The 115343-nt window shown below is 40.3% G+C and carries 110 protein-coding genes, 1 other RNA gene and 1 riboswitch (2 of these 112 running past the window's edge); of the genes, 98 read left to right on the top strand and 13 right to left on the bottom strand.

The features are described 5' to 3' along the window. Positions 1 to 305, top strand: partial view of a 30S ribosomal protein S1 gene (gene rpsA, locus MKY17_RS17895; RefSeq protein ID WP_098370790.1) — the final stretch only. 835 nt of this gene lie to the left of the window's left edge; the window shows 305 of its 1140 coding nt (coding positions 836-1140); its start codon lies beyond the left edge, outside the window; its stop codon occupies positions 303 to 305. Between the two features lie 19 nt (positions 306 to 324). Further along, positions 325 to 1371, top strand: coding sequence for a type 2 isopentenyl-diphosphate Delta-isomerase (gene fni, locus MKY17_RS17890; RefSeq protein ID WP_098370846.1), 1047 nt, complete (start codon positions 325 to 327; stop codon positions 1369 to 1371). Between the two features lie 66 nt (positions 1372 to 1437). Here fni and MKY17_RS17885 read toward each other — a convergent pair whose 3' ends face one another. Then, on the bottom strand, positions 1438 to 1569 hold the full coding sequence (locus tag MKY17_RS17885) for a YpzI family protein (protein ID WP_076365623.1): 132 nt from the start codon (positions 1567 to 1569) through the stop codon (positions 1438 to 1440). A 112-nt stretch (positions 1570 to 1681) separates the two neighbouring features. Here MKY17_RS17885 and MKY17_RS17880 point away from each other — a divergent pair, with 112 nt between their 5' ends. The 32 genes from MKY17_RS17880 to MKY17_RS17725 all read left to right on the top strand — a co-directional run bounded on the left by MKY17_RS17880 (position 1682) and on the right by MKY17_RS17725 (position 34680). Then, positions 1682 to 2302: a hypothetical protein gene (locus tag MKY17_RS17880; protein WP_098370789.1), complete on the top strand. Its 621-nt coding sequence runs from the start codon at positions 1682 to 1684 to the stop codon at positions 2300 to 2302. A 498-nt stretch (positions 2303 to 2800) separates the two neighbouring features. Continuing rightward, a complete protein-coding gene (der, locus tag MKY17_RS17875) occupies positions 2801 to 4111 on the top strand; it encodes a ribosome biogenesis GTPase Der (RefSeq protein WP_098370788.1) in 1311 nt (436 codons plus the stop codon). A 16-nt stretch (positions 4112 to 4127) separates the two neighbouring features. Beyond that, positions 4128 to 5180 (top strand): NAD(P)H-dependent glycerol-3-phosphate dehydrogenase, encoded by a 1053-nt coding sequence (locus tag MKY17_RS17870; protein ID WP_141993572.1) that lies wholly within the window; start codon positions 4128 to 4130, stop codon positions 5178 to 5180. A gap of 387 nt (positions 5181 to 5567) precedes the next feature. After that, complete coding sequence (locus MKY17_RS17865; protein WP_098370786.1) at positions 5568 to 6905, top strand: APC family permease; 1338 nt, start codon at positions 5568 to 5570, stop codon at positions 6903 to 6905. A 905-nt stretch (positions 6906 to 7810) separates the two neighbouring features. Next, positions 7811 to 9916: a sigma 54-interacting transcriptional regulator gene (locus MKY17_RS17860; RefSeq protein WP_260397964.1), complete on the top strand. Its 2106-nt coding sequence runs from the start codon at positions 7811 to 7813 to the stop codon at positions 9914 to 9916. A gap of 304 nt (positions 9917 to 10220) precedes the next feature. Continuing rightward, positions 10221 to 11594: a putrescine aminotransferase gene (locus MKY17_RS17855; protein WP_098370785.1), complete on the top strand. Its 1374-nt coding sequence runs from the start codon at positions 10221 to 10223 to the stop codon at positions 11592 to 11594. Positions 11595 to 11817: 223 nt separating this feature from the next. Next, positions 11818 to 12015, top strand: a complete 198-nt coding sequence (locus MKY17_RS17850) for a DUF2768 domain-containing protein (protein ID WP_048681698.1) — start codon at positions 11818 to 11820, stop codon at positions 12013 to 12015. A gap of 16 nt (positions 12016 to 12031) precedes the next feature. Then, on the top strand, positions 12032 to 12754 hold the full coding sequence (locus tag MKY17_RS17845) for a hypothetical protein (protein ID WP_098370784.1): 723 nt from the start codon (positions 12032 to 12034) through the stop codon (positions 12752 to 12754). Positions 12755 to 12986: 232 nt separating this feature from the next. After that, positions 12987 to 14465, top strand: a complete 1479-nt coding sequence (gene spoIVA / locus MKY17_RS17840; RefSeq protein ID WP_098370783.1) for a stage IV sporulation protein A — start codon at positions 12987 to 12989, stop codon at positions 14463 to 14465. Positions 14466 to 14970: 505 nt separating this feature from the next. Beyond that, a complete protein-coding gene (locus MKY17_RS17835) occupies positions 14971 to 15243 on the top strand; it encodes an HU family DNA-binding protein (protein WP_034308023.1) in 273 nt (90 codons plus the stop codon). A 305-nt stretch (positions 15244 to 15548) separates the two neighbouring features. Continuing rightward, complete coding sequence (gene folE / locus MKY17_RS17830; protein WP_076365641.1) at positions 15549 to 16115, top strand: GTP cyclohydrolase I FolE; 567 nt, start codon at positions 15549 to 15551, stop codon at positions 16113 to 16115. A 20-nt stretch (positions 16116 to 16135) separates the two neighbouring features. Next, positions 16136 to 16384: a trp RNA-binding attenuation protein MtrB gene (mtrB, locus tag MKY17_RS17825; RefSeq protein WP_076365643.1), complete on the top strand. Its 249-nt coding sequence runs from the start codon at positions 16136 to 16138 to the stop codon at positions 16382 to 16384. 247 nt (positions 16385 to 16631) lie between these two features. Beyond that, positions 16632 to 17456: a heptaprenyl diphosphate synthase component 1 gene (locus tag MKY17_RS17820; RefSeq protein ID WP_098370782.1), complete on the top strand. Its 825-nt coding sequence runs from the start codon at positions 16632 to 16634 to the stop codon at positions 17454 to 17456. Between the two features lie 3 nt (positions 17457 to 17459). Then, on the top strand, positions 17460 to 18170 hold the full coding sequence (locus tag MKY17_RS17815; protein ID WP_098370781.1) for a demethylmenaquinone methyltransferase: 711 nt from the start codon (positions 17460 to 17462) through the stop codon (positions 18168 to 18170). A 34-nt stretch (positions 18171 to 18204) separates the two neighbouring features. Beyond that, a complete protein-coding gene (gene hepT, locus MKY17_RS17810; protein ID WP_098370780.1) occupies positions 18205 to 19167 on the top strand; it encodes a heptaprenyl diphosphate synthase component II in 963 nt (320 codons plus the stop codon). A 96-nt stretch (positions 19168 to 19263) separates the two neighbouring features. Continuing rightward, positions 19264 to 19710 (top strand): nucleoside-diphosphate kinase, encoded by a 447-nt coding sequence (gene ndk, locus MKY17_RS17805; protein WP_076365651.1) that lies wholly within the window; start codon positions 19264 to 19266, stop codon positions 19708 to 19710. A 174-nt stretch (positions 19711 to 19884) separates the two neighbouring features. Further along, complete coding sequence (locus tag MKY17_RS17800; RefSeq protein ID WP_098370779.1) at positions 19885 to 20658, top strand: protein-glutamate O-methyltransferase CheR; 774 nt, start codon at positions 19885 to 19887, stop codon at positions 20656 to 20658. Positions 20659 to 20913: 255 nt separating this feature from the next. Further along, positions 20914 to 22086 (top strand): chorismate synthase, encoded by a 1173-nt coding sequence (aroC, locus tag MKY17_RS17795; protein ID WP_098370778.1) that lies wholly within the window; start codon positions 20914 to 20916, stop codon positions 22084 to 22086. Between the two features lie 3 nt (positions 22087 to 22089). Continuing rightward, positions 22090 to 23169: a 3-dehydroquinate synthase gene (gene aroB / locus MKY17_RS17790; RefSeq protein WP_339200256.1), complete on the top strand. Its 1080-nt coding sequence runs from the start codon at positions 22090 to 22092 to the stop codon at positions 23167 to 23169. 24 nt (positions 23170 to 23193) lie between these two features. After that, positions 23194 to 23562 carry a chorismate mutase gene (aroH, locus tag MKY17_RS17785; protein ID WP_076365659.1) on the top strand — a complete coding sequence of 123 codons (369 nt, stop codon included), beginning with the start codon at positions 23194 to 23196 and terminating at the stop codon, positions 23560 to 23562. 83 nt (positions 23563 to 23645) lie between these two features. Beyond that, a complete protein-coding gene (gene hisC, locus MKY17_RS17780; protein WP_309518774.1) occupies positions 23646 to 24758 on the top strand; it encodes a histidinol-phosphate transaminase in 1113 nt (370 codons plus the stop codon). A gap of 47 nt (positions 24759 to 24805) precedes the next feature. Further along, on the top strand, positions 24806 to 25909 hold the full coding sequence (locus MKY17_RS17775; protein ID WP_141993566.1) for a prephenate dehydrogenase: 1104 nt from the start codon (positions 24806 to 24808) through the stop codon (positions 25907 to 25909). A 23-nt stretch (positions 25910 to 25932) separates the two neighbouring features. Beyond that, a complete protein-coding gene (gene aroA, locus MKY17_RS17770) occupies positions 25933 to 27219 on the top strand; it encodes a 3-phosphoshikimate 1-carboxyvinyltransferase (RefSeq protein WP_144549667.1) in 1287 nt (428 codons plus the stop codon). Positions 27220 to 27586: 367 nt separating this feature from the next. After that, positions 27587 to 28858: a tetratricopeptide repeat protein gene (locus tag MKY17_RS17765; protein WP_339200252.1), complete on the top strand. Its 1272-nt coding sequence runs from the start codon at positions 27587 to 27589 to the stop codon at positions 28856 to 28858. A gap of 41 nt (positions 28859 to 28899) precedes the next feature. Next, entirely contained in the window at positions 28900 to 29451 is a 552-nt protein-coding gene (locus MKY17_RS17760; RefSeq protein WP_063233222.1) for a ReoY family proteolytic degradation factor, read from the top strand. Between the two features lie 160 nt (positions 29452 to 29611). Continuing rightward, on the top strand, positions 29612 to 30073 hold the full coding sequence (locus MKY17_RS17755) for a YpiF family protein (RefSeq protein ID WP_141993563.1): 462 nt from the start codon (positions 29612 to 29614) through the stop codon (positions 30071 to 30073). 160 nt (positions 30074 to 30233) lie between these two features. Then, the gene (locus tag MKY17_RS17750; RefSeq protein ID WP_098370771.1) at positions 30234 to 30740 is read left to right on the top strand and encodes a ubiquinol-cytochrome c reductase iron-sulfur subunit; all 507 of its coding nucleotides are present in this window, start codon (positions 30234 to 30236) and stop codon (positions 30738 to 30740) included. A 3-nt stretch (positions 30741 to 30743) separates the two neighbouring features. Continuing rightward, positions 30744 to 31418, top strand: a complete 675-nt coding sequence (locus MKY17_RS17745; RefSeq protein ID WP_034307974.1) for a cytochrome b6 — start codon at positions 30744 to 30746, stop codon at positions 31416 to 31418. Between the two features lie 56 nt (positions 31419 to 31474). Next, positions 31475 to 32242, top strand: a complete 768-nt coding sequence (locus tag MKY17_RS17740; RefSeq protein ID WP_098370770.1) for a menaquinol-cytochrome c reductase cytochrome b/c subunit — start codon at positions 31475 to 31477, stop codon at positions 32240 to 32242. A 177-nt stretch (positions 32243 to 32419) separates the two neighbouring features. Continuing rightward, entirely contained in the window at positions 32420 to 33016 is a 597-nt protein-coding gene (locus tag MKY17_RS17735) for a DUF1405 domain-containing protein (RefSeq protein WP_098370769.1), read from the top strand. Between the two features lie 118 nt (positions 33017 to 33134). After that, positions 33135 to 33920, top strand: a complete 786-nt coding sequence (gene ypjB / locus MKY17_RS17730; RefSeq protein WP_098370768.1) for a sporulation protein YpjB — start codon at positions 33135 to 33137, stop codon at positions 33918 to 33920. Between the two features lie 85 nt (positions 33921 to 34005). Continuing rightward, on the top strand, positions 34006 to 34680 hold the full coding sequence (locus MKY17_RS17725; RefSeq protein WP_141993561.1) for a zinc metallopeptidase: 675 nt from the start codon (positions 34006 to 34008) through the stop codon (positions 34678 to 34680). 136 nt (positions 34681 to 34816) lie between these two features. Here MKY17_RS17725 and MKY17_RS17720 read toward each other — a convergent pair whose 3' ends face one another. Beyond that, positions 34817 to 35689, bottom strand: coding sequence for a YitT family protein (locus tag MKY17_RS17720; protein ID WP_098370766.1), 873 nt, complete (start codon positions 35687 to 35689; stop codon positions 34817 to 34819). A 167-nt stretch (positions 35690 to 35856) separates the two neighbouring features. On the opposite strand from MKY17_RS17720, the gene MKY17_RS17715 reads away from it, so the two are divergent. From MKY17_RS17715 to MKY17_RS17615, 21 genes are all read left to right on the top strand, one after another. Further along, entirely contained in the window at positions 35857 to 36216 is a 360-nt protein-coding gene (locus MKY17_RS17715; RefSeq protein WP_098370844.1) for a nucleotide pyrophosphohydrolase, read from the top strand. Further along, positions 36209 to 37009, top strand: a complete 801-nt coding sequence (gene dapB, locus MKY17_RS17710; RefSeq protein WP_098370765.1) for a 4-hydroxy-tetrahydrodipicolinate reductase — start codon at positions 36209 to 36211, stop codon at positions 37007 to 37009. Before MKY17_RS17715 ends, dapB begins: the two co-directional genes overlap by 8 nt. Before the next feature lie 19 nt (positions 37010 to 37028). Beyond that, entirely contained in the window at positions 37029 to 37454 is a 426-nt protein-coding gene (locus MKY17_RS17705) for a methylglyoxal synthase (protein WP_098370764.1), read from the top strand. Next, positions 37438 to 38151, top strand: coding sequence for a bacillithiol biosynthesis deacetylase BshB1 (gene bshB1 / locus MKY17_RS17700; RefSeq protein ID WP_098370763.1), 714 nt, complete (start codon positions 37438 to 37440; stop codon positions 38149 to 38151). The genes MKY17_RS17705 and bshB1 overlap by 17 nt, the downstream gene beginning before the upstream one ends. Positions 38152 to 38155: 4 nt before the next feature. After that, positions 38156 to 39295, top strand: a complete 1140-nt coding sequence (bshA, locus tag MKY17_RS17695) for an N-acetyl-alpha-D-glucosaminyl L-malate synthase BshA (protein WP_098370762.1) — start codon at positions 38156 to 38158, stop codon at positions 39293 to 39295. Between the two features lie 13 nt (positions 39296 to 39308). Further along, positions 39309 to 40490 carry a CCA tRNA nucleotidyltransferase gene (locus MKY17_RS17690; RefSeq protein ID WP_098370761.1) on the top strand — a complete coding sequence of 394 codons (1182 nt, stop codon included), beginning with the start codon at positions 39309 to 39311 and terminating at the stop codon, positions 40488 to 40490. After that, a complete protein-coding gene (locus tag MKY17_RS17685) occupies positions 40475 to 41455 on the top strand; it encodes a biotin--[acetyl-CoA-carboxylase] ligase (RefSeq protein WP_098370760.1) in 981 nt (326 codons plus the stop codon). The genes MKY17_RS17690 and MKY17_RS17685 overlap by 16 nt, the downstream gene beginning before the upstream one ends. A 331-nt stretch (positions 41456 to 41786) precedes the next feature. Beyond that, positions 41787 to 42623 (top strand): 3-methyl-2-oxobutanoate hydroxymethyltransferase, encoded by an 837-nt coding sequence (gene panB / locus MKY17_RS17680; protein WP_098370759.1) that lies wholly within the window; start codon positions 41787 to 41789, stop codon positions 42621 to 42623. Further along, complete coding sequence (gene panC, locus MKY17_RS17675) at positions 42620 to 43468, top strand: pantoate--beta-alanine ligase (protein ID WP_098370758.1); 849 nt, start codon at positions 42620 to 42622, stop codon at positions 43466 to 43468. Before panB ends, panC begins: the two co-directional genes overlap by 4 nt. Before the next feature lie 25 nt (positions 43469 to 43493). Further along, complete coding sequence (gene panD / locus MKY17_RS17670) at positions 43494 to 43877, top strand: aspartate 1-decarboxylase (protein WP_098370757.1); 384 nt, start codon at positions 43494 to 43496, stop codon at positions 43875 to 43877. Positions 43878 to 44037: 160 nt separating this feature from the next. Then, entirely contained in the window at positions 44038 to 46818 is a 2781-nt protein-coding gene (gene dinG / locus MKY17_RS17665) for an ATP-dependent DNA helicase DinG (RefSeq protein ID WP_098370756.1), read from the top strand. 155 nt (positions 46819 to 46973) lie between these two features. Beyond that, entirely contained in the window at positions 46974 to 47144 is a 171-nt protein-coding gene (locus tag MKY17_RS17660; RefSeq protein WP_065310840.1) for a YpmA family protein, read from the top strand. 18 nt (positions 47145 to 47162) lie between these two features. Then, positions 47163 to 47639, top strand: coding sequence for a DUF5590 domain-containing protein (locus tag MKY17_RS17655; RefSeq protein ID WP_098370755.1), 477 nt, complete (start codon positions 47163 to 47165; stop codon positions 47637 to 47639). A 19-nt stretch (positions 47640 to 47658) separates the two neighbouring features. Beyond that, positions 47659 to 48843: a pyridoxal phosphate-dependent aminotransferase gene (locus tag MKY17_RS17650; protein WP_098370754.1), complete on the top strand. Its 1185-nt coding sequence runs from the start codon at positions 47659 to 47661 to the stop codon at positions 48841 to 48843. Between the two features lie 236 nt (positions 48844 to 49079). Next, on the top strand, positions 49080 to 49757 hold the full coding sequence (locus MKY17_RS17645) for a GntR family transcriptional regulator (protein WP_339200245.1): 678 nt from the start codon (positions 49080 to 49082) through the stop codon (positions 49755 to 49757). Between the two features lie 109 nt (positions 49758 to 49866). Beyond that, positions 49867 to 50784, top strand: a complete 918-nt coding sequence (gene hpaI, locus MKY17_RS17640; RefSeq protein WP_098370752.1) for a 2,4-dihydroxyhept-2-ene-1,7-dioic acid aldolase — start codon at positions 49867 to 49869, stop codon at positions 50782 to 50784. 79 nt (positions 50785 to 50863) lie between these two features. Further along, positions 50864 to 52378, top strand: a complete 1515-nt coding sequence (hpaE, locus tag MKY17_RS17635; protein WP_098370751.1) for a 5-carboxymethyl-2-hydroxymuconate semialdehyde dehydrogenase — start codon at positions 50864 to 50866, stop codon at positions 52376 to 52378. Positions 52379 to 52409: 31 nt separating this feature from the next. Continuing rightward, the gene (gene hpaD / locus MKY17_RS17630) at positions 52410 to 53393 is read left to right on the top strand and encodes a 3,4-dihydroxyphenylacetate 2,3-dioxygenase (protein ID WP_098370843.1); all 984 of its coding nucleotides are present in this window, start codon (positions 52410 to 52412) and stop codon (positions 53391 to 53393) included. A gap of 209 nt (positions 53394 to 53602) precedes the next feature. Continuing rightward, positions 53603 to 54484: an FAD synthetase family protein gene (locus tag MKY17_RS17625; RefSeq protein ID WP_339200244.1), complete on the top strand. Its 882-nt coding sequence runs from the start codon at positions 53603 to 53605 to the stop codon at positions 54482 to 54484. Positions 54485 to 54731: 247 nt separating this feature from the next. Continuing rightward, positions 54732 to 55070, top strand: coding sequence for a DUF485 domain-containing protein (locus MKY17_RS17620; RefSeq protein WP_098370749.1), 339 nt, complete (start codon positions 54732 to 54734; stop codon positions 55068 to 55070). 3 nt (positions 55071 to 55073) lie between these two features. After that, the gene (locus MKY17_RS17615; RefSeq protein ID WP_098370748.1) at positions 55074 to 56639 is read left to right on the top strand and encodes a cation acetate symporter; all 1566 of its coding nucleotides are present in this window, start codon (positions 55074 to 55076) and stop codon (positions 56637 to 56639) included. 186 nt (positions 56640 to 56825) lie between these two features. Here the strand turns inward: MKY17_RS17615 and MKY17_RS17610 are convergent, their stop codons facing one another. Beyond that, entirely contained in the window at positions 56826 to 57695 is an 870-nt protein-coding gene (locus tag MKY17_RS17610) for a LysR family transcriptional regulator (RefSeq protein ID WP_179891027.1), read from the bottom strand. 165 nt (positions 57696 to 57860) lie between these two features. Here MKY17_RS17610 and hpaB point away from each other — a divergent pair, with 165 nt between their 5' ends. Further along, positions 57861 to 59333: a 4-hydroxyphenylacetate 3-monooxygenase, oxygenase component gene (gene hpaB, locus MKY17_RS17605; RefSeq protein WP_098370747.1), complete on the top strand. Its 1473-nt coding sequence runs from the start codon at positions 57861 to 57863 to the stop codon at positions 59331 to 59333. 81 nt (positions 59334 to 59414) lie between these two features. On the opposite strand, the gene MKY17_RS17600 is transcribed toward hpaB, so the two are convergent. From MKY17_RS17600 to MKY17_RS17590, 3 genes are read right to left on the bottom strand one after another with little or no spacing between them, the layout of a single operon-like run. Then, the gene (locus MKY17_RS17600) at positions 59415 to 59798 is read right to left on the bottom strand and encodes a 5-carboxymethyl-2-hydroxymuconate Delta-isomerase (protein ID WP_098370746.1); all 384 of its coding nucleotides are present in this window, start codon (positions 59796 to 59798) and stop codon (positions 59415 to 59417) included. 17 nt (positions 59799 to 59815) lie between these two features. Next, positions 59816 to 60604, bottom strand: coding sequence for a fumarylacetoacetate hydrolase family protein (locus tag MKY17_RS17595; protein ID WP_098370745.1), 789 nt, complete (start codon positions 60602 to 60604; stop codon positions 59816 to 59818). After that, positions 60601 to 61389, bottom strand: coding sequence for a fumarylacetoacetate hydrolase family protein (locus MKY17_RS17590; protein ID WP_098370744.1), 789 nt, complete (start codon positions 61387 to 61389; stop codon positions 60601 to 60603). Before MKY17_RS17590 ends, MKY17_RS17595 begins: the two co-directional genes overlap by 4 nt. 205 nt (positions 61390 to 61594) lie before the next feature. On the opposite strand from MKY17_RS17590, the gene MKY17_RS17585 reads away from it, so the two are divergent. The 6 genes from MKY17_RS17585 (at position 61595) to MKY17_RS17560 (ending at position 68720) form a co-directional block, all read left to right on the top strand. Next, entirely contained in the window at positions 61595 to 63127 is a 1533-nt protein-coding gene (locus MKY17_RS17585) for a 4-hydroxyphenylacetate 3-hydroxylase family protein (protein WP_098370743.1), read from the top strand. 150 nt (positions 63128 to 63277) lie between these two features. Then, positions 63278 to 65137 (top strand): XylR N-terminal domain-containing protein, encoded by a 1860-nt coding sequence (locus MKY17_RS17580; protein WP_098370742.1) that lies wholly within the window; start codon positions 63278 to 63280, stop codon positions 65135 to 65137. Between the two features lie 262 nt (positions 65138 to 65399). Continuing rightward, a complete protein-coding gene (gene asnS, locus MKY17_RS17575; RefSeq protein WP_098370741.1) occupies positions 65400 to 66692 on the top strand; it encodes an asparagine--tRNA ligase in 1293 nt (430 codons plus the stop codon). A gap of 117 nt (positions 66693 to 66809) precedes the next feature. Further along, positions 66810 to 67505, top strand: a complete 696-nt coding sequence (locus MKY17_RS17570) for a DnaD domain-containing protein (RefSeq protein WP_098370740.1) — start codon at positions 66810 to 66812, stop codon at positions 67503 to 67505. A gap of 22 nt (positions 67506 to 67527) precedes the next feature. After that, a complete protein-coding gene (nth, locus tag MKY17_RS17565; protein ID WP_076365732.1) occupies positions 67528 to 68184 on the top strand; it encodes an endonuclease III in 657 nt (218 codons plus the stop codon). Beyond that, positions 68181 to 68720 carry a YpoC family protein gene (locus MKY17_RS17560; RefSeq protein WP_098370739.1) on the top strand — a complete coding sequence of 180 codons (540 nt, stop codon included), beginning with the start codon at positions 68181 to 68183 and terminating at the stop codon, positions 68718 to 68720. The genes nth and MKY17_RS17560 overlap by 4 nt, the downstream gene beginning before the upstream one ends. 40 nt (positions 68721 to 68760) lie before the next feature. Here MKY17_RS17560 and MKY17_RS17555 read toward each other — a convergent pair whose 3' ends face one another. Next, complete coding sequence (locus MKY17_RS17555; protein ID WP_098370738.1) at positions 68761 to 71505, bottom strand: PBP1A family penicillin-binding protein; 2745 nt, start codon at positions 71503 to 71505, stop codon at positions 68761 to 68763. A gap of 27 nt (positions 71506 to 71532) precedes the next feature. Next, positions 71533 to 72144, bottom strand: a complete 612-nt coding sequence (gene recU, locus MKY17_RS17550; protein WP_076365738.1) for a Holliday junction resolvase RecU — start codon at positions 72142 to 72144, stop codon at positions 71533 to 71535. Positions 72145 to 72288: 144 nt separating this feature from the next. Here recU and MKY17_RS17545 point away from each other — a divergent pair, with 144 nt between their 5' ends. The 4 genes from MKY17_RS17545 (at position 72289) to MKY17_RS17530 (ending at position 74967) form a co-directional block, all read left to right on the top strand. Further along, entirely contained in the window at positions 72289 to 73236 is a 948-nt protein-coding gene (locus MKY17_RS17545) for a DUF2515 family protein (protein ID WP_098370737.1), read from the top strand. A 355-nt stretch (positions 73237 to 73591) separates the two neighbouring features. Then, on the top strand, positions 73592 to 73867 hold the full coding sequence (locus tag MKY17_RS17540; RefSeq protein ID WP_098370736.1) for a hypothetical protein: 276 nt from the start codon (positions 73592 to 73594) through the stop codon (positions 73865 to 73867). A gap of 69 nt (positions 73868 to 73936) precedes the next feature. After that, on the top strand, positions 73937 to 74305 hold the full coding sequence (locus MKY17_RS17535) for a YppE family protein (RefSeq protein WP_098370735.1): 369 nt from the start codon (positions 73937 to 73939) through the stop codon (positions 74303 to 74305). A gap of 77 nt (positions 74306 to 74382) precedes the next feature. Further along, on the top strand, positions 74383 to 74967 hold the full coding sequence (locus tag MKY17_RS17530; protein ID WP_286176973.1) for a YppG family protein: 585 nt from the start codon (positions 74383 to 74385) through the stop codon (positions 74965 to 74967). Positions 74968 to 75035: 68 nt separating this feature from the next. Here MKY17_RS17530 and MKY17_RS17525 read toward each other — a convergent pair whose 3' ends face one another. Next, positions 75036 to 75488: an Hsp20/alpha crystallin family protein gene (locus tag MKY17_RS17525; protein WP_098370734.1), complete on the bottom strand. Its 453-nt coding sequence runs from the start codon at positions 75486 to 75488 to the stop codon at positions 75036 to 75038. A gap of 140 nt (positions 75489 to 75628) precedes the next feature. On the opposite strand from MKY17_RS17525, the gene MKY17_RS17520 reads away from it, so the two are divergent. The 13 genes from MKY17_RS17520 (at position 75629) to MKY17_RS17460 (ending at position 91089) form a co-directional block, all read left to right on the top strand. Further along, positions 75629 to 76390 (top strand): alpha/beta hydrolase, encoded by a 762-nt coding sequence (locus MKY17_RS17520; RefSeq protein ID WP_098370733.1) that lies wholly within the window; start codon positions 75629 to 75631, stop codon positions 76388 to 76390. A gap of 124 nt (positions 76391 to 76514) precedes the next feature. Next, entirely contained in the window at positions 76515 to 78791 is a 2277-nt protein-coding gene (locus tag MKY17_RS17515) for a DEAD/DEAH box helicase (protein WP_098370732.1), read from the top strand. Positions 78792 to 78827: 36 nt separating this feature from the next. Then, positions 78828 to 80084, top strand: coding sequence for a ribonuclease H-like domain-containing protein (locus MKY17_RS17510; protein WP_098370731.1), 1257 nt, complete (start codon positions 78828 to 78830; stop codon positions 80082 to 80084). A gap of 452 nt (positions 80085 to 80536) precedes the next feature. Next, complete coding sequence (locus MKY17_RS17505) at positions 80537 to 81073, top strand: CotD family spore coat protein (RefSeq protein ID WP_286176972.1); 537 nt, start codon at positions 80537 to 80539, stop codon at positions 81071 to 81073. A gap of 66 nt (positions 81074 to 81139) precedes the next feature. Continuing rightward, positions 81140 to 81691, top strand: a complete 552-nt coding sequence (locus MKY17_RS17500) for a DUF1273 domain-containing protein (RefSeq protein WP_098370730.1) — start codon at positions 81140 to 81142, stop codon at positions 81689 to 81691. Positions 81692 to 81893: 202 nt separating this feature from the next. Then, entirely contained in the window at positions 81894 to 82208 is a 315-nt protein-coding gene (gene gpsB, locus MKY17_RS17495; protein WP_098370729.1) for a cell division regulator GpsB, read from the top strand. Positions 82209 to 82288: 80 nt separating this feature from the next. After that, an RNA gene (rnpB, locus tag MKY17_RS17490) (RNase P RNA component class B) lies at positions 82289 to 82678 on the top strand. A gap of 644 nt (positions 82679 to 83322) precedes the next feature. Then, the gene (locus tag MKY17_RS17485) at positions 83323 to 84471 is read left to right on the top strand and encodes a class I SAM-dependent RNA methyltransferase (protein ID WP_098370728.1); all 1149 of its coding nucleotides are present in this window, start codon (positions 83323 to 83325) and stop codon (positions 84469 to 84471) included. Between the two features lie 193 nt (positions 84472 to 84664). Then, on the top strand, positions 84665 to 84865 hold the full coding sequence (locus MKY17_RS17480) for a cold-shock protein (RefSeq protein WP_034307871.1): 201 nt from the start codon (positions 84665 to 84667) through the stop codon (positions 84863 to 84865). A 227-nt stretch (positions 84866 to 85092) separates the two neighbouring features. Continuing rightward, on the top strand, positions 85093 to 87006 hold the full coding sequence (locus tag MKY17_RS17475; RefSeq protein WP_098370727.1) for an ATP-dependent DNA helicase: 1914 nt from the start codon (positions 85093 to 85095) through the stop codon (positions 87004 to 87006). Between the two features lie 133 nt (positions 87007 to 87139). Then, a complete protein-coding gene (locus MKY17_RS17470) occupies positions 87140 to 88657 on the top strand; it encodes a carboxypeptidase M32 (protein ID WP_098370726.1) in 1518 nt (505 codons plus the stop codon). Positions 88658 to 88920: 263 nt separating this feature from the next. Continuing rightward, a riboswitch (purine riboswitch) is annotated at positions 88921 to 89022 on the top strand. A 161-nt stretch (positions 89023 to 89183) separates the two neighbouring features. Continuing rightward, on the top strand, positions 89184 to 89783 hold the full coding sequence (locus tag MKY17_RS17465; RefSeq protein ID WP_098370725.1) for a xanthine phosphoribosyltransferase: 600 nt from the start codon (positions 89184 to 89186) through the stop codon (positions 89781 to 89783). After that, complete coding sequence (locus MKY17_RS17460; protein ID WP_098370724.1) at positions 89776 to 91089, top strand: nucleobase:cation symporter-2 family protein; 1314 nt, start codon at positions 89776 to 89778, stop codon at positions 91087 to 91089. The genes MKY17_RS17465 and MKY17_RS17460 overlap by 8 nt, the downstream gene beginning before the upstream one ends. Positions 91090 to 92102: 1013 nt before the next feature. On the opposite strand, the gene MKY17_RS17455 is transcribed toward MKY17_RS17460, so the two are convergent. Further along, positions 92103 to 92603 (bottom strand): DinB family protein, encoded by a 501-nt coding sequence (locus tag MKY17_RS17455; RefSeq protein WP_141993533.1) that lies wholly within the window; start codon positions 92601 to 92603, stop codon positions 92103 to 92105. Between the two features lie 460 nt (positions 92604 to 93063). Between MKY17_RS17455 and MKY17_RS17450 the strand changes: the two genes are divergently transcribed. The 8 genes from MKY17_RS17450 (at position 93064) to MKY17_RS17415 (ending at position 101877) form a co-directional block, all read left to right on the top strand. Then, positions 93064 to 94152, top strand: coding sequence for a 3-oxoacyl-[acyl-carrier-protein] synthase III C-terminal domain-containing protein (locus tag MKY17_RS17450; protein WP_098370722.1), 1089 nt, complete (start codon positions 93064 to 93066; stop codon positions 94150 to 94152). Beyond that, on the top strand, positions 94152 to 94682 hold the full coding sequence (locus tag MKY17_RS17445; RefSeq protein WP_098370721.1) for an isoprenylcysteine carboxylmethyltransferase family protein: 531 nt from the start codon (positions 94152 to 94154) through the stop codon (positions 94680 to 94682). The genes MKY17_RS17450 and MKY17_RS17445 overlap by 1 nt, the downstream gene beginning before the upstream one ends. 150 nt (positions 94683 to 94832) lie before the next feature. Further along, the gene (locus MKY17_RS17440) at positions 94833 to 94991 is read left to right on the top strand and encodes a hypothetical protein (RefSeq protein ID WP_185150927.1); all 159 of its coding nucleotides are present in this window, start codon (positions 94833 to 94835) and stop codon (positions 94989 to 94991) included. Positions 94992 to 95182: 191 nt separating this feature from the next. Continuing rightward, positions 95183 to 98896, top strand: coding sequence for a dynamin family protein (locus tag MKY17_RS17435; protein ID WP_339200233.1), 3714 nt, complete (start codon positions 95183 to 95185; stop codon positions 98894 to 98896). Between the two features lie 16 nt (positions 98897 to 98912). Then, the gene (locus tag MKY17_RS17430; RefSeq protein WP_098370719.1) at positions 98913 to 99674 is read left to right on the top strand and encodes a nucleotidyltransferase domain-containing protein; all 762 of its coding nucleotides are present in this window, start codon (positions 98913 to 98915) and stop codon (positions 99672 to 99674) included. A 12-nt stretch (positions 99675 to 99686) separates the two neighbouring features. Continuing rightward, complete coding sequence (locus MKY17_RS17425) at positions 99687 to 100514, top strand: sulfurtransferase (RefSeq protein ID WP_098370718.1); 828 nt, start codon at positions 99687 to 99689, stop codon at positions 100512 to 100514. An 85-nt stretch (positions 100515 to 100599) separates the two neighbouring features. After that, positions 100600 to 101475, top strand: a complete 876-nt coding sequence (locus MKY17_RS17420; protein WP_098370839.1) for a 5'-3' exonuclease H3TH domain-containing protein — start codon at positions 100600 to 100602, stop codon at positions 101473 to 101475. Positions 101476 to 101595: 120 nt separating this feature from the next. Continuing rightward, complete coding sequence (locus tag MKY17_RS17415) at positions 101596 to 101877, top strand: DUF6123 family protein (protein ID WP_260398150.1); 282 nt, start codon at positions 101596 to 101598, stop codon at positions 101875 to 101877. A gap of 44 nt (positions 101878 to 101921) precedes the next feature. On the opposite strand, the gene MKY17_RS17410 is transcribed toward MKY17_RS17415, so the two are convergent. Then, positions 101922 to 102830 (bottom strand): DMT family transporter, encoded by a 909-nt coding sequence (locus tag MKY17_RS17410; protein WP_098370716.1) that lies wholly within the window; start codon positions 102828 to 102830, stop codon positions 101922 to 101924. Beyond that, a complete protein-coding gene (locus MKY17_RS17405) occupies positions 102814 to 103227 on the bottom strand; it encodes a reverse transcriptase-like protein (RefSeq protein ID WP_098370715.1) in 414 nt (137 codons plus the stop codon). The genes MKY17_RS17410 and MKY17_RS17405 overlap by 17 nt, the downstream gene beginning before the upstream one ends. Before the next feature lie 222 nt (positions 103228 to 103449). On the opposite strand from MKY17_RS17405, the gene MKY17_RS17400 reads away from it, so the two are divergent. The 3 genes from MKY17_RS17400 to MKY17_RS17390 all read left to right on the top strand — a co-directional run bounded on the left by MKY17_RS17400 (position 103450) and on the right by MKY17_RS17390 (position 104849). After that, a complete protein-coding gene (locus MKY17_RS17400; protein ID WP_286176971.1) occupies positions 103450 to 104121 on the top strand; it encodes a reverse transcriptase-like protein in 672 nt (223 codons plus the stop codon). A 5-nt stretch (positions 104122 to 104126) separates the two neighbouring features. Further along, on the top strand, positions 104127 to 104312 hold the full coding sequence (locus MKY17_RS17395) for a zinc-finger domain-containing protein (protein ID WP_098370714.1): 186 nt from the start codon (positions 104127 to 104129) through the stop codon (positions 104310 to 104312). Positions 104313 to 104396: 84 nt separating this feature from the next. Then, entirely contained in the window at positions 104397 to 104849 is a 453-nt protein-coding gene (locus MKY17_RS17390) for a hypothetical protein (RefSeq protein WP_098370713.1), read from the top strand. A 15-nt stretch (positions 104850 to 104864) separates the two neighbouring features. On the opposite strand, the gene MKY17_RS17385 is transcribed toward MKY17_RS17390, so the two are convergent. Continuing rightward, the gene (locus MKY17_RS17385) at positions 104865 to 105329 is read right to left on the bottom strand and encodes an Rrf2 family transcriptional regulator (RefSeq protein WP_098370712.1); all 465 of its coding nucleotides are present in this window, start codon (positions 105327 to 105329) and stop codon (positions 104865 to 104867) included. A gap of 171 nt (positions 105330 to 105500) precedes the next feature. Between MKY17_RS17385 and hmpA the strand changes: the two genes are divergently transcribed. The 8 genes from hmpA to MKY17_RS17345 all read left to right on the top strand — a co-directional run. Continuing rightward, positions 105501 to 106709, top strand: a complete 1209-nt coding sequence (gene hmpA / locus MKY17_RS17380; protein WP_098370711.1) for an NO-inducible flavohemoprotein — start codon at positions 105501 to 105503, stop codon at positions 106707 to 106709. A 334-nt stretch (positions 106710 to 107043) separates the two neighbouring features. Further along, positions 107044 to 108132, top strand: coding sequence for a glutamate 5-kinase (gene proB / locus MKY17_RS17375; RefSeq protein ID WP_098370710.1), 1089 nt, complete (start codon positions 107044 to 107046; stop codon positions 108130 to 108132). 37 nt (positions 108133 to 108169) lie between these two features. Then, entirely contained in the window at positions 108170 to 109417 is a 1248-nt protein-coding gene (locus MKY17_RS17370) for a glutamate-5-semialdehyde dehydrogenase (protein ID WP_098370709.1), read from the top strand. A gap of 80 nt (positions 109418 to 109497) precedes the next feature. Further along, the gene (locus MKY17_RS17365; RefSeq protein ID WP_098370708.1) at positions 109498 to 109932 is read left to right on the top strand and encodes a general stress protein; all 435 of its coding nucleotides are present in this window, start codon (positions 109498 to 109500) and stop codon (positions 109930 to 109932) included. A gap of 692 nt (positions 109933 to 110624) precedes the next feature. Further along, entirely contained in the window at positions 110625 to 112559 is a 1935-nt protein-coding gene (locus tag MKY17_RS17360) for a sigma 54-interacting transcriptional regulator (RefSeq protein ID WP_179891025.1), read from the top strand. Positions 112560 to 112746: 187 nt separating this feature from the next. After that, complete coding sequence (locus tag MKY17_RS17355; protein ID WP_098370706.1) at positions 112747 to 113721, top strand: hydroxyacid dehydrogenase; 975 nt, start codon at positions 112747 to 112749, stop codon at positions 113719 to 113721. 85 nt (positions 113722 to 113806) lie between these two features. Then, complete coding sequence (locus tag MKY17_RS17350) at positions 113807 to 113998, top strand: DUF3311 domain-containing protein (protein ID WP_098370837.1); 192 nt, start codon at positions 113807 to 113809, stop codon at positions 113996 to 113998. After that, positions 113998 to 115343 carry the 5' portion of a sodium:solute symporter family protein gene (locus MKY17_RS17345; protein WP_098370705.1) on the top strand. The gene runs 148 nt beyond the window's last position, so only the first 1346 of its 1494 coding nucleotides appear in the window; its start codon is at positions 113998 to 114000; its stop codon lies beyond the right edge, outside the window. Before MKY17_RS17350 ends, MKY17_RS17345 begins: the two co-directional genes overlap by 1 nt.

The following is a 115343-nucleotide window of genomic DNA, read 5'->3' as shown; positions in this document are numbered from 1 at the left end:
TCGTCAAGCGCCTTGTTTCTTTCGGTGCATTCGTGGAGATTTTTCCAGGGGTAGAAGGGCTTGTCCATATTTCACAGATTTCGCACAAGCATATTGCCACACCGCAAGAAGTACTTAAAGAAGGCCAGTCTGTCAAAGTGAAAGTGCTGGAAGTCAATGAAACGGACCAACGTCTATCATTAAGCATTAAGGAACTTGAAGAACCTCAATCCAATTACAACACATCAGATTATGAGCTCCCAGAAGAATCGAAGGGCTTTCAGCTAGGTGAAATGATCGGTGATCAATTGAAAAAACTAAAATAAGATAATAATGGTGATGGCCTTGGAGAGAAAACAACGAAAATTAGATCATATAGAATTTGCACTAAAGACAGGACAGCAGCATAAAACCGGGCTAGAAGATATTTCGTTTATTCACCAAAGCTTACCAGGTATTTCCTTGAATAATGTGAAACTCACAGCAGAAGTTGGCGAACTTGAATTAAGTTCGCCAATTTTTATAAATGCCATGACCGGAGGCGGAGGCCCTGAAACCGAGAAATTGAATGGTGACCTAGCCATTGCAGCACGGGAAACGGGAATCGCCATGGCGGTAGGATCGCAAATGGCAGCCATCAAGGATTCTGGCCAGCAAGCTTCTTTTAAAGTTGTAAGGAAGGAAAATCCTGATGGTGTGTTGATTGGTAATCTCGGTGGTGAAGCAACAGTCGAACAGGCTAAGCGGGCAAGCGAAATGATCGGGGCCAATGCCCTTCAGATTCATATTAACGTCATCCAGGAATTGACGATGCCTGAAGGGGACAGGGATTTTGCGGGCACCCTTTCGAGAATAGAAAAAATCAACAGAACGATCGGAATTCCTGTCATCGTAAAAGAGGTTGGATTTGGGATGAGTATGGAAACGGTGCGGCAATTACATTCCGTGGGTGTTTCGATCATTGATGTAGGCGGGTTTGGCGGAACGAATTTTGCTAAAATCGAGAACGAAAGACGAGCAAAAATACTCGGATATTTTAATGAATGGGGCATACCGACAGCCGCTTCGATTGTCGAAGCAGTTAATGTTTCACCACAGCTTTCAGTCATTGGGTCGGGTGGCATTCAAAGCCCTTTGGAAATTACAAAAAGCTTGGCATTAGGAGCGAAAGGAGTCGGATTGGCCGGACATTTCCTCAAGATCTATAAAGAGTTGGGCTTGGAACAATTGATTAAAGAAATACATTACATACATGAAGATTTGAAGGTCATCATGACTGCACTCGGGTGCGGTAATATCCCAGAATTAAGGAAATCGAAATTAGTCATCAAAGGAAATACCTATCATTGGTTATCTCAAAGAGGCATTGATTGTTCGGCGTATGCTAAATGAATGACCACAAAAGGAAGCATCTCAATTGAAACGAATTGAGATGCTTCTTTTTGTTCAGGGACAGACTTAACTATTCCTTTTTCGTGCCTCTTCAGGGCCTTCCATTCTTGTTGCCCCTTTATGATCCAGTGATTGGTCCCTGTCGGACTCCACCCGTTTACTTTCTTTCAATTTCTTCTCTTGCCGATCTTTTCCCATGTTCACACCTCCTTTTAATTGATAGGGGGAAGGTTTTCCTCATTAAATGCCGTGCTTTATGTTTATACTTTGAATAAACAAGCCATAATGTTCCTAAAAGGGGGGACGTTGCATGGATGGAATTATATTTTATTGGATTTCATGGATAGTTTGGGTCATTGTCATGTTTTTTATTCCGAAAACGGTTCCCTTTCGTTTTGATTTTCTTTTTCATCTATTAGCCGTTATGATATTAGCGGGCTATAAACTGGAGGTTCCATTGGTTTCCGTTCATTTGAGCGGTCCGTACCTTTTCTTTATACTGTGTGTATATATTAGGAAGAAATCAATCATCAAGATGATGGAACTGATCAGCGGAAGTCTTATTATCACTCTCGCTTATGCCAGTTTTCAACTATTTTCTTTGCTTGATCCGATATGGCTCATCATGAAGCCCTCTTATCTTTTGTGTATTTTCCTGAATTATCTTATCCTATTACTTTTTAAAAATTGGAAATATCGATTGTTCGTCCTTTTAATTGGGATGATGATGGGAGATATCATATATTCTGGATTACTTGCTTACCACTCTTTACCTTATGTGGCCCTTGCTTACCCATGGCATGATGATGCAGTTCTGGTATTGGGCGCAAACATACTGTGGAGAATGTTGGAAATGGTTGGCCAATACATTTATTTAATATCCCAATCGAGATTTTTATCAAAACAAGGAAAAGAGAATTTTAATCAATGAAGAGTATGGTGAAAAATGGTATGGGGTATTAGCCGTTTTATCAAAAGGTAGAAGTATAAATGGAACCAATTGGAATTGGAAGGCTTTTATTCATACAATCATTGTTGATTGGCGAGAAATTTGTTACTATAGGATAGTTAGAGGTCTGTAGATAAATCGTAAAATGCTCTAAACAATTAAAAAGGAAGCCGTATGTCGAAGCTTTCTTCATTTTTTTGGGCTGTTTATAATCAAGTTTGAGCATGAAGGGGTTCGGCTTCACGTCGCTTTAGGAACCGGGGCGTCAAGTGGACAAACTGCCCGTGAATTCTTGATGAGTTTAACTGAACATCAGTTAGGATTTTCTTACTGATGAAAGATTCCTTTAAATGATGATGGATACAGCCTTTTCCTTTAAAAGGAAATGATGAAAATCAATAATGCAAAGCAACCGTAATAAATGCATTCATGAATTTCGTGACTTTGACAGAGATATAGTAGCAGAAAGGGTGAATAGCAATGCCAAAACCGGTAATTGCGATAGTCGGTCGTCCGAACGTGGGAAAATCGACAATCTTTAATAGAATAGTTGGAGAACGGGTTTCGATTGTCGAAGACGTTCCTGGAGTAACTCGGGACAGGATTTATAGTTCTGGTGAATGGTTGACACATGATTTTAACATAATTGATACAGGTGGAATTGATATCGGTGACGAGCCGTTCCTGGAACAAATTCGCCAGCAGGCTGAAATTGCCATCGACGAAGCTGATGTGATAATTTTTATGACGAATGGTCGTGAAGGGGTAACGGCTGCTGATGAAGAAGTAGCTAAGATACTCTATAAATCGAGAAAGCCAGTTGTCCTTGCAGTAAATAAAGTCGATAACCCGGAAATGAAAGATCAAATTTATGATTTCTATGCGTTAGGTTTTGGGGATCCATTCCCGATCTCCGGGTCTCATGGACTTGGTCTTGGTGACCTTCTGGATGAAGCGGCCAAACATTTCCCTAATTTCAGCGGCCAGGATTATGCTGATGATGTCATTAAATTCAGTTTGATTGGAAGACCGAACGTAGGTAAGTCATCTCTGGTCAATGCATTGTTAGGTGAAGAACGTGTCATTGTAAGTGATATTGAAGGTACGACTCGCGACGCGATTGACTCTCCTTATAAATATAATGGCAAAGAATATGTCATTATTGATACAGCAGGGATGCGGAAAAAAGGTAAAGTGTATGAAAGCACGGAAAAATATAGCGTACTTCGTGCATTAAGGGCAATTGAGCGTTCAGACGTTGTTCTTGTGGTCCTGAACGCTGAAGAAGGTATTCGTGAGCAGGATAAAAAAATTGCCGGATATGCCCATGAAGCGGGTAGGGCGGTCATCATCGTCGTCAATAAGTGGGATGCCATCGAGAAAGATGAAAAAACGATGAAGGATTTTGAAGAAAATATCCGTGCCCATTTCCTATTCTTGGATTATGCGCCAATCATTTATCTTTCTGCTTTAACGAAAAAACGGACACATACATTAATACCGGTCATTGATCAGGCTAGTGAGAATCATGCTATCCGGGTTCAAACAAATGTCTTGAATGAAGTGGTCATGGATGCCGTTGCGATGAATCCGACACCGACTCACAATGGCAACCGTTTGAAAATTTATTATACGACTCAGGTAGCGATCAAGCCGCCAACTTTCGTTGTATTCGTTAACGATCCAGAGTTACTGCATTTTTCATATGAGAGATTTTTAGAAAATCGAATTAGGGATGCCTTTGGTTTTGAAGGAACACCAATACGAATTTTTGGACGCCAGAGAAAATAGTAAAGGTGGTTATATCATGGTGAAAGATAAAGAAAGTATCGCAGTGATTGGAGCTGGGAGCTGGGGAACTGCTTTAGCGCTCGTAATCGCCGATAATCAGCATGAAGTGAGATTGTGGGGACATAATCAGAAACAAATCAATGAAATAAATCAAAATCATACGAATGAAAAATACTTGCCTGGGATTGAATTGCCTTTGGGGATTAAAGGTTATTCTTCCCTTAAGGAAGCGTTGGCCGGGATTGAAATAATTATTTTGGCTGTGCCGACCAAAGCCTACAGGGAAGTGCTTGGTCAGATAAAAGAGGCTCATGATAAACCATTGACAATCGTTCATGTGAGTAAGGGAATTGAACCTGATTCACTGCTTCGTATATCAGAAATGATTGAAGAAGTGTCTTCGGCTGAATGGCTTAAGGATATAGTGGTTCTTTCAGGACCGAGCCATGCAGAGGAAGTAAGTCTGCGTCACCCGACAACAGTTGCCGTTTCTTCAAAGAATATGAAGGCTGCCGAAAGGGTTCAGGACATCTTTATCAATAATAATTTCCGTGTATATACAAATCCGGACATGGTTGGTGTTGAAATCGGAGGGGCATTGAAGAACATCATTGCTTTGGCCGCCGGCATTACGGATGGTTTAGGCTATGGGGATAATGCCAAGGCTGCATTAATGACACGAGGATTGGCTGAAATATCCCGTCTAGGGGTGGCCATGGGGGCTAACCCACTAACGTTTTCAGGTTTAGCTGGGATTGGCGACTTGATCGTCACTTGTACAAGCGTTCATTCCCGTAATTGGAGAGCTGGGAATATGCTTGGTAAAGGGCAAAAGCTTGAAGAAGTTTTGGAAAACATGGGTATGGTCGTTGAAGGTGTCAGAACCACTAAAGCTGCCTATCAACTAGCCAAAAAGTACGAAGTGAACATGCCGATCACAGAAGCTTTGTACGATGTTTTATTCAATGGGGAAGAAGTGAAAAAGGCTGTTGACCTTTTGATGAATCGTTCAAAAACGAATGAGATGGAAGAACTTTACAACATATTGGATAGCAGGCAGCAGGATTAACCTCCAATTTGTTGATTTTCATAAAAGAATTTCATTAAATTAGGCATTTGATGATGCGCCTTGCCGTGTATCAGCATACAATGCAACGAAAGTAAACTAGTAATTTGACCACGGCACGGGGGATTTAGTCAAATGAGCAGAAGATATTCAGATATCTTCTGCTTTTTTTTATGGTCAAAAAATCATCTGTTCTCTGTGGATTTATGCAATAGTGAATGGTTTATTCAGTATTGCATAGATCATTCTACATATTTCCTTGTTTTTAGTTAAAAATCGACTATTTTTTTTTGGTATGAAAATTGCGAAGTGTAATATGACCAAAGAATTATAAGAGAGGCCAGAAAAGTTGGTTTACTTTTCTCGCTAAAAAAGGAAGGGGAATGATACATGCAAACAGGTAAACTGAAAAGGTCCTTAAACTTATGGCATATCGTATTACTTGGTGTTGGATATATGACGCCGATGGTTGTTTTTGATACATTCGGGATAGTTTCCGAAAAAACAGGGGGGCATGTGCCAACCGCATATGTCATTGCTCTTTCAGCGATGTTGTTTACTGCATCCAGTTATGGAAAAATGGTGAAAATCTATCCACAGGCAGGTTCATCCTATACTTACACACAAAAAACGATTAATCCACATTTAGGCTTCCTTGTCGGGTGGTCTTCGTTACTTGATTATTTATTTTTACCGATGGTGAACGGCATTTTAACAAAAATATACTTAACTGCTCTTTTTCCGGAAGTATACCCGTGGATATGGGTGGTGGCATTTGTCCTTTTAATGACAGTCATTAACTTATTCAATGTTAATTTTGCAGCCAACTTTAATAGCTTCCTTGTTTTTTTTCAAATGTTGGTCATCGTTATTTTTGTGGCACTTGTCGTTAAAGGAGTCATGAGTGGAGAAGGCAATGGAGCGGTCTTGTCGGTTCAGCCATTCTTCGGGCCACATTTGGAAATGTCGACGCTCATATCTGGTGCTACAATCCTTTGTTTTTCATTCTTGGGGTTTGACGCAGTCACTACTTTATCGGAAGAAACATCGAATCCATCCAAAACGGTTCCCCGGGCCATCTTTTTGACTGCCCTTATCGGAGGGGGGTTATTTGTGACGGCATCATTCTTTACACAGTTATTTTTCCCGGATGTTTCCCGTTTTAGCGATCCTGAAGCAGCTTCTCCGGAAATTGCCCTTTTCGTTGGCGGGAAGTTATTTCAGGCTTTCTTTCTTGCAGGAACCTTATGCGGTACCCTTGCCTCCGGTCTTGCATCTCATGCTAGTGTTTCTAGGTTGCTATATGTCATGGGGCGTGACCAAATGATCCCGAAAAAACTATTTGGGTTTATCCACCCCAAATACAACACGCCATTTTTTAATGTCATATTTGTCGGGTCCATATCAATGGTTGCCTTATTCCTTGATTTGGTTACGGCCGCTTCCCTCATAAACTTTGGAGCTTTAATCGCTTTTACCTTCGTGAATATTTGCGTAATCGTCCACGCAATAAGAAACAAAAGCTTCAGAACGATTAAAGGATTTCTTTCAACCATTCTTTCCCCGGTATTAGGCGCGGCTTCGGTCTTCATCCTTTGGCTTAATCTCGAGATGAGTTCATTAATTTTAGGAATTGTCTGGGCGGTAATTGGGATTGGCTATCTTCTGTATCGGACAAAATGGTTGACGGAATCCCCTCCGCTATTCCATTTTGAAAAAGCACAGTGAATCTATTGTATTCATGAAACAAGGGTGGTTGTTATATGGCTGATGAAAAAATGAAGAGGACGTTAATGCCCATCCCTGTTGTTCTAATTTCGTTCATGGCGTCAGCGACTTGTGTTCAGCATTTATGAGCAAGAATATGTCACTTGGCATGGTTCCGGGAGCCTGCTGGCTCGCTTTTATGGAGATGCTTTTCACAGCGTACAGTTATGGAAAAATCATTCCTTCGGCAGGTTTGGTATATGCGTACATATGCCGGTTTTCTTGTAGGTAAGTCGATACTGATGGATTAATCATTCATTCGAATGGTCAATTAATTGTTGTTCCGCATTTTCTTTACAGCATTACTTCCGTACCTGCTTATGCATGGGTGCTTAATTTACTGATTATTGTGACGTTTATCATTGTCATGGGGATGAAAATGGTTACGAAAGCAATTGCTATACTAACGTTAGTCGCCTTGCTATTCATGGTCATATTCATCGTTTAATCCATCTGTGATATTACATATGGGGAACAAGGAAAAGTGTCGCTAGCAGAAGCTTTGAAAGCAAATACCATTAAGTTCTTATAGTGTTTTTAAAACTTTGCAAACAGGTATGAAACCGTAATGACGGTATTGTGGAAGCTGCCCTATCTTTATAAAAAGCCTAGGGCGAGGACGACCATCCTCGAATCATAACAAGCAGGGGTTTGAAAAAGGCTAAGAAAAGGTGAGCGGTCCTTTATAAAATAAGTCTAAGGTGCATACCAGGTTTTTAGGTCAAAAGGGTCCGTTAAAGGACCCTTTTGCTGTGAAAAGAATAAAGGTAAATGATGGATATTGAGTAATGGTGCATGTTATTTTTTATCTTGCAATTCAGAATTGTGATAAAATGTAGGTTAGGTTACAAAAGGAGAGTGAAAATGTGTTATCTATTCCGGATGATAAAATAAGACCATTCATAACTATAACAATTGATCAGCCTACATTTTCAGACCAAAAAATTCATGAGATACAAGAACCTTTCTTCTTTCTTATGAAGGAAAATCAAGTGTTTGCGTATATCCGCATGGATGACCTCCCGTTAAATGAAAAAATAACGACAGTCGATCAGCTTTTACAGTATGCTTTTTCGATTGATAATGTCTGTAAATTGCACCCTAACATATCCTTGCCGCTTCTGTTTCAAATTATCGGTGAACCTATCGTGCTGATTAAAACGGATGAAGGCATGCTAACCGGTTATGTAAAAAGGGAAGATGTATTAGCTGAATTATTCAAGCAGGACAGCAAACAAAATTTAGACCTGCTAAATGTGATTTTAACCTCCATTCCTATGGGGATTTTTGTGGCTGATAAAGAAAAAAATATCGTGAACTTTAATGAATCAGGCTTGAAGATGATAAAAAAGCCTTCTGATCAAGTCCTTAATGAACCTGCTGCGAACATCTTCAATAAGCAGCATATACATAGCGTGTTTGCCAGCGGGAGCAGTATTCTGAATCAGCTGGAGATTACTGATGTCATGAGTGTGCTTGTCGACTATAGCCCGATTCTGAACCATGAAAAGGAAGTCGAAGGTTTGATCATCATCGTTCAGGATTTACCGATGGTTGAGGAAATGGCCATGGAAATAGAATTGATAAAAAGCTCGAATAAAGACTTGAATGCCATTTTGGCGAATATCTATGATGAAATACTTGTAGTCAATCAAAAAGGAGAGCTGCTGCGCTATAGTGACAGCATCATCTCAGGGTTCTGGGGGAAGGACTTAAAAGATTATATTGGGAAGAATCTCTTGCAATTAGAAGATGAAGGGATTTTTAATCCTTCGGTCACCCGGTTAGTCCTTGACCAAAAAAAGAAAGTATCGATTGTCCAGGATACGAAAATGAATAAGAAAGTCCTATCCGTGGGCACCCCTGTGTTCAATGAAAAAGGCGATATAGATCGAATAGTCATTGCATCAAGGGATATAACGGAAACGACCCAATTGAAATCGGAATTAAATGAAATGAGGAAAGAACTGGACTCTTTCAAAAAACAAGATCAATTTTATAAAGAGTTGGTTTTTGCAAGTCCTAAAATGGAGCAGATAATCAGCCAAGTCAAGAAAATCGCTCATTTTTCATCTACTGTATTAATCAATGGGGAGTCGGGAGTAGGTAAAGAAGTGATAGCCGAAGCCATCCATAAAATGGGCAGGCGATCTAAACAGCCTTTCCTGAAGATAAATTGCGGGGCGATTCCGGAAAACCTCCTCGAAAGTGAATTGTTTGGTTATACGAAGGGTTCCTTTACAGGAGCGGATAAAAATGGGAAGGTAGGATACTTTCAACAGGCCAATAAAGGTGTTTTATTCCTTGATGAAGTGGGTGACATGCCAATACATCTGCAAGTCAAACTGCTGCGGGTCCTCCAGGAACAGGAAGTGATTCCGATTGGCAGCACTACGCCCATTTCCATTGATGTTCAAATTGTTGCAGCCACGAATAAGAGTCTGGAAAAAATGGTCGAGAAGGGCACGTTCAGAGAAGATTTATTCTATCGATTGAACGTCATACCCATACATGTGCCCCCTTTAAGGGAGAGGCCGGAGGATATACCACCGCTAGCCTTTCATTTCCTGCAAAAACTGAATGAAAGGTATCAGCGGAATTACCACTTTTCCCCCGATGCATTAAATATACTGGAAGTCTATACCTGGCCGGGGAACATTCGTGAGTTGCAGAACATGATAGAAAGATTGGTTGTTTCTGCAGATGAAGAGATGATCGATGCTGACTTCATTCAAAGGTTCATACCTGTAGGCAGTGACTTTAAACAAACGAAACCCATCATTACGAGAATTCTTCCATTGCAGGAAGCACAGGATCATGTCGAAGAACAATTGATCATGCTTGCCATGAAACAGTATAAAACCACGACCAAAGCGGCTAAAGCGCTCGGGATAAGTCAATCGTCAGTGAGCAGGAAGTATCAAAAAGTGTTAGCTGAACAGAGTAAGAAAATCGAAAATAATGCATTTTGAATAAAAGCTGTTGCCGAGTGATGAAAATCACTTGGCAACGGCTTTTATTTTTATTGACGGCATTAGGGAAGCTATTAATGATTTTTCAAGATGATTATGCAAAGTGAAATAACACTATGCACATTTGCATAGTATCGGAGTGATTTATCAAAAAGAAATGCGGTTTTATTGGTTAATTAACTTGGCATGGTTCTTGCTTGATTAATAAGTATAAGAAAAAAGGGAGGTAAGCATCAAAGTTTCATAAAGAAGCAATCTTAATTAACCATCCACTAAAGTTATAAAAAAAAAGGAGATTAAAAAAATGTCAATTAACGTAGAAAGTAAAAACACTCAAGCTAACCAATCAGCAACCCAAGATTATATTAAAAAAGTGCTTCAATTAATCGAACAAAAAGAAATTTCAAAAGAAGATGCACAGTGGGTAACGAAAGAAACGGTCGAGAATTTCCGTGACCATGTAAACCCAGGGTTTTTGGAATACCGTAAGACGGTCACTAAAGACACACAATTCGCTTCGGTTGAGTGGTCTGATCAAGATTCCTGTTTTACGGATGTAAATGGAAAAAATTATATTGATTGTTTAGGTGGATTTGGTATTTATAATGTAGGCCACCGTAACCCTAAAGTTGTAAAGGCTGTAACCGATCAATTGCAAAGACAAGCCCTTCATAGCCAGGACTTACTTGATCCATTACGTGCAATGCTTGCCAAGATCCTTGCCGAAATCACGCCGGGAGATTTAAAATACTCGTTCTTTACGAATAGCGGTACCGAGAGCGTGGAGGCTGCGCTTAAGCTGGCCAAAATGTACAGTGACCGACACACGATCATTTCCACGACAAAATCATTTCATGGGAAAAGCCTTGGTTCACTATCGGCAACGGCAAAGGGCATGTTCAGAAAACCGTTCATTCCATTGATCCCAGGTGTGCGTCATGTACCTTTTGGTGATGTGGATATGATGAGAAAAACGTTTGAAAGTTGTGCGCTGGTCGGTGAAGATGTTGCTGCTGTACTATTGGAGCCAATCCAAGGTGAAGGTGGGGTCATCCTTCCTCCGCAAGGTTATTTAAAGCAGGTTCGGGCATTATGTGACGAATATGATGCGTTATTAATATTGGATGAAGTGCAAACTGGAATGGGCCGTACAGGTAAAATGTTCGCTTCCGAGCTATATGATGTTGTTCCGGACATTATTTGTTTAGCGAAAGCATTTGGCGGCGGAGTAATGCCTGCAGGGGCTGTTGTAGCCAATGAGAAAGTGTTTAAAAGCTGGTTCGACAATCCATTCATGCACACTACGACATTTGGCGGAAATCCACTAGCTTGTGCTGCAGCCATTGCTACGATCGACGTACTTTTGGAAGAAAACTTACCGCAGCGTGCTGCAGAAGTTGGTGAATACTTCTTAAATGGGTTAAGGGAAGTGGCTGATGAGCACAAAGATAAGGTTTTGGAGATCCGCGGCCAAGGTTTGATGATTGGTATTGAGTTCCATAAAGATGAAGTGGGTTATGAATTCTCAAAAGCCCTCTTTGATAAAGGCATCTTGGTAGCAGGTACGCTCATAAATTCCAAAACAATAAGGATTGAGCCGTCATTGACTATTAAGTTGGATGAAGTCGATACAGTCATTAAAGCGTTTAAAGAGGTCTTGCCGACGCTTCAATCTTAATTTAAGTAAGCAGAAAAACAGCCTTTGGGCTGTTTTTTTTTTGATTCGAGGAGGGGGTGTCGGGATTACTCACATATTTTTCGTTTTAGTACTGCACCTCAGAAATTTTTTTTCATGAAAATGAGTCATGAAAACGGGAATTACACAGATTGGACAAGGATTTAATTCCTTTAACGTAATTTGGTATGTTATAATAATTTCTGGAAAAAGGAGTGATGAAGATATGACACCTGCTCTGCAAAAAATGTGGATATCCTTTATAGCTATGGGCTTTATGGTTATCTCTATATTTCTAATCTACTTAAGCCGTTATAAATTAAAAGGTTTTTGGAGAGTCTTGACAGCAATTATCGCATACATACTTATGATTCTAGCCGGCTTGATCATCCTTATCGTTGTTCTTAGCGGGCCAACCACTTGATAGGTGAGGAGAAATGATGAGAAATTTTTTCAAAATATTATGTTTATTATGCATCTCTGTATCATTATCTGGCTGCTTATATCCGGAGAAGCAAAAAATGCAAAACCAACTGCCTTATAAAGAGCAAATACAATCAGTCCAAAGTGCAGTGGATCAATTTCAGAAAGATGAAGGCGGCATACTGCCCATCGTTACAAAAGATGCTGAAACACCGATTTATCAAAAATATGTCATAAAATTTTCTAAGATTTCACCGAGGTATATGGCTGAACCGCCAGACAATGCCTTTGAATCGGGAGGCGTCTTTCAATACATCCTTGTAAATGTTGAAAAGAATCCGACTGTAAAGCTGTTGGATGTCAGGATGGCGCAGAAAATTCAGGATGTTTCCTTGAGATTGACTGCTTATCAGCAAAGCAACGGATACCCGCCATTTAAGGAAAGGTTATCCGATAATGTCTTCACTCTTGATTATGAGAAAATGGGCCTGAAGGAAGCTCCGACGGTCACGAGCCCATTTTCACAAAAAGACTTATATCTTGTAGTCGATGGTCAAGGCAGTATTTTTGTTGATTATACCCCGGATTTACTTGAGGCATTAAAGAAGCATGAGGGGGAAATTAAGCCAGGTGAAGATATCCGGGAACTGCTGGTTCAGAGTTCGGAGTTCGTCCCTGCCTATTCATTGCCATATACAATAGATGGAAAAACAAATAATCCAATATTTCTTACAAAATAGGCATAACCCTTCTTCTGCAAAATATATTGTAGGGGAAGGGTTATTTCTTTTATCTTTATTTCATCTTACTTTTAAAATAACAACCCTTATATAAAATTTCTGGTGGAGGAAGGGATTGAACCAGGGAAATAATTGGAATAAATTTTTAGGACAACATCATAGATATATAATGTCCTAAATAAATGCAAATGGATAAACGAAATCCCAAAACTCTAATTCGGGAGGGGATACCTTGGAAAAGGTAGATATTTTTAAAGATATAGCTGAACGGACCGGTGGCGATATATACTTGGGGGTGGTCGGTGCCGTCAGGACTGGGAAATCCACATTTATTAAAAAATTCATGGAGCTAGTTGTCATTCCGAATATTCCGTCAGAGGCGGACCGTGCCAGGGCACAGGATGAATTGCCTCAAAGTGCAGCCGGAAAGACAATCATGACGACGGAACCAAAATTCGTACCGAACCAGGCAGCATCGATTCAAGTAGCTGAAGGCCTCGACGTGAACATCCGTTTAGTCGATTGTGTCGGTTATACAATTCCCGGGGCTAAAGGATATGAAGATGAAAATGGTCCCCGCATGATTCACACGCCTTGGTATGAAGAACCGATTCCGTTCAATGAAGCGGCTGAGATCGGTACTCGCAAAGTAATTCAGGATCATTCCACATTAGGCGTAGTCGTTACGACAGATGGATCGATAGGAGAAATTCCGCGAAGTGATTATTTAGAGGCCGAGGAAAGGGTTGTCGAAGAATTGAAGGAGGTTGGCAAGCCATTTATCATGATTGTCAATTCCGTTCAGCCCCACCACCCGAATACGGTAGCACTGAAGGAATCCCTGCAGGAAAAGTATGATATCCCTGTATTGGCCATGAGTGTCGAAGGAATGCGGGAATCGGATGTTTATAGTGTACTGCGCGAGGCCCTGTACGAATTTCCTGTTCTTGAGGTCAATGTTAATCTCCCGAGCTGGGTAATGGTTCTGCGCGAGGATCATTGGTTGAGGGAAAGTTACCAGGACGCGGTCAAAGAGACCGTCAAGGACATTAAACGCCTGAGGGATGTAGATCGTGTAGTCGGTCATTTCAATGAATTCGAGTTCATTGACCGTGCCGCGCTTGCAGGCATTGAGATGGGGCAGGGTGTTGCAGAAATAGACCTATACGCCCCTGATGAACTCTATGATGATATCCTGAAGGAAATTGTCGGTGTAGAGATCCGGGGCAAGGATCATCTGTTATCATTGATGCAGGACTTTGCGTACGCTAAAGCAGAATATGATCAGGTGGCCGATGCATTAAGAATGGTCAAACAAACTGGATATGGTGTTGCAGCCCCATCCCTTAATGATATGAGTCTTGATGAACCGGAAATCATCCGTCAGGGAGCCAGGTTCGGGGTCAGGTTAAAAGCCGTAGCTCCTTCCATCCATATGATCAAGGTCGATGTCGAATCCGAATTCTCGCCAATCATCGGTACGGAAAAGCAAAGTGAGGAATTAGTCCGGTATCTGATGCAGGATTTCGAAGACAATCCACTTTCCATTTGGAACTCCGATATTTTTGGCAGAAGCCTAAGTTCCTACGTAAGGGAAGGCATACAAGTGAAATTAGCGATGATGCCAGACAATGCGCGCTATAAATTGAAAGAAACACTGGAGAGGATTATTAATGAGGGCAGTGGGGGATTGATTGCCATCATATTATAGAAAACGTTTAAAAGCTGGACCAATTCCATTTATGGATTGGTCTTTTTGCATGGGATGAACGGCAGGATCGCAGGGAAAATATCATTTATGAATGCTAATATTTGAAATGATCTGCTGTTTTTTAGTATAATCTTGAAAAAACCCTGTGGTTAAGCGATTTTCAGCAATATAATAAGTTTAATTTCTATAAAAAAGGGAAATGATGAATAGCGAAAGACAAAATTTATAATATATACAATTATTAATGAAAAGATTCCCATTATTTTTTGAATTCCCTTGCTAAGCTAATAGGATTTGTGATAATCTACATACAGAAAACGCGTTATAACAGCGATTTCAACCTATTTATAAATTTCTGGATGAATTATTTGGAAATTAATCGGGCTTGGTAATCAATGATTGCCAGGGAATGAAAATTTTTTGACCGAAACTAATATCAAATCACTATTATAGTGTTGTAATAATGATTTTTTATAAAGATCCCTTTTGGGAGGAGGTGAATGGCATGAACAAAACAGAATTAATTAATGAAGTTGTTACAGCAACTGAAATTTCTAAGAAAGACGCTACAAAAGCTGTTGATGCTGTTTTTGATACAATCTTAGAAGCTCTAAAAAACGGTGATAAAGTCCAATTGATAGGTTTTGGTAACTTTGAAGTTCGTGAACGTGCGGCTCGTAAAGGCCGTAACCCACAAACTGGTGACGAAATCGAAATTGCAGCTAGCAAAGTGCCAGCTTTCAAACCCGGTAAAGCGCTGAAAGATGCAGTGAAGTAATTCTACCATTACATACGGGTGCTTAACCGAAAAGGGCCGCGTGAAAACGCGGTCCTTTTTTTGCTTCTTAATTTCCATCTGTGATAATATAAAAGACAGTGAATATTTTCGAAACGCTGCAGATGGTAAATCCGTCACAAGGAAATGACCATCCGAATACCGCTCCCGGCGAAACTGCCTTTAAATGGCGCCAATGTATGGGGGAAGGGTCGCTTTAATAATTGCAATTATGGATATCCGGGTGCAACGCCTTGGATTTTTTATCTGAATACATAATATTATTGATTTTTTAGGAGGTACAAAAAATGGCTAATGTTGATCATGCCAAATTAGAAGAAGCAGTTAAAATGCTTCTTGAGGCTGTAGGGGAAGACCCAACGAGGGAAGGACTGCTGGATACTCCTAGCCGTGTAGCCAGAATGTATGAAGAAATTTTTTCTGGACTTAATCAAGATCCAAAGGAATATTTCGATACTGTTTTTGGGGAGGACCATGAAGAACTCGTACTTGTAAAGGATATTCCGTTTTACTCAGTATGTGAACATCATTTAGTCCCTTTTTACGGGAAAGCCCATGTAGCATATATTCCGAAAAACGGAAAAGTGACTGGCTTAAGTAAATTGGCACGGGCGGTTGAGGCTGTATCGAAGCGTCCGCAACTTCAAGAGCGCATCACTTCTACAGTTGCTGACTCGATAATGGAAAAGCTCGAGCCTCATGGTGTAATGGTTGTAGTAGAGGCTGAACATATGTGCATGACCATGCGCGGTGTAAAAAAACCCGGATCTAAAACAGTGACTTCAGCTGTAAGGGGAACGTTTGCGAAGGATCACCGTACTAGAGCTGAAGTGCTGGCATTCATTAAAGACTAAGGACATGGGGGCAGGAAAAAATGAATGAAAAAAAGATTCTGAATGATTTTGTCGTAATCAAAGCCATTGAGGATAGTGTGAATGTCATCGGGTTGACAAGGGGAACGGACACCAAGTTTCATCACTCCGAAAAACTTGACTCAGGAGAGGTGATGATTGCACAATTCACGGAACATACCTCGGCAATTAAAATCAGGGGCCATGCAAAGGTCTATACTCCATTCGGAGAGATAGAAAGTGATTCCAAAAAGAATTCTCCTGACAAATGATAGTTTCTCAATGCTTGGTTAATTAGTAAATCAATCATCTGATATCGGGTTTAACAAGCTGTAAATTTCCCGCATCCATTTTTTGAAGGGCAAAAGACGATGGTTTCCTTATTTTTGGAAGTTTCATTTTATAAACGTTGACCATTTCATCTGATTGTTTTTATGGTATAATAATGTGTATTTTACACAGACAGAAACCAATATGTATAAAAAAAATTATCTTTCGGGGATGCAAGGGTGATCTCAATTGTTAAACATAACGGACGACATAAGGCAATTAAAACGATTAATAGAAACGAAAGCTCAACATCCATATTTATTGAAGTATATACAAAAGCCAAGCTTGGACGAAGATAAACTGATATTGCTTTGGGGATTGTTTAACGATTTGGACGTTACAAGCGAAAAACGGAATCAATATATCAGTTCAACCATGTTAGTGCAAATAGCTCTGGATACCCATGAAATCGTCTCGAATTCGGGTGAAGGAATCGAGTCGCCCGAGGTATTGAAAAATCGTCAATTACAAGTGCTTGCCGGAGATTACTATAGCGGCTTATATTATCAAGGGCTTGCCAGTGTAGGTAATGTTGATATGATCCGTATACTTTCAAGCGCGATAAAAAAAATAAATGATAATAAAATCATCCTTTACCAACAAGGGTCCATTAATGATGTACCAACGCTTTTAATGACGATAAAAGCGATCGAGGCTTCGCTGATTCATAAACTGGGGGATTATTATAGTGAGCCTGCCTGGATGGATCTATCGGAAGATCTGCTGCTTTTAAAACGGTTGCATGCCGAGAAGTGCAGTTATATGAAGTCGGGTCAATCGATAGTTTTTGATGTCCTAAGGGAAATGACTTTTGATGACTCGATTGGTGGGGAAGTTTCCATAAAAGAAGAACAGGTACGCACCCAATTCGACAAGTGCCTGTGGGATGCAAGGCAATCCGTAGAGCGCTCGATGCGGAAGCTTGCAAAGTTGGATGATGAGCTACTGGAAAGAGTGAAGGCCATCTTGGAACAAACAGAGAGTATAGCAAATTCATATGTGAAAGAAGGGTGAATCATGGAGCAGTCTAAAGAGCAAAAAGTTCATCATGTCTTTGAAAAGATCTACGGAAATTATGACAAGATGAATTCCCTCATCAGCTTTAAACAGCATCTTAAATGGCGGAAGGCTACAATGGCCATCATGAATGTCCCAAAAGGCGCCCATGCACTGGATGTATGCTGTGGAACAGCGGACTGGACCATTGCCCTTGCTAATGAAGTAGGACCAGAAGGAAAGGTTGTTGGTCTGGATTTTAGTAAGAACATGCTGAAAATCGGCGAACAAAAGGTGAATGAACTCAATCTAGATCAAGTTTCCCTAATGCATGGGAATGCAATGGAACTTCCTTTTGAGGATAATAGCTTTGACTATGTCACGATCGGTTTCGGGCTGCGGAATGTCCCTGATTACATGAAAGTGCTTAAAGAGTTAAACCGTGTAGCCAAGCCGGGTGGAATGGTCGTTTGCCTGGATACATCACAGCCAACGATGCTAGGCTTTAAACAGGGCTATTATTTTTATTTCCGTTTCATTATGCCCATGTTCGGCAAATTATTCGCAAAAAGCTATAGTGAATACTCATGGCTGCAGGAATCAGCCCGGGATTTCCCAGGCATGAAAAAGCTTGAAAACATGTTTAAGCAGGCAGGAATGGAAAATGTCAGTTATAAGGCCCATTTCGGTGGGGTAGCAGCAACACATTTCGGGTACAAGCCTTCAAAATAAGCAGAATAGCAATGGACAAAGCTGGGTGGAATGTATGAAATTTAAAATGATGTATTCATTTTTGAATGCAGATTTGCAATTAATAGAAAAAGAACTGGAAGCCGCAATTGAAGCGGATTCCTCGGTTTTAAGGGAAGCTTCCCTGCATTTACTGCAATCCGGTGGAAAACGGATCCGTCCGGTATTCGTCCTATTGGGTGCGAAGTTTGGCAACTATGATATTCATGTCGTAAAGCATGTCGCAGCGACTTTGGAACTCATCCATACGGCCTCCCTTGTACATGATGATGTTGTGGATGATGCGGATTTACGCAGGGGATCGGCTACCATTAAGTCAAAATGGGATAATCGTGTCGCCATGTATACAGGCGACTTCATTTTTGCTCGTGCACTGGAAATGATGGCGGTTATCGAGTCTCCGCTTGCGCATCAAATTCTCGCAGATACTATGGTTGAACTATGTCTTGGGGAAATTGAACAAATAAAAGATAAGTACAATTTCGAACAGAATTGGCGGATTTACTTTAGAAGGATCAAACGGAAAACGGCATTGCTCATTGCATCCAGCTGCCAGTTGGGAGCCATTTCAGCAGGTGTTGAAGAACGGGTTCATCAAAAGCTATTTAAATTCGGATATTATGTCGGTATGTCCTATCAAATCACCGATGATATATTGGATTTTACGGCTTCGGAAGAAGAGCTTGGGAAACCAGCCGGCAGTGATTTGATTCAAGGTAATATCACTTTGCCCGTTTTGATTGCTATGGAAGATCCAAAGTTAAAAAAGCTTATCGAAACAGTTCGGGAAGATACGCCAAAAGACGAAATGTCCCATATAATCAATGCGATAAAAACTTCCGGTGCCATTGAACAGGCAGCGAGGATCAGTGATATGTATTTAGAAAAGGCTTTTACTGAATTGAAAGGCCTACCTGCCATTAAAGCTAGAAAAACTTTATCGGACATCGCGAAAAATATTGGAAAAAGAAAGTTTTGATAATGGGAGTTGCGAAACTCATCAAACAATGGTAATATTCTAAAAGTATTGCCTTATATAGGCAAATAACAATGATACATATTAGGAGTGACATTCATGGAAAGAACATTTTTAATGGTTAAGCCTGACGGCGTTCAACGCAATCTAATCGGTGAAATCGTTTCCCGTTTTGAAAAGAAAGGCTTCCTTCTTGCAGGAGCAAAATTAATGGTAATTTCTCAAGAATTGGCCGAGCAACATTATGGTGAGCACAAAGAACGTCCTTTCTTTGGCGAATTAGTGGACTTCATTACTTCAGGTCCTGTCTTCGCAATGGTTTGGGAAGGTGAAAACGTAATCGCTACTGCACGTCAAATGATGGGTGCGACTAACCCTAAAGATGCAGCAGCAGCAACAATTCGTGGCGATTTTGCCGTAACTGTCGGCAAAAACATCATTCACGGATCTGATTCAGCTGAAAGCGCTGTACGTGAAATCGGTTTATTCTTCAAAGAAGAAGAAATTGTTGAGTATTCTAAACTTGTAAGCGAGTGGGTTTATTAATTAATACGATCACTCTATAAAAAGCGGGTTCCATCGTCATTATGCGATGGAGCCCGCTTTTTTTGTATTGCTTATTTAGCTTCCCGGCAAGGTTAGTTTAAAGAAAATATGGCACTCTCCGATATATAAAGGGAAGGACCACTTAAAATAATTATGTGCAGGGGAGTCGTAGGAATGCCTCAAGAATATGAAGAGTTTATTCGTAATATCAAAATGTTGACAGGCATTGATTTGGCATTATATAAGGAAAGGCAAATGAAAAGGCGACTAACAACTCTATATGAAAAAAGAGGGTATCATTCATTTCGTGAATACTATAAAGACATTCAAACCAATCCCGGAGTTTTAAATGAATTTTTGGATAGAATGACAATCAATGTTTCCGAATTTTATAGAAATGCGAAAAGATGGGAAGTGTTGGAGCGGAAAATCCTTCCTGGATTAATAGCAAGCAAAAAAAAGTTGAAAATTTGGAGTGCAGCCTGTTCAACTGGAGAGGAACCATATACGATTGCAATGATATTATCCAATCTGGTTCCACTTAGCCAGATAGAGATATTGGCGACGGATCTGGATGAAAATGTATTGGCGCGAGCAAAATTGGGGATGTATCCTGAACGTTCCTTAAATGAAGTACCTGAAGAAATCAAAAGGAAATACTTTGAAAAAAAGGCGGAGTTTTATCGTGTCGATAATGAAATCAAGAGTAGGGTGACATTTAAAAAGCAAAATCTTCTCGCTGACCGGTTCGAACTGGGATTCGATTTAATCGTTTGCCGCAATGTTTTAATTTATTTCACTGAAGAAGCCAAAAATTTATTATATGAAAAATTCAGTGCATCACTAAAAAGCGGCGGGGTCTTTTTTGTAGGAAGTACAGAGCAAATATTCACCCCAGGAAAATATCAATTTGAAACGGTCGACACATTTTTTTATAAGAAAAAGTAAATACTTTGGATAAAAAGGGACTGATTCTGTACATGAGCATTCAGTCCCTTTTCGTTTGTCGTGTAATAGCAAATCCAGTAGAACTCAAATTTGAAAGATTAAACTATATCGAAAATGTTTAAGTACTTGTAAAATAGAGAGAAAAGTGATTAAATTCAAACAATATGGTTTTTACGTTTTACATATACCCACATTTCATAAAATTGTGGTATATTGATACATATACACTTTAAAGTGCTAAAAGGGGGCTGGAAGATGAGATATTTAACAGCGGGAGAATCACATGGTCCGCAACTGACTACTATCATTGAAGGATTACCGGCAGGAATGCCGATTTCGAATGAGGATATTAATCAAGAATTAGGGCGCCGGCAAAAAGGGCATGGACGTGGAAGAAGGATGCAGATCGAGAAAGATCAGGCATTTATTTCTTCGGGAATCCGACATGGCTACACACTCGGTTCACCGGTTGCTTTGGTGGTTGAGAACGATGACTGGAAGCATTGGACAAAGATTATGGGAAGTGAAGGGCTTTCAGAAGAGGAAGCTGAAGAAATTAAACGTAAAATCACCCGGCCTCGTCCTGGTCATGCCGACTTGAACGGCGGGATTAAATATGGGCACCGCGATTTGAGAAATGTTCTGGAACGCTCTTCAGCCCGTGAAACGACAGTAAGGGTGGCAGCAGGTGCTGTCGCTAAAAAGCTATTGTCATTATTGGGGATAGAAGTGGCATCGCATGTTTTGGAAATTGGCGGAGTGAAGGCAGAACCGCCAAAATACGAAACGATTCAGCAATTGCAACAAGTAACGGAAGAATCTTCTGTTAGATGTTTTGACAAAAACGTAGAACAGCAAATGAAGGATGCAATTGATGAAGCGAAACAAAAAGGAGATTCCATTGGCGGAATCGTTGAAGTCATTGTAGAAGGAATGCCGGTGGGTGTGGGAAGTTATGTGCATTATGACCGTAAGCTTGATGCAAAACTAGCCGCAGCGATAATGAGCATCAATGCATTTAAAGGTGTGGAAATAGGTCTTGGCTTTGAAGCGGCCCATCTATTCGGCAGTGATGTCCATGATGAAATCGCATGGGACGAAGGTCAGGGTTATTACCGTAAAACCAATCGCCTTGGCGGTTTTGAAGGCGGTATGACAACTGGAATGCCGATAGTTGTACGCGGTGTGATGAAGCCGATCCCGACTTTATATAAACCTTTGAAAAGTGTTGATATTGATACGAAGGAAGTGTTTGAAGCAAGTGTCGAACGTTCCGATAGTTGTGCGGTTCCTGCAGCAGCAGTAGTTGCTGAGGCGGTAGTGGCATGGGAGCTGGCGGCTGCCATCGTTGATCAATTCCCTTCAGATCGGTATGAGCAATTAGCAGAATACATGAGATCATATCGGGAAGAAGTAAAGGGGTTTTAAATCATGGAATCCATCCAAATAAAAACGGCTTCCAAGCAATATCCGGTTTTAATTGGCAAGAAGGCAATAAATGAATTGCCAGAATTAATAACACATGAATTAAATCACCTAAACAAGATTCTGATCATAACTGATGAGAAAGTGGCGGCACTTCATTTGGAGACTGTGAAAAACGCCCTGATCAAGACCGAAAAACCGGTCCTGCATCATGTAGTGCCAGAAGGGGAGCATGCTAAAACTTTCGATGTGTTTTATGAATGCCAAAGCTTCTGCTTATCCCATCAGATTAATCGCAAGTCATTGATTATCGCCCTTGGCGGTGGTGCAGTCGGTGACTTGGCTGGATTCGTCGCGGCCACTTTTATGAGAGGGATTCCATTTATACAGGTTCCGACGACTTTGCTCGCCCATGATAGTGCAGTGGGCGGTAAAGTTGCCATCAATCACCCGCTAGGGAAAAATATGATTGGGGCCTTTCATCAGCCTGAAGCGGTCATTTATGATCTTGAATTTCTTAAAACTCTGCCTCTTAAAGAATTAAGGTCAGGTTTTGCGGAAGTCATTAAACATTCCTTGATAGCAGATAATGAATTTTATCTATGGTTAAAGTCGAATATTATTGATTTGAATAATATAACGGATGAGCAATTCCTGACAATGATTACAAAAGGAATTGGCATTAAAGCTAAAATTGTCGAAGAGGATGAGAAGGAAAATGGCATTCGTGCCTTTTTGAATTTTGGTCATACGCTTGGACATGCAGTGGAAAGTTCAATGGGATACGGAAACTTTACGCACGGGGAATCAATTTTAATCGGGATGGTATATGCTCTTAAATTAAGCAGAAAGAAAGTGGATCTCGATTTTAAGCTAGATGAGTTTATTGGCTGGGTTTCTTCTTTAGGTTATCAAATAACCATTCCAACCCGACTTGAACATGCAATGCTGCTTGATTTAATGAAAACAGACAAAAAATCGGTCAATGATGCAGCTACCTTTGTTCTGCTAAACGAAGTGGGGTCACCGCTATTAATGGATTTAGCCGACTCTGAGCTGATAGAGGAAATGGCTGATATGATATAGAGTTCTGAAGAAGGGGGACTATGTGTGATAAGAGGAATAAGGGGTGCCACTACAGTAGAGAGAGACACAGAAATGGAAGTGATTTCAGCTGCCGAAAAGTTGATGGCAGAGATCATTCAGGTTAACGAGATTGATCCCGATATGGTAGCTTCTGTATTTTTTTCTGCGACGGAAGAGATTCGTTCTGTCTTCCCTGCCAAAGCCTTGAGGAAATTCGAAGGCTGGACTTATGTACCGGTTACATGCATGAAAGAAATACCGGTGAGCAATTCCTTGCCATTTTGCATCCGGGTCATGATCCACGTAAATACGACGAAATCTCAAAAAGAGATACATCATGTATACCAGGCAGGGGCTACGGTATTACGGCCAGATTTGACAAAGCAGATATAAGATGATTTTAAATCTATGAATATGATATACTATTCTCGCACTTTCTTACTTTAAAGTGATAAAAATATATAGAGGTGATTGACATGAAATGGAATGAAGCGGTCCTTTCCTTGAAGTCTTATCAACCGGGAAAATCCACTGATGAAGTGAAAAAATTATACGGGCTGGAAAAAATCACGAAATTAGCTTCAAATGAAAATCCTTTTGGCTGTTCGGAAAAGGTCAAGGAATCCGTTAGGAATTCAACCCATTCGTTTGCCATCTATCCGGATGGATATGCAACGATGCTTAGGGAAGCTGTTGCAAAACATACAGGTGTGAAAGAAACTCAGCTTATTTTTGGAAATGGATCTGATGAGAACATTCAAATCATCTCCAGGAGTCTATTGGGAGCTGGAAAGAATACGGTCATGGCAACAGGCACTTTTTCGCAGTATCGCCATAATGCCACGTTAGAAGGTGCGGAAATCAGGGAAGTTCCTCATATTGACGGTGCTCATGATCTAGAAGGAATGCTTAAAGTAATAGATGAAAAAACGGCGGTAGTCTGGCTTTGTACACCAAATAATCCAACTGGTAAATACATTTCGGAACAGGACTTAGTATCGTTCATCGAAAAAGTGCCGGAAGATGTTCTTATCGTTTTGGATGAAGCTTATTGTGAATATGCAACGGCTGAGGATTACCCGAGAACGAATCAATGGATTAATAAATATAAAAATTTGATCATACTCCGGACATTCTCAAAAATTTATGGACTTGCCAGTTTTAGGGTAGGTTACGGTTTGGCGGATGAGGATATTATTCAGAAACTAGATCCATCCCGGGAACCATTCAATGTGAACACATTCGCACAGAATATTGCTATCGTCGCTTTGGAGGATCAAGCCTTCATTGAAAAATGCAAGGAAGAAAATCAAAAAGGGCTCAAGCGGTACTATGAATTTTGCAATAAGGAAAATTTAGCTTATTACCCGTCACAAGGTAATTTCATTTTTATCCATTTTAAACAGGATGCCGATGTGGTGTTTCAATATTTGCTTGAGCGCGGGTACATCGCAAGGTCGGGGAAATCTTTCGGCTTTCCTAACAGCCTGAGGGTAACGATTGGTTCCACTGAAGAAAATGAAGGAATGATTAATGCTATTAAGACTTTTTTGAATGAAGTTGAGGCACCTTCTGATTCGCTGCTTTAACGTTTCATCAAACCTAGAGGAGCATAAAAGATGCGGGGGAGAGAAGAGTGAAGGGTAAGGTTTTTGTAATAGGTCTAGGTCTAATTGGCGGATCACTTGCCATGGCTGTACGCCATGCACATCCTGAAGCCGTGATTGTTGGTACGGACCTAAGTGAAAAGAATATTCAACTTTCGATGCTATTGGGAATCATTGATGATTCTGTATCATCTTTGGAAGCGGGAGCACGTGAAGCCGATTTAATTCTACTTGCTGTGCCTGTCAATGAAACCGTGAAGATTTTAGCTCAATTGGCCGATATGGAGTTAAAAAGTGATGTCCTCATATCGGATGCAGGAAGTACGAAGGATACAGTCGTTAAGGCAGCAAAACCATTGATAGATAAAGGGGTGGCCTTCATCGGGGGGCACCCTATGGCTGGTTCCCATAAAAGCGGCGCTGGGGCAGCCAAATTGCATTTATTCGAACATGCATTTTATTTGCTTACTCCCGGAGATTCCATTGAAGAAGAAAAAGTTGAGCAGCTGAAAGGGTGGCTGCAAGGGACAAGAGCTAACTTTCTGGTTGTGAGTCCTGCCATGCATGATAAGCTGACTGGGGTCATTAGTCATTTTCCGCATATTGTCGCATCGGGGCTCGTTAAACAGGCAGAAAATTACAGTAAGGAAAACAAGCTGATTTCAAGGCTTGCAGCAGGCGGATTCCGAGATATTACAAGAATTGCTTCAAGCAGTCCGGAAATGTGGCGTGACATTTTGTTACATAATCGGGATGTGCTACTTGAATTAATGAATGATTGGCTGAATGAAATGGAGCATATAAAAGGTCTGGTTGCGAATGAAGATAGTGAAGAAATCCTTCGATTCTTTACCGATGCCAAGATTTTCAGGGATGATTTGCCAACACATGCAAAAGGCGCCATACCAGCGTTTTATGATTTATATATCGATATACCGGATTATGCCGGAATAATTTCTGAGATTACCGGATATTTGGCTCAAGAAGGTATCAGCATTACAAACATAAGGATCATTGAAACCAGGGAAGAGATATACGGTGTGCTGGTCATCAGCTTTCAAACGGACGTTGATCGCATAAAAGCTGCGGAGTGTATTTCTAGACATACAGATTATGAAACGATCCTGGCATAATATTGATAGGAAAGGATGGTTTTATGAATACAAAAAAATTACAAACGAACATCCAGACATTACGTGGTTCGATTGCCATACCTGGAGATAAGTCGATCTCCCATCGTTCGATAATGTTCGGAGCACTAGCCGAAGGGGAAACGACAGTCACTAATTTTCTTCCAGGAGCCGATTGTTTAAGTACGATTTCCTGTTTTAAGCAGCTTGGAGTCCATATTGAACAAGATGGCCAGAACGTTAAAATTGAAGGCAAAGGTTTTAATGGATTGAAGGAACCTGAATCTGTACTGGATGTCGGAAATTCTGGTACGACGATCAGGTTAATGATGGGCATTTTGGCAGGACAGCAATTTTCGGCCGTTTTGGCAGGTGATGAATCGATAGCCAAACGTCCAATGACCCGGGTAGTCAACCCTCTTCGTCAGATGGGAGCAGTCATTGATGGCCGAAAAGGAGCCGAATACACCCCGCTCTTCATAAGAGGTGGCAAATTAAAAGGGTTTCGCTATGAATTGCCTGTAGCAAGTGCGCAGGTAAAATCAGCGATAATCTTGGCTGGTTTACAGGCAGAAGGTGAAACGATCATTATCGAACCGGAAGAGACCCGTGATCATACAGAACGAATGATCCAAGAGTTTGGCGGGAAAATCGAAAAGGACGGTCAAACGATTAAAGTAAGCGGAAACCAAGTCTTCAAAGGGACCGCGATCCATGTGCCGGGTGATATTTCTTCGGCGGCTTTCTTCATGGTGGCTGCAGCGATTACGGAAAATAGTGAAGTGGTGTTAAAGAATGTGGGCCTTAATTCGACAAGGACTGGAATCATCGAAGTCATGAAATCGATGGGGGCGGATATTACGATAGAGAAGAAGACGAGCGAGGGTGAACCTGCAGGAGACATCACTGTCAGAAGCTCCCGACTAAAAGGGACGACCATCAGCGGTGATCTAATTCCCCGCCTCATCGATGAAATACCGGTAATTGCACTTCTGGCAACACAGGCTGAAGGGATAACGACAATCAAGGATGCAGCAGAACTTAAAGTGAAAGAGACGAATCGAATTGATACTGTTGCAAATGAGCTCTCCATCCTTGGGGCAGATATAACCCCGACAGCAGACGGATTGATCATCAAAGGACGTAAAGCCCTTAATGGAGGTATGGTTACAAGCCATGGAGATCATCGTATCGGGATGATGCTCGCTGTAGCGGCTTTGATAACGGATGGGGAAGTGGAACTTGCTGACCCTGATGCCATAGATGTATCATATCCACAATTTTTTGGGCATTTGAGCCAATTGATAAAGTAAATATAAAAAAAGTTTACATACCTTATTTGGTCTGTAAACTTTTTTTAAATGCTTAAAAGTGTTGAAAGCGCTAACATCCGGGCTTTTTTTACCTGTATGGTCATGAAAATAATGAAAAAGGGGTTCATGATCAAAAAGGAGATTTACCATAGCGTGGAGAATTAACTAGTAACCTTTTTTTAATGAGAATGGGAGGGGACTTCATCAATGGAATACAGGGCTACAGTATGGTAAACTAATGAATACTGTTTACTATGCATCTCGCGATTACATGGTATTTTGTTCTTAATGGAAGAATATGTTACATTATGGCGTGAGTGTGTATGACTAGGGACCAAGTCTATCATGCAAAAGGAAGGATTCAACAATGAATACAGTGGAACAAGTTATACAGCATTTAAAAAAAGGGGAATTAACAGAAGCTCTTAAACATATAAATCGAATTAAATCATCAGAGTCAGCAGAGGACATATTGTTGCTGGCCGAAGAAATGCTCCAGCTTGGTTTTGCGGAGGAGGCAAAGGATCTTTTTGAACATCTGCTGCAACTCTATCCCAATGAAGGAGAATTGATTGTTTCGTTGGCGGAAATCCTTATTGATATGGACCAGGAAGATGAAGCGATGCTGATGCTTGAAAAAGTAAGTGCAGATGATGAAGTATATCCAAGTGCTTTGCTTTTGGAAGCAGACCTTTATCAATTACAGGGGATGGATGAGGTCAGCGAACGGAAATTACAGCAAGCCAAGGAAATGCTTCCAGATGAGATCATCATTGATTTTGCACTAGCTGAACTGTTCTTTCATCAAGGAAGGGATCAGGAAGCCATTGCAAATTACATAAAGGTTTTGGAACATGAACAAGAAATCGCTGGTGTTAATGTCAATCAGAGGCTTGCTGAAGCATTAAGCAGTTCAGGGAAGTTCGAGGAGGCCCTTCCGCACTTTGAAAAGGCCTTACAGGATGGACTTGAAATCAATACCCTATTTGAATATGCATTTACAGCTTTTCAGGCAGGCCTTTATGAGACAGCCGTACGAAAGTTTATTGAACTGAAAGAATTAGATCATGAATACCATTCTCTATATTTGTACCTGGCAAAGAGTTATGAACATCTTGAAGATCTGGAAAATGCCTTGAAAACGGTAAAAGAAGGAATCAAGGCTGATGAATTCAATAAGGAACTTTACTTCTTCGGTGGAAAAATAGCCTTGAAAAGCGGGCTTGATGAAGAGGCGGAAAATCTATTTAAAGAAGCACTTGCCATTGATCCGGGATACCTGGAAGCTGCACTCACCCTATTGAAACTGTATATGCACCACGAAAGGTATGAAGATGTATTGGAGTGTATTGGTGAAGTAAGGCGATATGGAGAGGATGATCCGCAGTTTGAATGGATAGCTGCTGTATCTTATCAGCAAACCGAGCAATTTAAAGAGTCATTAACCAGCTATCATAAAGCATATAATTCATTCAAGAACAATCAAGATTTCCTTGAAGATTATGGTTTCTTTTTAATTGAAGAAGGAGACAGAGCCACATCTAGAGAAGTATTTAATAAGCTGCTTGAGATGAACCCGGCGAATGATGAGTATGCAATGATTTTGGAGCGGCTAGGTGAAAGCACGGATGACATGTAGATAAGTGAAACAAAACTAAATCAAGACAGAGGAGGGAATTCATGGTGGCTGCCCCTGTTTCTGTGAATGAGAAGAAGGATTTTATTCGGTGGTTTTTAAATCATTATCAATTGAAACGAAGAGAATGCGTATGGATATTGAATTACTTAATGAGTCATGATCAATTAATGAAAAAGGTTCATTTTGTAGAAAATGCACAATATTGCCCACGTGGACTGATCATGTCGACACATTGTGTGGATGAAGTCCCTTTCAGGTTCTATAAGTCCAATATCATGACGACCGATGCAGAGAAATCTTTTCATGATATCCGTTTAAATCGGGATGAAGACATTTATATTCAGCTCAATTTTAAATCGTCTTACTCTTCCTATCAGTATGCAGCGGTACTCGAGCACAATCCCTTCATGCCGAAATCAACTGCATCGAATGAAAAAGATCAGCTGCTGGCTGAACAATTTTTAGAAAGAAGCATGTTGTATTTTCAAAGGGACCGACTGCTTAAGGAAATCGATGAAGCACTTGATAAGCATGATGAACAAGCATTTAAGAACTTAACAGAACAATTGAATCAATTAAAAGTACTTGGATAAAATAAATTGACCTTTCCGTAATCAGGAAAGGTTTTTATTTTTTATAAAACATTGATAAAATCCACATTTCTGTAAAGACTATGGGTATATGGTAAATATGTTATAAAAATAATGGTAAAATGAAAAGGAGTTGATTCAAAAAATCGGGAGTGAAGTAGACATGAAGTGGACAGCAAAAGATCTTGACATGTATATGCAGTCAAAAGAGTATGTGGATACCGTTTTGATTCCTTTGGTTCCCCTATCTTTTAAAGGTCAAATGAAGCAATCGGGCTCAATGAATGAATTTCTTACCATTTTAAGCTTGGAAATTGAAAAGCAGATGAAAGGAAGAATTCTTTTATTGCCAACATTTCATTATATAAGTGATGAAATGGATAAGGTTGAGCGGTTAAAGCGTTGGGCCAATGAAGTGAAAGAAAATGATTTCGAGCATGTTTTTTTTCTTACATCGGATTTTGAGTGGAAAAAGGAAGAGCGGGAATTAGAAAATAATTTAGTATGGATTCCAGCCATCCCCCTCGATGGGCTTGAAATTGAACAAGCAAGGGAAATGATTAACCAGCAAGTTCTCCAAATCCTTGATATTTTCTCTTATAATTGGAAAAATGAAAAAAAGTAGGATTTTTCGCAATATTTGACACATTGTTGCCACCTTTTGGGTTTTACAAATATTGACCTTGGTAAATTATTGAGATATCATGGAAATGTCCTAGTTTTATAGTGTCGCTATTTATTGGTCCTTTGGGCTCTCAGTATAGTAATAGAGGGGGGGAAAACGCATGAGCAAGCATAATGTTTCACGACGTCAATTCCTTAATTACACACTTACTGGCGTTGGTGGATTTATGGCGGCCGGTATGTTGATGCCTATGGTTAGGTTTGCAATTGATCCTGTATTATCAGCTGATAAAGGCGGGGATTACGTTGCAACTAAACAGAAGGTAAGTGAACTGACTACCGAACCAACCCGTGTCGACTTTAGTTTTAAACAGGTCGATGGGTGGTATGAGTCTGAAGAAACAAATACAGCATGGGTTTACAAAACGGATGATGGTAAGATCGTTGCTTTATCTCCAATCTGTAAACATTTAGGCTGTACGGTAGGTTGGAATACGGATAAGACTAATCCGAATCAATTTTTCTGTCCTTGCCATTATGGCAGGTATACGAAAGATGGGATGAATGTGAAAGGGACACCGCCGGTTTCACCATTGGATGTCTTTGACACGAAAGAAAAAGACGGAATACTTTATTTGGGTCAACTAAAACCGCATGGGGAGGCGTAAACATTGCTAACAAAGTTATATGACTGGGTGGACGAGCGTTTAGACATTACGCCATTATGGCGGGATATTGCTGACCATGAGGTTCCTGAACATGTTAACCCCGCACATCATTTTTCTGCATTCGTATATTGTTTTGGTGGGTTAACTTTCTTTATTACGGTCATCCAAATCTTGTCAGGCATGTTCTTGACGATGTACTATGTCCCGGACATTAAAAACGCTTGGGAATCTGTTTATTATTTGCAAAACGAAGTTGCCTTCGGTCAAATTGTCCGTGGTATGCATCACTGGGGAGCAAGTCTAGTTATCGTTATGATGTTTTTACATACTCTTCGTGTCTTCTTCCAGGGAGCTTACAAAAAACCGCGTGAATTGAACTGGATGGTCGGCGTATTGATTTTCTTCATCATGCTGGCATTAGGCTTGACTGGTTATTTATTGCCATGGGATATGAAAGCGCTATTCGCAACGAAGGTTACTTTGACAATTGTCGAATCGGTACCATTGATGGGACCGGCACTCAAGACATTGATAGCAGGAGATCCAACCATCGTTGGAGCACAGACATTGACACGATTCTTTGCAATTCATGTATTCTTCCTGCCAGCAGCATTATTTGCTTTACTAGCGGCTCATTTCCTGATGATCCGAAAACAAGGTATTTCAGGTCCACTATAAAAGAATGGTGAACCAAAAACCAAAAAAACCTTTTCATAAAGGAGGGGAATTGTTCAATGCATCGTGGGAAAGGTATGAAATTCGTAGGTGACTCGCGTATCTCCGCGGACCGTAAACCGAATATTCCGAAAGATTATTCAGAATATCCTGGGAAAACTGAAGCATTTTGGCCTAATTTCCTTTTAAAAGAATGGATGGTAGGAGCTGTATTTCTTGTAGGTTATCTTTGCCTGACAATCGCACATCCGTCACCATTGGAAAGGATAGCAGATCCAACAGATACAGGGTACATTCCGCTGCCGGACTGGTATTTCCTATTCCTTTACCAATTACTTAAGTATACTTATGCTTCAGGTCCTTATAATGCAATCGGGTCCATGGTAATACCTGGTTTGGCTTTCGGGGCATTGCTCTTGGCACCTTTTCTAGATCGTGGTCCAGAGCGGAGCCCGGCGAAACGTCCTTTTGCTGTAGGCTTCATGTTATTGGCAATGGCCGGCGTTTTCTATTTAACATGGGAGTCCGCAGCCCATCACGATTGGGAAGCTTCCAAGAAGCAAGGAGCAATCGTTGAAGGTGCAGACATTGATAAAGAGAGCGATGGGTATAAATTGATGGATTCTAATGGCTGTATCAGCTGTCATGGAGCAGAATTAACTGGTGGAGCAGGAGCACCAAGCTTAATTGACACTGGTTTAAAACCAGAAGAAATCTCTAAGATCGCAGTCAAAGGCCAGGGTAACATGCCAGCTGGCATGTTCAAAGGTACAGATGAAGAATTGAAAACATTAGCTGAATTTGTATCAGGTTTATCGACAAAATAATATAGCCATCAACAGATTTTCTTTCATATGCTGCAAAAAGAAGCTGACGACCACGGTTGTCGGCTTTTTTATTGGTAAATTGAAGCGTTAATGAGAAGAAATTGAAATGAATACTTGGTTTTCTGGTTGATGGCCTGTAAAATGAGTATACATAAGAATGTAAGTGAGGGTAAAAGAATGAATGTTATTTACAGTTGGCTTGCAAATCGGCAAATGCTCGCTTTGTTATTATTAATAAATATATTCGGAACTGCCTATGGATATTATTGGTACGGTAGTCAATTGGAAAACACTCCGGCGATTTTTTTGGCATTTGTACCGGATAGCCCGACTGCCAGCCTGTTTTTTGTATTTGTTTTAGTTGGTTTCCTATTAAGAAGGAATTTCGGACTTATGGAAGCATTGGCGATAATGACACTATTCAAATATGGCATATGGGCAGTTGTAATGAATTTGATGACCTTGGTGACAACAGGTTCATTGCCGTGGGAAGGTTATATGTTAATGGCTTCTCATTTAGGGATGGCGATTCAAGGTGTATTATATGCACCATTTTATCGAATAAAACCTTGGCATATGATAGTGGCAGGGATTTGGACCATACATAATGACATTATCGATTATGTTTTTGAAATGATGCCAATATACCGTGATTTATTGGTATATATGAATTCGATAGGCTATTTCACTTTTTGGCTCAGCATACTTTCCATTTTTGTCGGCTGGTACTTTGGATATAGAAATAAGCGAATCACCCTATCCTTCATCCCTTAAAAGTTAACTCTAAATACAGCTTTGTAAAAGCAGGGTTAACTTTTTTATGTTGAACGAGGTCTACTCATGTTTTTTCTTTCATATCGTTTTAGTAGAGATATGAGGAGGGACGAGTAGCATGTTGAAAAAATTCATATTAACCATTGCTGTTTTATTTGTCGTCTTACATTTCCCTGTCTATGCAGCATCCTCTTCAAGTTTGGAGCAATTAGATGACATTTCCGATAGAGCCTTGGAAATGACCAAGTTGAAGCGATATGGAGATTCGGAAAAGATGCTGACGTTTTTTTCTGACCGGTTTTTAAAAGAGACAGCGAAAGAGCAGATCCTTGACATGGACGAACTTCGAATTATCACTGTAGCTCATAATGAGGCGTTGATGACAATAAAGGATATGAACAAGGGAGATTCCGAAAAGGTTAATTCTGTTACAAAGTTCCGGCTTGTTGTTGATGCGGTCAAGTCTACCCATCAGCCCCTTTGGACAGAGATGGAGGATCAAATGATGAATTCCTTCCAGCAAACAAAGAACGCCGCGATCAATCAAGACACAATTACATTCAATAGCCAATTGAACTTATTCCTATCACAATATGAAATGATATATCCAAGCTTGAAAGTCGACCTTTCTAAAGAAACGATGCAGCAACTGGACACGAGGATCCAATACATCAACCAATACCGTCCTGAGGTAATCAGTGATGGAGAAAGTCAAAAGGAACTGGATGCGCTGCAAAACGAACTAAGCACCATTTTTGATGAAATGGGGGAAGATGATACAGATCCTTCCCTTTGGTGGGTCATCATATCGACAGGCTCAATCATTATCATGACGCTTTCATATGTAGGCTGGAGAAAATATAAAGGTGATAGGGAAAAACCAAGGAAAGAGCATAATGATTAAAAAGACACGGGAAGAGAACACTATATTTGACATGGTTGCCTTCAATCCATAGAATTAAGAGTAATAATAGTTATAGGAGGATACCATGTATTTCATTTATTTGGCGATTATCATTTTAATCCCGATTTATGCACAAATGAAAGTGAAAAGCACGTATAAAAAATATTCAAAGGTATCGGCCTCTTCTGGTATGAATGGTGCTGAGACTGCGCGGGCCATCTTGGATCAAAATGGACTGTTCAATGTCAGGGTCGAAGAGACACCTGGAATGCTTTCAGACCATTATGACCCAAGGGATAAAACGGTGCGTTTATCATCTAATAACTATCACGGCCATTCAGTTGCCGGTGTAGCGGTTGCAGCCCATGAAGTTGGACATGCGATTCAAGATAAAGAAGCATATGCATTCTTGCGTTTCCGCCATGCATTAGTACCGGTAGCTAATTTTGGCTCTAACATATCTTGGATTTTGATTTTAATCGGGATGTTAGCTTCAATTCCTGGGTTGCTATTGGCGGGTATCGTATTTATGGCAGCCGCTGTATTGTTCCAAGTGATAACCCTGCCTGTTGAATTCAATGCTTCTTCTCGGGCGATGGATCAACTCGTTTCCGTTGGGGTCATCCGGAATGATGAAGAACGGGAAACGAAAAAAGTATTAAATGCCGCTGCGATGACTTATGTTGCTGCTGCTCTTGTAGCCGTTCTGGAATTAGTTCGTCTTCTGCTTATGTATACAGGAATGAGGGAAGAGGATTAATTTGAAAAAGGACTCCATCTTGGGATGGGGTCCTTTTTTATTTTTAAAAGTATTTGCTTCACATTGCTAATAAAATTCAGTTAGTAGGGCAACATTCATAAGGATTGCATTCCATTGGTATGCCACAAATAAAGGATTACCTTTCAATGGGATTCTTGTTTTCATCAAGGGTAAAGCCCTCACCCAATACATCATGCACTTCACTTACAGATACAAATGCATGAGGGTCCACCGATGTTATGGCAGTCTTTAAGCGGACTAGTTCATTTTTACCAACAACACAGTAGAGTACTTCCCGGTCATTGCGTGTAAAGGACCCATATCCCCTTAATACGGTTACGCCCCGCTCCATATCATTCATGATTTTTTCAGCAATTTGCTTGTTTTTATCACTAATGATCATTGCACCTCTAGCAGCATAGGCCCCTTCTTGCATAAAGTCGATTACTCTGGCACCTATAAATACGGCAACGAGGGTATACATCGCTTGCCGGTAATCAAGGTAGGTTAGGATGGACAGGCCAATGACGACGGCATCAAAGATGAACATGGTCCGTCCCATGCCCATCCCCAAGTAACGATGGGCAAAACGGGCGATGATATCCACTCCGCCTGTTGTCCCGCCGTAGCGAAAGATGATGCCCAGCCCGATACCAACAGAAACCCCGGCAAACAATGCCACCAGCATCAAATCGTTTCCGAGATCGATTTCAATTTCGTATCTCTCGAATATCCAAAGCCAAACGGAGAGGCCGACCGTGCCGATAATCGTATAAAAGAAAGATGTGCGCCCTAAATATTTCCACCCAATTAAAAATAAGGGAATATTCAAAATCAAATTAGAATAAGAAGGATTTATCCCGATAAGTTGATATATAATCAAGGTGAGACCGGTGAATCCGCCTTCGGCCAAGTTGTTCTGCATGTTAAAATGCACGAGGCCAAAGGCGAATATTCCAGCCCCAAAAAGGATGAATATAATATTTTTCAATTTTAAGCCCAAAAGCATGTCCCATACCTCCAAAGGTTTGCATATCATCAATTTACTTATTATAACTAATTAACCAACTATGGGCAATTTTGATTCGCGAACGTATCTGTTGTCTTCTGTTTCACTTTTAGCTAACATGGAGAAGGTATGATGTTTGAAAACGAAAATCAAGAATGGGTGACGATATGGAAAAGCATAAGACGATCCAACAAATGCAAGCGGAAGTCGACCAATACATAGGACAATTTAAAGAAGGATATTTCAGCCCTCTGGCCATGCTCGCCCGTTTGTCTGAAGAACTTGGTGAATTGGCTAGGGAAGTCAATCATTACCATGGTGAAAAACCAAAGAAGGCAACAGAGGAAGAGAATTCGATTGAAGCGGAATTAGGGGACATGCTTTTTGTGTTGATTTGTTTTGCCAATTCTTTAGGGATTGACCTTCAAAACTCGCATGATTTGGTGATGGAAAAGTTTACAACCCGTGATAAAGATAGATGGACAAGAAAAGAAGAGAAAATGGAGGAGGAAGGTAAAGATGAGTAAAGTGAAAGTGATTGTAGCTGGTCCACGTGGCAGAATGGGAAATGAAGCGGTGAAGCTTGTACATAGGACAGAAGGGTTTGAATTGGCAGCTGTCATAGATCGCAAGCATAACGGGGAAAGCATCTCCGCGATAGAAGGTTTTCACGGTATTGAAGCGCCGGTTTTTTCGGATATAAATGAATGTTTTTCTTCTATAAAGGCGGACGTATTGATCGATTTGACCACACCGGAAGTGGGGATGTTCCATACCGAAACGGCACTTAATCATGGTATCCGCCCTGTAGTGGGAACGACTGGTTTTACTAAGGAAGATTTAGCGAAACTGGATTCATTAACAAAAGAAAAGGGCATTGGTTGCATCATCGCGCCAAACTTTGCAATTGGAGCCATTTTGATGATGAAGTTTTCCCAAATGGCTGCAAAGTATTTCCCTGATGTAGAAATCATAGAAATGCACCATGATCAAAAACTGGATGCACCTTCTGGCACTGCTTCCAAAACGGCAGACATGATTGCAGCGGTACGTGAAACAAAACAACAGGGGCACCCTAATGAAAAAGAAACCATCCAGGGGGCAAGAGGTGCAAATGTAGATGGCATGCATATCCACAGTGTACGGCTACCGGGACTGGTTGCCCATCAACAGGTGCTTTTCGGAAGTGATGGAGAGCTATTGACGGTTCGGCATGATTCCTTTAATCGAGCGTCCTTCATGTCAGGAGTCAAACTTGCTGTCGATACCGTCATGAAATTGGATGTTCTTGTATACGGCCTGGAAAATATTATCGAATAAGGGATCAGGAGGATTTACGATGAAAATTGCCTTAATTGCCCATGATAAGAAAAAAGAAGATATCATTCAATTTGTAACAGCCTATAAAGCTGTATTTGAGCAGCATGAATTATTTGCAACAGGTACGACCGGGAAAAGAATCATGGAAGAAGTATCACTGCCTGTCCATCGTTTTCATTCAGGACCTCTTGGCGGGGATCAGGAAATAGGTGCAATGATTGCACGCGGAGAAATGGACATGATCCTATTTTTCCGCGATCCTTTGACATCACAGCCGCATGAACCTGATGTATCGGCGCTTATACGACTATCAGATGTATATGAAATTCCCTTGGCGACAAATATGGGCACAGCAGAAGTGCTTATACAAGGATTGAAACATGGGTATATGGACTGGCTAAAACTACGGCAAAAACAAGGTGAGATAAATGAAAAACAAAAGTAACATAGATATCCTGGCTTTTGGCGCACATGCGGATGATGTTGAAATCGGTATGGGCGGCACAATCGCTAAATATGTGCAACAAGGCAGGAAAATTGTCATTTGTGATTTGACAAAAGCTGAAATGTCATCCAATGGAACCGTTCCATTGCGGCAAGAGGAAGCGCATAAGGCTGCTGAAGTCCTTGGGGTGACGAGGATTTCCCTTGATTTACCCGACCGGGGACTATACATGAAAGCGGAATACATAAATCAAATCATTACGGTCATTCGGCAATATAAACCTGCCCTTGTATTTGCCCCATTTTTGGAAGATCGCCATCCGGATCATGGTAACTGTGCCAAATTAGTGGAGGAAGCAGTTTTTTCGGCAGGAGTAAGAAAGTATATGGAAGAAGAAGGCCTGGATTCTCATCGTGTCCAAAATATGTACTATTATATGATCAATGGGTTTCACAAACCGGACTTCGTCGTGGACATCACTTCTACAATATCGAAAAAGCTGGATAGCCTTAGGGCATATGGCAGCCAATTCGAAAAAAGTCAAATATCTGTAGAAACACCGCTAGTTAATGGATATATCGAGACTGTAGAGTCACGGGAGCGGATGTTCGGTAAAGAAGTGGGTGTCGCCTATGCGGAGGGATTCATGACAAAAAAACCGTTACTGATCGATGCCGACTTGTTAGGAGAAAAATAAGCTTATGAAATTAAAAATTGGAATTACCTGTTACCCTACAGTTGGGGGTTCTGGTGTCGTAGCAACTGAATTAGGTAAGATGCTTGCAGAAAAAGGACATGAAATACATTTCATTTCTTCAAGCCTCCCTTTTCGCTTGAATAAGATGTACTGTAATATTTTTTATCACCAGGTTGAAGTGAACTCGTATTCAGTTTTTCAATATCCACCATATGACCTGGCTCTTGCTAGCAAGATAGCGGATGTCGTAAAACGGGAGAAATTAGATATCCTTCACGTTCATTATGCAATTCCACATGCTGTTTGTGCGATCCTTGCAAAGCAGATGTCAGGTAATGAAGTAAAGATCGTAACCACACTGCATGGTACGGACATAACCGTATTAGGCCATGATCCCTCATTGACCAATTTAATAAAATTCGGGATAGAGCAATCAGATGTCGTTACAGGAGTATCTAATTCCCTTGTTCAGCAAACGCACGAATTAATCGCGCCGGAAAAGGAAATCAAAACCGTCTATAATTTTATTGATGAGAGAGATTACCATAAATCTAATTCCGATTACCTTAAGGATGAATACGGAATCAGTGAAGATGAAAAAGTGATCATCCATGTTTCGAATTTCCGTTCGGTCAAGCGAGTGAAAGACGTTATCCAGGCGTTTTATTTAACTCAAAAGAAAATGCCTGCAAAGCTTCTACTTGTAGGAGACGGGCCAGAAGTGACAACTGTATTGAAATTGGCTAAAGATCTTGGAATCGATGATTCGGTCTTGTTTCTTGGTAAGCAGGATAACCTTGCCGAATTATATTCAATCAGTGATTTGATATTCCTGTTATCGGAAAAAGAGAGTTTCGGACTTGTGTTGCTTGAGGCGATGGCATGTGGAGTTCCTTGTATTGGGACGAATATCGGAGGGATTCCTGAAGTCATCGTTGATGGGGAGACTGGTTATATTTGTGAATTGGGAGATGTCAATATGGTTGCTGAAAAAGCGGTTGGACTTTTAAGCGACCCGATTTTACATAAACGCTTTTCTGAAGCTGCTCTGGAAAGGGCCAATACTAATTTTCACTCCGATACGATCATGACAGAGTATGAAACCATCTACATTCAAGCACTTGAAGGTAAATCCATGGAATAGGGAGGGGATGCTGATGGATCGGTTATTCTTAAAATCAGTACCCATTCTTGAAGTGATTGAAGAAGCTGGATACGAGGCTTATTTCGTTGGCGGCTCTGTAAGGGATTATATCCTTGGCAGGCCCATAAACGATGTGGACATCGCCACTTCCGCAACACCCCAGGAAATCAAAAGGATTTTTCCTAATACGGCTGATATTGGAATCGACCACGGAACAGTGCTTGTCATTACGGATACGGGTACATACGAAATTACGACGTTTAGAACGGAAAGCGGGTATTCGGACTTTCGCAGACCCGATTCTGTACAATTTGTCCGTTCTTTGACTGAGGATTTGCAAAGAAGAGATTTTACGATGAATGCAATGGCAATGGACAAGACCGGAAAGATCATCGATCCATTTAATGGTAAGCGTGATTTGGCAGAAAAAAGGATTATCACGGTTGGCAACCCGCATGAAAGGTTTCATGAGGATGCATTGAGAATGATGCGTGCTTTAAGGTTCGTCAGTCAACTTGATTTTGACCTGGATCAAGAAACCTTTGATTCCCTTAAAGAGAACGCCCAGATCATCAGTGAAATCGCTGTCGAAAGAATCCTGGTTGAATTTGAGAAGCTAGTGGCCGGCTCCAATAAGATAAGGGCTTTCTCACTCTTGCTGGAAAGCGGATTATATCAATACCTGCCTCTATTCTCCAGTAAAAAAGATCATTTAATGGACTTACTGAACCTGCCTCTTCATCAGCTAAAAGCGGCAGAAATATGGTCTATAATCATGGTTCACACAAAGGATCAGGAACTGGAAAAGGCTTTGAGGTCATGGAAGCTGCCATTGAAAACGATAAGAAACATTCAACGTACGATACAGCTAGTGAAGAAAGAACCATCAGCCATCGATGTATTTCAGGCAGGTCATGGCGTAACTGTACAAGCTGCTAAAGTCAAGGCGGCCCTGACTGGCGGTAATGTATCGGATGCGGAGGAGAATGCACATCGGCGCTACAATGAACTTATTATTAAAGAAATGTCGGATCTTGCCGTTTCGGGGACGGATTTATTGAATTGGAAACAAGAAAAGCCAGGTCCATGGGTCAAAGAATACTTGGAAAAAATATTGAAAGCGGTCTTGAATGAAGAATTAAGAAATGATAAAGAAGAAATTAAGAGGTGGCTGGTGAAATGCAATCTGAGTTAAGAACAAAGCTGATGGAAGCCCTCTCGAAAGCGGATGGTGCGTTCATATCTGGTCAGGAAATTGCTGAATACATTGGCTGTTCGCGCACAGCTGTCTGGAAGCATATAGAAGACCTGCGCAGTGAAGGATATAACGTGGAAGCCGTTAGGAAAAAAGGCTACCGGATCATATCAGCTCCGGAAAAAGTGTCAGAGAGCGAAATACAACTTGGCTTGGAAACAAAAACGATCGGCAAGATGATCCACTATCAGGAAACTGTAGAATCCACTCAAAAAATTGCGCATCAACTAGCAAATGAAGGCGTTCAGGAGGGAACCCTCGTCGTTGCCGAGGAGCAGTTATCCGGAAAAGGAAGGCTAATGAGATCTTGGCATTCCCCGAAATTCAGCGGCATATGGATGAGTCTGATCCTAAGACCGAAAATCCCGATTCATGAGGCTCCGCAACTTACATTATTGGCAGCAGTCGCTGTGGCTCAGGCTATAGAGGATACCACTGATTTGAAGCCACAAATAAAGTGGCCGAATGATATTTTGGTGAATCGCAAGAAAGTGGTGGGCATCCTGACGGAGATGCAGGCGGAGTCAGATAGAATCCATTCTGTCATTGTCGGAATTGGAATGAATATCAATCAGCAATTGGAGGATTTTCCTGAAGAACTGCAGGAAAAGGCTTCTTCCCTTCTCATAGAAAGTGGAGGAACGGTTTCAAGATCCAAGGTCATTCAACGAGCATTGTTCCGTCTCGAAAATTTGTACGAACTCTATTTAGATCAAGGCTTCATGCCAATAAAGGATTTATGGGAAAGTTATGCGATCAGTCTTGGCCAGGTTATCAAAGCCAGTACCGTTAATGACACGATTGTCGGTAAAGCATTGGGGATAACGGATTCAGGCGTTTTACTTCTTGAAGACGGAAAAGGAACCGTACACTCGATATATTCCGCAGATATTGAAATTCAGTAGATTTTGTCAAATTCGTGAAAATTAAATAGAAATTTTTAATTTGGCTTGATATAATGCAAGTGGGCAGTATCTAATGTGAACTGCACCCCCATAAATACCAAATTATTTGAAAATCTGCCTTGATCCAGAGAACTGGACGGGGACGGAGGGATGAAACTTCTGATGAAACAAAGATTGACTAAAAGATAAGTCTGTGTCGATATTTGGCTTTTTAAGCCATTTTTCGTAGCGAAACAGATACTTTTTTAGTCAGTCTTTTTTTTGCGCATGAATGTATAGACACCAGTTTTCGCTGATGTTTTCATCTCCTCCATCAAAAGGAGGAAACGTAATGAAATTGTCCGGAGATTTTTTGAAAATGAAACAAAATCAAGAGAAAATTGTCATGCTGACGGCTTATGATTACCCGTCAGCAAAGTTAGCCGAACAATCAGGTGTGGACATGATTTTAGTCGGCGATTCTTTAGGAATGGTCGTATTGGGATATGAATCAACGATTCCAGTTACGGTGAATGACATGATCCATCATACAAAGGCAGTAAAACGCGGGGCACCAAATACATTTGTCGTGACGGACATGCCCTTTATGAGCTATCACCTATCTATGGATGAAACACTCAAGAATGCAGCCCGAATCATGCAGGAAGGTCATGCGGATGCCGTGAAGCTTGAGGGCGCGGATGATGTTGTTGAAAAAATATCAGCGTTGACGAAGGCGGGCATCCCTGTTGTAGCCCATCTTGGCTTGACTCCTCAATCAGTCGGCGTTCTGGGCGGATATAAAGTGCAAGGAAAAGATGCCGAAAGTGCAGCACAGCTCTTGGAAGATGCGAAAAAGTGTGAAGCGGCAGGGGCGATGGCAGTAGTATTTGAATGTGTTCCACATCAAGTGGGGGAACTCGTCACACGGAACCTGGAAATTCCAACCATTGGAATTGGGGCAGGCGCAGAAACAGATGGCCAAGTCCTCGTTTACCATGATGTCATCAAGTATGGGGTAGACCGGCTAGCGAAATTCGTAAAAGTTTATGGAGATGCAAATGAACTGATTGGTCAATCGATTACAAGCTTTGTGAATGAAGTGAAATCTAAAGATTTTCCGTCGGAAGAACATACTTTTACAATGAAGGAAGAGCAGCTTTCTGAACTTTATGGAGGAAAAAGATGAAAACTTTTACATCAGCTGCTGATTTGCAACTGGCACTCAGAGAGGAAAAAAACAATCACAAAAGCATTGGCTATGTAGCGACAATGGGGTTTTTACATGAGGGGCATGCAACCCTTTTGGAAAAGGCCCGCAAAGAAAATGATATTGTGGTATTGAGTATTTTTGTGAATCCGATGCAATTTGGACCTAATGAGGATTTTGAAACATATCCGCGGGATTTGGAACGGGATGAAAATGTCGCAGCAAATGGCGGAGTGGATTATATCTTCTATCCAACAGTCCACGAAATGTACGGTGAAGAACCATCTGTGAAGGTTGTTGTCCAAAGCAGGACGGATGTTTTATGCGGGAGACAAAGGCCTGGACACTTTGATGGTGTAGCGACGGTCTTAACGAAATTCTTCAATATCATCCTTCCTGATAGAGCTTACTTTGGTAAGAAGGATGCCCAGCAAGTCGCCGTGATAGATGGACTGATCAAAGACTTTAATTTCCCTATCCAGCTTGTTGCTGTAGATACCGTTCGCGAAGAAGATGGGTTAGCAAAGAGCTCGCGAAATGTTAACCTATCAGATCAAGAGCGCATGGAGGCTAAAGAGCTGTACCAAAGTTTATTAAAGGCCAAAGAGGCGGTTGAATCAGGTGAAAGAAATGCAGCAACCGTCACGGCCTTAGTAAGAGAACATATTGCTGCCCAAACAAGTGGAGTGATCGACTATATTGAAGTCTATCAATATCCGGAACTTAAACCACTTGAATCGCTTGCAGGAAACGTCATCATTGCATTGGCTGTAAAGTTCAAGCATGCAAGACTAATTGATAATATCACCTTATATGTAGAATAATTCATGAAAATCAGGGGGAATTGAGATGTTTCGAACGATGATGAATGGAAAAATTCACCGTGCACGGGTAACTGAAGCTAATTTGAATTATGTAGGCAGCATTACGATTGATGAAAACATAATTGATGCGGTGGGTATTCTGCCTAACGAAAAAGTCGCCATCGTGAATAATAATAATGGTGCACGACTTGAAACGTATGTGATTGCGGGTGAACGGGGTAGCGGTGTAGTGTGTTTGAATGGAGCGGCAGCTAGACTGGTGCAGCCGGATGATATCGTGATAATCATTTCTTATGTAATGGTTTCAGAGGATAAATTGGGAGAGCACAAACCAAAAGTTGCGATCATGGATGAAAACAACAAAATCATTGATTTGATTTCAAACGAACCTGCAGCTACAATCATGTAAGCGGGGGGCCGGCACATGTGCATGAATCATGCATACAGTTGCCGGCCCTTTTAGTCTTTTGATGAACGGCTTGTTTCCTTTATTACGATTATTATGGTATAAAAAAGATAAGAGAATTCCATCAGGAAGTGGAGAAAGCGAAGTTTGAGGTGTACAATTCATGATGCAACGATATGTAGTGGTTGATTTGGAAACAACAGGGAATTCTCCGAAAAAAGGAGATAGGATTATACAATTTGCTGGCGTGGTCATCGAAAACGACCAAATTGTGGATGAATACTCGACATTCATCCACCCTGGACAGGAAATTTCCTTGTTTATTGAAGAATTGACCGGAATAAGCAACGAGACGGTAAAAAATGCACCTGACTTTGAAGATGTTGCAGAAAATATTGCTCGGCTTATAGAAGGGGCTTGTTTTGTTGCCCATAATGTTTTATTTGATTTATCTTTTTTACAGGAAGAACTAGTACGATGCGGGTTTGAGCCGTTTTATGGTTCCACCCTTGATACAGTAGAGTTAGCGAAAATATTAAAACCAACATCCGATGGATATAAGCTGCACCAGCTGGCTAAAGAAGAAAACCTGGATCATTCCAGGCCCCATCAAGCGGATAGTGATGCATATGCCACCGCTTTATTATTGTTGGAATTGAAAAAAAAGCTGATGAACCTTCCAGTCATGACACTTAAACAGTTATATCGATTATCTTATTCCTTACAAAGTGAGGTTTCCGAATTAATAGATGCTTGCATTGCAAGCAAACTTGCTAAAGCAGAAGTCCATTCACCTGATCTTATTACTTATAGGGGCCTTGCATTTAAAAAGGCCGAAGACGAAGGTAATCATAAAGACACGGAATCGAAATTCCCGCTCGATGATGAGGAAAAAATAGCCATGCTTCAAAGTGCATTCCCTGCCTTTGAATCAAGAAGCGGACAACTTGATATGATGAACATGATTCACCATTCCTTCGAATCCAGCCAGGATGCAATCATTGAAGCTGGGACAGGTATTGGAAAATCCATAGGCTATTTGCTTCCGGCTGTTTATTTTGCAAAAAAACATCATAAACCTGTCGTCGTTTCGACGTATACGCTTCAGCTACAGGATCAACTTCTTCAAAACGAGGTTCCTAAGCTTAAGAAAATCCTTCCCTTTACATTTCAAGCTGTTTTACTTAAGGGGAGAAGTAATTATTTGAGCTTGGCAAAGTTCGAAAGGGCATTGCGTGAAAAGGAAGATAATTATGAAACGGCATTAACGAAAATGCAGATATTGGTTTGGCTCACTGAAACCGTAACAGGCGATAAAGATGAATTGAATCTCACTAGCGGCGGTCAGTTATTTTGGAATAGGCTTCAAAGTGATGGTCTTACATACGCCGGTTTAAAGCAGCCCTGGCTTGAATTGGATTTTTTTGAACGGGCAAAAAGAACAGCTGCCAAGGCGGATATCATCATTACTAACCATTCGTTTTTAATGACTGATCTGCTTACAGAAGACGCCTTGATTCCAAAAAAAGGGTATTTGATTCTCGATGAAGCACACCATTTGGAACAGGCTGCATCTAAACAGCTTGGGAGCAGGCTTAATTACATTTCGGTGAAGACGGTTTTAAACAGACTAGGGACATCAGATCAAAAGCAATTATTATATAAATTGGACAGGATGCTCTTAAATAATGGACTGACGGATGGGAAGTCTACGCATGAATTAGATCAAAAGCTTAGTGATTTTTCGTATGAATTCGAACAGCTTTTTTATTATATCTCCAATCAGGCGGAAAAACTTTCACGTTCTATGAGTCCGAAACGGCTTTCATTCAAAATAGATGATGGAAGATGGGGTAAAGCGATTCTGGTCGCTGAGCGATTGGTGGATTTATTAGGATACATCATCACGCAGTTAGAAAAAAGATTGGCCCTTTTATTGAATAATGAGTCCCCCTTAGGAAAAAATTCATTATTTCACTTGAATGATATCGAGGTGCTGCTTGGAAATTTACAGGATACCAGGGACTCCTTGCATGAATTTTTCATCAAGCCGCATGAAGAAAATATTTATTGGCTTGATTATACGAATGCAGCACCCCAGCATGGGGTGACTTTGACGGTTCAGCCGATTGCAGGAAGTAAACGGCTATGGGATTCCTATTTCGGGCGCCAAAAGAGTGTGGTCATGACATCGGCAACCCTCGTGGTGAAGGATTCTTTTAAGTATTTTAAAGAACAACTCGGTTTAGAGAATGAGCCAATGCAGACAGCAAGTTTACCTTCACCCTTTCCATATAAGGAACTCGTAAAGGTACTGGTTCCAAATGATCTACCAGATATCAATTGCTTATCGGTGGAGGAATTCTCCGAAACAGCGGCAAATCATATTATTGCTGCCGCTCAGGCAGCGAAAGGGAGAATGATGGTATTATTCACCTCGCATGAAATGCTGCGGGCAACCTATCATTCCATCAAAGACAGTGGCGTACTGGATGAGTTCACGCTGTTTGCCCAGGGGATTTCTGGCGGAAGCCGGATGAGGCTGCTCAGGAATTTCCAAAACTTCGAGAAAGCCGTCCTGTTTGGGACAACCAGCCTATGGGAAGGCGTCGATATCCCCGGCGAGGATTTATCTTGTTTAATCATTGTCAGGCTTCCTTTTTCGCCACCGGATGAACCAGTGACAGCTGCAAAATGCCAACTTCTCGAGAAGCAAGGGCGTAATCCTTTCTCTGCGTATTCATTACCTGAAGCCCTATTAAGGTTCCGGCAAGGTTTCGGCAGGCTTATACGCACTCCAAAAGATAAAGGGATTTTGGTAATTCTTGATCGCCGCATCATCACTGCCAAATATGGACCTGAATTTCAAAAGGCCATTCCGGAAGTGGACTGGCACCAAGCCTCAATAACAGAAATGGCTGAAATGATAGAAGAGTGGATTTAAAGAATCTTTAAATCATTCTTAATCTAAAATGAATTTTTAAGAATTTATAAAGAAAAATAATCTTTGAGCTGGTATAATGTGATAGGTGGTAAAGCCTTCAAATCCTATTCATACCAGTGGTTGTTGACAAATTATTAAAATGGAGGGGCGTTTTCATGGAAAGTAAAATCGAAGTAATTTCAACAGTCAGGTTGCAACATTCTCCTGATCTGTATAAAATTGTGGATTCTTTGAATCGAACATTGAAAAAAGATGACTTAATGTTCGGCCTGGCACTGGATTCCCAAGATCAAGAAAAAGCGATATTTACAATTTATCGTACATAGAAAGAAGGAAAAGCAGCTTTGAAAAAATGGTTGATTATTGCTTCTATCCTGGTCCTTTGTTTTATCGGATTTGTCAGCGGGGCATATATTAAAGCGTTGCAGCCTAAAAAAGAGGCTGGTAATGAAGCTTTCAAAAAGGCAAAGGAAGAGGGCGGCCTTGTGACCATGGAAGAATTTTACCTTTATAATGGGCAGGATTCATACTCTGTAATCATTGGTAAGGGAGAAAAAGGGACTAAAAAAATAGTCTGGCTTCCTGAGGACAAGAAGAAAGAAATAGTAGTGGAAAACTATAAAGATGGTAAATCAAAACAAGAAATCTTAAACATTGTCAAAGAAAAGCTTAATCCCCAAAAAATCATTTCGGTTAAGCTAGGCATGGAAAAGAACGTTCCGCTTTGGGAAGTAACGTATCTTGATGAATCCGAGCGTTTTAACTATGACTATTATGATTTTAAAACTGGGGAATGGTTGAAGTATTATCGAAGCATTTAGAATGGAGGATTAATTTAAAATGAAATTAGCGAACCGCGTTCAGTCATTAACGCCATCAACAACATTGGCCATCACGGCAAAAGCAAAGGAACTTAAGGCCCAAGGTCTAGATATAATTGGTTTGGGTGCTGGTGAACCAGACTATAATACGCCCAAACATATTATAGATGCAGCACTTCTTTCCATGAATGAAGGTCAAACTAAATACACGCCATCCGCTGGTCTGCCGAAGCTAAAAGAAGCAATTGCGGCTAAATTGAAGCGTGATCAAGGCTTGGATTACAAACCGTCTGAAATTGTAGTTGGCTCAGGTGCAAAGCACGCGCTTTACACATTGTTTCAAGCTATCCTGGATGAAGAAGATGAAGTCATTGTTCCGATACCATATTGGGTTAGCTATCCTGAGCAAATCAAGCTTGCTGACGGTAAACCAGTTTATGTAGTCGGTACGGAAGAAAATCAATATAAAATCACTAAAGAACAATTAGAACAAGCAATTACCGAAAAAACGAAAGCGGTTATCATCAACTCTCCAAGCAATCCAACGGGCATGCTTTATTCCAAGGAAGAATTGGCAGCTATCGGGGAAGTTTGCCTGGCTCATGATATCCTGATCGTTTCCGACGAAATTTACGAAAAATTGGTTTATGGAAATGCTAAACATACATCCATTGCAGAGATTTCACCTGAATTGAAAAAGCAAACGATCATCATCAATGGTGTTTCTAAATCGCATTCGATGACTGGCTGGAGAATTGGTTATGCAGCCGGTGATGAGTCCATCATTAAAGCAATGACGAACCTTGCAAGCCATAGCACATCCAATCCTACCACAACTGCTCAATATGGTGCGATTGCCGCTTATGAAGGCACACAGGAGCCTGTTGAAGAAATGCGTCAGTCATTTGAAGGCCGTTTGAATAAGATATATGATAAATTGGTTGAAATTCCAGGGATCAGCTGCATTAAACCACAAGGGGCATTTTATTTATTCCCGAACGTTAAACGTGCAGTTGAATTAACAGGGTACAGCAATGTCGAGGAATTTACGACTGCGTTGCTGGAAGAAGCTCAAGTGGCTGTAATTCCAGGTTCAGGGTTTGGTGCACCCGATAACATCAGACTCTCTTATGCAACTTCATTGGAGCTGCTGGAAGCAGCAGTTGAAAGAATACATTCATTCGTTAAATCAAAAATGGCATAATTTTTTAATAACCTGCAGACTACCTGGCTACATCAGGGTCTGCAGGTTTTTTTGTTTGTATTTCGATATGGCACTTTCGGGAAGAAGACATGATAAGCGTTTTAGCTCACTTCATTATGGCAAAGGAAAAGGTCATTATTTATGGCAAAACAAGCTTGTAAAGAAAAGTGAAAATCATATATGATTTTTAATAAAAATCGATTGCAATCATATATGATTTCATATATGATGAAAATATGGAAGAGAAAAACAAAAACCCCAGCAAAAAGCAAATAGCTTATGAGCACCTTATTAAATTAATTTTGGATGGAACATATGGTTCTGGACAGCGGATCATTATCGATCAAACGGCAAAAGAACTTAGTTTAAGTCCGATTCCTGTCAGGGAAGCGATCAGACAACTGGAATCTGATGGCCTTATTCAATATAAGCCTTATAGTGGAGCGGTGGTTACAAGCATTAATGAGAGCGAATACATTGAAACTCTTTCTGTTTTATCTTTGCTTGAAGGATATGCTGCTGCCTTAAGTTCTTTAACTATGAATGATCATGATTTTGAAAATCTAATTAATTTAAACAAAGAAATGGAAAAAGCCCTCCATAACTTTGAATTAGAGCTGTTTGGTAAGTTAAACGAATGTTTCCATGCGGAAATTTATGAAAAGTGCGGAAATTCCTTTTTAAAGGAAGAAATTAAACAGGCGCAACAAAGAATGAATAGGGTCAGAAAGTCCATGTTCACCATGGTTCCGCAACGCGCAGTCCAATCGATTCGCGAACATGAAAGCATCATAAAGCTTCTAAAGGAAAAAGCATCTTTTGAAGAAATTGAATCATTGGTGAGAAAGCATAAACTGAATGCCATCAGCACATTCAAGCAGAGGGCGGAAACTAAACACGATCAGGCACTTTGATGACCTAGGCTTTGTTTTATAATAGTCGATCGATTATTCATAAAAGCAAAGCCGATTTTTTCACTTAAATTATTCCGAATATTCCAATAATTAAAAGGTGGTAGAAAAAATGTACGAGGAAATCAAAAGTCGTTTAAGAGGATCCATCGCTCCCGTTATCACTCCGTTTGATGAAAAGATGGAAGTTGATGTAAAGGCAATTGAAAATCTAGTAAACTGGCACATTGAAAGCGGTTCCCATGGAATCTCGGTATGCGGTACTACCGGCGAGCCGAGTTCACTTACGATTGAGGAACGGGAATTAGTGATGGAAACGGCTATTAAAGCAGCAAAAGCCCGTGTTCCAGTTGCACCAGGTACTGGATCTGCCAATCAGAAAGAAACGTTGCATTTGACAAAAAGGGCACAGGAAATGGGCGCGGATGCTGCTTTAGTCATCGTTCCTTATTACAATAAACCGAATCAACAGGCACTTTACAATCATTTTAAAACGGTAGCCGATTCTGTTGATATCCCGCTTATCGTTTATAACATTCCCGGAAGAACGGCGACGAATTTAGAAGTGAAGACATTGGCACGTCTTGCTGAAGATTGTAAAAATATTATTGGTGTAAAGGAATCTAATAAAGATTTCGAACATGTGAACCGTGTCTTATTGAATTGCGGAAGGGATTTTCTCTTATATTCGGGCATCGAATTATTATGCTATCCAATGTTGGCTATTGGAGGGGCAGGACATATAAGTGCTACTGCAAATATCACTCCTAAAGAAGTTGCGGAAATTTATAACCTTTGGGTGGAGGGTGATGTGGATAAGGCACTTGACCTCCATTACAAATTAATGCCATTGAATGATGTCTTGTTTAAAGAAACCAATCCAGGACCATTAAAAGCTGCGATGGGGATGATGGGGAAAATCAATCCTGCATTAAGGCCGCCTATGGGACCGCCTTCGGAACCATTGGAAAAAGAACTGCGTGAAACCCTTCAATCATACGGGTTGATTGACCAAATAATCCAGTCATAATTGCTAGATTGGGAAGATTGCACAAATCTAATCGATTATTGTCATCTTCCCAAAATTATTTTTTAAAGGAGGATTTATCATGCAAACTTTTCCCGTGCAAGATGTCAAGCATTACATCAATGGTCAATTTGTCGATGGTATCTCAGGAAAAACATTTGAAAATCTAAGCCCTTTTAATAATCAAGCAATCAATAATGTGGCAGAAGGGTTTAAAGAGGATATTGATCAAGCGGTAGCTGCCGCAAGAGCTGCATTCGATAATGGCCCATGGAGAACGATGAAAGTGGAAGAAAGATTGAAGTACATTAATAGGATTGCTGATTTAATTGAAGAAAATGCAGAAGAAATTTCCTTTTTGGAATCCCTTGATACAGGGTTGCCGATTAGCCAGACAAAAAAACAGGCGGCAAGGGGAGCGGAGAATTTCCGTTTTTATTCTGAGATGGTGAAAAGCAGGCTAATAGGAGAGTCGTATCAAGTGGATGACACTTTCATCAATTATACGATCCATAAACCGATAGGAGTGGCAGGATTAATCACTCCTTGGAATGCGCCATTCATGTTAGAAACCTGGAAGATCGCCCCGGCCCTGGCTACAGGTAATACATGTGTCCTTAAACCGGCGGAGTGGTCCCCACTGACTGCCAATAAATTGGCACAAATCATTGACCAATCCGGTCTGCCGAAAGGCGTATTCAATATCGTTCACGGTTTTGGGGAAACAGCAGGGGCGTCCTTGGTTGCCCATCCTGAAGTCCAATTGATATCCTTTACCGGAGAAACGACGACTGGCGCTGAAATCATTAAAAATGGTGCGGATACAATGAAACGTTTTTCCATGGAACTCGGAGGTAAATCGCCAGCGGTCATTTTTGAAGATGCCGATCTAGAAAAAGCCCTGGATTCTGTGGTTTGGGGAATTTATTCATTTAATGGGGAGCGCTGCACAGCCAATTCGAGATTATTTGTCCATGAATCGATAATAGACCAGTTCGTTGCAGAGTTGAAGGAACGTGTTCACAATATCAAAATTGGAAACCCAATGGAGCCAGAAACGGAAATCGGACCGCTGATCCATCGTAACCATTTTAATAATGTCTCCCGTTATCTGGATATAGCAAAAGATGAAGGGGCGGAAATCGTAAGCGGTGCCATACCGAGTGCGTTCAAGGAAGGGAATTATATTGCCCCGACGCTTCTCTTGAACTGTACAAATGAGATGACGGTAGCACAAGAAGAGATTTTTGGGCCTGTCATGGCAGTCATTCCTTTCAAGACTGAAGAGGAAGTACTGAGAATGGCTAACGATGTAAAGTATGGTCTCGCTGCTTATGTATGGACCAATGATATGAAACGTGGACATAGATTTGCACAGGCTGTAGATAGCGGGATGGTCTGGGTGAATTCCCAAAACGTAAGGGATTTGCGGATACCATTTGGAGGATCGAAATATAGTGGGGTAGGACGTGAAGGTGGCCATTATAGCTTTGAATTCTATACGGAAACACAAGTTATCCACGTAGCAATTGGCGAACATCACATTCCAAAATTTGGAGGCGTGAAACGGAATGCCGTTTCTTCTGCTGAAAAATAATCCGTGTTTCATTAAAGAAGGGGAGAATACTATGAATTTTTCTATTATTCGTGTTGCGAGAACGATACTTAATGTAACAGATTTAGATAAATCAAGAGCCTTTTATGTGGATGCTTTAGGTTTCATTGAAACGGAAAGAACGAATGATCACATATATTTACGTGGTTTAGAGGAAGCGCATCATCACTCGCTTATCTTGCAAAAGGCAGAAAAGCCAAGCGTTGAAGCAATAGGATACAAGGTTGAAAAAGAGGAAGACCTTGATGAATTGGAATCTTTTTTCCTGTCCAAGGGAATGAAAATGAAGTGGATGCAGGAAGGAACACAGCATGCACTAGGCAAGTCGCTACGAGTTCAGGATATTTCAGGATTGCCAGTGGAGTTTTTCAGCAAAATGGAAAAAGCCGAGAGATTGCTTCAACGATTCGATATGCATAGGGGTTCAAGGGTTCAAAGAATCGATCATGTGAATTGTTGTGTACCAAATGTGCAAAAAGCCCATGATTTTTATGTGAAAGAATTAGGTTTTGCATGCTCGGAAGACACAGTGGATGAATCGGGCAAATTATGGGCAACGTGGCTACATAGAAAGCAAACGGTCCATGACCAGGCATTCATGAACGGAATCGGTCCAAGACTTCATCATGTAGGCTTCTTTCTGCCTGACCCCCTTGCACTTATCCATGCCTGTGATGTACTGGCATCACTGGGATATGCCGAGTCCATCGAACGCGGACCAGGAAGGCACGGCCTATCCAATGCATTCTTCCTATATTTAAGAGACCCGGACGGTCACAGGATCGAATTATACAATGGGGATTACTTAACAGCTGACCCGGATACCGAACCAATTCATTGGGATTTGAATGACCCAAGACGCCAAACATTCTGGGGAGCCAAAGCGCCGGATTCATGGTTTGATGAGGCATCTGCCGTACTTGATATAATATCAGGTGAAGAAGTTCCTCTTAAAGAACCGATTCTGGCAAAAAGCAAGCCTGAATTCATCATATAGAAGCGGGATTTAGGATGAATGATCGAACGTTCTTAAAAACATACATTGACTCCCCTGGTCATTAGGATATGGCGCTAGTGCATATTCCAAGACCAATTGTCACCATTTAAGGGAACAGAACGGGTGAATGGTTGATGGAAACTGCTGGATTATGGAAGGTCCGTTTACAGAGTTTATAATGTAACCTTTCAAGAAGCAAAGGAAGGAAGATGGATTTGGATATCATTCATGTTCAGCACCCACTTTCCAGTATATATACAGCAGTAGCAGAACCGTGTGTGCTGGCTCTTGGATTTTTCGACGGAGTTCATCTTGGCCATCAAGAATTGATAAATCTAGCCAAAAGGATTGCCATACAGCAAGATTTGAAATTGGCAGTCATGACATTTTTTCCGCATCCAAAGCAAATCATAGGAAACGCTCAACCCCAAACATATATTACTCCTTTAGAGCAAAAAGCAAAAATCATGCAAGATTTAGGTGTAGAAACCTTGATAGTCGTGAACTTCGATTCCGCATTTGCCCATCTTTCACCTACTGGTTTTATCGAGGATTATCTATGTGGATTTAAATGCAAACATGCCGTGGCTGGATTCGATTTCCGCTATGGACATAAAGGGGAAGGGAATATGGAAACGCTGAAAATCGAAGGTAAGCGATTTTTTGAAGTGACGGAAATGAAGAAGTTTGAAATTGATCATGAAAAAGTAAGTTCCACTAAGCTTAGAAACTTGATTGCAGAAGGTCGGTTCGCAGATATCCCGTCATTCCTTGGCACATACTTTGAAAGTCAAGGAACAATCCATTCCAAGGAAAATCAACACATCATCGTTACATTATCGGAAGCATTCCTGAAACCCCCGCCAGGAGTTTATTTAATCGAAATCCAGATCGAAGGAAATGTTTATGAGGGAATCGCCTATCAAACAATGGACGGATCATTTCATGAGAGTTGGCACTTACATTTCAATGATTCTCTTCCCTTGGAAGGAAAGAAGATTCATATCAAATGGAAAAGTGAAAGGATAATGAAGTCGAAACAGATGACGGATATGCGAGCCAAGTCTATTACGAAAGTGCAAGCCTTCTAAAAAAGATATGGTCTGGGACAGGGCAGCAGTGGGAACTTACTGCTGCCCTACGTGTGAGCGTCACGGTTAGACAAAAGGAGTACGGAAAGCTTAGGGAATGGGCTTTAGACCTCTTTGTGCAGATGAGTTTGTTTGGATTTTGGGATGGAGGGGATTTGTGCCATTGAAGAAAGCGGCTGACATTGGAGAGACTCAACACTACTAGTACCGTCCTTGCAAAAATAAAAATCAGAAGAGGTGTGTAGAAATGGTTCGGTTGGAAAAAAACCTTGATGAATCGGAACAAACTAATCTGGTGGATTATGAAAAGATTGTTGCCTCCAAAGAGTTTCAGAATATGCTTTCCGATAAAAAGAAATTCGTTATCCCTTTTACGATTTTCTTTATGGGATATTCCCTGCTTTTGCCCTTCTTAGTTTTTTACACAGATATGCTGGATCACCCTTTCATAGGAGACATAACCTGGGCGTGGGTGTACGGTGTCTCCATTACGGTTATGTCTGTATGGGTTTGCAGCATATATGTAAGGAAATCAGAAAGAATCGATGAACAAATAAAAGAAATCATCGAGAAAGAAGGGCTTTGAATCATGAATTGGACAGTTATTATTCTCTTTGCGCTAATGTCGATAGGTACCCTTTTCATCACGTATTTCGCTTCCAAAAAAACTAAAACGGCAGGCTCTTTTTATACGGCCGGGGGAGGGTTGACCGCTAGGCAAAATGGACTTGCATTGGCCGGGGATTTTATGTCGGCCTCCACGTTTTTAGGGTTGATTGGGGCATTTTCCTTAACGGGGTATGATGGATTTTTCCTGATGTATGGAGCACTTGTTTCATTTCTTGTCGTGTTATTCCTAGTGGCTGAACCTTTAAGGAACTTGGGGAAATACACATTGGCTGATATGGTGACTACAAGGTTTAAATATAAACAGGTCCGGGGAGTGACCGCATTTAATACCTTGGTGATATCAGTCATGTACATGCTGGGGCAACTTGTTGCGGCAGGTGCTTTATTTAAACTGCTTTTAGACATCCCGTATAATATTTCTGTCATCATCGTAGGTATTGTCATGTTGGTATTTGTTCTATTTGGGGGGATGACGGCGACGAGCTGGGTGCAGATCATTAAAGCCATCCTGCTGATAGGCGGAGTGTTTATATTATTCATGATCGTCATGTGGAAATTGAATTTTAGTTTCATCGGAATTTTCACTGATATGAAAACGGCGACACCCATGGGTGCAGATTACCTGAAAGCAGGTATTAAATATGCCAGTGGGTGGGATGCAGCTTCCTTATCACTGGGACTAATTCTGGGAACGGCAGGTCTACCTCACATTTTAATACGTTTTTTGACTGTCCCGAATGCACGAGTGGCAAGAAAGTCTGTTGTTTGGGTGATGTGGATTATGGGTGCTTTTCATATCATGGTCATTTTTCTCGGATTCGGTGCTGCGAAGTTGGTTGGAACATCGAATATCATGGCCGCTAATCCAGCGGGTAACATGGCTGCACCTTTATTGGCAAAACTTGTGGGCGGGGACATCTTATTCGCATTTATTGCGGCCGTTTCCTTTGCAACGATACTCGCAGTTGTTGCGGGAATCGTTTTAACGGGTGCTACGGCTTTTTCACATGATTTTTATAATGAAATATTAAAAGATGGAAAGGCGACGGAAAAACAGCAAATGACGATGGCTAGATGGGCATCAGTTGGTGTTACTGCACTTGCGATCGTTTTATCATTAGGTCTGCAGGAATTCAATGTAGCGTTTCTGGCATCGATTGCCTTTACACTGGCGGCTAGTTCGAATTTGCCGGTAATCCTTCTTACGATCTATTGGAAAAAATTCAATAAAACGGGAGCGATAGTCGGTATGATGACAGGTCTTATTGGTACGCTTTTGCTCGTGGCTCTAAGTCCAAATGTCTGGAACCCGGCCCCCGGAGCCACCATTATGACAGGTGACCCGATTTTTCCTTTGAATTCACCAGGAATCGTTTCCATTCCGCTTGGGTTCCTCGCATGCTATTTAGGTGCCCTGTTCGGTAACCGCAGGACAGCGTTGAAAACGGTTACAGAAGACAATTATAATGAAATCCTCGTAAAGTCCAACACCGGTCATGATGTTAAGGGGGTTTTGCGACATTGAATGATGTGAAAGCATGCCTATAAATAAAGCGCAGTTCATCGCACTTATGAATGGATTTGAAAAAGCAGCCATCAAATGATAGGTTGCTTTTTTCTTTTCATTGGATAAAGAAATTCAAACAAACACTAAAGATTAGAAAGAGGTACAGATGAACTAATATACTAATATTCAAGGATAACTGGCCATTCATTCAGAAAATGTTTCTAGAAATTTGACGGCGCCTTTGGAAAGATAGCGTTCTTCGAGCCAAATAAGGGCGGCTTCCGATTGTACTTCACAATCTATCAATTCGATTATTTTAATACCTTGGGTTGAAAACGATTTGGATGTGGTTCGTGGCATGATGGTAGCGCCTATTCCTTCCTTCACCAAAGATAAAATCATTGCAGCATCAGGACATTCACATACAATCGTCGGTTCAAACCCATGTCTGAAGCACTCATCCACTATAAGTTCATAAGTTCCCTGTCCGCTTACCCTATGCAGCAATAGGAGGGGATAATCCTTAATTTGTTTAAATTCGATGGAGTCTGGGATATCCCAATCTTTTGGGGTGACAAGCACAAAATCTTCCGGCGGAAGGTTAATCGATGAGAATTGCTTACCGTTAATTGGAAGCCGTACAATGGCCAACTCGATTTCCCTGTTTATTAAGCCTTCTGTCAAACGGAACGTATCACCTTCCATTAACTTGAAGCGTATGTCAGGGTATTTTACTCTAAAGGCCCTCATCCTTTGCGGAATGTAAGAAAAGCAAGTTTTTACTGACCCTATGGAAAGAGTGCCCTGTACCCCTTTACTGACTTCCTTAACTTCCAGTAGTGATTCTTCAAACTGGTTTAATAGAGCTTCGGCCTTTTTATATAGGACCTTGCCAGTTTCAGTGAGTTCAAGTTTCTTTCCATTCCGATCGAAAAGTTTTTCACCGATTTCCATTTCCATTAATTTAAGTTGCTGGCTAAGGGGGGGTTGAGCCATATGTAATTTTTTTGCGGCTTTGGTTACTTGTTCTTCCTGAACGATCGTCACAAAATACTTTAACTGCCGGATGTCCATTATATACACCTCATACATATGATTTACATATACATATTGAATTTTTTAAGTATTATATATATATCATAACATATGGTATATTTTGTTATAGGAATTAATTGAATTTTTGGAATTTATTTAATTGTAAGCGCTTCATTTAGATTGATACTAAAGGGGGATGTAAGCATGCCAGCTAAAACAGGTAAAGAATATATCGATAGGGTAGATAAAGCAAAGGCGAATGTATGGATCAATGGAGAGCAAGTAAAAGATAAGATCAGTCAACATCCAGCTTTTAAAGGGGTCATGAAATCACAGGCCGAATTATATGATTTGCAGCATGATTCCGCGAAAACTGACATCATGACTTATATTTCACCAACTTCAAACGAAAGAGTAGGGACTTCATTCATGCAGCCGCGGACTAAGGAAGACCTTGAAAAAAGGAGGAAAATGATTCAAGAATGGGCAAGGCATAATAATGGAATGATGGGACGTTCCCCTGACTATATCAACAGTGGGATGATGGCGTACGGTACTGCAGCTGATATGTTCGGCACTCAGGATTCGGCATTTGCTAAAAATATGAAAGATTATTATGAGCTCTGCAGGGAAAAGGATTTGTCGTTGACACATACCTTGATTCAACCCCAGGTTAATAGGGGAGTTAGTGCCGCAAAGCTTCCGGACCCTTACATCGCTGCACGGATTGCTGGCAAGAATTCAGAAGGGCTTATTATAAAGGGAGCCAGATTATTAGCTACACAAGGAGGAATAACGGATGAAATCATGGTTTTCCCTTCAACATTGCTTAAACAATCGGAAGAAGAAAATCCTTATGCATTCGCATTCTCCATACCAAATAATACACCAGGGTTGAAATTCATCTGTCGTGAATCATTCGACTATGGCAAATCACATTTTGACCATCCTCTTGGTTCAAGGTTTGAGGAAATGGATACGATTATCGTTTTTGATGATGTAGTCGTTCCTTGGAATCGGGTATTTGCATATGGGGATGTCGGCATTTGCAACCAGGCTTATAATGAAAGCAATGCAGTTGTTCATATGACCCATCAGGTGGTAGCGAAGAATATCGCCAAAACCGAGTTCATTCTGGGGATTTTGCAACTAATGGCGGAAACCATCAATATCGGGCAATACCAGCATGTTCAGGAAAAAATCTCGGAAGTCATCATAGCGCTTGAAACGGTAAAGGCTTTCATTACAGCTTCGGAGGCAAACGCGAAAGTGGATAAGTGGGGAATGATGACACCCGATTTCACACCGTTAAACATAGCCCGTAATTATTATCCGAAGATTTACCCTAGATTCAGTGAAATAATGCAGCTTCTTGGAGCTAGTGGCTTAATGGCGATACCAAATGAAGCCGATTTCAATTCGGAGCTTCGACCGGATTTGGATAAATATCTTCAAGCCGCGAATGGTGGAGCCTATGACAGGGTTAAATTGTATCGTCTCGCATGGGATGTATGCATGAGTTCATTTGGATCCAGGCAAACGCTGTACGAAAGATTCTTTTTTGGGGATCCGGTCCGTATGGCGAGCGCTTTATATAACGGCTATGATAAACAGGAATATGTGGACCGTGTCAAGGAGTTCTTGAACCGTACTGAAAACCTTGCAGAAATCAACTGAGTCCGGTAGCATTGGCAAAACATATTAATTTAAAGGCCTTCCCGATGATGAGGAAGGCCTTTAAATATGAAATATTGTTCATTAATTATATCGATCATGGATATTATTCTTTTTATATGTGCCAAAATCACTGAATTCAATAAGTTCCATGGAGAGGGCTAGATATCTTTTTGAAAAGAGGGATGCCAAATGGGATTCCATCGTTTCGAAAAGTTGGTCACATACTTTGGTTTTATCACTGTCTTTGCGACCAGCGCCAATTTTTAGTATGGCATGAACAAAGGCATCATCCTCTGTACCATCGGCAACACGATAATGCTTCAATTCAATGGCCCGGGATCGAATGCCGCCAATCGGAAAGATGGAAGGATAGGATATCAGTACATCATTCACCTTCCTTAATAAGCCGTCAATCTGGATTTCATCTTTGATATTATCCGTATATTCAATAATGATATGAGGCATGTGATCAGTCCCTTCCGTTAATTATGGATTTTTAGATGCGGCCGATCCCCGCCTTCAGTAAATATATCGTCACCGACTATTGTGTTAACGAGTTTCCCGATACCTTCAATTTCAGTGATGATTTCATCGCCTACTGCAGTATCCGCCAATCCTTCAGGTGTGCCTGTCAATATGATATCCCCTGGGCTCAATGTCATGAAGCTGCTAAAATATTCAATTAAATCAGCAATGCCGAAAATCATGTCTTTCGTGTTGCCTTGCTGAGTCAATTTTCCGTTGACGTAAGTTTTTATGGCTAGATTCGAAGGATCTGGAATATCCTCGGCATCGACAAGCCAAGGCCCAATTGGGGTGCAGGTATCGCGATTTTTGACCTTTAGGTTAGGTCGGTAGTAATTCTCCAGATAATCCCGTATTGCATAATCATTTGCAATCGTATATCCACTTACATACTTAAAGGCTTCTTCCTTTTTTATGTTCTTCGCCTTTTTACCTACGACGACTGCAAGTTCACATTCATAATGCATATAAGCTGCATCAGCAGGCCGTCTTGTCTGTCCCCGGTGGCCGATAAAGGTATTGGGACCTTTTAAGAACGCAAGGGGTTCTTCCGGGGCTTTAAAAGCAAGCTCTTTCGCATGGTCTGCATAATTCAAGCCAAGCGCGAAGACAGTTCGTGGTTCCACAGGGGGAAGCCAGACAACATCCTGCTCATTGACAATCCTGCCATCCGCCAATTGGAGCTGGCCATAATATTCACTTGCTGAATGTATGGCACCTGCATAGGCTACACGTGCTCTCTTCATAAAATCCCCTCCAGTGATAGTTTTTCCTCGGAAATTATGGTATTTTCCAAATATCCGATTTCGTCTATTTCTATTCTGACATGATCATTGGCTTTTGCCAGCGGTGCATTCTCTGGAACACCAACTAGAAGGACGTCACCCGTACTCAAAGTCATGAAGTCAGTTACATCCTCAATAAGGCGGGATATGGAGCGAATTAGATTTGAAGTTGAATTTTCCTGTCTTAACTCTCCATTTATATATACACGAATTCCTAAAGAATCGGGGTTGGAGATGGATTCCTTGGATACGACCCATGGACCGATCGGGCAAAATCCATCACGGGCTTTATGGCGGATAGCAGGACGGAAAACGCTCTCATGCGGAATGCTAATATCATTGGCGATCGTAAAACCTTCTATATAATCCAATGCATGTTCTTTCTTGACTCTTGTGGCCGTTTTACTGATTACTATTCCAAGTGCGGCCCCGATTTCCAATTCATGTATGCCGTTTGGAAGGGGAACTGGATTTGAAAAAGACGAAAACGTGTTTCTAGGTTTAATATAAAGGATCGGCCCTTTAGGAGGTTCATTATAAGGAGGATGGTAGACCTTTTCCTTCAATGCTTCCAATGATCCTTTATAGTTTAATAATGTTCCATATACGGTTCCTGAAATAGGGTTATCCAACTTGATTTGTGATACCTCATACTTATCACCGTTCATTAATATATAGCGGTTCGACAGTATTTCCATTTCTTCTGAATAATCTGACTTTTTGAGTTTCACTCTTGCTTTTGCCATGGACACTCACCCCTTGTTTTTATTATTAATCATATATGATATCGTATATGATTTATTGTTTAAGTTCAACATATTTAGATTATTCAGTATAATTAGACAAAAAATGTTAGAAAAAAGATGGGTTTCAACAGATAAATGCCTTGAACATTTAGTTAGTATGAAGCTAGGAATTCAAATTGAAAGATTGTGAATGGGGGATGTTCCGATGATGAATGGTAAAGAGTATTTAGAAAGTTTACGAGATGGAAGAACGGTATTCTTGAACGGAGATAAAGTAGATGATGTGACGACACACCCAGCATACCGCAATTCTGCCAGGTCAATTGCCCAACTATATGATGCTCTCCATGATCCGGTTACTGCACGGATTTTAACGGCCAAGACAGATGAAGGTCATACTACCCATAAGTTCTTCAAGGCCTCAAAGAACGCAACAGAGCTGCTTGAAGCAAGGGATGCGATAGCACAATGGTCAAAATTGAGCTATGGTTTCATGGGTCGTACCCCTGACTACAAAGCTGCTTTTACAGGATCATTGGGACCGTATAGCGATTTTTATAAGGGATTTGAAGATAATGCGAAAAGATGGTATGAAAAAACCACAAGGGACGTTCCCTTCTGTAACCATACAATTATAAATCCGGCAATGGACAGGAATAAACCGCTACATGAAAATAAAGAGGTATTTGTGCGTACGGTGGAAGAGCGGGATGATGGGATAATCGTAAGCGGAGCCAAAATGGTTGGAACTTCTGCAGCACTGACGAATTATAATTTTGTCGCGAATTATTCTCCTGTCGATCTTGGGGAAGGAGATAGAAGCCATGCATTGATTTTCTTTGTGCCGATGAATGCGCCGGGATTAAAAATGATCAGCAGACAGTCTTTTGAAGAAACGGCTGCCAAGTCAGGCACTCCTTTCGATTACCCGCTTTCCAGTCGGTTCGACGAAAATGACGCAGTCATCGTCCTTGATCATGTATTCGTCCCATGGGAGAATGTATTCGCCTATAATAATGTGGAAATTGCAAATGGGTTTAGATCCAAGACTGGGTGGATGAATCGATATACATTTCATGGCTGCACACGCTATGCGGTGAAATTGGACTTTATGGCTGGGCTTCTGATGAAAGCTACGGAAATGGCAGGAACGAATCAATTTAGGGGAGTTCAAGCCAATATAGGGGAAGTGCTTGCTTACAGGAATATGTTTTGGGCTATCTCGACAGCGATGGCTACGGATCCGATGGAAGGGCCGAATGGCACTGTTCTACCCAATAGCACATATGCAACTGCATATAGGGTGTTCGCACCAATGGTTTGGCCAAAGGTGAAACAGATATTTGAACAAGTTGTAGCAGGTAATCTCATTCAACTCCCATCAAGCTCCAAGGATTTTTTAAACCCTGAGGTCCGTCCGTATCTCGATAAATATTATAAGGGTACAGGCGGGGTTTCGGCAGTGGAAAGGGTAAAACTGATGAAACTTATATGGGATTCCATCGGCACGGAATTTGGTGGCAGGAATGAATTATATGAAATCAATTATGCAGGTAACCATGAAAATATTAGGCTTGAAACCATGAAAATGGCAGATTTAAATGGACAATCAGATAAATTCAAAGCGTTTGTGGACTTGGCAATGGACGATTATGATCTCCATGGCTGGACAAATGATAAGTGGATAAATGCATATGAAGGCATTAATGCTGATTTGATCCACCTCCGAATGAATTAATCTGATTAAGAAAACGTGAAAAAGAATGGTTTGTATCGGACTCCCACCGGTTTTTCCGCCACTGCATGATATGAATGCGTTTACATTTATCTTGAAAGGAAAGGTATGGAAAAAGTATAATATTATGTAAAAGGAAAGCCGGAGGGAATCATGACGAATCTTTTGAATCTTAAGAATGATGATGGTGAAATTCATTTAAATGATGAGAGGATGATCCTGACTTCCTCTTCGATTTTCGGTACTTTAAGAAAGGACTTGATCGAGAATATTGGATTTGAAAGAATGAAGTCTTTTTTAATACGTTATGGCTGGAATATCGGAGTCAATGATGCTAAAAAGGCACTAAAAGGGAATATGTCAACGGTTAAGGAGATACTGAGGCAAGGCCCCATTTTACATATGCTGCAAGGTTATACAAAAGTTAATACTATGAATCTGGAATTATCGATGGATAGTCAAGCGGAAGTGCACTCTGTAAAGGTGGAAGGGGTTTGGGTGAATTCCTATGAAGCAGAGGAACATATCACTCAGACAGGCATCGCGGAAAAGCCAGTCTGTTATACATTGACGGGATATGCAAGTGGATTTTATTCAACGGTCTGCGGTCATGAAGTGATTTTCAAGGAAAGTGCCTGTAAGGGAGCAGGGCAATCAGAGTGTAGATACGAAGGTAAATCGATACATTTATGGGGCACGGAGATTCAGGATGAGTTGAAATATTATAAAACCGAACCGATTGTACAAGAGCTTGCCGTAACATATGAAAAGCTGCTGGAGGAACGCAATAGTTTGTCAAAAGTGATGGATATTCATAATTTGCTGACAGAAGAGTTAATTAACGGAAGAAGCCTTCAATCCATAGTGAGGATGGTTTATCAGAAAACAAAAATACCTTTGTTGATGGAGAATTTCAATGGCAATCAGGTTTATCATGCTGGCTTTCAGAAAGGGAAGGTGAGGGAAGTCAGGAATCAGCTTAAATTAATGAGGGAAAATGGCCCTGTCACTTTGGAGACCGGAAGAATCGTAAAAGATGGGATGGAGCTGCTTTATACTCCCATAACGTTACAAAATAAAACTTATGGCTATTGTGCCTTTGTGCAGTCTGATCGAGTCGAAGGAAAAACGAACCTGGAAATCAATCGAATGATTCTTGAGAGGGTTTCCATGACTGGTTCCTTATTCCTCTTAAATGAGAAAAGCAGTTTTGAAGCCCTTGAAAGGGTAAAAGGTTTATTTCTTGAACAAATATTAAATAGAGAATTTGCTTCTAGAGAAGAAATAATCAAAAAAAGCATGTATTTAGACGCTTCATTGGATCATCCTTTCACCATTGCGGTGCTGGGCTATGATTTTTCCTCCGATCGGGGGACAGAGAATGACTATTTCATTCAGCAGAAAATCATCGAAGAGATATATAGTTTCTTTAAGAAGCGGAATCAAGTCGTCTTAACAGCATTAAGGGATGGTAATATCGTATTGCTTATACCATTGAGTCCTGGAAATGAATTTCAATTTCTAACCAAGGAATGCATCAATCACTTATATACTGTTTTCAGCGGATATAATTTTAAAATGGGACTTAGCACAACAAGTGATGAATTGGAACGGGCTCAGGATGTTTTTCAAGAAGCTTTAACCGCTTTGAATATGAATGAAGGAACTCGGGATATTACCAAATTTGAAGAAGTCGATCTGCTATCCATTTTAATGCATACTGGTAGTACTCCAGCGGTCCTGCAAAAAGCTGAGAAAATGCTGGGTCCTTTATTGATGAAAGAAGATCCAAAAATGAATGAATTATTGAAAACGCTTTATGTATTTCTGCAATGCGGTGGAAATCTTGAATGCAGCATGAAAGAATTGAACATTTCAATGAGTGGTTTACGCTATAGGATCAAAAGACTTGAAGAGCTGCTTTCCTGCCAAATAAGAAACCCTAAAAGTGCTTTTCAATTATATGCATCATTTGAAACCTTGTTAAAGGCGAAAATGATTACCATTGGTTGATTGGATTCAATCCTTTGTTTAAAAGTAGAAATGTCGATCGATACATATACAGAGATGACTTTCCAGTAATAAGAGCATGGGCATTAGTGAAAAGTAATCTACCATACAATCTGGCGAATACGCGACAAAAACATAATAAGAGTGATTTAAAAGGGCATGGAACTTCCGCTTCAAGTGATTTATTTGCTTGTAAGCAGGGCTATGGGTATAATAAGTAGAGTAAATTCATTAGTAAGTTAAGCTATTTTTGGAGGTAAATTCCGTGAAAATTACAATAAAAGATGCTAGCAAATTCGTCGATCAAGAAGTTACCATTGGAGGCTGGCTTGCCAGCAAACGTTCCAGTGGGAAAATTGCTTTCCTTCAAATCCGTGATGGCTCTGGTTTCATTCAAGGTGTGGTCGTGAAAGCTGAAGTGGGTGAAGAAATTTTCGCTCGTGCGAAATCGATTTCGCAAGAGTCATCCTTGTATGTAACAGGTGTCATTCAAAAGGATGAACGATCGCCGTTCGGTTTTGAGTTACAGGTGAAAGATATTGAAATCATACATGAATCATTGGATTATCCCATTACACCTAAAGCTCATGGTCCCGAATTCTTAATGGATAACCGCCATTTGTGGCTGCGTTCAAAACGGCAGCATGCAGTCATGAAAATCCGGAATGAAATAATCCGTGCTACATATGAATTCTTTAATGAAGAAGGTTTCGTTAAAGTGGATCCCCCAATTTTAACTGGAAGCGCACCAGAAGGAACGAGTGAGTTGTTCGCGACTAAATACTTTGATGAGGATGCATACCTTTCACAAAGTGGTCAGCTCTATATGGAAGCGGCTGCCATGGCACTTGGGAAAGTATTTTCCTTTGGTCCTACCTTCAGGGCAGAAAAATCCAAAACAAGACGACATTTAATCGAGTTCTGGATGATTGAACCAGAAATGGCTTTTATCGAATTTAAAGAAAACCTGGAGGTCCAGGAGCAATTCGTTTCTTCCATCATCCAATCCGTATTGAAAAACTGTCAGCTTGAGTTAAATACACTGGGCCGTGATACAGCGAAGCTTGAACAAATTAAAGCTCCTTTCCCGCGGATTACATATGATGAAGCCATTAAGTTCCTTCATGAACAAGGATTTGATGATATCCAATGGGGTGATGATTTTGGAGCTCCGCATGAAACTGCGATAGCGGAAAGTTATGATAAGCCTGTTTTCATAACTCATTATCCAACCAAAATCAAGCCTTTTTATATGCAGCCAGATCCTTACAGGGAAGAAGTGGTTCTTTGTGCCGATTTGATCGCTCCGGAAGGTTATGGAGAAATAATTGGCGGTTCAGAGCGGATTCATGATCAGGAATTGCTTGAACAGAGAATCAATGAGCATGGCTTGAGCGAAGATGCTTACAAATGGTATATGGAATTAAGAAAATATGGCTCTGTACCGCATTCAGGCTTCGGTTTGGGATTAGAACGCACCGTTGCATGGATCAGTGGAGTCGAGCATGTCCGTGAAACCATCCCGTTCCCACGTCTATTAAATCGATTATATCCTTGATTCCGTAAATGAAGCGGTTATCTTGCCATATTTGGCAGATAACCGTTTTTTGTTAAAATTATAAACTTATTCGGAGAGCCTTATTCATGTTATACTTAACCAGAGGTGTCCAAATACATGAATAAAGAACATTTATATGCGTGGTTTAAGGAAGGAACGATAACGATTCCATCCTTTTTGTTGACTAACTATAGTACAATGGGGCTGAATGAACAAGAAATGGTCCTATTATTACAATTGCAAAGCTTCATCGATAAAGGTAACCATTTCCCTGCACCATCCCAACTTTCTGACCGAATGACATTGCAGGAAACGGAATGTCTATTCTTGATCCAGCGTTTGGTCCAAAGGGGATTTGTTGAAATGGTGGTTGAGGAGAGCCAAGAAATCGGACAGGAAAAATATTCGTTGTCCCCACTTTATGAAAAAATGATGGACTGTTTCTTGAAAACTTTGAAACAGTCAGAGTCTGCTGAAATCCAAAAAGCGGGGGAGAGCCTTTATACGATATTTGAACAGGAGTTTGGCCGCCCTTTATCTCCATTTGAATGTGAGACATTGGCAATGTGGATGGAAGACGACCATCAACCTGAGATCATTAAGTCAGCTCTGAGGGAGTCTGTCATTTCCGGAAAATTGAATTTCCGATACATTGATCGAATTTTATTCGAGTGGAAAAAGAATGGAATTAAAACCTTGGAACAGGCAAGGGAGCAAGGACAAAAATTTAGAGTTCACCAAAAGAGGGACCGAAAGACGGAGACTGCACAACCGTTGAAAGATGTGCCTTTCTATAACTGGCTCGAGCAGTAATGTAAATTGAAGGAGAACCAATATGTTGAATAAAGCTCAAATTCGATATTGTCTGGATACGATGGGTGAAATGTTTCCGGATGCCCATTGTGAGCTGAATCACTCCAATCCATTTGAATTGGTGGTTGCTGTTGCCCTGTCAGCTCAGTGTACGGATGTATTAGTCAATAAAGTCACGAAGGATTTATTTCAGAAATATAAAACGCCTGAGGATTACATAAGCGTTCCGATAGAAGAGTTGGAGAATGACATTCGCTCAATCGGTTTGTTTCGTAACAAGGCGAAGAACATACAAAAGTTGTCGCACATGCTGATCGAAGAGTACGGTAAAGAAGTCCCCAGAGATCGTGATGAGCTAGTTAAATTGCCTGGCGTTGGCAGAAAGACGGCGAATGTAGTCGTTTCCGTTGCTTTTGATGTGCCAGCGATTGCTGTGGATACCCATGTAGAGCGTGTTTCCAAGCGTCTGGGATTATGCCGTTGGAAGGATAGTGTCCTCGATGTTGAGAAAACGTTGATGGCTAAGATACCAAAGGATGAATGGTCCGTTACGCATCACCGCCTGATATTCTTTGGACGCTATCATTGCAAGGCCCAGTCACCAAGATGTGAAACCTGCCCGCTTCTCGAGTTATGCCGTGAAGGTAAAAAAAGAATGAAAAGGAAAGAAGCCAATTGACGCAGTCCATATCATTAAAAGTTCCTAAAGAATTGGACCATTCTTTGTTTTTTCCTGAAAAGGAACCCATCTTGGAAAAAGAGCGATATGCAGTTTGGAGTGAAACGATCCCATTCGAGGCTTTCCCGTATGAGTTACTTTATTATAATAATGTAGAGGCGTATGCTCCTTGGAATAAGGGGGCAATGCATGTAAAGGAACTTCTGGAAATATGGAAGGGAATTGATTCAGAATGCAGTTTGCTATTTTCTGAGCGAAAAGTGGGACAGACATTGGGACTCATGAAGAAGGGGATCGGTTTGTTTTTAACCGCAGTCTACTGGATGCATGGGAAGCCAGTGGTATTGAATGATTTCCGGGTCCAAATAGAATCCTTTAACAATATTCCGGTAAATATGGATGAAAGGCTTTCATTTATCCTTGCAAGACCTGCTTTTTTTCATTCTTATAGACAGCTTAGTGAGTTGTTCCGAGAATTTGAAAAACAATATGTGAAGTTCATGATCAAAAATAAGAACAGCCAAAAAAACGTCTAAGCTAAAAGCTTAGACGTTTTTTTAGTCAATCTTTATATATTTATTCCGTATCTTTGTTTGGATCTGGGTCCGGGTTAGGGTCAGGTTCAGGGGTTTCGACTGGTTTTTCCTCTTCTACCGTTCCGGGGTCAGTGACATCATCCCCGCCTTCGACGTCCTCATCGCCCTTATTGCCATTTCCGTCATCAGTGTTGTTGCCATTTCCATTCCCATTACCATTATTATCATTGTTGCCATTTCCATTATTTCCGTTATTGTCGTTATTGCCGTTTTCACTATTTTCGCCATTGTTATTTTTGTCTTTGTCTTTGTCTTGTTTATCCTCTTCGCCTTCTGCAGGAGTTTCTTGTTCCGGATTTTCACCTTCGGCAGGATCTTCAATCTTCTCGTCCTCAGTACCCTCAGGGACTTCCACTTCAGCAGGTATTTTGACAGATGTACTCGCAGGATCACTTTGTTGGTTATCAACTAGAGCTACCACTGAGAAAGTATATTTACTTCCAGGGGTTGGATTAGGGATCGTTAAACTAGTATCCTTCGATTTTTTTAATACGCTCTGTGCACCGCCGTCCACGGACATCTTAACCTCGAATTGGGTATTCCCATTACCTCTAGGATATGACCATGATAGATTGATTTCATTGCTTTCCTGGTTGTAAGAAGCGTTAATGCCAGGTGAGTCGATTTTTTCATATTCTGTCGTCACTTGTGTTGGCTCGTGGCCTTTAACATAATATTCATAAGTGATTTTACTGCTTGGTGTATATTCATTAGCTTTAACAGCTGGATTCGAACCTTTGATGACTCCAACCTTCACAACACTGTCAGGTTGATCAAAGTCTTTCGTTTCTTTTGATTGAGCCATATGTTCCATTAAATTCTTAAAGATGAATTTAGGGATCCTTTGAGATGATTCACCCAGATATTCCATTTGCTCACCAGATGCATTATCATAACCAGCCCAAACCGCGACTGTATAATTCGTTGTATAACCCGCCATCCAGCTGTCTTTTACACCGGAAGATGGGATGTTGTTCGCTGCACGCTGTTCAGGCGTGAAGTTGGTTGAACCTGTTTTACCGGCTACCGGGAGACTAGGTATATTGGCTAACCTTCCTGTTCCATAAGGTTCTTTCATTACGCTTTTCAACATGTCCGTCACGATGAAAGCTGTTGAATCTTTCATGACAGGCTTTGATTCCGTCTTATTTTTGATGGTTGTTTTATCACGTAAAACAATCTTTTTCACACTATGCGGTTCATTATAGATACCGTTGTTTCCGAATGAACTGTATGCACCGGCAAGTTCAAGTGTAGAAACATCCTTACCGCCGCCCAATGCTGCCGATTCGGTAATTTCCTTGTCAAAAGGAATGCCAAGGTCAGTGGCAAAATCACGTGCCCGGTCCAATCCGACTGCTTGAAGCGTTTTTAAGGCAGGAATATTTAATGACCGTGCCAGTGCTTCACGAGTGGTTACAGTACCATAATGTCGTCCTGAAGCATTTTTAAGCGGTGTTCCATTACTGTATTTATATTCCTCATCCTTGATTTGTTGGTAGGTGGACCAGTTTAAATATTCCACGGCAGGACCATAATCCAGAATCGGCTTAATGGTCGAACCAGGTGACCGCTTGGCATCCGTTGCATAATTCCAGCCGCGTTTAACCGTCGTGTTCCTGCCGCCGCCCACTGCTTTAATTTCACCAGTTTCTGTATCGAGTAATGTGACTCCTGCTTGGAGATCTTTACTTGGATAATTGATGATTTCATCACTGTTCAACATGTTATAGACATATTCTTGGGCATCTTTATCAATGGTCGTTTGGATTTCCAAACCGTCGGTAAAGACGTTATAGTCACCCATATCCCCGACTTCCTCAATTACCAAATCGATGAATGCATCGTATGCGGTCGTATCGATTTGGCTCTTATCGATTTCTTGAAGCCCTTCAGTTATATCGATGCTTTGTGCATCTTTCATTTCTGTTTCGGTGATATATCCATGTTTATTCATTAAGTGCAGAACAATATCACGGCGTTCTTTCGCACGTTCAGGGTGTTTATACGGGTCATACCTGCTTGGGCTTTGCGGTAAACCTACAAGCATGGCCGCTTCGTTCAATTTCAATTCGTTAAGATCTTTTCCATAATAAGTTTGCGATGCAGTTAAGATCCCGTTGGCGCGGTTTGCAAAGAATATCTTATTCACATACATTTCGAAAATTTCTTCTTTTGTATATTTTCTTTCAAGCTGAATGGATAGCCACATTTCCTGGACTTTCCTTTTAATGGTCTTATCAGGTGTTAAATAAGAACGCTTGATAACCTGCTGGGTCAATGTACTTGCACCCTCTGAGCCGAATCCGTTTTTGAAGTTAGCTATGACGGCACTGCCCAGACGTAAGAAATCGACCCCGTGGTGTTCATAAAAACGTGAATCTTCCGTTGCCAGGAAAGCTTCTTCGACTAAATCGGGAATATCTTCATAATTTACATAATCCCGGTTTTCCTTTCCGATTTCAGCTAGCAATTTACCATTTTCATCGAGAATCTTGGATGTGACCGGATCTTTCAAAAGCTTTTCGTCAAGTTTTGGAGCGTCGCTTATAAAGTAAGCCATTGCAGCTCCACCGGCAACAAGGCCTATTATTCCGATTGTAACAAGTATAAGGAAAATTCGCTTAAGCATATTGGTTGGCTTTTTAGGACCTTTATTCTGTCCCTTTTTTTGAGTCTGCCCCTGCTTTCGGCGTTCTTCTCTAGTATTATATTTTTCAGCCATTACAGCTAACCTGCCTTTCTAAAAAAACTAAAAATTTTCTGCGATGAGCGAATCTACTACTTTAATATAGTCAATTCTCGGTTGAAAGCCAAGAGTAATCTTTCGTGAACTGCTTTCAACCTCTTGAAGAGTTATAGATTTGCGTCCGCCTTCTTTCATTCTTTTCCAATAAAAACTCAGTTGTTCAGAACTCATTAGATATATATCTTCCATTGCGGAAAACCGGATGATGACAAACGCAATTCCGTCATGCTGAACGATATGTTTCATATGTTCAATTTGATGGTCATGAAAATTCTTCAAAGGGAACGAACTGCTGTTTTTCGTTTCCTTTGCTTCAAAATCAATGTACTTTCCTTTATAAACACCATTGTAATCGGTGGTCGATGCTTGTTTGAAATAAGCCTCTTTAATGACTGCAGCACTTCTTTTCGGATAGTGGACATCGACAATTTGAATGGGTGTCGGTTTTTTATGGATGACGGCAATGCCGTGTGCTAAATAATACTGATTGGTTTCGTTCAAATCGTCTTCCAATGTTTTTCCCCGGTTGCTGTAACTGATTTTTTTTAGTGGGCTTTTCTTTTCTTCCATAGCCTGCGGTACAAACTTTCGTCCATTGGGATAATGAAATGCCACTTTTACCCCTCCTTTTTTTTCACTTTTCTATATTAGCAAAAAAAGAATCCAATATGTGAATAAAAAGAATTGTTTCTTAGAACGATAGGATTTATGTACAACTATATGTCACAATTCATCGCTATGGAAAGGCTGGACTCATAGATGCGAATGTTAAAGACGGAAAAGCAATTGCTCCATTCCATAAAAGCCCAAACCGCTAAAGGGAATAGGGATAATATATCAAGAACAAAAGCATATGAACAATTTTTTAGAATGCATCCAGAAATACAATGGTCTTTTTTAGCTGGGATGGTTTCTAGGAATGCAGGCTGGAATATGTGTGATCTTGAAGGAATTTGGTTTTCCCATTTGCTTGGCCTTAAATATAGGCATCACTTATTCCTAACGTATGAAGAAGCCAACTGGAGAATATTCCAAGATGCGTATCCGCAATTACTTCTCTATCATTATTCGACGAAGTATGGACGTCCTTTGTTTCACTTATGTCATTATTTTTTTATTACCAAATTCATGAAGAACGAATGGTATTCCTTTTGGAAACATGGAGATCGTGAAAAATTAGTCACTGCGCTTATCATAAATGAACAAAACATCATTGAAGAACCGGTTATTAAAAAGCAATCTTTCGTTTTTCATTCTCTATTATTTTTCCTGCAGGACTGGATGCATTTTAGCACCGTTTTATTTCCAACTTGCAATGGAGAACTGTATGGCTCGTCGGTTTCGCATTTTAGAAATATAGATAAAAGGATTGAATTGGGGAAAAGGTTGGCTGGCCTTTTGTTTTCTGAAGATTTGTTTCCGCGCTTTTTTGAATTTTCCTGCAGGACTGAACCAACGGGTGCCAGATATGATTATGAACAATATCGAAAAAAGCCTAGGTACCATGAAACCCCGATGCTGAGGGGCGTATATCCTGTGATTCATCATCGAGCAGGGGAGACAGAGCAATGGGATATGAAAAAAAGGGTTAAAAAAAAATGGTTTATTGAACCCAAATGGGAAGAAGAGCCGTATTTGACCGATTGGTATGACCATAAACAAAAGCAGCTGCACACGGCAGCAATAATCAAAAATTTGATTTTATAATAGGAAACAGGGAAGGCGTCGATTAAGCCTTCCCTGTTTATCGTTCAGTATTTATGTCTTACGTAGAGGGGCGGTTTTCTCCACTAAGTTTCGGGTTTCCCGTTCCTGCCTTTTTAGTGGGCGGCTTTTGTCGTTTTTCGTTTTTTTGCTGTCTGCTTTCATTCGACTGCATAAAATCACCTCCTGTCTGTATTCTTGTTTAAAACTTCATTCTTCATTCTGCCATTGTTGTCGAAGGGCATAATAAATTAAGTGAATTGCACTTTCTTTGCCGATTCCCTTCTAGTTTTGTCAGTCATGAAGGGCTTTCAGATAAAAAAAAGAATAGTACAGGTAAAGAATGGGAGGGATCAGCATGGTCAATAAAAGTGTCGCAACAGAAGAGATATTAAGGATGATAGCTGAGATCAGTACCAGCCTGGATCGTTTGGAAATTTCATATGGGGAAACTGTAAATACAGTGCGGTGCAAACTATGGGCGGAGCAATATACCTTAGTTAATGAAGCCCAGGAAGCCATTGAGAAAGCCGAGGATTATTGGGTAAATGCTGAAGGTCCAAACCACTCCTTTTCCATTGTCCCGGAAAAAAGAATGATAAAGCACAAGGTTTTCACGGAATTGCCCGTATAAGCCAGAGGAATATCATTTTATAAAGAATTGGATTATACTTAGGGAAACAATTGTACGGAGGAATTTAATGTGCAAAAAGAAAAAATGCAGCTATTAACAGAACAATTAATACAATATGCGGTCAATGCGGATGAGATTTATGAGGGTGTACGCAAGGAAGGAAAGGAAAAGGATTTCTTTTCGGAAGTCAAGCCGTTTGCAGACCTGGTCAGGACCGCATGCATCGAATGGGAAACCGGAATGAAGGAGTGGATGAAAGAAACCGAATTCAGGCATCTTTTCCCCGAGCAAATCGAACAAACCGCCCATAACCTTTCTGATGTGGCCGTTCAGGCATTTTTTCCTAAAACAAGTTATAAGCGATTTAAAAGCCACGTCCAATCGGTCGAATTCATCCTTAATAATGTAAAAACGGAAATCGATCGGATTTTATCATAAAAACACCTACACTATATTACCTCTTTTTTCATATATTATCAGAACCATGTAATGAAAAAAGAGGAGGGCTCATTGACATGATGAGATCCGGTTTTAACCAAATCTCCCCAAATCAAGGACAGTTTCCTCAACCAATGCCGGAATATTGGGGAGGGTACCAACAGCCAATGCCGTATCCTCCGCCAAATAATCATAATCTTGAACAATCATTTATGTATCCATATCATCTCCAGGATACAGGGGGCTATATGACGCCATATCATGATCCTTATCAGCAGGCTGCCTATCATCCATTCCAACAAGTCCAGCAGCAGGCGATGCCTGTGGGTGCTTATCCGGGCAACAGTGTAATGCAGCCAATGGCACAAATGCACCCAATCCAGTCCAATCAACAGCCGCAAGCTTTTAGTCCGTTCGCCAATCCGTTACAGCCAGCTAAAAGACCTCCGCAAAGTCAGCAGCAGGCCCATAATCCATATCCTAAGCAGCAGTTCATGCAAAAACCCCAGCCATCGGGTTTCAAATCGGTCATGAATCAATTCAAAACACAAGATGGCTCCATGGATATAACGAAGATGATGAATACAGCCGGACAAATGATGAATACTGTTTCTCAAGTATCTTCAATGGTCAAAGGTGTAGGGGGCTTCTTCAAAGCTTAGATGGTGAATAAAGGAAAAGCAGACTTATAAGTGACCAGCCACTTTTTTAAGTCTGCTTTTATTCATGCCTAATGAATTTCAATCCGATTCCCTCTGATTTTGGGTAGGTTAAGCGTGAGGATGCCATCGCGATGTCGCGCGGTCACATTTGCTTCATCAATCGGCTTTGGAAAGGAAATGGTCCTTGATAAAGTACCGGCTGAAACTTCCTTTTGGAACAATCCTTGATTTTTATGCTTTCTATCTACATGCTTTGCAGATATGGTTACGGCATGGGACAGTACATCAATTGATATTTGGCTGCGTGCAATTCCGGGCAGGGTGGCTGTAAGGGTATATTCTGAATGCGTTTCGTGAACATCAACCGGAAAGCTGCGTTCTTTCGCCGAACCGAAGAACTCGTCAAGAGATTGCAGCATGCCTTTAGGGGGCCTCTCGGAAAACAGCCGATCCATTTTGTTAATGAAATGGGTAAAGGGTTCTATTCGATTCCGATTATTATTTTTTTCAGAAGAGGTCATCACGGTGCTCCTTTCTAAAAAATCCTTTGCCTATAGGCTATGTGAGAAATGAAGAAATGTGAATGCACTGTTGGGTTTCAGATACAGGTATATAGGGAATAACGTTACTGAATGATTAGTAAAGGAAATGAGGGATTAATATGACAGATGGCAAGCTTTCTTACATAGACACCGGGAAAGGTAATGAAACATTGTTGTTTATCCATGGGTTTTGCGGAAGCCATGAATATTGGAGTGACATCATTGCTGAATTAAAGGGTGAATACCGGATTATTGCCGTTGATTTACGGGGGCATGGTGCAAGTGAGGAAATAGATGGATCTTTCTCGATTGAAGATATGGCTGCTGATATTGCTTCATTTTTGGAAGAACTGGAAATCGGGCAGGTCTATATGTTTGGTCATTCGCTTGGGGGATATATCACCTTGGCATTCGCAGAAAGGTTTCCTGGGAAATTGTCTGGTTTTTCATTGGTACATTCCACCGCTTTCCCGGACGATGAGACTGGAAAGGCTGGGCGCTTAAAGTCTGTCGAGAAAATCGAAAGTGAGGGAATCCCCGCTTTCATTGACGGACTTATACCAAAGCTTTTCGCTAATTCCGATGATCCTAATATTGACCATATAAAGGAAATCGGATATAAAACAAGTGAAATTGGTGCAATAGGGTCTTTACATGCTATGAGGAACAGAATTGACAGAAATCATGTACTCAAAGATACGGAGTTGCCAGTCCTATTGGTTGCAGGTGAACAGGATAAGGTGATTCCCGTTGATAAAACCTTCTCTGTAAAAGGGAGCCATATCAATGAAGTTATACTTAAGGGCAGCGGCCATATGGGAATGTTGGAAGCTCCAAGCAGGCTAATCGAAGAAATCATTCGCTTTGTCGAGAAGAATTAAATGAAAAAAGACCGAGCTGGAAACGAGATGGTGACGTTTCCAGCTTTTTTTTTTTTTGAAAAGGAAATAGTTTCCCTTTTGCATAGAACGTTCATTCGGTAGAATAGGAGTATGAGGTGGTCATATGAAACTGCGAAAAAATTTACAAGAAGTCATCAATGATTTAAAAACAAATGAGGATTTTAAAGATAATATAGTACATTGGCAAGTAATTGAAGCAAAAGAGGCAAAACATGTACCATTTCCCGATGCAATGAATGATAAAATCAAGCATGCTCTTGAATTACGGGGGATAAATGGATTGTATACCCATCAGGCAACTGCATTTGATACTGCTGTCGGTGGCAATAGCCTTGTAGCGGTCACACCTACTGCTTCTGGAAAAACATTATGCTATAATTTGCCGGTCCTTCAAAAAATACTGGAAGATAAAAAAACTAGGGCGCTTTATATTTTTCCGACAAAAGCGCTGAGTTATGATCAAAAGAGCGAATTGAATGAAATGATTCATGAAATGGATGCTGAGATAAATAGTTATACATACGATGGGGACACACCTTCAAATATCAGGCAAAAAATCCGCCAGGCAGGGCATATCGTGATCACCAATCCTGATATGCTCCATTCCGGTATCCTGCCCCATCATACGAAATGGGTCTCTTTGTTTGAAAACTTGAAGTATGTGGTAATCGATGAACTTCATATTTACCGAGGCGTTTTCGGAAGTCATACAGCCAACGTCATAAGAAGGTTAAAAAGGATCTGCAAGTTTTATGGAAGCGACCCTGTATTCATCTGTACATCCGCTACGATCAATAACCCAAAAGAGTTGGCAGAAGAGCTCACGGAAAAACAAATGGTCCTAATCGATAATAACGGAGCCCCAAGTGGTAAAAAGCATTTTGTGTTTTACAATCCCCCAATAGTAAATAAACCGCTGAACATACGAAGGAGCGCGGTTTTGGAAGTCCGGAAACTAGCAAATGAATTTTTGAAAAATAAAATTCAAACGATCGTTTTTGCGCGAAGCAGGGTTCGTGTGGAAATTCTATTGACATATTTACAGGAACTTGTGTCAAAGCAACTGGGGCCAAAGTCGATCAGGGGCTATCGCGGTGGATATCTGCCAACACAGCGCAGAGAAATTGAACAAGGACTCAGGGATGGTTCCATTTATGGAGTGGTTTCCACAAATGCACTTGAGTTGGGCGTCGATATCGGCCAGCTTCAGGTTTGCATAATGACTGGTTACCCTGGATCCATATCGAGTGCTTGGCAACAGGCGGGACGAGCAGGTAGAAGGCATGGTGAAGCATTGATCGTCATGGTCGGCAGTTCTAGTGCCCTAGATCAATATATCGTACAGCATCCCGAATATTTCTTTACCAGAAATCCAGAAACTGCCAGAATCAATCCGGATAATCTTTTGATCTTGGTTGATCATGTAAAATGTGCAGCATATGAGCTTCCATTTAAAAAAGGCGATACCTTTGGGAAAACAGAGATTATGGACGTTCTTGAATTCCTTACGGAAGAAAGGGTCTTACACTTAAATGGGGACAAATGGCATTGGATGAATGATGCTTTTCCCGCAAGCAATATCAGCCTGCGTTCAGCGGCACAGGAAAATGTCGTGATCATCGACCAAACGAATGCACCGGTTAATCGGGTCATAGGGGAAATGGATACGTTCAGTGCAATGACCCTCCTCCACGATGAAGCCATCTATTTGCACCAGGGAATTCAATTTCAGGTGGAAGAACTTGATTGGGATGAAAAGAAAGCTTATGTACGTGAAGTCAATGTGGACTATTATACGGATGCCAACCTTGCTGTTCAGTTGTCTGTATTGGAAGTCGATAAACAGCGAACTTTCGCTTCCACAGCAGCTGCTTTTGGTGATGTCGCAATCCGGGCGATGCCTACGATCTTCAAAAAAATCAAATTCGAAACTCATGAGAATATTGGTTCAGGACCAATCAGTCTCCCGGAGATGGAACTGCACACGAGTTCAGCCATGCTTTCCATGGATCCCGATATATTTAAGTGGGACGAAAATCGGATAGAACAAGGAATGATAGGTGCCTCCCATGCTCTTAATTACATGATTCCGCTACATGTTATGTGCGATCCGCATGATATTCATGTTTATCCGCAGGTTAAGGCAGCACATAATGAAAAACCGACCATTTTTATCTATGATAGTTATCCGGGAGGCATAGGGTTAAGTGATAAAGTATATGAAAACTCTGAAGTCATTCTGCTTGAAACAATATCAATGATTGAAAATTGCGCTTGTGAAAGCGGCTGTCCTTCCTGTATCGGGACGGAATCCGCAACGAAAACAGCCAAGAGTGATGCCAAACAATTATTGGGTCAATTTTGTAAGCAAAAACATTAATAGATTACAGTGATAAGTGAAAAGAGGTGTAATTTTATGTCCTTAAAAAATAAATTGAACCGTATGAAAACGCATATGAACCTAGGGGAACATCCTACTCCTGTAAAAGAAGATGACCAGACAGTGAATGAAGAAATTCCTTACTATGAAAAGTGGCTGGAGAATGATACCGTTTCCTTTCATTTCGATGGTGACTATTGTTTCATTAGGGAAGTCCGCTACCCTATAAATCACAAACACGGGTTATATGCATTTTCCGAGCTGAAAAAGGTTGTAAAAGAGTGGAATCAAACTTCATTGGAGCATCCACTATCCGCTAGGGGCGTTAAAAGTGAAGATCTGTTTTTCTTCGATACGGAAACAACAGGGCTTGGAGGTGGAGCCGGCAATACCATTTTTTTACTTGGCTATGCATATTTAGAAGGTGAAGAAGTAGTCGTAAAGCAACATATCCTTCCGCAGCCTGGAAGTGAAATCCCGCTTTATCAAAGCTTTCTGGAAAACATCAATTATGAAACACTTGTCACATATAATGGTAAATCCTTTGATTGGCCCCAGCTAAAAACCAGACATACCTTGATAAAAGAGCATGTACCAAAACTACCGGAATTCGGACATTTCGATTTATATCATGCTTCAAGACGCCTTTGGAAAAACAAATTGGAACGAGTGAAATTATCAGCAGTCGAAACAGATATTCTAGGTGTTTATAGGGAGGATGATATTCCTGGATATTTGGCGCCGATGATTTATTTTGATTTTGTTGAGCGGAAGAATCCGGAAATTCTGTTTGGAATCATGAAGCATAATGAATTGGATATCTTATCACTGATCACATTGTATATTCATTTATCCCGAAAAATCCTCCAAATCGATGGATATACGGAAGAGTCCATGGAAATTGCACGATGGCTCGCTTATTTGGGAAAAAAAGAGGAGTCAGTTGAGACATATCAAAAAATATTGGAAGCAGGAAATGAGGAAGATCGGATAATCGCTGGCCATGCCTTAGCCTTCCAGAAAAAGAAGCAAAAACTATTCAATGAAGCTTTGGAGATTTGGAAGGAAGCCGCCTTAAAAGGAAATGTGCAAATAAGGATACAGGCACAGATTGAATGTGCAAAATTATATGAACATCAATTTAAAGACGTCGGTCTTGCTCTAAAATGTTCAATAATCGCACTTCAAGAGATGGTGAGCGAAGGGACCCTGCCAGGGAAAAAACAATCGGAATTGGAAAAGAGGATCCATCGGCTCGAAAAGAAAGAGCAATCTAAGGGTATTTCTATATAATATATGGGAATTGAATTGGTCTTTTAGTGCAAAAGGATGAAAATAAAAAATATGTATACAATTATTGTAGCCTTCAACTATTATGTGTAAAATGGAAAGAGTTGAGGGTGAAATTCTGAAGCGTTCATTTCATTCCTTTACATCATAAATTCAAGGTGAAAGCGGAGCGAAGAAATGTATAAAACGACTTTATTTCTATTTTTTGTTGTCCTTTGTTTAACAATTGTTTTATTTACTTCATTAAAAGACAGTCTCTATTCCTTTTTATAGAAAATTACCCTCAGTACATTTGAAGGGATAGCATTAATATAATAGTGTACTTATCGACAGCCATACATCGTTTTATACTTATTCTGTATAATTAGGTCATTTCATCAGTACACGTATCCCCTTTTTTTCATAGTCTGTAATGGTAAGACAAAACTTATCATGATGAAAGGGGACGTATTATAATGTATTTTCGTAATTGTGGAGGAAATAAACCCAATGTAATGGGAGCATACGGGAACGCACCTGGAGTTATGGGCGCATCAACCGGTAAACACCCCCACCACGTAATGGGAGCGTCAACCGGTAAACACCCTCACAACGTAATGGGAGCGTCAACCGGTAAAAAGTCTAACGTAATGGGAGCCTATAGTCCATCGGCTGTGTCTCCAGCGCAATATGGTCCATCGGCTGTGTCTCCAGCGCAATATGGTCCATCAGCTGTGTCTCCAGCGCAATATGGTCCAACACAAACATCTCCATCTCAAGTTGCCCCAGCGCAAGTCTCTCCGACACAGCAATTTGTCAATACGAATGTATCGAACACAGTGATTCCTGTCGTTCATCCATCACATACTACAAATGTCAATAAACATGTGAACACGTTTAAACATTATTTCCCGCATACTCAATCCGTGGTGAACGAGTGCTATAATCAACACTTGATTTGTGGAAGGCCGCCGCAAAACCCATGCTGTCCGCCTGGTCATTTCGGATATTAAAAAATAAGGGCTTAAAAGCCCTTGTTTTCTTACATAAGATCATGTTAAAAGGAGATTAGCCAAGCGATGAAGGTTTTGTATATGACGGGCTATAAGGCTTTTGAATTCGGGATATTCAAAAATGACCATGAAGCCGTAAAATATATAAAGAAAGCGATGAAGCAGCGTCTCCTTCCATTGGCGGAAGATGGGCTGGAATGGGTGATCATTTCAGGTCAATTGGGTACGGAACTATGGGGTGCAGAAGTGGTGTTCGAATTACAGGAGGAATATCCTCAGCTTAAATTAGGGGTGCTTACTCCTTTCCTGAAACAGGAAGAGTCATGGAACGAGACGAATCAAGACTATTACCGATCCATATTGGCCCGTGCCGATTTTGTTGAGTCCATTTTCAATAAACCATATGAAGGGCCACAACAGCTGAAAATTAAAAATAGGTATATGGTCCATAAAAGCGATGCCATGCTCATCATTTTCGAAGCTGAAAAAGAAGGATCATCCCGATATCCTTATTTCGAGGCGATGAAAAAAGCCGAAACACAGCCATACCCCATCTTTCAGATAAACTTTGATGATCTGCAACTGGCTGCTGAAGAAGCGAGCTGGTCCGAAGAATGATGGAGTGAAAATAATTATGGATTAAAAGTTGTTTCTAAAGCATAATCATATTATTATGAAATTTAGATACAGATTTAATGGGAATACATATCGTTCACTAAACAGTATGCATACAAAATGGTGTTTCGTTGACAAACCCAAGCAGATTTGAAAAAATAATAAAAAGTCGATTGTATTGGCGAAAGTATTGAGGTGAAGTCTTATGCTATCCGATAAGATAAAATTAACGGCTAAAGATATTCTTGAAAAAGATTTTAAAACAGCCATGCGCGGTTATAAACCTGAAGATGTGGATCAATTCCTGGATCTGATCATTAAAGATTATGAAGTGTTCCATCAGGAAATCGAAGATCTTAAACAAGAAAATCTTAAATTGAAAAAACAAGCCGCCGAAGAGAGTACAAAACGTCCAAATCAACCTGCTCCAAGTGCCACTCCGGGAACCACTAACTTTGATATCCTTAAACGGTTATCCAACTTGGAAAAGCATGTTTTTGGTAACAAGCTTTTTGACTGAGATTTTGCATTGTAAAAGTGAAAATTATTTTGGTATTGTTTTTTCATGAGTAATGGAGTATAATCAATTATGTTATGTTAACGTTTGGGTAATTGCTGCTGCATTTATGCAGTAGAGGAAAGTCCATGCTCGCACGGACTGCGATGTCCGTAGTGTTCGTGCCTGGCGAAAAAATAAGCTTGGGCAGCAATCTTGGATTGCTGACGGCTGGGAAAATGCCTAAGTCCTTTTGGATATGGCATGAATACCTATAAAAGTGCCACAGTGACGTAGCCTTTACAGAAATGTAAAGGGTGGAACGAGGTAAACCCCACGAGCGAGAAACCCAAATTAATGGTAGGGGCGCTTTCTTCCTTGGAATTGAACGAGGAGAAGGACAGAAGCATATGCTTCTGTAGATAGATGATTACCGCCGAAGTACGAGACGCGAGTCGCTTGCAGTACTGAGGAACAAAACATGGCTTACAGAACGTTATCATATTACACCAAAAGCACAACTCTCCTTTTAAAAGGGGAGTTTTTGTTTATGGAGATTGCCTGATTATAAAAAGATTGGGCATTTCCATTTATTATTCGTTTTCTGAAACACCGCTGTGTTAAACTAGGAACTTGGCAAGTTTTTCATTCCATTTCGAAAAGTGTCAAGCGGAAAGAAAAATGGGCTTGAATGAAGTCAGTCGGTAACGTTTTAAAAAATAGTGTCGGAATGTAAAGCATTTCCTTGATTCTGGGTATCCTATTTTTAAAGGTTCCTTAACTCTTCTGTTAACCCTAAAATGAAGGTATCAAGACGGGAAACTTCAAATTTCAGGCTAATGAATGGGAAGCATACATAATTGGTTTTGATGATTTCAATCATATGATTGCAGCGTGTATCTTAAGGTACATGGATAATTGAGTAGTGCTGTATTTAATTATTGAATGTTCTCGCTACATGATCATGAAATAAGCTAAGCAAACAATGAAGAATTCTAACTGAAATATAAAAAAGCGGTGGACCTTTTAAATAAGGATTACATGTAAAAAATCAATGCCTGATTCTTAAATACATAAATGAAGAAATTCGGGAAAAGGTGCCATTGATTTGGATTAATGGAAAGAAGGTGCAAGATTAATGAAACAATTCGATATTATCGCAACATCAGCAATGGGATTGGAATCAATTGTTGCCAAGGAGGTTAGGGATCTTGGTTACGATTGTCAAGTCGAAAATGGTAAAATCACATATAAAGGCGACCAATCCGCCATTGCCCGATCTAATTTATGGCTGCGCAGTGCCGATAGGGTGAAAATTAAAGTCGCGGAATTTAAAGCATATTCATTTGATGAGTTGTTTGAAAAAACAAAGGCATTGAATTGGGAAGATTACTTATCAGCCGATGTAGAGTTCCCTGTGAGTGGAAAATCCGTTAAGTCAAAGCTTTACAGTGTCTCTGATTGTCAGGCTATTGTCAAAAAGGCGATTGTTGATAGATTGAAAAGTAAATATAAGCAAGTGTCTTGGTTTGCAGAGACTGGTCCTTTGTTTAAAATTGAAGTGTCTATTTTAAAAGATGTAGTGACACTTACCATAGATACTTCAGGTGCAGGTTTGCATAAACGGGGATATCGGACAGGGCAGGGGGAGGCACCCCTTAAAGAAACATTGGCGGCTGCCTTGATCATGCTGACCAATTGGAAACCGGATAAACCTTTCATAGATCCATTTTGTGGATCTGGAACGATTCCCATCGAGGCAGCCTTAATTGGGCAGAACATAGCACCTGGGTTTAACAGGGAATTCGTATCTGAAACCTGGGCATGGATGGACAGCAAGGTTTGGGATGAAGCACGGATTGAGGCTGAAGATTTAGCCGATTATGATCAATACTTGGACATAAGCGGTTGTGATATTGACCATCGAATGGTCGATATAGCTAAAGCGAATAGTTTTGAAGCGGGTCTTGGTGATCTGATTGAATTCAAACAAATGCAGGTGAGGGATATCTCGACAAGGAAAGAGTATGGTGTCATTGTCGGGAACCCGCCTTATGGAGAACGTCTTGGTGAGAAAAAAGCGGTTGAGCAGATGTATAGAGAAATGGGCCAAGCCTTCAAGAAGCTTGATACATGGTCAGTATACATGATTACCTCCAATCCTGACTTCGAACAGCATTACGGTAAGCCTGCAACGAAAAAAAGGAAATTGTTCAATGGTTTCATCCGTGCTGACCTTTATCAATATTGGGGGAAAAGGCCGCCAAGACAGCCTCAAGGTGAATAAGTAGGTAGAATATAACGGAGGATTTTGTTGGTCAGGACGATTTATTCATAATAGGTTCCAGTCTTGCTTATCATTTCCTTTTCTGTTATTCTAATAATGAATTATTTTTGTTCAGATTTAAGGAATACCTTAATATTCTTTTGAGCAAGGATAGTAATATAATGTGTGGAGAACACACTAGGAGGCAACAAAAATGGAACAAGGTAAAGTAAAATGGTTTAACGCAGAAAAAGGTTTTGGATTCATCGAACGTGAAGGTGGAGACGATGTATTCGTACATTTCTCAGCTATCCAAGGCGAAGGTTTCAAAACACTTGAAGAAGGCCAAGACGTTACATTTGATGTAGAACAAGGTCAACGTGGACCACAAGCATCAAACGTAAACAAAGCTTAATTCAACCCTATATTATTTACAGACAGGCTCTCTTTTGGAGCCTGTCTTTTATTTTACGAATCGGGCAACCAGGCAGCATACATAGAAAAACAGACATAATACGCTTCATTTCTGATGGTTGGTAAATATCTTGACTATTAATATGAAATAAAGGATAATATACTTTTGCCTAGATAAGTAATGATTCGGATACTATATACTGATGATAGATAAAAGGGGAGACCATGATGCTTAAAACACTGCCTTTTTCGGTAACAAAGGAAGATTCTTTTTACGATAAGCTTTCAGAATGGATCGGTGATGTTTTTTACGATATTCTTCCCGAAAAAGGATTTGAGCTGCGTGACGAACAAATCTTCATGGCTTTTCAGTTAGAAAAAGCCTTTAAAGAAAAGAATGTAAGTTTTGCTGAAGCAGGGGTAGGGACCGGTAAGACTTTGGTCTATTTACTATATGCGATTTGTTATGCGAGATATACGAATAAACCTGCAATTATTTCATGTGCGGATGAAACGTTGATTGAACAGCTTGTCAAAGAGGAAGGCGACATCCAAAAAATCAAGAATGCTTTAGGTATTGAAGTGGATGTTAGGCTTGCCAAGTATCACGATCAATATGTATGCCTTAAGAAATTGGATTACGCAGTGAATCATGAAGATTCAGAGGGAATAGATCAGCTATATGATGAACTTCCCAAGTTTGTCCATGATAACTCATCCATGAACGCCTATACAGCGTATGGGGACCGTAAACAGTATCCATATTTAAATGATGAAGACTGGTCTAAAGTTGGCTGGGATCAGCTCCAAAACTGTTTTACTTGTGATAAACGCCATCGTTGTGGGCAAACCCTATCACGGGACCACTACCGAAAATCAAGTGATTTGATCATTTGTTCACATGACTTCTTCATGGAGCATGTATGGACTAAGGAAAAGCGTAAGCGAGAAGGACAGTTACCATTGCTGCCTGATCATAGCTGCGTTGTCTTTGATGAAGGTCACCTATTGGAGTTTGCTGCTCAAAAGGCTTTAACTTATAAAGTTGGGGAACAGACCCTTGCTTCGGTTTTAGAATTGCTTACAGCCAATCAGGTTCGTGAAGAAACGTTATACATCATTGAGGATTTAATTGATATCAATGAAGAATTTTTTGATTTGTTGGATGAAAAGGCGATACATGTCAGCGGATCTAATCGTTATGAAATTCCGATGTCCAAAGAAATTACAAGCTTCGCCCAAAAGCTTCACAAAAAGGTTGAAGAGTTAGAGGAGAACCTTGTTTTTGAAGCGGAAATGTACACGATCAATGACTATGATTTAAAAGTGACGGAAGAATATTTAGAGCAGCTGGGCTACTCCCTTTCTCTATTTGTGAAGGATGAACAGGCCGTTTCCTGGTTTGAAGAAAATGAAATGACCAAAACATTGGTCATCATGCCAAGGCTTGTACAGGATATTTTGTCTGAACAGGTATTCTCTAAAAAAATCCCTTACATTTTTTCATCGGCAACATTATCGGATAATAAATCCTTCCAATATATTGCAGATAGTTTAGGGATAGAAAAGTATGACAGCTTTTCCGTTGAATCACCATTTGATTACGATGAAGTCATGAAAATGAACATGCCGGTCTTCGAAAATGGAGATCAATTGGCAAAACTTCAATATACAATAAAGACAATCGAGGAAAATGAAGGTCGAACACTAGTGTTATTTCATTCGAAAGAAGAATTGCATTGGTTCAAGGAAAACTGCCCAATATCTTCTTATCCATTTTATTTTGAAGGGGAAGCGGAAATCAGCGAGCTTGTTAAGAAGTTCCAAGAGGATGAGCAATCTGTCCTTTTCTCCTATCATTTATGGGAAGGGCTTGATGTTCCAGGTCCTTCATTACAAAATGTAGTGATACACTCCCTTCCATTCCCGCCACGCGATCCAGTTTTCGAGGCCAAACGCAACTCGGTTACCGACGCATTCGAAGAAGTGGATCTTCCATACATGCTCCTTCGGTTGCGCCAGGGAATAGGGCGATTGATCAGGACGAGCAATGATTCGGGAACAGTCCAGATTTTGACTGAAAAGGATCTTTCGGAACAGGTGAAAGAGAAGATAGTATCCATTCTTCCTGTAACGCTTTAACTAAAGTCCAATCCAAAATAAGAGCCAAGGTGCCCCTTGGCTCTTATTTTATTTTAATTTATTAATCGAAGTGGTTCTGATATGAAAGATTTTTGTATAATATGGTAAAGTGTAGTTGGAAGGAGCAGTGAATATGAAAAAAAAGGGTATAGATCTGATAGAAAAAGAGTTTAGAGAATATGTAAAGAAAATCTCGGCCTATAATGAAGCGCTCGCGTTAATTTTTTGGGATTTGCGTACAGGTGCACCGAAACAGGGAGGTGAGCAGCGTTCCGAAGTTATCGGCGTGCTTTCCTCCGAGGTGTTTAATATGAGCACAAGTAAAGAAATGGAATCCTTCATTGCAGAACTTTCGCTGGAGAAAGCCACTCTTAGTGAAACGACGAATAAAATGGTACAAGAGTGTAAAAAAGAGTTTGAAAGGAATAAGAAAATTCCTGCCAACGAATATAAGGAATTCGTCATTTTACAATCGCGTTCTGAAAGTGCATGGGAAGAGGCAAGGGAAAAAGCTGATTTTTCATTATTTCAACCTTATCTGGAGCAAATTGTAGCTTATACCCGTAGGTTCGTAGAGTACTGGGGATATGAAGGGACGAAATATAATACCCTTTTAGATATGTATGAACCAGGCATGACCGTAGATATACTTGACAGCGTATTCAGTGAGCTTCGGGCGAGGATCGTTCCATTGGTAAAACAGATTGCCGAAAGCGAACATAGACCTGAAACAGCGTTCCTTTATAAAGAATTTCCAAAAGAAAAACAGCATAAACTTAACTTGGAAATTTTAAAACAGCTAGGATACGATTTCAAGGCTGGCAGGCTGGATGAAACAGTTCACCCTTTTGAAATTAGAATAAACAGGGGCGATGTCCGGGTGACGACCCGATACGATGAAAATGATTTTAGGGGGGCAATCTTTGGTACCATCCATGAATGCGGACATGCCATTTATGAGCAGAATATCGCCGAAGAATTAACTGGAACACTTCTCGATGGCGGGACATCAATGGGAATCCATGAATCACAATCATTGTTTTTCGAAAACTTCATTGGACGGAACCATAGCTTCTGGAAAAATAAATTCTCCTTATTAAAAGCTTATGCTCCCGAACAATTCAATGATGTGACACTGGATGAATTTTACCGGGGAATTAACGAATCAAAACCATCGTTCATCCGTATTGAAGCAGATGAACTGACGTATCCTCTACATATTATGATTCGGTATGAACTGGAAAAGGCTCTCTTTAATGGAGAACTTGAAGTGAAGGATTTACCGGAAGTCTGGAATGAAAAATACAAGGATTATTTGGGAATTGTGCCCGAAAATGATGCCATGGGCGTGTTGCAAGATGTGCACTGGGCAGATGGCAGCTTTGGTTATTTCCCTTCTTATGCATTGGGATATATGTATGCAGCCCAAATCAAGCAATCGATGCTTAAAGATTTGCCTGATTTTGATGGCCTGTTGGAAGCGGGTAATATTGCTCCAATTAGGAAATGGCTTAATGAAAAGATACATAAATACGGAAAAACAAAAAAGCCTCTTGAGATTTTGAAAGAAACGACAGGAGAGGGCCTGAATGTTCAGTATTTAATAACGTATCTTGAAAATAAATATAAAGAAGTTTATAAAATCAAATGAATTAATAGAAGAAGGACTTGGTTTAAATGCCAAGACCTTCTTCTTTTTTATGGGTCGCTACAAAAGTGACCTGTATGATACCAGTAAATGGAACATGAAGATGGAGTGATTTTTTCTTTGAGAGGAAAATCCCTGTTATTTAGGCATTGTGATTTCGCAATTTTCTAATAATACGAATGATGATTTAATTTTTTAAATGAAAGTTCGGTTTTTATCAAAAATTACTTTTCAAATAGAGCCAGCGTTGTTATAATTCATATATTAATAAAATATAAAGTTTCACTCGTATAATAGCAGGGATATGGCCTGCAAGTTTCTACCGGATTACCGTAAATAATTCGACTATGGGTGAGTAATAGATCTTGTTGCATAATGAAGGCTTTTGCTGATTCATTTTTCATTCATGCCCAAGAAGTATTGCTTCACTCCAAAAAAGTGTCGCAATGTTTCTTGGGCTTTTTTATATGCCGGGAAATGATTGCGTGGTTTATGGGTCAATAATCATCCAAGTTTGGGAGGAACCTTCATGCAACTTTTAAAGGAAAAAATCTTGTCCGAGGGTCAAGCTTTATCAGAAGATATCTTAAAAGTAGATTCATTCTTAAATCATCAAATGGATCCGATACTAATGAAAGAAATTGGTAAAGAATTCGTAAAACGTTTCGAACAAAAGGAAATAACGAAAGTGCTGACGATTGAATCTTCAGGCATTGGACCTGGTTTGATGGCCGCGTTGGAATTGGAAGTTCCGCTAATTTTTGCCCGTAAACGTAAATCACTTACTTTAACAAATGATTTAGTGTCCGCGTCCGTTCATTCCTTTACAAAAAAAGAAACCAATACTATTACGGTTTCCAATAAATATATTGAAGCTGGAGATAAGGTTTTGATCATCGATGACTTCCTTGCGGTCGGTCAGGCAGCCAGGGGCTTGGTGGAAATCTGTAGGCAGGTTGGAGCAGAAGTGGCCGGAATCGGCATCGTGATTGAAAAGGCATTCCAAAGTGGTGGTAAGGATCTTAGGGAACAAGGTTTTCAAGTCGAATCACTTGCGAGGATTGCTGAGTTGAAATTCGGTGAGATTACGTTCGCCGAGGAAATGGAAGGAGCAACCGTCAATGTCTAATCAATCACCTTTAAAGGTTGCTTCCTTAGGATTACAACATGTCCTTGCCATGTATGCCGGTGCAGTCGTCATTCCATTGATTGTCGGTGGGGCGCTGGGATTGACTGCAGCGCAGTTGACTTATTTAGTTTCAATAGACATTTTGATGTGCGGGATAGCAACTTTATTGCAAGTGTGGAAAAATAAATTCTTTGGAATTGGGCTTCCGGTCGTCCTAGGCTGTACATTCACAGCAGTTAGCCCGATGATTGCAATTGGTACGCAATATGGAATCAACTCCATTTATGGATCTATATTGGTGTCGGGATTGATCGTGGTTATCATTAGTAAATTCTTCGGAAAACTGGCAAGGTTTTTCCCACCCATTGTCACTGGATCGGTCGTTTTGATTATTGGCATAACGCTCATTCCTGTTGCCATCAACAATCTTGGTGGAGGTCAAGGTGCTGCTGATTTTGGAGACTTGAATAATGTAGCTCTTGGTTTTGGAACTTTGTTATTCATTATATTCATGTATAAATTCTCATCGGGATTCGTACGCTCCATTTCTATTTTATTGGGGCTGTTAGTCGGAACATTTGCAGCTTTCTTCCTTGGAAAAGTGGATTTTAGCTCAGTGGTCAGTGCCACTTGGCTGCATTTGCCTCATTTTTTCTACTTTGGAGCGCCGACATTTAACGTCACGGCGATCATTACGATGACATTGGTGGCGATCGTCAGCTTGGTGGAATCGACTGGTGTTTATTATGCCCTTGGTGAAATCACGGATAAAGAGATATCAGAAGACGATCTGGCTCGCGGATATCGTGCTGAAGGTCTGGCCATCATGATTGGCGGTTTATTCAATTCGTTTCCTTATACGGCATTTTCACAAAATGTCGGATTGATTCAATTGTCAGGCATTAAAACAAGGAATGTCATATACACAACAGCGGGCATTCTCATTTTCATAGGATTTGTTCCAAAAATTGGTGCATTCACGACGATTATTCCTTCCTCCGTGCTTGGCGGTGCAATGGTTGCAATGTTCGGGATGGTAATTGCCGCTGGAATTAAGATGTTGAGCAAAGTGGATTTTGCTTCTCAAGAAAATTTATTGATCATCGCTTGTTCAGTAGGTATGGGACTTGGTGTGACGGTCGTTCCTGAACTATTTGCGCAAATTCCGGAAAGCTTTCAAATCTTAACGGAAAACGGTATTGTAGCCGGAAGTTTGACAGCCATTTTCTTGAATATCGTCTTTAACATCGTCCCTACAAAAGGGAAAGTGAAGGAAGCTCGTATTGAAGGGCAAAAAGTAGCCTGATTAAAAATAGATTCGGTAAACTTGATAGATTCAACCATTTAATGCCCAAAATCCTCAGGTGATGAGGATTTTAGGCATTTTTTCATTTATGCCGAAGCAAATCATTGATAATGAAATTGGAGTTTTGTCAGATAAAAGGAAACTCTCTTCACTTTTTGAATATATTGATAGTATATGTTCAGGAAAGTAGTGATAGGGATGGAGAAAAAATATTGTATTCATTGTCGAACCATTTTAAGCCAGGAGTTTAGGTGCAGCGTTTGTGGAAAAGAGGAGTTTCAAAATATCATTATTCAAGTTCAAAATCAATCTTCTGTAAAGAAAGAAGAATGAAAGCGCCCCCTTACCGATTTTAGGTAAGGGGGTTTAATATTTCATGATTACATTTCGATCATCAAGATGATATGAGGAGTACCTACGCCTTTTAATGACATGGGTAGATGAATTGCTTCATGAAACCCATACATTTTGGGCGTCCATATTGGCATGACAGGGGATATCCGTGGGAGAATAATGATTGAGGGAACAAACGGGGATGCATGAGCAATTTAGGTGAAAGCATGTTTTGCATGCCGTTAGAAGGTGAGATGCTAGAATCTGGATTCCTGTTCGAAAGGCTGTTTAATGTTTAGGCTTTGTTAAAGATTAATGTTGATTTTTGAACAAATAAAAGAGACCACCTAATAAGTGGTCTTCTTTAGTGCATCCTATGGAACTAACGCACCTGTTAGTTCATTAAGGAAAGCGATTCTTATTTAAAGAATCGCGCCCTTTTCTTGAATAAACAAGAAGCTCATATTAGCCGGTATTGTGGAGGCAATTAACTTATTCTTGCTGGTGATGTTAAATATCGTAGAAGAGTGAGATTACTTTGGATCAACAATTGTTTGATTAAAGTTATTCGTTAGCTCAATGAAAGATCTGTGTAAACATCTCTCGATCCTCAACTAACGTCACCTTTTTGAAGAAAAAATGGATTACTCTTCTCTTGCCTATCTATAATGAATAACATTTCAAGAATACCAATAAAACGCATAATCAGTCATAACTGAAGAATCACCCAACTGATGTAACATAGCTGAAATATTCCCTCTATGATAGGTTCCATGATTCACAACGTGTAAGACCATTTCAGATATACTTGTTTCTCTTAATCCTGCCCATGGATTATCCAACATTATTCTCTTTTCCATATCTTCCTGTCTGTTCAAAAAGGATTTAAACCGAGATGTTAAAGTGTGAAATTCCGTTTCTAAGTCTTCAATGGGCAGTTTCTCAATCTTTTCTTGAATTTGAAATGAAGATTGCATTGCTTCATTCATACTCTGACCCTCGAGGGTATTAAGCCATCCATATTCCACCAAATACAGATGAGATAAAACCTTTGAAACAGAAGAAAAGACACTTTTCATTTCCTTTTGATATTTCTCAGGAGAAAGTGTCTTAAGATGATCAATAATTCGTTGATTTGCCCATACATGATAGTTATATAGATTTTCTACATGATTTGCCATACAATCGCCTCCTTATCATCACGTTTTTTAATATTCTTTATCAGAATGAATTATTCCTTTAAATATTATTACTTATCTTATGAGATCTTCAACTAAATGGCCCAATTGTTGAACAAAGGTCAAAGCAATCTTCAACTAACCTGCCCCGTTAGTTCATCAAGAAAATCAACAACATCCTTTAACAGAGCCTATGTTTAAAGAGAAAGGAATAACGGACTTAACGGCCACGATGGTTCCATTTAACACTATTGTGATTATAGCGTTGATTCCATTTTCGTTCCTCCGCTTGTATGATCATGTTCTCTATGTTATCAATTTCTTAGTCTTTTTCATCTAGTTTTTTAAGAAAAAAAGAAAAAATATTCTGAACCATCAATAAATATGACCGTTTTATCGATAGGGCATAATTGATATCCTGGTGGGTATATTAACCATATCATGAATAATAAGGGGTGCAATCATGCCGTATTTATTATCTGCATCACATATAAAGCTGCCACATTTACTTTCTCAGGAGAAAATCATGGAATTTTCGAGAGAAATATTTGGAGCCTCATATAAGAATATAGAACGGTTACTTAAAGCCTTTAAGAATGGACAAGTGGAAAATCGATATTTTTCTAATGATCTTGATTGGTTTAAAGAGGATCATTCTTTTGCTGATCGGAATGATTTATATATTCAACAGGCAGTCAAGTTTGGGAAAGAAGCTATAGAAAAATGCTTAGCCAACACAGAATTTTTAAAAGAAGAACTGCAGGCAAACGAGCTAGATGCTTTCTTCTTTATCTCAAGCACGGGTATTGCTACCCCGACCATTGATGCCAGGATAATGAATGAACTTCCATTTAGCCCGCATGCTAAAAGGATTCCGATTTGGGGACTTGGCTGTGCAGGGGGAGCAAGTGGCCTATCGCGTGCATTTGAATATTGCCAAGCATACCCCACGGCGAAGGTCATTGTTTTATGTGTGGAGCTATGCAGTCTGACATTTCAAAGGAATGATATCTCCAAAAGCAATTTAATTGGAACTTCTTTATTTTCTGATGGAGTAAGCTGTGTTTTGGTTTGCGGTGATGAGGTGCCTGATGAGCAATTTTCCAAAAAAGCAAGACATCTGCAATTTTTGAATTCGCAATCCACGCTAATGCCGAATTCATTGGATGTAATGGGTTGGGATGTTAAAGATCAAGGTTTATATGTGATTTTTTCAAAAGATATCCCTACAATCATCAAAGATTGGCTTAAACCGAATGTTCAAGAGTTCTTAATGGAGAATGGTTTCGATCTCAGTGATATAAAAGATTTCATTGCTCATCCTGGAGGCAAAAAAGTAATTGATGCTTATCACGAAGCCCTCGGGTTCGATGAAAGCATGACGGCAGAGTCAATGAGCGTATTGAGGGAATTTGGCAATATGTCCTCAGCAACTATTTTGTACGTCCTGGAGAGGTTCATGCAGCGTGGCGGGAATAAAGATGAGGTGGGCTTGGCTGCTGCATTGGGGCCTGGGTTTTCGTCTGAACTTGTGTTAATGAGGTGGAAGTGATGATCTTTGCCATTTTCATTATTTTGATCGCTATACAGCGCATGTTTGAATTATATATCGCCAAACAAAATGAAAAACAGTTAAAGGCTGCAGGAGCAGTGGAATATGGTGAGTCCCATTACAGTTGGATGGTTCTAATGCACCTTAGTTTTTTTATTGTTCTCATTATTGAAGTGGTCGTGCTTGAAAGGGATGTGTCTGGACTTTGGCCAATTTGGCTGACCCTTTTTCTAATAGCACAGTCAGGCAGGATTTGGGTAATCCGTTCATTGGGAAAACATTGGAATACAAAAATCATAGTAGTTCCTGATGCCGATGTAGTCATTAAAGGTCCCTATAAATATTTCAAACATCCGAACTATTTCATAGTGGCAACTGAGATAATAGTTATTTCTTTATTATTCAATGCATATTATACTGCTGTCATCTTTAGTTTATTGAATGTTTGGATGATGACGGTAAGAATCCCATTGGAAGAGAAAGCATTAAAGGAACATACGGAATATTCTACGGTTTTTAAGGGAAAATAATAAAAAATGTTAATTTCTTATTGAAAACGATTATCGTTCGTGATAAGATTCTAAATGAAGATGAAAATTATTCTCATTCGGATTTCGATAAATTTATTTTAATAACTAATAACTAAAAGCTAATCAATATATAAGAGGATGGTGTTGGTAATGGTTTGGGTATTCATTTTATTGACAATCGCTACATATGGTTTTGTGATGAAACATGTATTGAATAATATTCAAAAACCGGCAAAGGCTGTAAAACCTTATACCGAGTCACCAATGGAAAACCGAACTGCTTTTAACCCCACCCCTACAACCAGGTAAACATCCTGGTTTTTTTTTTGCATTCAAAGTCAATATGAATAAAACTGCATGAATCCACCAATCGGTGGTTTTTTTTTGAACATGGCCAGTAATGAATCATATAGTAAAAATAAAGCTGATGGTATGAATAACAAACGAAATCGTTTACAATAAGAATATCAAAATGACGATAGATTAAGGGGTATGGATTCATGATTCAAGAAACATTAAAGCAACAGTCCAAATTGGGGATTTTGACTGCCATGTATGAGAAATTTCAATCGGCAGGTGATACAGGAAATGCGGATAAACTAAAACAGTTAATCATGAAAGTGAATAATGAAGAGTTCATCATTGCTTTTTGCGGGCATTTTTCAGCGGGGAAATCTAGTATGATCAACTTTTTCCTCGGTGATCAAGTATTGCCTTCAAGCCCGATTCCAACAAGTGCAAATACGGTAAAAGTCCAAAAAGGGGAAGACTATGCCAAAGTCTTTTACCATCATCAACCACCAGTCTTATTTCCTGCACCTTATGATTTTAAAGAGGTCAAGAAATTTGCCAAGGATGGAGATTCAGTATCGGCAATAACGATAAGTTCCAATGATTTTTCACTGCCGGATTCATGCGCGATCATGGATACGCCAGGAATTGATTCGACAGACGATGCACATAGAGTTTCTACGGAATCTGCCTTGCATCTAGCTGATGTCGTATTCTATGTCATGGACTACAATCACGTCCAATCAGAAGTGAACTTCCTATTCACGAAAGAATTGTTAGAGGCTGAAAAACCGACATACTTAATTATCAATATGATCGATAAGCATGATGAGAACGAGCTTAGCTTTCAAGACTTCAAGCTTTCCGTTTCTGAGGCATTTGCGAACTGGAATGTATATCCTGATGGTATTTTTTATACATCCGTAAGAGACTTGAACAATCCTGAAAATGAAATAGAAGTGGTCAAGCAATTCATATCTGATATTGCGGGCAAAGGTCTAAATGATGGGAAAGATGCCATCATGCAATCGGCTAATGCCCTGGTCGAAAGGCATCTTAATTGGCTGAAAGAGCAGTATGAAGAGGAACATGCCGATGATTTTGAAGTATTATCAGAACTTCCATATGAAGAGCGAATACACCTGACGAATCAGGTGGACAGCCTATTGAAGGAAAAAAAATCATTAACTGGACGTATAGAGGAAATCAAGGTCCAATATGCTGATGCATTAGAAACCATTTTGAAAGGTGCATACATCATGCCCGCGGCAACACGGGACCTAGGTAAATCTTTCTTGGAATCGGCTCAGCCGGACTTTAAAATGGGTCTATTATTTGCCAAGAAAAAAACGGATGCCGAACGTGAGGCACGTATTAAGGCGTTTTTGACCGATTTACAAGAAAAGGTGAAGACCCAGCTTGAATGGCATCTTAAAGAACTAGCCGTTAAAACGCTTAACCAAGCGGAGATTCATGATTCAACACTTGAAAGTAAGGCTCAGGCACTTCAGATCGAGGTAACGGAATCTTACATAAAAAACTCTTTGAAGCCTCAAGTAGATATTACGGGTGAATACGTTTTAAACTATACGAATGACTTGGCATCAGCCATCAAAAAGAAAGCACGTGATGTATCAGAAGGATTTTTGAATAATATGGTTACCGTTATGGAAGGGATAGTAGAACAGCAGTCCATATCCATCGATAAGGAACTTGAAGGTTTTTCCGAATTTGCGGAAGCCCTTAAAGTTACTGCTGCGATGAACGCGGAAATCGAGTACCAAACGGAACGATTAGAAGCCATTGCTCATCAAACTGAATCATTAGTCGATGAGCGCGATATCGATATGCTTTTAACTCAATGGAATGAAGAGGAAAAAAATATTACAGTCAAAATCATGAAAACCGATACAGGAAGTAATTCAAGGTCCGTCAACAAACAACTTGATACGGATCATGATAAAGAAAACAAGGAAGCTGTACCTTCCGTGACTGTTTCTTCATCTGATGCTACTGATTTACGCGGAAAAGAAAAGCTGATGGAGACTGCAACGAGTTTACAACAGGCTGCCAAGCTAATTCAACCTTTGAGAGGGTTTCAATCACTTTATAAAGAATTGAAAGAGAAGGCAAATCGCTTGGAACAGCAGACGTTCACGGTTGCGCTTTTCGGTGCATTCAGTGCGGGTAAATCTTCCTTTGCCAATGCGTTGATGGGAGAAAGCGTCCTTCCTGTTTCACCAAATCCAACAACTGCCGCAATCAACAAAATCATGTCTTCAGACGCTGAGCATCCACATGGAACGGCAACCGTCAAATTAAAGACGGAAGCGATGCTGTTGGAAGATGTAAGCCTGGCCTTGGCAGCTTTTGATAAATCGGCAAAAACTCTAGATGAAGCACTTCAACTGGCAGGACAAATCATTGCCAAGGCGGGGGAAGTTGATAAGGGGAAAACGCATTTATCATTTCTAAGGGCTTTTCATCAAGGGCTGCCGGAGCACCAAAATGATTTAGGAAATGTGGTTACGGTAGATCTTGAAGGATTTAAACGTTTTGCTGCAGAAGAGTCCAAGTCATGTCTTGTTGATCTGATTGAATTGCGTTATGACTGTGAAATGACTAAGCAGGGGATGGTCCTTGTTGACACACCTGGGGCCGATTCAATAAATGCACGACATACAGGAGCAGCTTTCGAATATATTAAGAATTCGGACGCCATCCTATTTGTGACCTATTATAATCACCCATTTTCACGGGCGGACAGGGAGTTCTTGATACAACTTGGACGTGTGAAAGATTCTTTCGCTATGGATAAGATGTTTTTCATCGTCAATGCCGTCGATCTGGCACAAACCACTGACGAATTGGACGAAGTGATGGATTATGTCACAGATCAATTGAATGGATTCGGAATCCGTTTTCCAAAACTGTTCCCGCTTACGAGTAAGGGAGCATTGATGGAAAAACAAACGCCTGGTTCGTTTAAGCATTCGTTCCTTCCTAATAGCGGAATCTCGGAATTCCAAGGTCAATTCGATTCTTTCATAGAAAACGATTTAACGGGACTTGCAATTGAATCGGCTCAAGCGGCTGTAAAAAGAACGGAAGAACTGCTACGAGATGTAATTACAGCTTCCAGGCAGGATGAGAAAGCGAAACGAAATGCCCTGGAGACCCTTTCTCATGAGGCACAGTCCATTTCGGAACTGCTCTCAGTCATTAAAGGGGATGCCGAAAAGCAACGTTTGAAAAAAGAGATAGACGAGTTGACTTTTTATAGTAAACAACGGGTCTTCTTCCGGTTTAATGATTTCTTCAAAGAATCGTTCAATCCGGCTGTTTTAAAAGATGATGGAGGCGATCTGAAAATTGTCCTCAAGCAATCTATGAAGAACTTATTGGATGCTTTAGGCTTTGACCTTGCCCAGGAAATGCGGGCAACGGCTTTAAGGACGGAAATGTTCGTAAATAAATTACTGAATGAGAAACAAAGCAGTTTGCTTTTGCAAATGCAAAAAATAAGAAGAAACCTTTCATTACAGCCTTATGAACCTAATGAGAGGGAGTCCCTTGAATTTACAGGAGCTTTTGCCCAATTAGATACGGGGGAATTCAAAAAGGAATTGGCATTGTTTAAAAATCCAAAATCTTTCTTTGAAAAAAATGAAAAAGCGAAAATGAGCGAAGGGCTTCAGAAGCGTTTGGATGATCCTGCCCTTGTATATGTAAAAGAACAGGGCGGACGGATTTTCGAAATGTATAATGAAGTCCTCGATCAAGAGTTACTTGCGATTCAAAAAGAGTTTAAGACGGAAATATCGGATATCTTTGCAGGTTTACGTGCAGCATTGGAGGAAACGGTCGATTTACCGTATTATGAAAATGCCGTAGCGGAATTGGCTAAAATGCATTCAAAATAGAAACGAGGTCTCGTTCATGAAAGAAAACCTTATTTCACGATTGAGATACCTGGAAAAGAAAGAGGATATGACCATTTTGATGGCTGCTGTTACTGGCAGCCATTCTTTTGGTTTATCATCCGGCCAATCAGATTACGATGTTCGGTTTATATATGTTCATAATGATAAGCGTTCATACCTTAGCTTGAGTCAGCCAGTTGAAGTCATTCAAATGAAAGAATACCTATTTGACATGGAAGGCTGGGATTTATTTAAATCATCACGTCTTTTCTTAAAAAGTAACCCTGCTCTATTTGAATTATTTCAGTCGCGAATCAAGTTGATTACGCATCCGGATTATTATAGGAAGATGAATCGATTGATAGCTGATTGCTATTCCAAAAAGGCACTGGGGCACCATTACTATCGGATGATGAGCGACAATCTTCAACAATTGACAAAAACAAGGGGGGCCGAAAGAAAAGAACTAAAAACATGGGTACAAGTATACCGTTCGTATTTAATCCTTGAATATATAATCCAACTGGGTTCGCTGCCACCTTTGTCGGTATGGGAATTACTTGATTTGGTTTCAATTGATCAAGAATTGAAAGACAGGATTACCCGGATATTTAAAGCAAAACAAATGGAGGAATATATAAGCAACAATGAAAGTGAAAAGAATCTTTCGATAATAAAAGGGAAATCACTTTCCTTAAAGAATGAGATAACTAGGCTACATCAAGGAAAGAAGATGGAAACTGAGCTTAATGAATTAATTTGGACCATTTTGGAATAGGGGGTTTTTCAGATGAGTTTTATAATTGAAAAAGAAGAGCTGTTGCCGATGTTGAATTCTCGAGATATCAGAATTTGTGACTGCCGCTTTCAGCTAGGCTCTCCTGATGCGGGGTATAATGAATACAAAAAAGACCATATTTCCGGCGCTGTTTATTTCGATCTTGAAAAGGACTTATCGGGGCAGGTTCAAGAACATGGCGGAAGACATCCTCTTCCTGACCTGGAAACCTTTCAAAATAAACTGGAATCAAATGGAATAACCAATGATACGGTACTTATTGCTTATGATGGCGGGGAAGGTTCTTTTGCTTCCAGGTTTGTCTGGCTGCTCAGCTATCTTGGGCATCAGAAAGTTTTTGTTCTTAACGGGGGCTTTCGCGCCTGGAGGGATAATGGCTATCCAATTGACTCGAATCAAACGAAATATGTGCCAACAGAATATCATATCGATTTAAATGAGTCCGTTTTTGCATCTTTTCAAACAGTGAAGGATTACACTATGAATAGGCCTGACGATCTCGTATTAATGGATTCAAGGGAATCTAAGCGCTACGAGGGAATCGAGGAGCCGATTGATAAAAAAGCCGGACATATACCTGGTGCAGTAAATAAGGTGTGGACGAACGTTCTCGAAAATGGCTATTTTAAAAAGAAGGAAGATCTTCAGTCGAGTTTTACAGGCATCGGTAAGGATAAGGAAATCATTGTGTACTGTGGTTCAGGTGTAACGGCATCACCCAATTATATCGCCCTGAAAGAAGCGGGCTTTAAAGATGTGAAGATTTATATTGGCAGTTTCAGTGACTGGATCTCGTATGATGATAATCCAATTGAATAATATTTTTTCCAATTAAACGATCCTTAAAAAAGGGGACAGTTATGTTAAAATGGAAGTACATCATGATAGAGGTGATAATGTGTTAATGAAAGAAAACGAGCAGCATCCTTCCTTTATGCTTGTCGATGGGATGGCGCTTTTATTTAGAGCTTTTTATGCAACGGCAGTTACTGGTCAATTCATGATTAACTCAAAAGGCATCCCGACTAATGCCGTTCAAGGTTTTTTGAAGCATATGCTGACGGCGGTGAATCACTTTTCACCTAGTCATGTAGCGGTGTGTTGGGATATGGGCAGCAAGACTTTCAGAAATGAATTATTTGATGGATACAAGGCTAATCGATCAGAAGCTCCAGTCGAAATGATCCCTCAATTCGGCCTAGCGAAACAAGCGGTTGAAGCATTTGATATCCCTAACATAGGGCTCTCTGGATATGAGGCGGATGACTGTATCGGGACAATTGCCAAGGCATCTGCCCAACATAGCCGGGTGGGTATATTGACTGGCGATCAAGATATGCTTCAGTTAATAGATGAAAACATTTCCGTGCTATTGTTAAAAAAAGGATATGGTAACTATGAAGTTCATAATCCCGATAGTTTTTTTGAATGGAAAGGGATCACACCAAGACAAATGATCGATTTAAAAGCTTTAATGGGTGATACAGCTGATAACTATCCCGGAGTTAAAGGAATTGGGGAGAAGACAGCGTTGAAATTATTGATCCAGTATCAAAGTATCGAAGGGATTCTTGAAAATGTTGCTTCATTGACGAACGGGCAGCGGGCTAAAATTGAATCCGCCGTCGATATGCTTCATTTATCCAGAAAGCTAGCAGAAATAAAATGTGATGTACCAATTTCATGTTCTTTGGACGATGCGGTCTATCAGTATGATCGCGAGAAGGTCAAAAATCTGGCTAGGGATCATGAATTCAGGGCTTTACTGCGAATGATTTAATACTATAAGCGGAGCTTCCAATGGGAGCTCTTTTATTTTATATGGTGATTTTTTTGTCGAAAAATGGATAGTCAAAATCTATGATATACGGTAAGATGAAAATAAGGCATGAAGTATGGAGTGGATGCAAAAGTGGCGAAGTCAACTGAAGAGTATGTTAGTTTTTTAGAGGGTAAGGGATTCACTTTTGGTAATGACGCTATTGGTTTTATTTATTTTGGTAAGCGCTACACGGATGCGAGTGATATTTTAGTCAATGCAGCAATAGAATTGACATTGAAGGTACAAAAGAACTTTGATGGCAGCTTTTATATCTCCTTTTTGGAAAACTTAAAACAAAATGGCATTGAAACGCGTAGTGCAGCGGTATCTTTTGCAAAAGAACAGGGGCTGCTAAAATAAATCGGACTTCGTAACTGGAAGTCCGATTTATTTTATTGGCCTTTTCAAGAAAAGTCCTGTGTCACGGTTTTCTTTTTCTTAACAGGCAGTTCAGCGAAAATCATCCCCAAGAATATGAATGCGCAGCCGATGATGGAGGCGGTAGTCAATTTTTCCCCTATCAATATGTATGAGGATAACGCGGCAAAAACCGGTTCCATTGAAAAGATCAGCGCCACTCTTGTAGGTGTCGTATATGCTTGGAAGAAGGTTTGTGCAAAAAAGGCGAACGCAGTTGCAAGGGCTGCCGTAACCAATAAAGCAGTCCATACGTCCTTCTGTAACATGACCTCCGAGCTGAAGATGACGGAATGATTCTCTTTGAAAATGAAGGCTGAAACAAATGATAATAAGGATACGGTGGAAACCTGAATCAGCGTCAACGGTAAAGCAGGTAAGGTCTTGGCATATCTAGCGGTAGTAATAATCTGCATGGCAAAACTGATTGCGCATAAAAATACCAGTAAATCCCCGATATTCAAATTGGAGCGGTCAGCGAAAGTCATTAAATAAAGCCCGATGGTTGCGGCTGCGACACCAATTATTGTATTGCGGGAAAGCCTATGTTTTAAAAGCAGCAGGGAAAACACGGGTACCATGACGACACTTAATCCTGTTATAAAGCCTGTCTTCGCAGGAGTTGTATAATTCAATCCGATCGTTTGAAGCCCATACCCCAGAAAAAGCCAAACCCCAATATGAAACCCAGCCATAAAAAGACCCTTGTTCCAAGTTTTCCCCTTTTTGTGTAAAGTCGATATATAAGGGATGAGCAAGAAAACGAATGCCATGAAGAAACGGACCGCATTAAACGTGAAGGGGTCTAGAAAAGATAGGGCGTTTTGGACCATGACAAAAGTTACACCCCAGATGAATACAACGAATAATAACGAAAAATCAGCTGTCTTGTTCATGAATTTCCTCAGACTTATTCAATCGAATGGCTCGTCTCGCCAACTCATCCGCGGACTTGTTTTCGAGATTTGGAATCCATTTCATGAAAAATAATTCAAGCTCATCGGAAAGCTTTAGCGCCCGTTCCAACAAAATGGCATACTTATTCTTTGCAAATCTTTTTTCAATGGCCTGGTTGATGGCTTGGGAGTCAGTACGAAAAGAAACGATTTGATACTTATTGGCTACACAAATTTCCAATGCTTTGATTAAAGCATGGTACTCCGCTTCATGGTTTTCCATGTTTCCAAGCGGAAAGGCATGCCGCTCGACCACACCATTATTATTTATGAAAACACCTGCGCCGCTCGGCCCTGGATTGCCTGCACTGGCACCATCAATATACACTTCGATCAAGATGTGCTCCTCCTCGAGTTTAACTGTCAATATGCTATGATAATAAAACGTTTCATATAAAATAAAGATTGAAACATGAGAATTTCAGGCTGATCTGGGAACTATAATTAAAAAAAGCGATACAAATGCTTACAATATATTATAAAGGGTAAGACGAAAAAAAGGTATGAAAATTGTTAGCTGTTCTGCATGAATGGTGAATGGATAAGGAGCTGGAAATCTTTGAAGGTAATTATGCAATGGACATATCATGCTTCAAAAAAACCATCTGCCGATTTCGTTTCGGATTGGCTTGATGCCGGAACTGCACTGGTCATTACGGAAGATCTTGAAAAGGCAGGAAGGCTGAAAGAAGTGGAGTTCAAGGATGAATTCGATACAACTTGGACAAAGAAGGAGCTAAAGAAACTCCTGACGGAAGTTGAGGAAGAACCGCAGGATGTGACTGTTTTTTTTGATGGCGGTTATCAAAAAGATGAAAAGGTGGCAGGAATCGGTGTTGCCATTTATTTTCGTCAAGGTAAGAAGTTCTGGCGGTTACGCACCAATGTGAAATTGGAGCAATTCGAATCCAATAATGAAGCGGAATATGCGGCCTTTCATGAAGCGGTCAGGCAGATGGACGAACTTGGAATCCACCATCAAAGCTGTGTCTTTAAAGGGGATTCTCTCGTTGTCTTAAATCAACTTTCCGGTGAATGGCCCTGTATGGAAGAAAACTTAAATAAATGGCTTGACCGCATTGAAGCAAAACTGGATAAATTAAAGATTATTCCTGTCTGCAAGCCAATTTCTCGAAAGGAAAACCAGGAAGCCGATCGCCTGGCAACACTTGCACTGCAGGGAAAAGCCATTTTCAGCAAAATGGAAATTGCTGAGTCAAAGGAGCCATAACAACAATGAACAGGAAAAAAATATATGAAGAAGTGGAAGATGTTCTCGCTTCATTTTGCCAAGATTGTTTTTTACGAAAGCATTTTCGAAAAGAGAAAGGGCGGACGTATGCCCATCAGTTCTGTATTTCAGAATGTACGGTTGGTGAAAAATTAAAACACCTGGGAAATGAACTTAGTGACCGATCTTAAGTGCCCAAAAATTGCTTTCGTTATGACACAATTACATGAAGGATATGGCATTATAGGTAATAAATAGATAAAAGTGTGAGAGCAATGAAAAATAGAAGAGGGAAGCTGAATAACAAAGCCAATACTACTCTTACCATACCTGAAATTGATTTCATAATGGAAGAATTGAAAAAAGGTGAATCTTCTTTAACGGAGAATCATGTACAACCTAACGTAAAGATTCATGAAAGAATCAACGAAGCTTCTCTTCAAATGAAAAACATCTTTCAAGATATACGTAAAATGCTGTTTTATAAGGTGATTGAGCAAATGAACCGCGACATGTTCGGTAAATTCAATCCGGAAATCCTGCTGGAATTTGTAAATCGTTTAATGGCCACATTGGTCGGAAAAGAAGTCATGATTACTAATGAACGAATCGGGACGGTCGTTATGATCAATCCATACGATCCCCTTAAAGTTTTATTGAAAACCAGTACAGGAATCATGGATTTGCGAATGGAAAAGGAATGGCAGATCGAACGAATCTTCGGTTAATGAAAAAGAGCCCGATTATAAAAAATCGGGCTCTTCGTCATTCTTCTTTACCGAATCGAAATAGGTTTTGAGCATCACTTTATTTTCACTGAAGTCTGCAATCGTATATTGATCAAGGACCTTTAGAAAAGCATCCAAGGCATTATTAAGAACAAATTTCAATGAACAAACGGGAGAAATCACACAGTTATCGTGATCTTTAAAACATTCCACTAGATAAAAATCCTCCTCGGTTCGCCGTACAAGTTCCCCTACATTTATTTCTGCGGGTGATTTTGCAAGCCGAAATCCGCCATTTCTTCCACGAATCGTCTCAATATAGCCTAATTTTCCAAGATTATGAACAATCTTCATCAAATGATTTTTAGACAGTTGATAAACTTCAGAAATCTCTTTAATACTTGATAATTTGCTTTGGTCGTGGGAAGCCAGGTAAATCAACACTCTAAGTGAGTAATCGGAATAACTCGTCAACCTCATGTTTATCGCCTCACATTCTATCCCCATTTGACTATATCATAAATGTGAACATTTTATAAACATGAAAACTTATTATTTGAAAAAGATGTATTAAATATATTGCTTTTAATGCATTTAGGTTTTAATATAAACATGTATTTAAAATACTTGTTTATGAAGAGGGGTTTACCTATGCTATCCCAAAAAACTATTGATGTTATCAAATCAACCGTACCTGTATTAGAAGTGCATGGTACAACAATCACAAGTGTATTCTATAAAAATCTTTTCGAAGCACATCCTGAATTATTAAATGTTTTTAATCACGCCAATCAAAAAAAGGGGCGCCAGCAAAATGCACTAGCCAACACGGTTTTGGCAGCAGCTAAATATATAGATCAACTCGAAACGATAATACCTGCCGTGAAGCAAATAGCACAAAAACACAGAAGTCTTGCCGTTAAAGCCGAACATTATCCCATTGTTGGAGAATTTCTATTAGGTGCAATCAAGGAAGTGTTACAAGATTCAGCTACAGAAGAAATCCTCCAAGCTTGGGGAGAGGCCTATGGGGTCATTGCCGATGCTTTCATTAGCATCGAAAAGGAAATGTACGACGAAGCTTCCAATCAGGTCGGCGGATGGTCTGATTTCAAACGATTCACAGTGGTGGAAAAAGTACCGGAAAGTGACGTAATCACATCCTTTTATTTAAAACCATCAGATGGAGAGAAGGTTCCATCATTTCTTCCTGGACAATATATTACCATTCGGATCGAGATACCGGGTGAACGCTATTTATTCAACCGTCAATATAGCTTGTCTGATGTTCCGGGAAAAGATTATTTCCGGATTTCCGTTAAAAAAGAAAAGCCGGGAACCTCTCCTGATGGAAGGGTCTCTAACTACTTGCATGAATCCATTCAGATTGGTGACAGTATTGACGTAACGGCTCCTGCAGGAGATTTCACCATCGATTTGGAAAAACGAACACCTGCAGTATTCTTGAGCGGAGGCATTGGCATAACACCTTTCATGAGTATGGTCCATGCGATAGCTGAACAAACACCTGAGCGTGATGTACAATTCATTCATGCTTCCGATAATGGTCGGTTACAGCCGTTCAGAATGGAACTGACAGAACTAGCCCACAAGCTTACCAGCTATCAATTATCCTTTGTCTTTAAAAATCCGGGTGAGGATGATATGAACCTGCCGAATTTTAAAAAGGAAGGGTATATCGATAAGGAATTATTGAGCGGTTTTGTTAAACCTGAAGCTGATTATTATGTGTGTGGCCCTGTTCCTTTCATGAAGGCCATCATTACTTATCTAAATGAGCTGGGGATAGATACGGATAAAATTCACTATGAGTTCTTCGGCCCGGCAATAGCGTTATAAGGTTTATTCATCGTAGGAATGTTATTGACATCAAGCAGATAATTTTGCATACTATATTAAAACAATGAACGTTGAGAGAAGATTAGTATGCGAGAATCACTGTGACAGAGAGCGGCGTCAATTGCTGGAAGACCCGCGACAGGAAAACGCAGAACCTGCTTCTTGAGTCCTATGCAAAACATAGGCGCAAATCCTGGCGTTATCAGGCAGAGTGGAATGCATGAACTTGCATTCAATGAAGGTGGTACCACGGAGAGCAGCCCTTTTCGTCCTTATTTCGAGGATGAAAAGGGCTTTTTTTCATGTCTTAGATATTTATTGGAGGAAGTAATCGATGGAAAAGAAACGCATCGTTGTAAAGATAGGAAGTAGTTCTTTGACCAACACAAAAGGTGAAATCGACCAAAATAAATTTTCCGATCATATCCAGGCAGTGGCAGCTTTAAGGAAAGCGGGACATGAAGTTGTCCTTGTTTCATCAGGTGCTGTAGCAACAGGTTTTCGCAAGCTCGGCTATCCTACGAGACCTGTCACTCTCAAGGGGAAACAAGCTGCTGCAGCGGTCGGGCAAAGCCTATTGATTCAATCATATATGGAACAATTGGGGCATTTTGGAATCGTTCCTGCGCAGATTTTGTTAACAAGGAAAGATTTCTCGAAAAAAGATAGATATAAAAATGCATATGCGACATTGATGGAATTGCTTGAACGCGGCATCCTTCCGATTATTAATGAAAATGATACAGTATCGGTCGAGGAGTTGACTTTTGGTGATAATGATATGCTATCTGCCTTAGTAAGCGGGCTGGTCCACGCCACCAACTTGATCATATTAACGGACATTAATGGGCTTTATGATTCCAATCCACAGACAAATCCAGGGGCGAAACGATTTGACAAGCTATCCGAAGTAACGGCGGATTTATTGCAAATGGCAGAAGGTGCAGGATCCAATGTCGGAACCGGGGGTATGAAATCTAAGCTGATTGCAGCGCAAACTGCATTGTCTCTAGGGGTGAAAGTATTCATTGGTTCTGGTTATGGGAGTGATAAACTTCTAACAATCCTTGAAGGCAAAGGTGATGGCACGTATATTGGGAATGATGTCTTGACGACGGTAACGAAAAACAAACAATGGATATCCCTTCATTCACAAGTATCCGGGAAAATTTTCGTTGATGAGGGTGCCGAAAAGGCCTTAGTTTCAAATGGCAGCAGTCTGCTGCCAGCTGGAATTTATGAAATTAAAGGAGTCTTCAATAAGGGGGATGTTGTCGAAGTCTTTGGTGCAAATGGATTATTGGGGCGGGGTGAGGTCCTTTACTCCGACGAAGAATTAAAGCAGGCGATGGGAAAGAGGACATCCGAGCTTGTGATCACTTCCATAGAAGTGATTCATCGCGATAAATGGGTGAAAGCATAAAAATCAATTTTAGTGAAGGAAAAGGGGGCATTTGGAAATGAGTGAAGTGACGGCGAAAGGAAAGGCAGCCAAAAAAGCCAGTTATCAGTTAATAGGATTGAGTACGGAACAAAAGAACGAGGCACTTGGAAACATTGCTAAGCAACTCATTATCGATAAAGATTTTTTGATAAAAGAAAATCAAAAGGACCTGGAAGAAGGCAGGAAAAAAGGCTTCAATGAGTCTACATTGGATCGAATTATGTTAAATGTTAACCGTATTGACGACATGGCTGAGGCCATTATGCTTTTAATTGATTTAAATGATCCGGTTGGGGAACAATTGGAGACGATCGAAAAAGAGAATGGTTTATTAATTAAAAAGTTACGGGTGCCGATCGGTGTAATCGGGATGATTTATGAAGCCAGGCCTAACGTGACCATCGATGCAGCTACATTGTCCTTGAAAACGGGGAATGCCGTCCTATTAAGAGGCAGTTCGTCAGCCAAAAACTCCAATATTGCACTAGTCTCATCCATTCATAAGGCATTAGAGAATACGGAAATTCCTGTAGAAGCTGTTCAATTGATCGAGGATACGAGTCGTGAAACCGCTAAGGAACTTTTTCATCTTAATGAGTATTTAGATGTTTTGATTCCACGCGGCGGAAAGAATTTAATTGAAACGGTCATAAAGGAGTCCACTGTTCCCGTTCTTGAAACAGGAGCAGGCAATTGCCATATCTTCATCGATCAGACCGCAGATATCACGATGGTCGAGAAAATTGTCTTAAACGGTAAAACTCAGCGTCCATCCGTATGCAATGCTATCGAGGGGCTTCTAATTCATGAAAAATGGTTTGAAGAAAATGGTGTGCGTATTTTGGAACTCCTGGACGAAAAGGGTATTGAAGTATATGGAGATGAAGCGGTTTGCAGCGCCTTCCCTAGAGCGAAAACAGCTACAGAGGAAGATTGGTCAACGGAGTACCTGGCTTTAAAAATCAGCGTTAAAACTGTAAAAGGTGTATTCGATGCGATTGAACACATTAACCGATACGGTACCAAGCATTCTGAAGCAATCCTGACGAGTGATGAACAAAACGCCTCCGCATTTTTGAATAAAGTAGACGCCGCAGCAGTTTATCACAATGCTTCCACCCGTTTTACCGACGGCTTTGAATTCGGTTATGGCGCAGAAATCGGCATTTCGACACAAAAGCTGCATGCACGTGGACCAATGGGTTTACCTGCATTAACATCAAGCAAGTACTTCATTTACGGCCAGGGGCAAATCCGGGAATGAAATTCATTTCTTTCATGGAAGGTTATTAAAACTCAATTAAGGGTATTGTATAATACATTACTTTTAAAGGAGCAGATACCATGGAGAAGAGGTTTATAGCAATATATGAAAATGCAAATGAAGCGACTTCAGCAGTCGAAAACTTAAAGGAACAAGGATATACATCCGATCAAATATCAGTAGTGGCAAAAAACATTGATAAATTACCTAGTGAAGCCGAGGAAGTCGGCCCGGCAAAGACTGATGGATTAGTAGCTGGGGCAGCAGCCGGCGGAGCTGTCGGATTAACAGGTCTGCTTATTGGAATGAGTGCATTGGCCGTACCAGGAATTGGTCCAATATTGGCAGCAGGACCGATTTTCGCCACTTTTGGCGGAGCCGCAGCCGGGGCAGCATCGGGAGCAGGCGGATTGAGAAAGCCATTATTGGATATTGGACTTGAGGAAGCCGAAGTCGAACAATATGTGGAGGATATTAAAGCAGGGAAAATCCTTGTCATCGCCGATCCTTTTTAAGTTCGTAAGTAAACCCGCCTTGAATGAACAGATTTACGAAGTTTGATAACTGCTCAATGCCCGCAAAAACTCAAAATAATATTTATTGAAAAACCCCGTTCAGGATTTCCTGAACGGGGTTAATATGTTTGTAGACTAATTTTATTGTCAGTAACTATAAAATCAAAAGGAATTCCACATTTGTATGAAGAATTAAACGAATATAGTCCTATTACCGAGAGAGGAAGGGGAATTATGGAAAATAAAGTAGATGACGATACCACTTAAGAAATTAAAGTGGATATTTTCATGATGATTTTCACCAAGAATCATTATACTGATGATAATGTTAAAAAGCGTATTCTAGTGAAGAAAAGCAAGTTTTAATGTAATGACCTGGATGACCAGACTATTATGATATTAAATACCAATCGAAATCCTTATGATGAAAAAAACCACGATAAAGGGTTTTTTATTTTTCAAAGTCATTTTCTAAATTCTAATATCTAAATAAAATGCAGAATTACTATTTTTAAGTCTCAATTGTACTCAAGATATTACCTTTCTTATTGCGGCTTTGAAAGAGAACCTTTGCGGCATTCTTAGCTTTCTAGATAATATTAAGCCATTGTATGACTAGGTCTAGAATAAATAACAGGTTGCTTGAGCTTATATCCAATAAACCAAAATGATTTACGTTGGAGGTGGGTGTTTTGATAAAAATAAAACTCGTTGTTCCTCGAAAAGGGTATATTACGGATGCTTTTGAAAGATTTGAGGAATTCAACAAGTTGGAAGAATCGGACAACAATGATAACGGTTCAGTGAAGTTTGTTTTAGAGGAGGTAGTTGAGGATGCCGATAAGATTGGGAAGTTGAAGCTGGATGCTGATGTGATCATCTCAAGGGGATTAATCACGAAACTATTAAAAGAAAGCAATGAATTCATTCCAATCGTTGATATACCTGTACAAGGTATTGACCTCATTCGTTCCCTGTATGATTGCAAGGCACGTTTTGGCAGTAAAAAAGTGGCCGTTATAGGAGCGTTAAACATGATTTATGGCGTGGAGAACCTTTCGGATATTGTTGATTTGCCAATTCAGTCCTATATATTAAATGATATCGAGTCCTCAGTCAGTTTAGTGGATTTGGCAGCCAGAGATGGCTGTGAGGTGGTGTTAAGTGGTTTAAGTACCTGTAAATATGCTGAAGAGATAGGGTTGGGAGCCATTCTTGTTGACACTGGAAAGGAATCATTTCGGCAGGCGTTGATTGAGGCAAAAAGAGTGGCTCTTGTCAGCAGAAGGGAACAGGAGAAGACCAAGCGTTACCAAACGATTCTTAATTATGCCTATGAAGGGGTTATTGCTATAGATTTAAAAGGACAAATATCTGTATTTAATACGGCGGCTCAGGAGATATTATCCATTTCCAAGGGGAGCTTAATTGGAAATTCTATATACGATATAATAAAGCCCGGGAAATTTCGTAATATGCTTTTAAGCGACGATGAATACGAAAAAGATACCGTTGCTTACCAATCGATTCAATTATCGGTAAAAAAAGTTGGGATATTTTTAAAAGGTAAAAAAGTGGGGGATATGGTCGCCTTTCAGGATGTTACCCGCATTCAAGAGATGGAAGGGAAGTTCTTTAGAAAACTTCATTCACGCGGACATGTGGCTAAGTACACATTTGATGATATATTGTATCGAAGTCCCGAAATTAAGAGGACGATTGAAACAGCTCAACGTTATAGTGAAGTAGATTCAAACATTCTTATAATTGGAGAAACTGGAACGGGCAAGGAAATATTCGCCCAAAGCATACATAATCATAGCAACCGGAAAAATAACCCGTTTGTAGCCATTAATTGCGCGGCGCTTCCCGAAAATTTATTGGAAAGTGAGCTTTTCGGATATGCAGAAGGAGCTTTCACGGGAGCCATGAAAGGCGGAAAACAAGGATTTTTTGAACTGGCTCATAGAGGTACGATTTTTTTAGATGAAATAGGGGAAATCTCCCCAAAAATGCAAAGCCGGCTGCTACGTGTCCTCCAAGAGCGGGAAATCATGCGCATCGGTGATGATAAAGTAATTCCGGTTGATGTGAGAATTGTGTCGGCAACGAACAAAGACCTCATGCAAATGGTGAAAAGCAATGACTTTCGGGAGGATCTATATTATCGCTTGAGTGTACTGGACCTTGTATTGCCTCCACTTCGGGAACGCAGAGAAGATATTCCGTTATTGGTGAATTCTTTTATTCAGAAAGGTCATTCGGATCAAAAACAAATTAAGATTACGGATACTGCCATGAAAAAGCTGAGCGAAGAGAATTGGGAAGGGAATATTCGCCAATTGCAAAATTTTTGTGAGCGATTATGCGCTCTTTATAAAGACAAGTTAATTGATGTGTACGATATTGAATTGTATTTCCCCAATAGAAGTAAAAAGAAAATACAGCTGTCGAAACAAGACGAAGAGATGGATATGTCACCTGGGATGCATTTATCCGAGCGTGAAAGAATTGTTCAAATGTTAATTAAGGTTAATTTTAATAAAGGAAAAGCTGCCTTTGAGTTAGGGATGAGTCGCACGACTTTATGGAGAAAGATGAAAAATTTGAATATTGAAACAAATTGAAACGTAATGAAACTAATTAATTCATTTTGAAACAATTTGTTAACTTTATTTATGTCTTAATATATGAACTAATTGGCTTCTTTCCTTTATAAACTGATGTTTTTTATGTTGGCACAATAATTGTATATATAACAATGCAGTAGGAAAGATTTTTCCTTCAAGGTTAATATGAAAGGTTGGTGTGAAGGTGAGTCATTTAGTGTATATTCCTCAAGATATTGAGAAAGAGGGGAAAAGTTATTTAGTTGAAAAAGGCTATAAGATTAAAGTAGGGTCTGATCTATCGCAAGAAATTCTTATGGAAGAAATCAAGGGTTGTGATGCAGTACTAACGAGATCAACGGCTGTAATAAATAAAGAAGTTATTCAAGCAGCTGAAAACCTCAAAGTGATTGCCAAGTATGGTGTGGGCTTGGACAATATTGATATCGAAGCTGCTACAGAGCGTGGCATTTATGTAACAAATACCCCAGAGGCAAATGCGAATTCTGTAGCTGAACATGTAATGGCATTAATTTTATCATTGTCCAAAAACTTAAGCTTGGCTGATAAAGAACTGCGCAGCGGGAATTTTGCTATTCGTAATCAACTTTTTGGCATGGACTTGGAAGGCAAGACTTTGGGGATCATCGGACTGGGGAGAATCGGTAGAATACTGGCAAAAAAGGCTTTCCAAGGCTTCGATATGAAAGTGATTGGCTACGACCCCTATGTTACAGCCAGAACGAATTCGGAGTTGGAGATAGTAACAGATTTAGAATGGGTATTCAGAAACTCTGATGTTATTAGCTTGCATCTGCCGTTAACGAAAACAACAAAAGAGATAATAGGAAGCCGTGAGTTTTCCTGGATGAAACCTTCTTCTTATTTTGTAAACGCTTCCAGGGGCGGTGTAGTGAAGGAAAGTGATTTAGTAAATGCTTTGCAAGCGGGCCAGATTGCCGGCGCTGGAATAGACGTATTTGAAGTTGAGCCTCCTGATAAATGGAATCCCCTTTTTAAATTGGATAATGTGATTGTCAGTCCTCATAATGCGGCATTGACGAAGGAAGGCTCGATACGCATGGCTGTACATGCAGCAATGCAAGTGGAACAAGTTCTTACAGGCCTGAAACCGAATTGGGCTGTAAATGAGCCCTTAACTAAAGGGCTGTCAAGGTAATAACACTGGAAAAATATCTGTTTTTTCAGAAAACGAAGGATTGGATGGTTCAAGTTTGGCATTTGTTGATAAGGATGGTGAACAAATGAAGAAAATAATCTTTGTGATAAGTGCAATACCGGCACTTGGCTCGCTTGTGGTTATCAATCGGATTGAACCTTATGTTTTAGGGATGCCATTTGTTCTTTTTTGGGCCATATTATGGGTTTGTCTTACATCAGTGTTTTTAATAATTGCTAATAAACTTGATCCTGCAACCGAGGAGGAAGAAGACTGATGAATGAAGCCCTGCTTGTTATCCTTTTCTTTCTGGTTCTGTGTATTTGGTTAGGGCTTCAAGCTCGAAAAGGTAAAAATATGAGTTTGGAACAATGGGCTATAGGCGGAAGAGGTTTCGGCAGCTTTTTGCTCTTCTTCTTGATAGCAGGTGAAATGTTTACGACATATACGTTTTTGGGGGCAAGCGGCGGAGCTTATAGATCAGGTATGCCTCCTGCCTTATACGCTTTCAATTGCTTCTATTTTGTAATCGCCTATTGGCTGTTGCCGCCTATTTGGAGATATGCAAAAAAAAATAATGTCATATCTCAATCTGATTTTTATGATAAAAAGTACAATAGTCCGGCTTTAGGAGTTCTTGTGGCGGTAATTAGCGTCATTTCAATTATTCCATATTTGATCATGCAGTTAAAAGGGTTAGGAATTATCGTATCGGAAGCCTCTTATGGGTCCATTTCGCCAAATGTGGCTATAGTTGTAAGTGTCATTGCGATCACAATTTATGTAACTGCTTCAGGGATGCATGGAGTAGCGTGGACCGCGGTCATTAAAGATATCATGATTCTGACTGTTGTCGTCATCATGGGGATTTATTTTCCTCTTCATTATTACGGTGGTTTACAGCCGATGTTTGAAGCAATCGATACAGCAAAACAAGGTTTTTTGATTTTCCCGGAACAAGGTTTGAGTATCTCTTGGTTTATTTCAGCTACGATTATGACAGCACTGGCATTCTATATGTTTCCTCATATGTTGGCGGGAGTGTTCTCTGCAAAAAGTCCAAAATCACTTCGTTGGAATGCTGGGGTTATGCCAATTTATCAAGTAATCATCATTTTTTCGTTATTTATTGGTTTTTCTGCGATTCTCCAAGTTCCGAATTTACAGGGGGCAGAAGCAGACTTAGCTTTATTTAAAATGGCGAAGATGTCATTTGATCCCTGGTTTGTTGGAGTTATTGGAGCATCAGGGGCGATGGCCGCCCTTATACCTAGTTCACTCGTGTTGACGGCTACTGCCACGATACTTTCCAAAAATGTATATAAGGTGTGGAAGCCGAATACTTCAGATGAACAGCTTCAAAGACTGAGCAGGATGTTAGTACCTGTCATTTCTATAGTGACTCTATATTTTACGTTTAATGGCGGGGAGTCGATTTTTACGTTGTATCTTATGGCATATAGCTTCATGGCACAGTTGTTTCCAGCATTATTTTTTAGTCTGTGGAAAAAGAATCCCGTTACCGTTCAAGGAGCTTTTGCCGGAATGGTCGTTGGCATTCTAATTGTCATATACTCGACTACTTCAGGTACGACACTTGCTACTTTATTTCCATCTCTACC

Origin of the sequence: Peribacillus sp. FSL P2-0133 (genome assembly GCF_037975445.1) — a bacterium.
Taxonomy (GTDB): Bacteria; Bacillota; Bacilli; order Bacillales; family DSM-1321; genus Peribacillus; species Peribacillus simplex_E.
This window is presented reverse-complemented; position numbering and strand designations above follow the sequence as displayed.

Excerpts from the sequence above, each read along its gene's own strand:
- MKY17_RS17885 (WP_076365623.1), bottom strand. The coding sequence starts at position 1,569 with ATGGGAAAAGATCGGCAAGAGAAGAAATTGAAAGAAAGTAAACGGGTG.
- MKY17_RS17880 (WP_098370789.1), top strand. The coding sequence starts at position 1,682 with ATGGATGGAATTATATTTTATTGGATTTCATGGATAGTTTGGGTCATT.
- der (WP_098370788.1), top strand. The coding sequence starts at position 2,801 with ATGCCAAAACCGGTAATTGCGATAGTCGGTCGTCCGAACGTGGGAAAA.
- MKY17_RS17870 (WP_141993572.1), top strand. The coding sequence starts at position 4,128 with ATGGTGAAAGATAAAGAAAGTATCGCAGTGATTGGAGCTGGGAGCTGG.
- MKY17_RS17865 (WP_098370786.1), top strand. The coding sequence starts at position 5,568 with ATGCAAACAGGTAAACTGAAAAGGTCCTTAAACTTATGGCATATCGTA.
- MKY17_RS17855 (WP_098370785.1), top strand. The coding sequence starts at position 10,221 with ATGTCAATTAACGTAGAAAGTAAAAACACTCAAGCTAACCAATCAGCA.
- MKY17_RS17850 (WP_048681698.1), top strand. The coding sequence starts at position 11,818 with ATGACACCTGCTCTGCAAAAAATGTGGATATCCTTTATAGCTATGGGC.
- MKY17_RS17845 (WP_098370784.1), top strand. The coding sequence starts at position 12,032 with ATGAGAAATTTTTTCAAAATATTATGTTTATTATGCATCTCTGTATCA.
- MKY17_RS17835 (WP_034308023.1), top strand. The coding sequence starts at position 14,971 with ATGAACAAAACAGAATTAATTAATGAAGTTGTTACAGCAACTGAAATT.
- folE (WP_076365641.1), top strand. The coding sequence starts at position 15,549 with ATGGCTAATGTTGATCATGCCAAATTAGAAGAAGCAGTTAAAATGCTT.
- mtrB (WP_076365643.1), top strand. The coding sequence starts at position 16,136 with ATGAATGAAAAAAAGATTCTGAATGATTTTGTCGTAATCAAAGCCATT.
- MKY17_RS17815 (WP_098370781.1), top strand. The coding sequence starts at position 17,460 with ATGGAGCAGTCTAAAGAGCAAAAAGTTCATCATGTCTTTGAAAAGATC.
- hepT (WP_098370780.1), top strand. The coding sequence starts at position 18,205 with ATGAAATTTAAAATGATGTATTCATTTTTGAATGCAGATTTGCAATTA.
- ndk (WP_076365651.1), top strand. The coding sequence starts at position 19,264 with ATGGAAAGAACATTTTTAATGGTTAAGCCTGACGGCGTTCAACGCAAT.
- MKY17_RS17800 (WP_098370779.1), top strand. The coding sequence starts at position 19,885 with ATGCCTCAAGAATATGAAGAGTTTATTCGTAATATCAAAATGTTGACA.
- aroC (WP_098370778.1), top strand. The coding sequence starts at position 20,914 with ATGAGATATTTAACAGCGGGAGAATCACATGGTCCGCAACTGACTACT.
- aroB (WP_339200256.1), top strand. The coding sequence starts at position 22,090 with ATGGAATCCATCCAAATAAAAACGGCTTCCAAGCAATATCCGGTTTTA.
- hisC (WP_309518774.1), top strand. The coding sequence starts at position 23,646 with ATGAAATGGAATGAAGCGGTCCTTTCCTTGAAGTCTTATCAACCGGGA.
- aroA (WP_144549667.1), top strand. The coding sequence starts at position 25,933 with ATGAATACAAAAAAATTACAAACGAACATCCAGACATTACGTGGTTCG.
- MKY17_RS17765 (WP_339200252.1), top strand. The coding sequence starts at position 27,587 with ATGAATACAGTGGAACAAGTTATACAGCATTTAAAAAAAGGGGAATTA.
- MKY17_RS17760 (WP_063233222.1), top strand. The coding sequence starts at position 28,900 with ATGGTGGCTGCCCCTGTTTCTGTGAATGAGAAGAAGGATTTTATTCGG.
- MKY17_RS17755 (WP_141993563.1), top strand. The coding sequence starts at position 29,612 with ATGAAGTGGACAGCAAAAGATCTTGACATGTATATGCAGTCAAAAGAG.
- MKY17_RS17750 (WP_098370771.1), top strand. The coding sequence starts at position 30,234 with ATGAGCAAGCATAATGTTTCACGACGTCAATTCCTTAATTACACACTT.
- MKY17_RS17740 (WP_098370770.1), top strand. The coding sequence starts at position 31,475 with ATGCATCGTGGGAAAGGTATGAAATTCGTAGGTGACTCGCGTATCTCC.
- MKY17_RS17735 (WP_098370769.1), top strand. The coding sequence starts at position 32,420 with ATGAATGTTATTTACAGTTGGCTTGCAAATCGGCAAATGCTCGCTTTG.
- ypjB (WP_098370768.1), top strand. The coding sequence starts at position 33,135 with ATGTTGAAAAAATTCATATTAACCATTGCTGTTTTATTTGTCGTCTTA.
- MKY17_RS17725 (WP_141993561.1), top strand. The coding sequence starts at position 34,006 with ATGTATTTCATTTATTTGGCGATTATCATTTTAATCCCGATTTATGCA.
- MKY17_RS17720 (WP_098370766.1), bottom strand. The coding sequence starts at position 35,689 with ATGCTTTTGGGCTTAAAATTGAAAAATATTATATTCATCCTTTTTGGG.
- MKY17_RS17715 (WP_098370844.1), top strand. The coding sequence starts at position 35,857 with ATGGAAAAGCATAAGACGATCCAACAAATGCAAGCGGAAGTCGACCAA.
- dapB (WP_098370765.1), top strand. The coding sequence starts at position 36,209 with ATGAGTAAAGTGAAAGTGATTGTAGCTGGTCCACGTGGCAGAATGGGA.
- MKY17_RS17705 (WP_098370764.1), top strand. The coding sequence starts at position 37,029 with ATGAAAATTGCCTTAATTGCCCATGATAAGAAAAAAGAAGATATCATT.
- bshB1 (WP_098370763.1), top strand. The coding sequence starts at position 37,438 with ATGAAAAACAAAAGTAACATAGATATCCTGGCTTTTGGCGCACATGCG.
- bshA (WP_098370762.1), top strand. The coding sequence starts at position 38,156 with ATGAAATTAAAAATTGGAATTACCTGTTACCCTACAGTTGGGGGTTCT.
- MKY17_RS17690 (WP_098370761.1), top strand. The coding sequence starts at position 39,309 with ATGGATCGGTTATTCTTAAAATCAGTACCCATTCTTGAAGTGATTGAA.
- MKY17_RS17685 (WP_098370760.1), top strand. The coding sequence starts at position 40,475 with ATGCAATCTGAGTTAAGAACAAAGCTGATGGAAGCCCTCTCGAAAGCG.
- panB (WP_098370759.1), top strand. The coding sequence starts at position 41,787 with ATGAAATTGTCCGGAGATTTTTTGAAAATGAAACAAAATCAAGAGAAA.
- panC (WP_098370758.1), top strand. The coding sequence starts at position 42,620 with ATGAAAACTTTTACATCAGCTGCTGATTTGCAACTGGCACTCAGAGAG.
- panD (WP_098370757.1), top strand. The coding sequence starts at position 43,494 with ATGTTTCGAACGATGATGAATGGAAAAATTCACCGTGCACGGGTAACT.
- dinG (WP_098370756.1), top strand. The coding sequence starts at position 44,038 with ATGATGCAACGATATGTAGTGGTTGATTTGGAAACAACAGGGAATTCT.
- MKY17_RS17660 (WP_065310840.1), top strand. The coding sequence starts at position 46,974 with ATGGAAAGTAAAATCGAAGTAATTTCAACAGTCAGGTTGCAACATTCT.
- MKY17_RS17650 (WP_098370754.1), top strand. The coding sequence starts at position 47,659 with ATGAAATTAGCGAACCGCGTTCAGTCATTAACGCCATCAACAACATTG.
- MKY17_RS17645 (WP_339200245.1), top strand. The coding sequence starts at position 49,080 with ATGGAAGAGAAAAACAAAAACCCCAGCAAAAAGCAAATAGCTTATGAG.
- hpaI (WP_098370752.1), top strand. The coding sequence starts at position 49,867 with ATGTACGAGGAAATCAAAAGTCGTTTAAGAGGATCCATCGCTCCCGTT.
- hpaE (WP_098370751.1), top strand. The coding sequence starts at position 50,864 with ATGCAAACTTTTCCCGTGCAAGATGTCAAGCATTACATCAATGGTCAA.
- hpaD (WP_098370843.1), top strand. The coding sequence starts at position 52,410 with ATGAATTTTTCTATTATTCGTGTTGCGAGAACGATACTTAATGTAACA.
- MKY17_RS17625 (WP_339200244.1), top strand. The coding sequence starts at position 53,603 with ATGGATTTGGATATCATTCATGTTCAGCACCCACTTTCCAGTATATAT.
- MKY17_RS17620 (WP_098370749.1), top strand. The coding sequence starts at position 54,732 with ATGGTTCGGTTGGAAAAAAACCTTGATGAATCGGAACAAACTAATCTG.
- MKY17_RS17615 (WP_098370748.1), top strand. The coding sequence starts at position 55,074 with ATGAATTGGACAGTTATTATTCTCTTTGCGCTAATGTCGATAGGTACC.
- MKY17_RS17610 (WP_179891027.1), bottom strand. The coding sequence starts at position 57,695 with ATGGACATCCGGCAGTTAAAGTATTTTGTGACGATCGTTCAGGAAGAA.
- hpaB (WP_098370747.1), top strand. The coding sequence starts at position 57,861 with ATGCCAGCTAAAACAGGTAAAGAATATATCGATAGGGTAGATAAAGCA.
- MKY17_RS17600 (WP_098370746.1), bottom strand. The coding sequence starts at position 59,798 with ATGCCTCATATCATTATTGAATATACGGATAATATCAAAGATGAAATC.
- MKY17_RS17595 (WP_098370745.1), bottom strand. The coding sequence starts at position 60,604 with ATGAAGAGAGCACGTGTAGCCTATGCAGGTGCCATACATTCAGCAAGT.
- MKY17_RS17590 (WP_098370744.1), bottom strand. The coding sequence starts at position 61,389 with ATGGCAAAAGCAAGAGTGAAACTCAAAAAGTCAGATTATTCAGAAGAA.
- MKY17_RS17585 (WP_098370743.1), top strand. The coding sequence starts at position 61,595 with ATGATGAATGGTAAAGAGTATTTAGAAAGTTTACGAGATGGAAGAACG.
- MKY17_RS17580 (WP_098370742.1), top strand. The coding sequence starts at position 63,278 with ATGACGAATCTTTTGAATCTTAAGAATGATGATGGTGAAATTCATTTA.
- MKY17_RS17570 (WP_098370740.1), top strand. The coding sequence starts at position 66,810 with ATGAATAAAGAACATTTATATGCGTGGTTTAAGGAAGGAACGATAACG.
- nth (WP_076365732.1), top strand. The coding sequence starts at position 67,528 with ATGTTGAATAAAGCTCAAATTCGATATTGTCTGGATACGATGGGTGAA.
- MKY17_RS17555 (WP_098370738.1), bottom strand. The coding sequence starts at position 71,505 with ATGGCTGAAAAATATAATACTAGAGAAGAACGCCGAAAGCAGGGGCAG.
- MKY17_RS17545 (WP_098370737.1), top strand. The coding sequence starts at position 72,289 with ATGCGAATGTTAAAGACGGAAAAGCAATTGCTCCATTCCATAAAAGCC.
- MKY17_RS17540 (WP_098370736.1), top strand. The coding sequence starts at position 73,592 with ATGGTCAATAAAAGTGTCGCAACAGAAGAGATATTAAGGATGATAGCT.
- MKY17_RS17530 (WP_286176973.1), top strand. The coding sequence starts at position 74,383 with ATGATGAGATCCGGTTTTAACCAAATCTCCCCAAATCAAGGACAGTTT.
- MKY17_RS17525 (WP_098370734.1), bottom strand. The coding sequence starts at position 75,488 with ATGACCTCTTCTGAAAAAAATAATAATCGGAATCGAATAGAACCCTTT.
- MKY17_RS17520 (WP_098370733.1), top strand. The coding sequence starts at position 75,629 with ATGACAGATGGCAAGCTTTCTTACATAGACACCGGGAAAGGTAATGAA.
- MKY17_RS17515 (WP_098370732.1), top strand. The coding sequence starts at position 76,515 with ATGAAACTGCGAAAAAATTTACAAGAAGTCATCAATGATTTAAAAACA.
- MKY17_RS17510 (WP_098370731.1), top strand. The coding sequence starts at position 78,828 with ATGTCCTTAAAAAATAAATTGAACCGTATGAAAACGCATATGAACCTA.
- MKY17_RS17505 (WP_286176972.1), top strand. The coding sequence starts at position 80,537 with ATGTATTTTCGTAATTGTGGAGGAAATAAACCCAATGTAATGGGAGCA.
- MKY17_RS17500 (WP_098370730.1), top strand. The coding sequence starts at position 81,140 with ATGAAGGTTTTGTATATGACGGGCTATAAGGCTTTTGAATTCGGGATA.
- gpsB (WP_098370729.1), top strand. The coding sequence starts at position 81,894 with ATGCTATCCGATAAGATAAAATTAACGGCTAAAGATATTCTTGAAAAA.
- MKY17_RS17485 (WP_098370728.1), top strand. The coding sequence starts at position 83,323 with ATGAAACAATTCGATATTATCGCAACATCAGCAATGGGATTGGAATCA.
- MKY17_RS17480 (WP_034307871.1), top strand. The coding sequence starts at position 84,665 with ATGGAACAAGGTAAAGTAAAATGGTTTAACGCAGAAAAAGGTTTTGGA.
- MKY17_RS17475 (WP_098370727.1), top strand. The coding sequence starts at position 85,093 with ATGCTTAAAACACTGCCTTTTTCGGTAACAAAGGAAGATTCTTTTTAC.
- MKY17_RS17470 (WP_098370726.1), top strand. The coding sequence starts at position 87,140 with ATGAAAAAAAAGGGTATAGATCTGATAGAAAAAGAGTTTAGAGAATAT.
- MKY17_RS17465 (WP_098370725.1), top strand. The coding sequence starts at position 89,184 with ATGCAACTTTTAAAGGAAAAAATCTTGTCCGAGGGTCAAGCTTTATCA.
- MKY17_RS17460 (WP_098370724.1), top strand. The coding sequence starts at position 89,776 with ATGTCTAATCAATCACCTTTAAAGGTTGCTTCCTTAGGATTACAACAT.
- MKY17_RS17455 (WP_141993533.1), bottom strand. The coding sequence starts at position 92,603 with ATGGCAAATCATGTAGAAAATCTATATAACTATCATGTATGGGCAAAT.
- MKY17_RS17450 (WP_098370722.1), top strand. The coding sequence starts at position 93,064 with ATGCCGTATTTATTATCTGCATCACATATAAAGCTGCCACATTTACTT.
- MKY17_RS17445 (WP_098370721.1), top strand. The coding sequence starts at position 94,152 with ATGATCTTTGCCATTTTCATTATTTTGATCGCTATACAGCGCATGTTT.
- MKY17_RS17440 (WP_185150927.1), top strand. The coding sequence starts at position 94,833 with ATGGTTTGGGTATTCATTTTATTGACAATCGCTACATATGGTTTTGTG.
- MKY17_RS17435 (WP_339200233.1), top strand. The coding sequence starts at position 95,183 with ATGATTCAAGAAACATTAAAGCAACAGTCCAAATTGGGGATTTTGACT.
- MKY17_RS17430 (WP_098370719.1), top strand. The coding sequence starts at position 98,913 with ATGAAAGAAAACCTTATTTCACGATTGAGATACCTGGAAAAGAAAGAG.
- MKY17_RS17425 (WP_098370718.1), top strand. The coding sequence starts at position 99,687 with ATGAGTTTTATAATTGAAAAAGAAGAGCTGTTGCCGATGTTGAATTCT.
- MKY17_RS17420 (WP_098370839.1), top strand. The coding sequence starts at position 100,600 with ATGAAAGAAAACGAGCAGCATCCTTCCTTTATGCTTGTCGATGGGATG.
- MKY17_RS17410 (WP_098370716.1), bottom strand. The coding sequence starts at position 102,830 with ATGAACAAGACAGCTGATTTTTCGTTATTATTCGTTGTATTCATCTGG.
- MKY17_RS17395 (WP_098370714.1), top strand. The coding sequence starts at position 104,127 with ATGAACAGGAAAAAAATATATGAAGAAGTGGAAGATGTTCTCGCTTCA.
- MKY17_RS17390 (WP_098370713.1), top strand. The coding sequence starts at position 104,397 with ATGAAAAATAGAAGAGGGAAGCTGAATAACAAAGCCAATACTACTCTT.
- MKY17_RS17385 (WP_098370712.1), bottom strand. The coding sequence starts at position 105,329 with ATGAGGTTGACGAGTTATTCCGATTACTCACTTAGAGTGTTGATTTAC.
- hmpA (WP_098370711.1), top strand. The coding sequence starts at position 105,501 with ATGCTATCCCAAAAAACTATTGATGTTATCAAATCAACCGTACCTGTA.
- proB (WP_098370710.1), top strand. The coding sequence starts at position 107,044 with ATGGAAAAGAAACGCATCGTTGTAAAGATAGGAAGTAGTTCTTTGACC.
- MKY17_RS17370 (WP_098370709.1), top strand. The coding sequence starts at position 108,170 with ATGAGTGAAGTGACGGCGAAAGGAAAGGCAGCCAAAAAAGCCAGTTAT.
- MKY17_RS17365 (WP_098370708.1), top strand. The coding sequence starts at position 109,498 with ATGGAGAAGAGGTTTATAGCAATATATGAAAATGCAAATGAAGCGACT.
- MKY17_RS17350 (WP_098370837.1), top strand. The coding sequence starts at position 113,807 with ATGAAGAAAATAATCTTTGTGATAAGTGCAATACCGGCACTTGGCTCG.